The organism is Neobacillus sp. SRL179, from assembly GCF_984799095.1.
This window is the reverse complement of the sequence record NZ_OZ481792.1, coordinates 926,715-1,042,057: the sequence shown is the minus strand read 5'-3', so window position 1 is coordinate 1,042,057 and position 115,343 is coordinate 926,715. Positions and strand designations below refer to the sequence as shown.

General features: G+C 39.5%; 114 protein-coding genes (2 of these 114 cut by a window edge). 35 read left to right on the top strand and 79 right to left on the bottom strand.

All coding sequences use genetic code 11. From position 1 onward, the window contains the following. On the top strand, positions 1–176 hold the 3' portion of the coding sequence (locus AC4E8C_RS05110) for a Bax inhibitor-1/YccA family protein (protein ID WP_490210796.1). 463 nt of this gene lie to the left of the window's left edge; 176 of the gene's 639 nt are visible here — the last part of the coding sequence; its start codon lies off the left edge, out of view; the stop codon is at positions 174–176. Between the two features lie 41 nt (positions 177–217). Here the strand turns inward: AC4E8C_RS05110 and AC4E8C_RS05105 are convergent, their stop codons facing one another. The 8 genes from AC4E8C_RS05105 to safA all read right to left on the bottom strand — a co-directional run bounded on the left by AC4E8C_RS05105 (position 218) and on the right by safA (position 7,059). Then, complete coding sequence (locus AC4E8C_RS05105; protein ID WP_490210794.1) at positions 218–727, bottom strand: RNA polymerase sigma factor; 510 nt, start codon at positions 725–727, stop codon at positions 218–220. 97 nt (positions 728–824) lie between these two features. Further along, positions 825–2,159: a polysaccharide biosynthesis protein gene (locus AC4E8C_RS05100; protein ID WP_490210793.1), complete on the bottom strand. Its 1,335-nt coding sequence runs from the start codon at positions 2,157–2,159 to the stop codon at positions 825–827. Positions 2,160–2,705: 546 nt separating this feature from the next. Beyond that, complete coding sequence (locus tag AC4E8C_RS05095) at positions 2,706–3,338, bottom strand: response regulator (protein ID WP_490210792.1); 633 nt, start codon at positions 3,336–3,338, stop codon at positions 2,706–2,708. After that, positions 3,331–4,386 (bottom strand): sensor histidine kinase, encoded by a 1,056-nt coding sequence (locus tag AC4E8C_RS05090; RefSeq protein ID WP_490210791.1) that lies wholly within the window; start codon positions 4,384–4,386, stop codon positions 3,331–3,333. The genes AC4E8C_RS05095 and AC4E8C_RS05090 overlap by 8 nt, the downstream gene beginning before the upstream one ends. After that, positions 4,383–5,117 (bottom strand): cell wall-active antibiotics response protein LiaF, encoded by a 735-nt coding sequence (gene liaF / locus AC4E8C_RS05085; protein WP_490210789.1) that lies wholly within the window; start codon positions 5,115–5,117, stop codon positions 4,383–4,385. The genes AC4E8C_RS05090 and liaF overlap by 4 nt, the downstream gene beginning before the upstream one ends. A 165-nt stretch (positions 5,118–5,282) precedes the next feature. Then, on the bottom strand, positions 5,283–5,927 hold the full coding sequence (locus AC4E8C_RS05080; protein WP_490210787.1) for a PspA/IM30 family protein: 645 nt from the start codon (positions 5,925–5,927) through the stop codon (positions 5,283–5,285). 28 nt (positions 5,928–5,955) lie between these two features. Beyond that, positions 5,956–6,300: a lmo0954 family membrane protein gene (locus AC4E8C_RS05075; RefSeq protein WP_490210785.1), complete on the bottom strand. Its 345-nt coding sequence runs from the start codon at positions 6,298–6,300 to the stop codon at positions 5,956–5,958. A gap of 147 nt (positions 6,301–6,447) precedes the next feature. Further along, positions 6,448–7,059, bottom strand: coding sequence for a SafA/ExsA family spore coat assembly protein (gene safA, locus AC4E8C_RS05070; protein ID WP_490210783.1), 612 nt, complete (start codon positions 7,057–7,059; stop codon positions 6,448–6,450). A 98-nt stretch (positions 7,060–7,157) separates the two neighbouring features. Here safA and AC4E8C_RS05065 point away from each other — a divergent pair, with 98 nt between their 5' ends. The 3 genes from AC4E8C_RS05065 to AC4E8C_RS05055 all read left to right on the top strand — a co-directional run bounded on the left by AC4E8C_RS05065 (position 7,158) and on the right by AC4E8C_RS05055 (position 9,462). After that, positions 7,158–7,532, top strand: a complete 375-nt coding sequence (locus AC4E8C_RS05065; protein WP_490210782.1) for a DUF1360 domain-containing protein — start codon at positions 7,158–7,160, stop codon at positions 7,530–7,532. 104 nt (positions 7,533–7,636) lie between these two features. After that, complete coding sequence (locus tag AC4E8C_RS05060) at positions 7,637–7,786, top strand: hypothetical protein (RefSeq protein ID WP_490210780.1); 150 nt, start codon at positions 7,637–7,639, stop codon at positions 7,784–7,786. A gap of 143 nt (positions 7,787–7,929) precedes the next feature. Continuing rightward, positions 7,930–9,462: an FAD-dependent oxidoreductase gene (locus AC4E8C_RS05055; RefSeq protein WP_490210779.1), complete on the top strand. Its 1,533-nt coding sequence runs from the start codon at positions 7,930–7,932 to the stop codon at positions 9,460–9,462. A 45-nt stretch (positions 9,463–9,507) separates the two neighbouring features. Here AC4E8C_RS05055 and AC4E8C_RS05050 read toward each other — a convergent pair whose 3' ends face one another. From AC4E8C_RS05050 to AC4E8C_RS05030, 5 genes are all read right to left on the bottom strand, one after another. Next, entirely contained in the window at positions 9,508–9,642 is a 135-nt protein-coding gene (locus AC4E8C_RS05050) for a hypothetical protein (protein WP_490210777.1), read from the bottom strand. 54 nt (positions 9,643–9,696) lie between these two features. Continuing rightward, a complete protein-coding gene (locus tag AC4E8C_RS05045) occupies positions 9,697–11,166 on the bottom strand; it encodes an amidase family protein (RefSeq protein ID WP_490210776.1) in 1,470 nt (489 codons plus the stop codon). 99 nt (positions 11,167–11,265) lie between these two features. Then, positions 11,266–12,411, bottom strand: coding sequence for a DEAD/DEAH box helicase (locus AC4E8C_RS05040; protein ID WP_490210775.1), 1,146 nt, complete (start codon positions 12,409–12,411; stop codon positions 11,266–11,268). A gap of 154 nt (positions 12,412–12,565) precedes the next feature. Continuing rightward, a complete protein-coding gene (locus tag AC4E8C_RS05035) occupies positions 12,566–12,865 on the bottom strand; it encodes a DUF5658 family protein (RefSeq protein WP_490210773.1) in 300 nt (99 codons plus the stop codon). Between the two features lie 127 nt (positions 12,866–12,992). Next, positions 12,993–13,796: an MBL fold metallo-hydrolase gene (locus tag AC4E8C_RS05030; RefSeq protein ID WP_490212476.1), complete on the bottom strand. Its 804-nt coding sequence runs from the start codon at positions 13,794–13,796 to the stop codon at positions 12,993–12,995. A 308-nt stretch (positions 13,797–14,104) separates the two neighbouring features. Between AC4E8C_RS05030 and AC4E8C_RS05025 the strand changes: the two genes are divergently transcribed. Next, positions 14,105–14,419 (top strand): hypothetical protein, encoded by a 315-nt coding sequence (locus AC4E8C_RS05025; RefSeq protein ID WP_490210772.1) that lies wholly within the window; start codon positions 14,105–14,107, stop codon positions 14,417–14,419. A gap of 68 nt (positions 14,420–14,487) precedes the next feature. On the opposite strand, the gene AC4E8C_RS05020 is transcribed toward AC4E8C_RS05025, so the two are convergent. The 11 genes from AC4E8C_RS05020 to AC4E8C_RS04970 all read right to left on the bottom strand — a co-directional run bounded on the left by AC4E8C_RS05020 (position 14,488) and on the right by AC4E8C_RS04970 (position 26,364). Then, on the bottom strand, positions 14,488–16,461 hold the full coding sequence (locus tag AC4E8C_RS05020) for a WG repeat-containing protein (RefSeq protein WP_490210771.1): 1,974 nt from the start codon (positions 16,459–16,461) through the stop codon (positions 14,488–14,490). Positions 16,462–16,589: 128 nt separating this feature from the next. Beyond that, positions 16,590–17,555, bottom strand: coding sequence for an ABC transporter ATP-binding protein (locus AC4E8C_RS05015; RefSeq protein WP_490210769.1), 966 nt, complete (start codon positions 17,553–17,555; stop codon positions 16,590–16,592). Further along, complete coding sequence (locus AC4E8C_RS05010; protein WP_490210768.1) at positions 17,552–18,532, bottom strand: ABC transporter ATP-binding protein; 981 nt, start codon at positions 18,530–18,532, stop codon at positions 17,552–17,554. The genes AC4E8C_RS05015 and AC4E8C_RS05010 overlap by 4 nt, the downstream gene beginning before the upstream one ends. 9 nt (positions 18,533–18,541) lie before the next feature. After that, positions 18,542–19,465, bottom strand: coding sequence for an oligopeptide ABC transporter permease (gene opp4C / locus AC4E8C_RS05005; RefSeq protein WP_490210767.1), 924 nt, complete (start codon positions 19,463–19,465; stop codon positions 18,542–18,544). A 13-nt stretch (positions 19,466–19,478) separates the two neighbouring features. Further along, entirely contained in the window at positions 19,479–20,435 is a 957-nt protein-coding gene (locus AC4E8C_RS05000) for an ABC transporter permease (protein WP_490210765.1), read from the bottom strand. Between the two features lie 54 nt (positions 20,436–20,489). Next, positions 20,490–22,166, bottom strand: coding sequence for an ABC transporter substrate-binding protein (locus tag AC4E8C_RS04995; protein ID WP_490212475.1), 1,677 nt, complete (start codon positions 22,164–22,166; stop codon positions 20,490–20,492). A gap of 309 nt (positions 22,167–22,475) precedes the next feature. After that, on the bottom strand, positions 22,476–22,841 hold the full coding sequence (locus tag AC4E8C_RS04990; protein WP_490210763.1) for an SCP2 sterol-binding domain-containing protein: 366 nt from the start codon (positions 22,839–22,841) through the stop codon (positions 22,476–22,478). A 138-nt stretch (positions 22,842–22,979) separates the two neighbouring features. Then, positions 22,980–23,345, bottom strand: a complete 366-nt coding sequence (locus tag AC4E8C_RS04985; protein WP_490210761.1) for an SCP2 sterol-binding domain-containing protein — start codon at positions 23,343–23,345, stop codon at positions 22,980–22,982. Between the two features lie 118 nt (positions 23,346–23,463). Further along, positions 23,464–24,069: a TetR/AcrR family transcriptional regulator gene (locus tag AC4E8C_RS04980; protein ID WP_490210760.1), complete on the bottom strand. Its 606-nt coding sequence runs from the start codon at positions 24,067–24,069 to the stop codon at positions 23,464–23,466. A 128-nt stretch (positions 24,070–24,197) separates the two neighbouring features. Continuing rightward, positions 24,198–25,214, bottom strand: coding sequence for a 4Fe-4S binding protein (locus AC4E8C_RS04975; protein WP_490210758.1), 1,017 nt, complete (start codon positions 25,212–25,214; stop codon positions 24,198–24,200). Positions 25,215–25,377: 163 nt separating this feature from the next. Further along, positions 25,378–26,364, bottom strand: a complete 987-nt coding sequence (locus AC4E8C_RS04970) for a Gfo/Idh/MocA family protein (RefSeq protein WP_490210756.1) — start codon at positions 26,362–26,364, stop codon at positions 25,378–25,380. Between the two features lie 331 nt (positions 26,365–26,695). On the opposite strand from AC4E8C_RS04970, the gene AC4E8C_RS04965 reads away from it, so the two are divergent. Next, positions 26,696–28,351, top strand: coding sequence for a glutamine--tRNA ligase/YqeY domain fusion protein (locus AC4E8C_RS04965; RefSeq protein ID WP_490210755.1), 1,656 nt, complete (start codon positions 26,696–26,698; stop codon positions 28,349–28,351). 49 nt (positions 28,352–28,400) lie between these two features. Here AC4E8C_RS04965 and AC4E8C_RS04960 read toward each other — a convergent pair whose 3' ends face one another. The 19 genes from AC4E8C_RS04960 to AC4E8C_RS04870 form a co-directional block, all read right to left on the bottom strand. Further along, positions 28,401–29,420 carry a sensor histidine kinase gene (locus AC4E8C_RS04960; protein ID WP_490210753.1) on the bottom strand — a complete coding sequence of 340 codons (1,020 nt, stop codon included), beginning with the start codon at positions 29,418–29,420 and terminating at the stop codon, positions 28,401–28,403. A gap of 13 nt (positions 29,421–29,433) precedes the next feature. Beyond that, positions 29,434–29,883, bottom strand: coding sequence for a GAF domain-containing protein (locus AC4E8C_RS04955; protein ID WP_490210751.1), 450 nt, complete (start codon positions 29,881–29,883; stop codon positions 29,434–29,436). A gap of 15 nt (positions 29,884–29,898) precedes the next feature. Then, complete coding sequence (locus AC4E8C_RS04950; protein ID WP_490210749.1) at positions 29,899–30,552, bottom strand: response regulator; 654 nt, start codon at positions 30,550–30,552, stop codon at positions 29,899–29,901. Between the two features lie 14 nt (positions 30,553–30,566). Further along, positions 30,567–31,217 (bottom strand): sensor histidine kinase, encoded by a 651-nt coding sequence (locus AC4E8C_RS04945; RefSeq protein ID WP_490210748.1) that lies wholly within the window; start codon positions 31,215–31,217, stop codon positions 30,567–30,569. Positions 31,218–31,266: 49 nt separating this feature from the next. After that, positions 31,267–31,551, bottom strand: coding sequence for a hypothetical protein (locus AC4E8C_RS04940; RefSeq protein ID WP_490210747.1), 285 nt, complete (start codon positions 31,549–31,551; stop codon positions 31,267–31,269). Then, entirely contained in the window at positions 31,538–31,849 is a 312-nt protein-coding gene (locus tag AC4E8C_RS04935; RefSeq protein ID WP_490210745.1) for a hypothetical protein, read from the bottom strand. Before AC4E8C_RS04935 ends, AC4E8C_RS04940 begins: the two co-directional genes overlap by 14 nt. Then, positions 31,842–32,033, bottom strand: coding sequence for a hypothetical protein (locus tag AC4E8C_RS04930; RefSeq protein ID WP_490210743.1), 192 nt, complete (start codon positions 32,031–32,033; stop codon positions 31,842–31,844). Before AC4E8C_RS04930 ends, AC4E8C_RS04935 begins: the two co-directional genes overlap by 8 nt. Beyond that, complete coding sequence (locus AC4E8C_RS04925; RefSeq protein WP_490210741.1) at positions 32,023–32,547, bottom strand: QcrA and Rieske domain-containing protein; 525 nt, start codon at positions 32,545–32,547, stop codon at positions 32,023–32,025. Before AC4E8C_RS04925 ends, AC4E8C_RS04930 begins: the two co-directional genes overlap by 11 nt. Positions 32,548–32,559: 12 nt before the next feature. Continuing rightward, entirely contained in the window at positions 32,560–33,120 is a 561-nt protein-coding gene (locus AC4E8C_RS04920) for a 4Fe-4S dicluster domain-containing protein (RefSeq protein WP_007086371.1), read from the bottom strand. Beyond that, complete coding sequence (locus tag AC4E8C_RS04915; RefSeq protein ID WP_490210738.1) at positions 33,121–35,310, bottom strand: molybdopterin oxidoreductase family protein; 2,190 nt, start codon at positions 35,308–35,310, stop codon at positions 33,121–33,123. Next, positions 35,297–36,379, bottom strand: coding sequence for a hypothetical protein (locus tag AC4E8C_RS04910; protein ID WP_490210736.1), 1,083 nt, complete (start codon positions 36,377–36,379; stop codon positions 35,297–35,299). Before AC4E8C_RS04910 ends, AC4E8C_RS04915 begins: the two co-directional genes overlap by 14 nt. Before the next feature lie 164 nt (positions 36,380–36,543). After that, positions 36,544–37,722 (bottom strand): hypothetical protein, encoded by a 1,179-nt coding sequence (locus tag AC4E8C_RS04905; protein ID WP_490210735.1) that lies wholly within the window; start codon positions 37,720–37,722, stop codon positions 36,544–36,546. Positions 37,723–37,881: 159 nt separating this feature from the next. Next, positions 37,882–39,066, bottom strand: a complete 1,185-nt coding sequence (locus AC4E8C_RS04900; protein WP_490210733.1) for an HD-GYP domain-containing protein — start codon at positions 39,064–39,066, stop codon at positions 37,882–37,884. 225 nt (positions 39,067–39,291) lie between these two features. Further along, positions 39,292–40,530 (bottom strand): ATP-binding protein, encoded by a 1,239-nt coding sequence (locus AC4E8C_RS04895; RefSeq protein ID WP_490210731.1) that lies wholly within the window; start codon positions 40,528–40,530, stop codon positions 39,292–39,294. 222 nt (positions 40,531–40,752) lie between these two features. Continuing rightward, on the bottom strand, positions 40,753–42,168 hold the full coding sequence (gene bcaP, locus AC4E8C_RS04890; RefSeq protein ID WP_490210729.1) for a branched-chain amino acid transporter BcaP: 1,416 nt from the start codon (positions 42,166–42,168) through the stop codon (positions 40,753–40,755). Positions 42,169–42,461: 293 nt separating this feature from the next. Then, positions 42,462–43,712 carry an ATP-binding protein gene (locus tag AC4E8C_RS04885; protein ID WP_490210727.1) on the bottom strand — a complete coding sequence of 417 codons (1,251 nt, stop codon included), beginning with the start codon at positions 43,710–43,712 and terminating at the stop codon, positions 42,462–42,464. 596 nt (positions 43,713–44,308) lie between these two features. Beyond that, on the bottom strand, positions 44,309–44,986 hold the full coding sequence (locus AC4E8C_RS04880) for a C39 family peptidase (RefSeq protein WP_490212474.1): 678 nt from the start codon (positions 44,984–44,986) through the stop codon (positions 44,309–44,311). 379 nt (positions 44,987–45,365) lie between these two features. Next, positions 45,366–45,812, bottom strand: a complete 447-nt coding sequence (locus AC4E8C_RS04875) for a threonine/serine exporter family protein (protein ID WP_490210725.1) — start codon at positions 45,810–45,812, stop codon at positions 45,366–45,368. 18 nt (positions 45,813–45,830) lie between these two features. Continuing rightward, positions 45,831–46,592, bottom strand: a complete 762-nt coding sequence (locus tag AC4E8C_RS04870) for a threonine/serine exporter family protein (RefSeq protein WP_490210723.1) — start codon at positions 46,590–46,592, stop codon at positions 45,831–45,833. Between the two features lie 319 nt (positions 46,593–46,911). Here AC4E8C_RS04870 and gntK point away from each other — a divergent pair, with 319 nt between their 5' ends. Then, positions 46,912–48,456, top strand: a complete 1,545-nt coding sequence (gene gntK / locus AC4E8C_RS04865; protein ID WP_490210722.1) for a gluconokinase — start codon at positions 46,912–46,914, stop codon at positions 48,454–48,456. Between the two features lie 90 nt (positions 48,457–48,546). On the opposite strand, the gene gnd is transcribed toward gntK, so the two are convergent. Further along, complete coding sequence (gnd, locus tag AC4E8C_RS04860; RefSeq protein ID WP_490210720.1) at positions 48,547–49,443, bottom strand: phosphogluconate dehydrogenase (NAD(+)-dependent, decarboxylating); 897 nt, start codon at positions 49,441–49,443, stop codon at positions 48,547–48,549. Positions 49,444–49,591: 148 nt separating this feature from the next. Here gnd and AC4E8C_RS04855 point away from each other — a divergent pair, with 148 nt between their 5' ends. Beyond that, positions 49,592–50,437, top strand: coding sequence for a MurR/RpiR family transcriptional regulator (locus AC4E8C_RS04855; protein ID WP_490210718.1), 846 nt, complete (start codon positions 49,592–49,594; stop codon positions 50,435–50,437). A gap of 137 nt (positions 50,438–50,574) precedes the next feature. On the opposite strand, the gene AC4E8C_RS04850 is transcribed toward AC4E8C_RS04855, so the two are convergent. Next, on the bottom strand, positions 50,575–51,906 hold the full coding sequence (locus AC4E8C_RS04850) for a GntT/GntP/DsdX family permease (RefSeq protein ID WP_490210717.1): 1,332 nt from the start codon (positions 51,904–51,906) through the stop codon (positions 50,575–50,577). Positions 51,907–52,143: 237 nt separating this feature from the next. After that, the gene (yfkAB, locus tag AC4E8C_RS04845; RefSeq protein WP_490210715.1) at positions 52,144–53,262 is read right to left on the bottom strand and encodes a radical SAM/CxCxxxxC motif protein YfkAB; all 1,119 of its coding nucleotides are present in this window, start codon (positions 53,260–53,262) and stop codon (positions 52,144–52,146) included. A 237-nt stretch (positions 53,263–53,499) separates the two neighbouring features. Between yfkAB and AC4E8C_RS04840 the strand changes: the two genes are divergently transcribed. Continuing rightward, the gene (locus tag AC4E8C_RS04840) at positions 53,500–54,300 is read left to right on the top strand and encodes a formate/nitrite transporter family protein (RefSeq protein ID WP_490210713.1); all 801 of its coding nucleotides are present in this window, start codon (positions 53,500–53,502) and stop codon (positions 54,298–54,300) included. A gap of 101 nt (positions 54,301–54,401) precedes the next feature. Here AC4E8C_RS04840 and AC4E8C_RS04835 read toward each other — a convergent pair whose 3' ends face one another. The 9 genes from AC4E8C_RS04835 to AC4E8C_RS04795 form a co-directional block, all read right to left on the bottom strand. Beyond that, on the bottom strand, positions 54,402–56,036 hold the full coding sequence (locus tag AC4E8C_RS04835; protein ID WP_490210711.1) for a hypothetical protein: 1,635 nt from the start codon (positions 56,034–56,036) through the stop codon (positions 54,402–54,404). Between the two features lie 2 nt (positions 56,037–56,038). Next, positions 56,039–56,818, bottom strand: coding sequence for an ABC transporter ATP-binding protein (locus AC4E8C_RS04830; protein WP_490212473.1), 780 nt, complete (start codon positions 56,816–56,818; stop codon positions 56,039–56,041). A gap of 105 nt (positions 56,819–56,923) precedes the next feature. Then, positions 56,924–59,056, bottom strand: a complete 2,133-nt coding sequence (gene recQ / locus AC4E8C_RS04825; protein ID WP_490210709.1) for a DNA helicase RecQ — start codon at positions 59,054–59,056, stop codon at positions 56,924–56,926. Positions 59,057–59,216: 160 nt separating this feature from the next. Continuing rightward, a complete protein-coding gene (locus AC4E8C_RS04820) occupies positions 59,217–60,302 on the bottom strand; it encodes a CaiB/BaiF CoA transferase family protein (RefSeq protein ID WP_490210707.1) in 1,086 nt (361 codons plus the stop codon). A gap of 16 nt (positions 60,303–60,318) precedes the next feature. Further along, positions 60,319–61,893, bottom strand: coding sequence for a fatty acid--CoA ligase (locus AC4E8C_RS04815; RefSeq protein WP_490210705.1), 1,575 nt, complete (start codon positions 61,891–61,893; stop codon positions 60,319–60,321). A gap of 130 nt (positions 61,894–62,023) precedes the next feature. Next, positions 62,024–63,181 carry a thiolase family protein gene (locus tag AC4E8C_RS04810; protein WP_490210704.1) on the bottom strand — a complete coding sequence of 386 codons (1,158 nt, stop codon included), beginning with the start codon at positions 63,179–63,181 and terminating at the stop codon, positions 62,024–62,026. A 19-nt stretch (positions 63,182–63,200) separates the two neighbouring features. Further along, a complete protein-coding gene (locus AC4E8C_RS04805; RefSeq protein WP_490210703.1) occupies positions 63,201–64,346 on the bottom strand; it encodes an acyl-CoA dehydrogenase family protein in 1,146 nt (381 codons plus the stop codon). A 39-nt stretch (positions 64,347–64,385) separates the two neighbouring features. Further along, complete coding sequence (locus AC4E8C_RS04800; protein WP_490210701.1) at positions 64,386–65,921, bottom strand: acyl-CoA synthetase; 1,536 nt, start codon at positions 65,919–65,921, stop codon at positions 64,386–64,388. Positions 65,922–66,089: 168 nt separating this feature from the next. Beyond that, complete coding sequence (locus AC4E8C_RS04795) at positions 66,090–67,502, bottom strand: sigma 54-interacting transcriptional regulator (protein ID WP_490210700.1); 1,413 nt, start codon at positions 67,500–67,502, stop codon at positions 66,090–66,092. A 139-nt stretch (positions 67,503–67,641) separates the two neighbouring features. On the opposite strand from AC4E8C_RS04795, the gene AC4E8C_RS04790 reads away from it, so the two are divergent. Continuing rightward, the gene (locus tag AC4E8C_RS04790) at positions 67,642–67,848 is read left to right on the top strand and encodes a zinc ribbon domain-containing protein (protein ID WP_490212472.1); all 207 of its coding nucleotides are present in this window, start codon (positions 67,642–67,644) and stop codon (positions 67,846–67,848) included. A gap of 232 nt (positions 67,849–68,080) precedes the next feature. On the opposite strand, the gene AC4E8C_RS04785 is transcribed toward AC4E8C_RS04790, so the two are convergent. Beyond that, the gene (locus AC4E8C_RS04785) at positions 68,081–68,848 is read right to left on the bottom strand and encodes a 3-hydroxyacyl-CoA dehydrogenase (RefSeq protein ID WP_490210699.1); all 768 of its coding nucleotides are present in this window, start codon (positions 68,846–68,848) and stop codon (positions 68,081–68,083) included. Between the two features lie 271 nt (positions 68,849–69,119). Between AC4E8C_RS04785 and AC4E8C_RS04780 the strand changes: the two genes are divergently transcribed. Beyond that, positions 69,120–70,082, top strand: a complete 963-nt coding sequence (locus AC4E8C_RS04780) for a D-2-hydroxyacid dehydrogenase (protein WP_490210697.1) — start codon at positions 69,120–69,122, stop codon at positions 70,080–70,082. A 15-nt stretch (positions 70,083–70,097) separates the two neighbouring features. Continuing rightward, positions 70,098–71,033 (top strand): glycerophosphodiester phosphodiesterase family protein, encoded by a 936-nt coding sequence (locus tag AC4E8C_RS04775; protein WP_490210695.1) that lies wholly within the window; start codon positions 70,098–70,100, stop codon positions 71,031–71,033. 42 nt (positions 71,034–71,075) lie between these two features. Here AC4E8C_RS04775 and AC4E8C_RS04770 read toward each other — a convergent pair whose 3' ends face one another. From AC4E8C_RS04770 to AC4E8C_RS04735, 8 genes are all read right to left on the bottom strand, one after another. Continuing rightward, positions 71,076–71,768: an ABC transporter permease gene (locus tag AC4E8C_RS04770; RefSeq protein WP_490210693.1), complete on the bottom strand. Its 693-nt coding sequence runs from the start codon at positions 71,766–71,768 to the stop codon at positions 71,076–71,078. Then, the gene (locus AC4E8C_RS04765; protein WP_490210692.1) at positions 71,761–72,684 is read right to left on the bottom strand and encodes an ABC transporter ATP-binding protein; all 924 of its coding nucleotides are present in this window, start codon (positions 72,682–72,684) and stop codon (positions 71,761–71,763) included. The genes AC4E8C_RS04770 and AC4E8C_RS04765 overlap by 8 nt, the downstream gene beginning before the upstream one ends. Positions 72,685–72,835: 151 nt before the next feature. Further along, positions 72,836–73,771 (bottom strand): sensor histidine kinase, encoded by a 936-nt coding sequence (locus AC4E8C_RS04760; RefSeq protein WP_490210690.1) that lies wholly within the window; start codon positions 73,769–73,771, stop codon positions 72,836–72,838. A 2-nt stretch (positions 73,772–73,773) separates the two neighbouring features. Continuing rightward, positions 73,774–74,472, bottom strand: coding sequence for a response regulator transcription factor (locus tag AC4E8C_RS04755; protein ID WP_490210688.1), 699 nt, complete (start codon positions 74,470–74,472; stop codon positions 73,774–73,776). A gap of 93 nt (positions 74,473–74,565) precedes the next feature. Next, the gene (locus AC4E8C_RS04750; RefSeq protein WP_490210687.1) at positions 74,566–74,853 is read right to left on the bottom strand and encodes a hypothetical protein; all 288 of its coding nucleotides are present in this window, start codon (positions 74,851–74,853) and stop codon (positions 74,566–74,568) included. Between the two features lie 129 nt (positions 74,854–74,982). Then, the gene (gene murI, locus AC4E8C_RS04745; RefSeq protein WP_490210685.1) at positions 74,983–75,759 is read right to left on the bottom strand and encodes a glutamate racemase; all 777 of its coding nucleotides are present in this window, start codon (positions 75,757–75,759) and stop codon (positions 74,983–74,985) included. Positions 75,760–75,921: 162 nt separating this feature from the next. Continuing rightward, entirely contained in the window at positions 75,922–78,675 is a 2,754-nt protein-coding gene (locus AC4E8C_RS04740; RefSeq protein WP_490210683.1) for a dynamin family protein, read from the bottom strand. Positions 78,676–79,115: 440 nt separating this feature from the next. Beyond that, a complete protein-coding gene (locus tag AC4E8C_RS04735; RefSeq protein WP_490210682.1) occupies positions 79,116–80,795 on the bottom strand; it encodes an acyl-CoA dehydrogenase family protein in 1,680 nt (559 codons plus the stop codon). Positions 80,796–80,938: 143 nt separating this feature from the next. Between AC4E8C_RS04735 and AC4E8C_RS04730 the strand changes: the two genes are divergently transcribed. Continuing rightward, positions 80,939–81,448: a hypothetical protein gene (locus AC4E8C_RS04730; protein WP_490210680.1), complete on the top strand. Its 510-nt coding sequence runs from the start codon at positions 80,939–80,941 to the stop codon at positions 81,446–81,448. Between the two features lie 14 nt (positions 81,449–81,462). Further along, positions 81,463–81,723, top strand: a complete 261-nt coding sequence (locus tag AC4E8C_RS04725) for a zinc ribbon domain-containing protein (RefSeq protein ID WP_490210678.1) — start codon at positions 81,463–81,465, stop codon at positions 81,721–81,723. Positions 81,724–82,103: 380 nt separating this feature from the next. Here the strand turns inward: AC4E8C_RS04725 and AC4E8C_RS04720 are convergent, their stop codons facing one another. The 3 genes from AC4E8C_RS04720 to AC4E8C_RS04710 form a co-directional block, all read right to left on the bottom strand. Continuing rightward, the gene (locus AC4E8C_RS04720) at positions 82,104–82,826 is read right to left on the bottom strand and encodes an amino acid ABC transporter ATP-binding protein (RefSeq protein ID WP_490210676.1); all 723 of its coding nucleotides are present in this window, start codon (positions 82,824–82,826) and stop codon (positions 82,104–82,106) included. Then, complete coding sequence (locus AC4E8C_RS04715) at positions 82,823–83,479, bottom strand: amino acid ABC transporter permease (protein ID WP_490210674.1); 657 nt, start codon at positions 83,477–83,479, stop codon at positions 82,823–82,825. The genes AC4E8C_RS04720 and AC4E8C_RS04715 overlap by 4 nt, the downstream gene beginning before the upstream one ends. Before the next feature lie 147 nt (positions 83,480–83,626). Then, on the bottom strand, positions 83,627–84,424 hold the full coding sequence (locus tag AC4E8C_RS04710) for a basic amino acid ABC transporter substrate-binding protein (RefSeq protein ID WP_490210673.1): 798 nt from the start codon (positions 84,422–84,424) through the stop codon (positions 83,627–83,629). Between the two features lie 326 nt (positions 84,425–84,750). On the opposite strand from AC4E8C_RS04710, the gene AC4E8C_RS04705 reads away from it, so the two are divergent. The 15 genes from AC4E8C_RS04705 (at position 84,751) to leuD (ending at position 100,292) form a co-directional block, all read left to right on the top strand. Continuing rightward, the gene (locus AC4E8C_RS04705; protein WP_490210671.1) at positions 84,751–85,110 is read left to right on the top strand and encodes a PspA/IM30 family protein; all 360 of its coding nucleotides are present in this window, start codon (positions 84,751–84,753) and stop codon (positions 85,108–85,110) included. Between the two features lie 186 nt (positions 85,111–85,296). Further along, positions 85,297–85,434: a hypothetical protein gene (locus AC4E8C_RS04700; RefSeq protein ID WP_490210669.1), complete on the top strand. Its 138-nt coding sequence runs from the start codon at positions 85,297–85,299 to the stop codon at positions 85,432–85,434. A 24-nt stretch (positions 85,435–85,458) separates the two neighbouring features. Beyond that, positions 85,459–85,620: a hypothetical protein gene (locus AC4E8C_RS04695; RefSeq protein ID WP_490210667.1), complete on the top strand. Its 162-nt coding sequence runs from the start codon at positions 85,459–85,461 to the stop codon at positions 85,618–85,620. Positions 85,621–85,753: 133 nt separating this feature from the next. After that, positions 85,754–86,083 (top strand): MerR family transcriptional regulator, encoded by a 330-nt coding sequence (locus AC4E8C_RS04690; protein WP_490210665.1) that lies wholly within the window; start codon positions 85,754–85,756, stop codon positions 86,081–86,083. Positions 86,084–86,291: 208 nt separating this feature from the next. Beyond that, positions 86,292–87,551, top strand: coding sequence for an ammonium transporter (locus AC4E8C_RS04685; protein ID WP_490210664.1), 1,260 nt, complete (start codon positions 86,292–86,294; stop codon positions 87,549–87,551). An 88-nt stretch (positions 87,552–87,639) separates the two neighbouring features. Next, positions 87,640–88,626, top strand: coding sequence for a DUF294 nucleotidyltransferase-like domain-containing protein (locus AC4E8C_RS04680; RefSeq protein WP_490210662.1), 987 nt, complete (start codon positions 87,640–87,642; stop codon positions 88,624–88,626). Next, positions 88,619–89,347: an exonuclease domain-containing protein gene (locus AC4E8C_RS04675; RefSeq protein ID WP_490210660.1), complete on the top strand. Its 729-nt coding sequence runs from the start codon at positions 88,619–88,621 to the stop codon at positions 89,345–89,347. Before AC4E8C_RS04680 ends, AC4E8C_RS04675 begins: the two co-directional genes overlap by 8 nt. Before the next feature lie 395 nt (positions 89,348–89,742). Continuing rightward, positions 89,743–91,413 (top strand): dihydroxy-acid dehydratase, encoded by a 1,671-nt coding sequence (ilvD, locus tag AC4E8C_RS04670; RefSeq protein ID WP_490210658.1) that lies wholly within the window; start codon positions 89,743–89,745, stop codon positions 91,411–91,413. 521 nt (positions 91,414–91,934) lie between these two features. Continuing rightward, positions 91,935–93,662, top strand: a complete 1,728-nt coding sequence (gene ilvB, locus AC4E8C_RS04665) for a biosynthetic-type acetolactate synthase large subunit (protein ID WP_490210656.1) — start codon at positions 91,935–91,937, stop codon at positions 93,660–93,662. Continuing rightward, positions 93,659–94,180 (top strand): acetolactate synthase small subunit, encoded by a 522-nt coding sequence (ilvN, locus tag AC4E8C_RS04660; protein ID WP_335471537.1) that lies wholly within the window; start codon positions 93,659–93,661, stop codon positions 94,178–94,180. The genes ilvB and ilvN overlap by 4 nt, the downstream gene beginning before the upstream one ends. Positions 94,181–94,206: 26 nt before the next feature. Next, entirely contained in the window at positions 94,207–95,238 is a 1,032-nt protein-coding gene (gene ilvC, locus AC4E8C_RS04655) for a ketol-acid reductoisomerase (protein WP_490210654.1), read from the top strand. Further along, positions 95,225–96,766, top strand: coding sequence for a 2-isopropylmalate synthase (locus tag AC4E8C_RS04650; RefSeq protein WP_490210652.1), 1,542 nt, complete (start codon positions 95,225–95,227; stop codon positions 96,764–96,766). Before ilvC ends, AC4E8C_RS04650 begins: the two co-directional genes overlap by 14 nt. A 110-nt stretch (positions 96,767–96,876) precedes the next feature. Beyond that, entirely contained in the window at positions 96,877–97,983 is a 1,107-nt protein-coding gene (leuB, locus tag AC4E8C_RS04645) for a 3-isopropylmalate dehydrogenase (RefSeq protein WP_490210650.1), read from the top strand. A 306-nt stretch (positions 97,984–98,289) separates the two neighbouring features. Further along, positions 98,290–99,708 carry a 3-isopropylmalate dehydratase large subunit gene (leuC, locus tag AC4E8C_RS04640; RefSeq protein ID WP_490212471.1) on the top strand — a complete coding sequence of 473 codons (1,419 nt, stop codon included), beginning with the start codon at positions 98,290–98,292 and terminating at the stop codon, positions 99,706–99,708. Continuing rightward, on the top strand, positions 99,708–100,292 hold the full coding sequence (gene leuD, locus AC4E8C_RS04635) for a 3-isopropylmalate dehydratase small subunit (protein ID WP_490210648.1): 585 nt from the start codon (positions 99,708–99,710) through the stop codon (positions 100,290–100,292). Before leuC ends, leuD begins: the two co-directional genes overlap by 1 nt. A 53-nt stretch (positions 100,293–100,345) precedes the next feature. Here leuD and AC4E8C_RS04630 read toward each other — a convergent pair whose 3' ends face one another. Beyond that, entirely contained in the window at positions 100,346–100,660 is a 315-nt protein-coding gene (locus AC4E8C_RS04630) for a DUF3892 domain-containing protein (protein WP_490210647.1), read from the bottom strand. Positions 100,661–100,815: 155 nt separating this feature from the next. Here AC4E8C_RS04630 and AC4E8C_RS04625 point away from each other — a divergent pair, with 155 nt between their 5' ends. Then, positions 100,816–101,565: an RDD family protein gene (locus tag AC4E8C_RS04625; protein ID WP_490210645.1), complete on the top strand. Its 750-nt coding sequence runs from the start codon at positions 100,816–100,818 to the stop codon at positions 101,563–101,565. 85 nt (positions 101,566–101,650) lie between these two features. Here the strand turns inward: AC4E8C_RS04625 and AC4E8C_RS04620 are convergent, their stop codons facing one another. Further along, positions 101,651–102,529 carry a hypothetical protein gene (locus AC4E8C_RS04620; RefSeq protein ID WP_490210643.1) on the bottom strand — a complete coding sequence of 293 codons (879 nt, stop codon included), beginning with the start codon at positions 102,527–102,529 and terminating at the stop codon, positions 101,651–101,653. Positions 102,530–102,723: 194 nt separating this feature from the next. On the opposite strand from AC4E8C_RS04620, the gene AC4E8C_RS04615 reads away from it, so the two are divergent. Then, entirely contained in the window at positions 102,724–104,289 is a 1,566-nt protein-coding gene (locus AC4E8C_RS04615; protein ID WP_490210642.1) for a glycosyl hydrolase family 28-related protein, read from the top strand. Between the two features lie 175 nt (positions 104,290–104,464). Here AC4E8C_RS04615 and AC4E8C_RS04610 read toward each other — a convergent pair whose 3' ends face one another. Continuing rightward, entirely contained in the window at positions 104,465–105,169 is a 705-nt protein-coding gene (locus AC4E8C_RS04610; RefSeq protein WP_490210640.1) for an N-acetylmannosamine-6-phosphate 2-epimerase, read from the bottom strand. Between the two features lie 181 nt (positions 105,170–105,350). Continuing rightward, positions 105,351–105,944 (bottom strand): DUF1836 domain-containing protein, encoded by a 594-nt coding sequence (locus tag AC4E8C_RS04605; protein ID WP_490210638.1) that lies wholly within the window; start codon positions 105,942–105,944, stop codon positions 105,351–105,353. Positions 105,945–106,076: 132 nt separating this feature from the next. Between AC4E8C_RS04605 and trhA the strand changes: the two genes are divergently transcribed. Both trhA and AC4E8C_RS04595 read left to right on the top strand, forming a co-directional pair. Then, the gene (gene trhA / locus AC4E8C_RS04600; protein WP_490210636.1) at positions 106,077–106,724 is read left to right on the top strand and encodes a PAQR family membrane homeostasis protein TrhA; all 648 of its coding nucleotides are present in this window, start codon (positions 106,077–106,079) and stop codon (positions 106,722–106,724) included. 145 nt (positions 106,725–106,869) lie between these two features. Then, the gene (locus AC4E8C_RS04595; RefSeq protein WP_490210634.1) at positions 106,870–107,691 is read left to right on the top strand and encodes a YitT family protein; all 822 of its coding nucleotides are present in this window, start codon (positions 106,870–106,872) and stop codon (positions 107,689–107,691) included. Between the two features lie 47 nt (positions 107,692–107,738). Here AC4E8C_RS04595 and AC4E8C_RS04590 read toward each other — a convergent pair whose 3' ends face one another. From AC4E8C_RS04590 to AC4E8C_RS04555, 8 genes are all read right to left on the bottom strand, one after another. Further along, a complete protein-coding gene (locus AC4E8C_RS04590) occupies positions 107,739–108,110 on the bottom strand; it encodes a DUF488 domain-containing protein (protein WP_490210633.1) in 372 nt (123 codons plus the stop codon). Positions 108,111–108,202: 92 nt separating this feature from the next. After that, positions 108,203–108,433, bottom strand: a complete 231-nt coding sequence (locus AC4E8C_RS04585; protein ID WP_490210632.1) for an excisionase family DNA-binding protein — start codon at positions 108,431–108,433, stop codon at positions 108,203–108,205. Positions 108,434–108,438: 5 nt separating this feature from the next. Next, positions 108,439–109,467: a DmpA family aminopeptidase gene (locus tag AC4E8C_RS04580; protein ID WP_490210630.1), complete on the bottom strand. Its 1,029-nt coding sequence runs from the start codon at positions 109,465–109,467 to the stop codon at positions 108,439–108,441. Further along, positions 109,464–110,399, bottom strand: a complete 936-nt coding sequence (locus AC4E8C_RS04575) for a dipeptidase (RefSeq protein ID WP_490210628.1) — start codon at positions 110,397–110,399, stop codon at positions 109,464–109,466. The genes AC4E8C_RS04580 and AC4E8C_RS04575 overlap by 4 nt, the downstream gene beginning before the upstream one ends. A 368-nt stretch (positions 110,400–110,767) precedes the next feature. Then, positions 110,768–111,223 (bottom strand): SRPBCC family protein, encoded by a 456-nt coding sequence (locus AC4E8C_RS04570; protein ID WP_490210627.1) that lies wholly within the window; start codon positions 111,221–111,223, stop codon positions 110,768–110,770. A 348-nt stretch (positions 111,224–111,571) separates the two neighbouring features. Next, the gene (locus AC4E8C_RS04565; RefSeq protein WP_490210625.1) at positions 111,572–112,210 is read right to left on the bottom strand and encodes an NTP transferase domain-containing protein; all 639 of its coding nucleotides are present in this window, start codon (positions 112,208–112,210) and stop codon (positions 111,572–111,574) included. Between the two features lie 100 nt (positions 112,211–112,310). Further along, on the bottom strand, positions 112,311–113,282 hold the full coding sequence (locus tag AC4E8C_RS04560) for a bile acid:sodium symporter family protein (RefSeq protein ID WP_490210623.1): 972 nt from the start codon (positions 113,280–113,282) through the stop codon (positions 112,311–112,313). 14 nt (positions 113,283–113,296) lie between these two features. Then, positions 113,297–113,944 (bottom strand): GDSL-type esterase/lipase family protein, encoded by a 648-nt coding sequence (locus AC4E8C_RS04555; RefSeq protein WP_490210621.1) that lies wholly within the window; start codon positions 113,942–113,944, stop codon positions 113,297–113,299. A gap of 225 nt (positions 113,945–114,169) precedes the next feature. On the opposite strand from AC4E8C_RS04555, the gene liaG reads away from it, so the two are divergent. Further along, a complete protein-coding gene (liaG, locus tag AC4E8C_RS04550; RefSeq protein ID WP_490210620.1) occupies positions 114,170–115,042 on the top strand; it encodes a LiaG family protein in 873 nt (290 codons plus the stop codon). 143 nt (positions 115,043–115,185) lie between these two features. Next, positions 115,186–115,343 carry the 5' end (the start) of a YuzC family spore coat inner layer protein gene (locus AC4E8C_RS04545; protein WP_490210618.1) on the top strand. Its footprint extends 232 nt past the window's final position, so only the first 158 of its 390 coding nucleotides appear in the window; the start codon lies at positions 115,186–115,188; its stop codon lies beyond the right edge, outside the window.

Below are 115,343 nucleotides of genomic sequence, written 5' to 3'. Positions count from 1 at the left end.
CTTTTATTGGCGTATTAGTATTTAGCGGTTATGTTCTTTTTGATATCAGCCGAATGAAGCATTATGGCGTAAGAGCCGAAGAAGTACCCCTAATGGCCCTAAATCTTTATTTAGATTTTATTAACCTATTTATTAGTATCCTTCGTATTCTAGGAATTGTTAATAGCAGAGATTAAACCAAAAGGAGCTTGGCACTTGCCAAGCCCTTTTTTTCTAATCAAGCCAGCGATTGCATTTTCGGACGTAATCTTTCCTTTGCCCTTCTCATTCTCGTTTTTATGGTTGACATGGGGAGATTACTTTTCTTTGCGATTTCAAGAAGTGACAACTCTTGATAGTAATAAAGATAGATAGGGTCACGATAAATTTGAGGTAATGTCATTACCTTTTCTGCCATTTGGTTAGCGGAATCTTTATGTAAGACTTCTTCTTCAGGGATGGTCGTGGATTCCAATGTAACGGAATAGGAATAAACCTCTTCCCGCCAAAAATGCTTTGACCTATTTTCTTTACGCCAATAATCCCGGCACTTGTTTACGGCGATGGTAAACAGCCAGCTTTTGTATTTTGAGTGCTCCTTTATAGACGGATATGCTAGATAAGCAGCGAGTAATACTTCCTGATAAAGATCCTCGGCAAGTTCTTTATGTTTTACAAGCGAAAAAATATATTTAAAAATGGCAGTTCCATATTCGATTACGATATTTTCAAAAGATGGTGCGTTCATTTTCTCCGTCCTTCCCTTCAATAAACAACCTACATAGTAATAGACGGTAAGAACAACACCTTCCCCTACACCTAGAAGGATATTTTTAAAAAAACTTTTACCGCTCTGTCGCTTCGGTCACAATCCCCTTCAAAAATATAGAGATTCCAATTTTCTTACAAATCGTTAGATAGTGCATGAGCGCTAATAAAATAGAACCTGTATTCATTCCTATAATAACCCCATTCATCTGCCAATCATGTGAAGAACCAAGCCATAGGATTAAGGCAAACGAAACAACGGTGGACCAAATGATATGAATAAATGCCTCTTTTAGCATATCCATTCCAATCAAAAATGCCTGCATGGGCATGATAAAGAAATGAAATAAGAAAAATGGCCAAAGCAGCTGTAAGTAAACAGCAGGGATTGCTGATTTAAAGAATAAAGATGTTAATTCTGGTGCAAAGAAATAGAAAATCGTCACTGCTGTTATTCCATACAATAGGGTTAATTTCATCACTTGTTGAAGCATCTTTTGTAGGGTAGAATAATCCTTTTCCGAAAACGTTTTAGAGACTGCGGGGATGAGCACAATCATCAAAGAATGCGCAATAAAAGCAGGGAAAAAGCCAATCGACATGGCTACACCCATCAGCAGCCCAAATTGCTCTGTTGCAAATGTACTGGACATTCCTGAGTAAACGAGAGCTGCCTTTATGATAAACGGTTGAATTGCGTTGGTAAACGCCGAAAAAAGTCGTAATCCTGTTGTCGGAATAGACACGGCCATCAAATTTTTTCGGACCACTTTTCGATTCATATTTGAAAACGGCTGTCGCTTCAGCTGCTGAAATTGGATGGTAAACATGTAGAATAAATAAAGGAAAACCACTATTTCACTGCCAATCAGTGCACAAATAGCAATAAGCAGAGCTGACTCTGAATTAAATTCAAAGAAACGAAATAGAATAAACAGACCGCCGAGTTGAATAAATTTCCTAAGAAAGTTAGAAATAGCTATTTTCCCCATCTGCTGAATCCCCATGAAATATCCTCTAGCAACAGATGTAAAGGAAATAACAGGAATAAGGATCATCACAAGCCATCGGACATATGGATGATAGGTATTAAATACAGGAATGAACGGAAGAACGGCGGCAGCTAGTAAAAAAAAGACGCTGGTGAAGATGATCGTAATTGTTAAAGCATGATAAAGGATATTTCGGTGGTAGCGTTCCTCCCTTTCAGCGATGAATTTAGATATGGAAACTTGTAATTCAAAGCTAGACAATAAGACGATTAAAAAAATTGAAGGCAATATAGTCATATAAAGTCCTAACCCATGTGACCCCAATTCTTTCGCAAGAATCATATTAATTAAGACTTCTATTCCTTCACCCAAAAACGCAGAAGCAGCTAGAAAAAAAATCCCACGATAATAAATAGCCAATGTACAATTCCCTCTTTCTTATCTCGCTACTATATTCTTATGAGACAAGTTGTTAGATTAGTAGGGGATTTTTTTAGAAGGAAGCGTCATGATGAAACAAAGTTATCATGTTTGTAAGCTCATTGGGACTATCGCCCACTCATACTTCCTGTCGGCCGCTTTTTTTACCTTTCGTGGTCACTGCACCCTCTCACACTGCCCGTTGACCGGTTTTTTTATCTCTCATGGGCACTGTCACCCTCTCACACTGCCCATTGACCGCTTTTTTTCCCTCTCATGGGCACTGTCACCCTCTCACACTGCCCATTGACCGCTTTTTTTCCCTCTCATGGGCACTGTCACCCTCTCACACTGCCCATTGACCGCTTTTTTTCCCTCTCATGGGCACTGTCACCCTCTCACACTGCCCATTGACCGCTTTTTTTCCCTCTCATGGGCACTGTCACCCTCTCACACTGCCCATTGACCGCTTTTTTTCCCTCTCATGGGCACTGTCACCCTCCTGCAAATAAAAAAAGACCTTCGTGGGGAAAGTCTTCTAAAAGATTATTTAATTAACGAATGCTTAAACGCATAAATTACCGCCTGCGTCCGATCTTGGACATTCAACTTGCTTAAAATATTACTAACATGGGTTTTCACCGTTTTCAAAGCGATAAATAATTCATCAGCAATCTCTTGATTGGCTTTCCCCTGGGCCATTAATAATAAAATTTCCAGCTCTCTGCTGGTTAGGTCTTCATGCGGCAAATGAGTATTCTTCTGGCGCATTTTCACCATCATTTTCCCAGTAACTTCAGGTTCTAGTACAGACTGACCGTGGTAGGTAGCGCGGACGGCATTCGCAATTTCACCTGCTTTAGAGGTCTTCAGCATATAACTTGTTGCCCCGGCTTCAAGCGCAGGATAAACCTTTTCATCATCCAGAAAGCTCGTGACAATAATGATCTTCGCTTCTGGCCATTGTTCAATAATTTGTCTGGTAGCTTCAATCCCATCCATTTCTTTCATGACCAAATCCATCAAAATAATATCAGGGCGAAGCTCTAAAGCAAGTTCTACGCCCTTTTTCCCATCGTCTGCCTCACCGACCACTTCAATGTCAGGCTGGGCCGATAAATAAGAGGAAACGCCAATTCTCACCATTTCATGGTCATCCACAAATACTACCCTAATCATTTGTACCATCTCCATTTACCATCACCGGAACTTTTACTTCCAGCCTTGTCCCTTTATTTTTAACACTAATGACTTTTAATGTACCGCCCACTTCAACGGCTCGCTCGTGCATGTTTTGCATGCCATAAGAACCTGCTTTCATCTCATTGACTTCAAAGCCGATTCCATCATCTACAATTCTTAAAATGACAAGATCATCTCGTTTGATCAATAAAACATCTAGTTTACTTGCTTTTGAATGCCTTAGTGTGTTTGAAACAGACTCTTGTAAAATACGGAAAAGATGATCCTCCACACCTTTATCCAACGGAAAATCCTCGGTTTTCCAATTAATATCCATTGTTACTTTCAAAGATAATTCGATTAAAAGCTCTTCAATTCCTTCTTGCAGAGTTTTATTTCTCAAAGCTACTGGGCGCAGATGTAAAAGGAGTGCACGCATTTCCAGTTGCGATTGGTGAATCATTTCTTCTACCAGTTTTAATTGTTTAGCCTCGCGGTCATTTTCTACTTCTGACTGTTGTTTAGTCTCATTAATCGCTGACATCATCATCGAGGCAGCAAATAATTGTTGGCTGACGGAATCATGTAATTCCCGGGCAAGCCTGTTTCGTTCCTGCTCAATAATTCCCTGAATTCTTTCTTCCTGATCTTCAACCTTTTCAGTTGCCAAACGTTGCGATAGCTTAGCTTGTTCTGACATTTGTTTACCGATTTTATCGATCCTTTCGACAATCGCCTGCATTTCCGTAACAGAAGCCTTCCCTTTTGCTTCAGCTGCTCGGCCTTCCTCCAATTGATGCAGGGAGTGTTCAATCGACAGAAATTGTTTTCGCCAAAAAAAGCCGGAAGTACCTCCTAGCAATATACCGATTGCAACACTAAAGGCTGGCACAAAAATAATGATTGGAATATCCATGAAATCTCTCGTCCATAATTCAGACCAGCTCGCTAAGGGGAAAACAAAAATAAGCGCTGTACCGACCATAACAGCAATTAGAAAGGCAAAGCCAACACTCCAGACAATTTGACGCTGGATTGTACTCATATCCGGCTCACCTCTAAATTCCCCACCACAAGCGAAGTGAAAACCTTCACTTTTTGCTCTGACTGTTCATAGGCTGGAGTTTTCAGATGAAAAACTTGATTAAAAAGCTTTGATTCATGGTTGCCAAACACTTTCGTCGAACCTACAATACAAGAATGGTGAATGCTTACTTCAATTTCATACGGGATCAGGATATGAATATTTCCAATGATATTTCGAATAAATATCACTGTTTCCCCTTTCGGCAGCATCGTGTAACTAAGGTCAATGATTGTATCACCAATTCCTGTCTGTATGTTTACGTCTTCCCATTCGTATACCCCCATCGGCGTTTTTTGCTGCCCCAAGAGGATATTTCTAAATAATGGCTCCGTGTTGATCATAGTTTCTTCTTGCTGGCTTGGCTCTAATCCAACAAGTTCAGGCATGATTTTTTTTGGTTGTTTCTTAGCATTTAAAAATTGTATAAAAAAGTGAATTAATATTGCCATTAATAAAAACTTAAAGGTCATCATATTGACAATGCTTAAAATGAAAAAAATTAGTCCTAGGATAAAAAGAAATTTCCCTAGCTTTTTCCCAGCTTTTTTTCTTCCTAAATAAATCATCCCGCCCGCAATAAAAAGAGAGAAAATCAGCCCTCTGTTGAAAAATAAGATCTCCAAAAGCAATATGACGATGCCAACTATGACCAGCCAGCTTATATAATCATTATTTGTCTTTTTAAACATTGGCCACCCTCCCTTTTTATTGCCTTTGGATGATAAACTATATCCATGCTAATATTATTCTCTATGCTCAAAAGGGCGTAGAAGTCTACGCCTTTTTTACCGTCTAGCTATTGCGCCCTCAGTCAAGGCGCTTGCTCTTTTCTTATAGAATACCATTTTTTCCTACTAAATGGACTTGCTTTCATCCAATTTTGTTTCTTTTTCTAGCTGCGCAATTCTTGCATCGATTGTGCTGCGATAAAAGGAACTATTCACTTGATGCTCTAAACGGTCCAAATAGTTTTCAATATCTTTAAACTTTGAGTAGGACTGGTCGGAATATGATTGAGCATCAAGTACTTGGTTCATCCGTAGATTAGCCCGTGTTACATTTTCCCGTCCCATTAATTCCATTCTGCGCAGATGCATATCCTTTAATTTGTGCTGCATTTCTTGATACTTTCTTTCTAATTCCTCAAGCTGCCCTTTTACTTGTTCAAGTGATGCATGTAAGCGGCTGGCCCGTTCTGCATATTGCTGATGCTCGGCTGAAGCAAATTGGTAAAGCTCAGTTTCACCTGCTTTAGAGGCAATCTCAGCTTGGTATTTTCTTTTTTCAGCCAATTCCACTGCTTGATGATATTCTCTTGTAAACTCATCCTTTAAGGTATATTGACGTTCAAGCAGCTTTCTTACTTTATCCGTTTCCTGTTCACATTGGCGAAGGTATTGATTGAGCAAGGCAATTGGGTTTTTCTTTTCTTTTTGGTCAAGCGCCTCGTTTAAATCTGCAGCAATCGTGTTTTTAATTCTTGTAAATAAGTTTGTCATGGTTATTCTCTCCTTTTAAAATTGCTTGTTATTTTTTTAATTCATTCCATTGTCTTTCGAAATTGACGAATGGATCAGACTCTTCGTAGATTTTAGTTTGTTTAGTTTCATTCCACTTTTTATAAACTAGGTATAGGACATAGGCTGCCGCTACACCAATAATGGCGGGCACATGATGGATGGAAGTCATTAATACAATAAATCCAATGATCCCTAACCCAACCTTAGCTAACGTGGATTCAGCTTTTAAAAACTGTTTGAATATGAAGTACAGAAGCACCAAACTTACGAGCAGACCTACCATGGGACCAATGGTTGAAAGCAAGATGATTGCTGCAACACCGCCCGCTAACAGTAAACCAAATTTTTTCATTTTGTTTTTCACTCCTTTTCTTTATCTTGATATCATCTTACCTTTTTTCTTTCATTCCCATAATTGCGCTAGAGCTTGATTTTTATATCGGTCCTAAGACGTAGAAAGGGTCAGTCTCCCATTGGGAGAACTGACCCTTTCTACTTCCTATTTAGAGATAAACATTTGAACCCAATAATGGCCATAGGAGCCGCCCTTAGCGTAGCCTACTCCAATTCGGGTGTTAGAACTTAAGATATTAGCACGGTGCCCAGAGCTGTTCATCCATGACTGTACCACCGCTGTTGGTGTGGTTTGCCCAGCCGCAATGTTTTCTGCTGCAGAACGATAAGAAATCCCAAAATTCTTAATCATGTCAAACGGGCTTCCATAGGTCGGACTTGTATGACTGAAATAGTTTTTGTCCCGCATATCCATGGCTTTATAACGCGCTACCCTTGAAAGTTCCCAATCAGGAGTCATGGCGGACAAGCCATTTTTTGCGCGCTCCTGATTCGTTAACTGAATAACCTGGCTTTCAATTGACTTTATCCCACCCAAATCTGGGATAGTCACTTTCTGCCCTGGATAAATCAGGTTTGGATTTTTAAATTGCGGATTGGCTTGAATAATTTCAGTTATACCGACTTGATACCTGACGGCAATTTTCCAAAGTGAGTCTCCTGGCTGAACAGTATAGATTTGCTGAGCAAAAGAAACACTTGGCAAGCAGAATAATGAAAGAAAGAACAGTAAACTAAACCAAAAAGATTTTTTCATTTTTTCGCCTCCTCCGAATATATAATTTTGATTTCAGGCTCAAAATATACAAGCAACCAAAATATAATTTTTTTAAGGAATTTGGGGAGGAATGAGATTTGAGTGAAATTTCATGGATGACCTATATTATGTTAATACTCGCTAGTTATCGTTTAACCCATTTAATTGTTTTTGATAAAATCACGGAGTTTATTCGAAAGCCGTTTGTTAAAAAAGTTAAGGTGGAAACAGCCGATGGAGTGGAAACAAAGGAAATTCCCACTTCTACGTTTGGCTATTTATTGAAATGTTATTGGTGTGCCGGAGTTTGGAGTGCCATTTTACTGGGCGGGGCCTATTTGCTCTTTCCAAAAGTAACCTTCGTCATTATCTTAATTTTCTCGATTGCTGGCGGCCAATCAATCATTGAGACTTTTGTAGGAGTCAATATAAAAAAGGTCGATTATTATGCAGAACTGAAGAAAAGGGATTAAAATAAAGCATTTATTCATTGGAAGAATTATTCCCCCTTGCGCATATATTTTAGGTAAGCTTGAGACCTTTCTAGACACTCATGCTACAAAAAGGGGGATGAACAATGGCAGCAATTTGGTGGATTACAACCATCGGTTTTGTCCTTTGTTTAGGTTTTGTTGGTGGAATCATCTTCCACTTTCTTCGCGAGTCACTCCATTCAGACGATGCAACACGGATTGATAAAATAAAATCCGACCATGATTCTCAGTAAGACTGTCCCCGAATTCTACTAAAACATTTCATGAACCCTGCCAGGGTTCTTTTTTCATCCCATAAAGTTTCCCAACCTCCACATGTTTTTGTCATTTTAGGGAAAATTACACAAGTGAATATTATGATGGTGGAGGCGAACCTATGAATTCATCGAATCAAAGTGCAAAATTTCCGAGAACGTTTTGGCGTGAAATAGAATTACCCACATTTAATCAATTAGAACAAGATGTATCAGTCGATGTTGCGATTGTTGGAGCAGGAATAACCGGTATAACGGCTGCCTATTTATTGACAAAAGAAGGAAAAAAGGTCGCCATTTTAGAAGCAGGCAATGTCCTAAATGGGACAACCGGTCACACAACCGCTAAGTTAACCGCTCAGCATGGTCTTCTTTATGATGAATTGCTCAATCATTTTGGAAAAGAACAAGCTAGACTTTATTATGAATCCCATATTATGGCCCTCCAGTTTGTTGAAAGTAAAGTGAACGAGAATGGAATCGACTGTGATTTCAGTAAGGAAGATGCTTACATTTATGCAACTACTGATGAATATGCTGACAAGCTTAAAACTGAATGGGAGGCCTATAAAAGTCTTGATATTGATGGGTCTTTAAAGGATACCATTCCCTTTAACATTGAAACGAAAATCGCACTTCAAATGAACAACCAAGCCCAGTATCATCCGCTTAAATTTCTAAAAGGGTTACTAGAGGAAGCTGTAAAGAATGGCTGTACGGTTTATGAAAATACGGTTGCGGAAGACATTGAGGATGATGAATCAGAGCCAAAAGTGATCACTAAGTCTGGACACAGAGTTACCTGCAGTCAGGTGATCATTGCTTCTCATTTCCCTTTCTACGATAAACCTGGGCTTTATTTTGCAAGGATGTACCCTGACCGTTCCTATGCTATTGGGATTAAAACAAATAAAGACTACCCAGGCGGCATGTATATTAGTGCAGATAGCCCTACACGATCAATCCGATACACTCCATTAGAGAATGGCGAAAAGTTATTGATTATTGGCGGGGAAAATCACAAAACAGGTCAGGGAATTGACACATTAAAGCACTTTGAAGCACTCCAAGAATTTGCTGAAAAAACGTTTGGTTTAAAAGAATACCATTACCGTTGGTCTGCCCAGGATATGGTGACATTGGATAAGCTGCCATACATTGGCCCGCTTACCGAGGCGAGGCAAAACGTTTTAGTGGCAACCGGTTACAAAAAATGGGGGATGACAACAGGAATTCTAGCTGGTCATTTGTTGACCGATTATGTTGTCGGGCGCGGTAATCCGTACCATGAACTTTATTCACCATCAAGATTCCATCCCGACCCTGATGTAAAAAGTGCGATCACGACAAATGTCGATGTGGCTAAACATCTTATTAAAGGCAAACTTGAACTTATCGAAAAGGCGCCAGAAGATATTCAGGCTGGCGAAGGTGCCGTTGTCTTGTATAATGGGCAAAGAGCAGGTGCCTATAAGGACGAGAATGGCAAACTTTATATTGTGGATACCACTTGCACACATCTCGGCTGTGAATGTGAATGGAATCATGCTGAAAAATCTTGGGATTGCCCATGCCACGGTTCACGTTATTCCTATGCAGGCGACGTCATCGAAGGTCCAACAAACAAAGCGTTGGAAGTGCTTAAAGAAGGGTAAATTTGAATACATTCAAAAAACGCCTCCTTTTGGAGGCGTACTTTATTATTTGCTATTCGGACGATTTCGTTTTAAATCTTCGCCTGTTGAAAATTCCACTAATTCAGCACTGTTTTTCATGCCCTTTTTACGGTTGTTATTACGCTGGGCATTGGCATTTCCTAATTTTTGTCTTCCCACACTACCATCTCCTTCTCGAAAATGTAATGTTAGTATCGGTGAAAACTGCCGCAGTTATTCTTCCCTGAGAATAGGTGCTTTCCGGTAACCTGTCAATTGTTCAAATGCAAAGGCTATTTGGATTAGCAATGGTTCACTATACGCAGTACCTGCAAAGGAAATTCCCACCGGTTCTCCCTCTTTCGTATAACCAATTGGGACAGTAATCGTTGGATAACCTGCTTTTGCGCTTATATGCGAGCCTTCGTCACTCGGAATGACAATCACCTTAAGATCCTGACTTTCTAAAGCAAAATCGATTCCCTGCTTGGTTGAATGGTAAGCGTCATACTCCAATGCCTCGATATATGCTTCTTCAGTTAAAGCTCCGCTTGTTTCTTGTGATTCCAATAAAACAGCCTGACCATACTTTAGCATTCTTTCCTTATTCCTTTCATTAAACGCAATAAGGTCCTCCAGCGTTCGAATCGAGACGGAAGGGTGGAGACCATTCAGATAGGCATTTAAATCCGGTTTAAATTCATAGGTTAAAACATCATATTTCCACTCAGCTTTTGCTGACGGAATTTCAATATTCTCGATCACTTCTGCTCCCGAAGTTTTCAGAATCTCCAAAGCCGCATTAACGATTTCTTGCTTTTCTTTACTTAATAAATCTAAAAATCCTTCTGTTGCGATACCAATTCTTTTGCCTTTGAGACCATCTTTTAACAGAAAATCAGTAAAATTTGTTCCCACTAATGGATTTGTTAGCGTAATGGGGTCCGCCTCATCCTGTCCACAAAGACTGCTTAATAAGATGGCGGCATCTTCCACGGTTCTTGCCATCGGCCCTGCTGTATCCTGTGTATGGGCAATTGGAATAATTCCGCGGCGGCTAATGAGACCAACCGTTGGTTTAATTCCGACTAGCGAATTTTGACAGGATGGATTTAAGATTGACCCAGATGTTTCTGTCCCTACTGCAGCAGCCGCAAAATTGGCGGCAATGGCGGCACCGGAACCTGCACTCGAACCGCCTACATCAAATGTTCCCGGTCCATACGGATTGAGGACTTGACCGCCTCTAGAGCTATAGCCGCTTTTCATTCCATAGGCCATGAAATTGGCCCACTCAGTCATATTGGTTTTTCCAAGAATGATGGCACCCGCTTTACGCAATTGCTCCGCAACAAATGAATCCTTTAAGGCAATGGAATCCTTTAAGGCCAGCGAGCCTGCACTTGTATGCATCTTGTCATGTGTATCGATATTATCCTTAATTAAAATGGGAACACCATGTAAGGGGCTTCGTGGTCCAGAGTTCTTTCGCTCCACATCAAGTGCTTCCGCAATGTGCAAGGCATCTGGATTAACCTCAAGGATAGAGTGAATCCCCTTATCAAAAATAGATATTCTATGTAGGTAGATCAGAACAAGTTCTTTAGAACTTAACTCGCCACTCGCTAATTTTTCTTGGATTTGGCTGATGGTCGCCTCTTCAAGCCACTCATCATAGTACTTTTTTAGTTTTGGATCATGCATATTTTTCCCTCCTATTTCATTCTTTACATTCAAGGTTGAGTTGAAAAATCCTCCTTTTATGACAAAAAAGCAGTGGAATTTCTCCCACTGCCGTTTCTCTTATCGTTTTAGTTTTTGATTTCTTTGCTCTTCCGCAACGATTTTCCCTTGATAAAAAACTCGTTTTTGAAGTGGGATTTTCAACTCTCGACAATACCCTTTCAATTCACGTTCTTCACGCTCGGTAACAAGCGAGATTACTGTCCCATTTGCCCCCATTCTTCCTGTCCTGCCAGCTCTGTGTACATATTGGGCAATATCTTTTGGCGAGTCAATCTGGACAACATGGGTTACACCTTGAATATCCAGGCCGCGCGCTGCAATATCTGTCGCGATCAGCATGTTCATTTTCCCATCTCGAAAGGCCTTTAAGGCTGCCTGCCGTTCTAATTTCTTCATGTCACTATGCAAGACACCGATGGATAATTCTTTAAAAAGCAGTTTTTCTTTAAAAACTTGAATCTCGCCAATGTCATTAATAAAGGCAAGAGACTTACTATGTTCTAAACGGGCAATTTTTTCTAAAAGCTTAATTTTATCCCGTGGTTCACAGGAGAGATAAATATGCTCTACATCTCCCGAAGAAGCCATTTCATCTTTTTTAATACGCAAAACCTCGGGTTCATTAATCATTTCTTTGGCTAATTTTTCTGTCGCTGGTTTCATGGTTGCGGAAAATAAGACAACTTGGCGGTCGCTCATCGTGGATTTCACAATTTGTTGTACGGTAGTAAGATGCTCAGGGATCAATAACTGATCTCCTTCATCAAGAACAATCATTTTCACTTCATGCATTTTCACTTTTTTTTGCTTAATGAGCTCTAGTAACCGTCCAGGTGTTGCAAAAATAACATGAGGACGCTTTTTTAATTTTTCTAGCTGCCGCTTCGTGTTTGCCCCGCCAATGATGGACGTTCCTCTAATGGAGCTCCCTTCCGACCACTTTTGAAATTCTTGATAAACCTGCATAACCAGTTCCTGCGAAGAGGCTAATACAACCGCCTGCAGGGAAGGCAGATTAGGATCAATTTTATTTAACAATGGAAGCAAATAAGCCAGCGTCTTACCCGTTCCGGTTGGAGATTCTGCAATGATATCTTTGCCTTCTAAAATTAGTGGGATAGCGGTGTTTTGAATGGATGTCGGTGTTTGAAATCCTGATTTTTGCCAAGCTTCCTGCAAAAAGGGTTTTAATTTGGTTAACATTTTGTACTCCTTTATTAATCGCTCATTTTTATCAAAAGAAATCGGTGATAACAGTTCAGCTTTTGTGCCAGTCTGCACTTCTGCTTTTCTTATTATTTGTTTTTCGATATCGTATTGATACTAACGTATTACATGAAGGGTGTCTAGTTTGGAATTATGAGAAAGTATGAAGGTAGAGGATGATCCAAACCATGTGATAGACAAGAACAGAGAGGTATAGCACACAAGTGGATAGCAGTAATGTTCTCATCTTTCTTTTAAATGGCCTTAGATAAAACAAACCAAGCAGTAACAGGGGAAGTAGAATTTTTATAATATAAAAATAAGACCAGCTTTTTTCAATGAGCAGCTTCATAAAGGGATTCCCTTCATCAACAAACCCAGCAGTAATTCCAAAATGAGTTAGAACGGCATCTAATATACCTGCCACTAACAAAAACATACAAAGTTTCATGGCCCCCTCCTTAATCATCGGTGATTACTCACCAGTCTTTCTAAAAATATATGCGATAATACATTCTTTATTAAGAACAAAATCTGTAAAAAGAAGGGCTGCTTGAAAAAGCAACCTCCACAGCATATTAATTAACATATTTTCCACTATCAGGTCTGGCAATTTCATCAAAATGTTCTACCAAATAGTTAAGATTTTCAGCCAGGTCTTCCCCGCTCATCGGCTGCCCATGTCCAGTTACGGCTATAGCTGGCTTTAATTCTGATAATTTTTTTACGGATTCATAGGCTGCATTCCAGTCCGTAGTATAATATTTCGGAGGGCCACTAATCTCTTGTGTTTGTGTCATCACTTTATAAAGGGATTCCTGCTTCACGGTCACAAAAGCATCTCCGGCAATTAATACACCGTCACTTTCACGGAATAAGGAAATATGTCCGGGACTATGTCCAGGGGTATGAATCCATATCCATCCTGGCATGTTTGGAACAGTCCCATCTTCCGGTAACGGTTGAACATGGGCACTAATATCAATTCCGTGATTTGGGAACATAGGTGACATTTTGGCCACAAGACCACTGTCGACATTCGGATCACCTGGTGGATAATCCTTTTTCCCTGTTAAATAAGGAAGTTCTATCTCATGGGCATAGACTGGGATGTCCCACTCTTCTAACAAGACAGCAATCGACCCCACATGATCGAAATGTCCATGGGTTAATATAATCGCTTTAGGGCTGGCATGCTCTCCAAAACGCTCTTGAACCATACTTTTAATTTCATTTGCTGACCCTGGCATGCCAGTATCAATCAGCACAAATTCCTGGGTCACATTTGGATTTCCAACTAGAACGATATTGACAATTTGATCCGTGTAGCAATATACATCGGGCTGCACTGACATCCCAATCCCACTGCCAATTGAAGTCATTGGAAGAAAGGTTTCCTCAAACTTACTATCCTGCTTATTCTCCAAACTAAATTCCTCCCTTTTTTGTTTATTATTTAACCAGGAAGGAAAAATTATGACAGTGCACTATTTTTCGTTATACTCATCACAAATCTATTATAACGAATAATGACGTTCTTTATAAAATTTTACTTCACAAAAAACCGCTCGACTTGAGCGGAAAAGTTTTTATAATTTCGAAAGGTTTGTGAACATTACGTGCAACTTGATATAACCTTGAGGAAATGGTGATAGAATGACAACAAGATAACAATATATCGGAGTTGAAAATGATGTTTAAGAAAATTCCGTTTCTCGCTTCACTGTTGTTTTTTCTATTAGGGTCAAATGTTTTTGCGGCTTCAAATCAAGAAAAGTATTTATCTAATGTGCAAATAGATCATCATATACAAACTGTTGCTGTGAATACGGTTGTTTCTGCTTCGAAAATTCCAAAGAAGACAGAACAAGCAATATCTCCGACTGAAACCAGTAAAAACGTGGAACCCACGTTTACAGATTACGTGCTCCCCGGTTCTGTTAGTTTATTACTCCTCATAGGGATTGGATGCTATTGGTTCATTTATCGAAGGAAACAGCTATAATAATCAAGCGGGAATCCGAAACGATTCCCGCTCTTATTTTTGAAAAAATGGGCTCGAGTGAACTATTGCTAATGAAATGATTGCCAAAATTCACTATTTACATTGACCAAGTCTTTAATGTCTTCAAAGGGAATTTCAAACGTAGGAAATCCGGCTGCAAAGGCAGCAATTTCATATGGGAGAAAGTAAATGTTTAATCCAGTTTCACTTATAAAAAAAGGCTGGTCTTTTTTTATTCCGTGGTATTCATCAGGAAAGAGAGAAGAAAACTGATCATTGCTGTTCATCTGATCGCTGATTAGTTCACTAATGACTCGTACATAAGGGCTATTAGGCTTAAATAAATCTTTTAGCTGGTATAACGCCCCTGTTTTCAGATTAATATGGGCGTATCTTCTAATTGGCATTCCATGGGCTGCACAGAAAGGGTAATCATACCCGTTTATCTTGATTACCAATAAATTTTTCTTGTAAAAGGTGACTTCAAAATCCCCTGTATAATTGGCTTCCAGCTGTGTATGGGGGGGCACAGGTTCAACTCCGGCCAGCTCTTTTAATGAGGCATTCACTTTTGTTGGCTTTTGTAATCCTTCAATTTGCGGATAATAGACTAAATAATCCTTATTTGGCCTATATTTATGTTCAACAACAGCATAATCTTTATTTAACGGCATCACAGTTGACTGCATCCAGATTACCACACCGTTTTGGTTAAAATACAAAAGACGATTGTCAATTTCACCCTTGATTAAGGTTTTATCAAAGTTTAACCTGCCGCTACCTTTAACGATGGGGAGATGCTCCATCTTCTTTCCGAGCTTATCAATCATAAACGTAAGAGTATCATCGGAAACAGATGCAAGACCATCTTGAAAGTTGGTTATTTCATTAAAGATAAATCCTGTTAAAATATGTCCATTCGCATCGGCTAAAGCATAAATTGACTTCATACAAGACTGCTGCGGGAGAATCTCTTTTCCGATTGCATACCGCTCTTCCTCTAGATACAAGATATGATTATAGTTTGGCTTAATGATAAATTGTCCTTTTCGGTCAATTACACCAAAGAGTTCCCTATTATTTTCAGATAAACTAACAATGGCTTGCCCGCCAATAAATGGCTCTGTACTAGTAAATTGAGGTTTTATGACTGTATTTCCCCGTTCATCAAGATAACCAAATTTCTCCTCGTTCCTTTCCTTATATGCAAGTAAGCCTTGACCATAATTACCTACGAAAGCGTAAGAGTAGGATTGTAATACCTTCCCTGTAAGATCAATTAATTCAAACCTGCCATCTTTTGTTTTTACAACTGCCTTCCCTTGCGTAAACTCACTTGCAGATTCGTAGGAAATGGGAATCACCACGTTGCCTCTTTTATTCAAATATCCGTAGAGGTATTGTCCGTTCTCATTGGTTTCTACTGCCCGCACACGTCCTTCATTATAGTCCCCGACAATAAGCGAATAGGCCTTTTTCGTAACTTCCTTACCACTCTCGTCAATTACCTTAAATCCTTGTTGATCATTCACAATTGCACGGCCTTCTGAAAAGGGATTAATCGTATCATATTTGGGTTTTACAATAAAATACCCACTTGTATCGATTAGACCTGATTTGCCCATCAGACCGATAATGGCTAAACCGTTATCCTGAAAATCCCCAGCAAAATCGTAAATGGCAGTAAGGACAATATTGCCTTTCCCATTCATATATCCCCACTTACTGCCTCCTATTTCATTCATAGTTACTGGAAAAAGATAGACTGATCTGTCTTCGCATGAAGCTCCAAGCTCCTGCATGGCTCTTTTTAAAACCTCATACGGTATAGGAAAATAATGAAAAAAAGATCCATAATAATGTTTCAACACAAATAAATGGCGCTGTTGATGATAGGTAAAAATTCCAAATACCTCATCTATTCCATCCCCATCTATATCCCTCTTTTGAAGTACGGCTTGGTTTCCTTTAAGTTGTATTTCCGCACCCTTTGGGAGACAGGTGGTCACCCATTTAATCAATTCGTGGTTCCTTCCAAACATTACAACACACCCATTTTGCTTTTCTATATATATATGAAAAGGGGTGGGCTAGGTGATTTCCCTGTAATGAGAAATAAAAAGAGACAAAATAAGATTGACCTATTTTGTCTCTTTTAATGAGTATGATGTTAAACGTAATGACACGCAACAAAATGATTTCCGCCCGCATTACGGTAATCAGGTACCTTTTCCGCACAAAGAGCGGTTGCCATGGGGCAACGAGTCCGAAATTTACAGCCTGAAGGGGGATTGATGGGACTGGGAATATCCCCTTTTAAAATAATTCGTTCGCGCTTTGCTGTTGGATCAGGTATTGGTATAGCTGATAGAAGTGCTTTAGTGTAAGGGTGGAGCGGATGATCGAATAACTCCTCTTTCGATGCCAGTTCCACGATATTCCCTAAATACATAATCGCAATCTTGTTGCATAGATGTTCCACCACACTTAAGTCATGCGAGATAAACAAATAGGATAGGCCATTTTCCCTCTGCAGGTCACTAAATAGATTGATAATTTGGGCCTGGATGGATACATCAAGTGCGGCAACAGGTTCATCCATGACAATAAACTCTGGATTTAAGGCCATTGCCCGGGCGATCACGATCCGCTGGCGCTGTCCCCCCGAAAATTCATGCGGATAGCGGTCAATATGAAAAGGAGATAGACCACACTTGTCCATAACTTCTAATACCCGTTCGCGGACTTCCTGTTTAGAAACTAATCCATGCTCGACCATTGCCTCTCCGATGGCTTCGCCTACCCGGATTCTTGGATTTAGGGAACTAAATGGATCCTGAAATACTAATTGTGTCTGAACACGAAGATTACGAAGCTCCTTTTTGGATAAAGAAAAGATATCTTTACCTTTAAATTTTACGTCTCCGTCAGTTTTATCGTGGAGTCGTAAAATTGTTTTACCAATGGTAGACTTACCGCTTCCAGATTCACCAACAAGGCCAAATACTTCACCTTTGTTAATGGTAAAACTAACGCCATCCACTGCCTTCACAGAATCCCCAAATTTCTTAAACATTCCTTTTGAGGAAGAATAATATTTTTTCAGATTAGTAACCTCTAATAATGTTTCGCTCATGCCTTTGCACCATCCTCATATAACCAGCAGGCTGCCTTTTGTCCTTTGTTCATTTCCTTTAATACAGGCTGCTTGACTCGGCAAATATCCATGGCATGTTCACATCGATCAGCGAAGTAACAGGCTTCATGTAAATCCACTAAATTAGGTACTTGCCCTGCAATCGTATATAGACGATCTTTCCGTTCACCAATAACCGGTTTAGCCTTCAACAATCCTTTTGTATACGGGTGCTGTGGATTGGCAAAAAGTTCAAGAACTGGCCCTTCCTCCACCACTTTCCCAGCATACATCACAACGACATAATCAGCCATCTCCGCGACAACGCCAAGATCGTGGGTGATCAACAGGATAGACGTATGAAACTCCGTTTTAATATCACGTAACAAATCCAAAATTTGCGCCTGGATGGTCACGTCAAGAGCAGTTGTTGGTTCATCAGCAATGATAAGTTTCGGATTACAGCTAATGGCAATAGCAATCATGATCCTTTGAAGCATCCCGCCGCTTAATTCATGCGGGTAGAGATTAACGATTTTTTCAGCATTCGGGATACCCAGCATTGTAATAAGTTCCATCGCCTTTTTATAAGCATCCTTCTTACTTAATAATAAATGCTCCTGTATAGGTTCAATCATTTGTTCTCCGATGGTGAAAACTGGGTTTAACGAAGTCATTGGTTCTTGAAAAATCATCCCAATCTCGTTGCCTCTAAGACGACGGATATCCTTTTTATTTAACTTTAGCAAGTTTTTTCCACCAAAGTTTATTTCGCCGCCTTCAACTTTTCCATTTTCAGGAATTAACTGCATTAAAGATAATGCCGTTATACTCTTGCCGCAGCCAGACTCGCCGACAATACAAACCGTTTCCCCTTCACGGATTGCAAAACTGACGTCATTGACTGCCTTAACGACGCCGTTTTCCGTATAAAAATTGGTTTGGAGATGATTTACTTCCAACAGCATCTCATTCATACATAATCCCTACCTTTTCATTTTTGGATCGAGTGCGTCCCGCAGTCCGTCACCTAATAAATTAATGGAAACAACAGTCAGGAAAATAACTGTACCTGGTGGAATCCATAACCATGGCCGTTTCCTAAAGTCCATGAAATTATTTGCCGCATTCATCATATTCCCCCATGATGGGGTGGGTGGAACAACACCTAGACCTAAAAAGCTGAGTGCGGATTCACTCAAAATAGAACCTGCTACATTTAAAGTCGCTACCACAAGTAGAAGCGGCACAGTATTTGGAATTAAATGGTGCAAAATTTTTCGACGATCACTTAAACCAAGAACCTCTGTTGCTTGCATATATGGCTGTTCCTTTAAAGATAAAATTTGTCCTCTAACTAAACGGGCTAGACCAGGCCAGCCAACAAAGCTAAGCATAATCATAATAATATAAAGGCGGTATTCAGCTGGAACTTTCCATTCTGATAAAATGGCTGCCAAAATCAAGAGAAGCGGTAAGCCGGGGATAGACATCAAAATATCAGCGATGCGCATGATGACCATATCGATAATGCCCCGGTAAAACCCAGATATAGCCCCTAATAAAGAACCTATTAAAACTGATAAAAACATTGCCGCAATCCCAATGGTTAACGAGATTTGTCCTGCCATCATTAATCTTGTTAAGACATCCCGACCATAATTATCTGTACCAAGCCAATGAGCACTGCTTGGCGGCTGATTCATATCCGCTATATTCGTCCTATCAAGAATGTACGGAGAAAAATGCGGACCGATAAAACTAAGTAAAAACATAAACAGTAAAAAGAAGAAGCTCACCATCGCTAGTTTATTCTTTTTTAAACGTCGATACGTTTGCTTCCATAGTGAAGGTGATTTTACGACTGTTTTCGTCTTTTGGTTTTTAATAATGGGATTTTGTGCTTCCACACTATCTCCCTCCCTATTTCAATCTAATTCGTGGATCGACAGCTGCGTAAGTGACATCTGCTAAAAAATTTCCGATGATCGTTAAACAGGATAAAAACATCGTGAAGGCCATTAAAACTGGGTAATCACGGAAACTGACTGATTCCACCTGTATTCTTCCAACCCCAGGCCAATTGAAAATTTGTTCCATTATAATTGCCCCAGAAAAAAGACCCGGCAATTCAAAAGCAAGCAAGGTAATCGCAGGAAGAATAGCATTCTTTAAAGCATGTTTAAAAATAACCACACGTTCCTTCAGTCCTTTAGCCCGTGCTGTTCGTATATAGTCCTGGCGGATAACTTCAAGCATTCCTGTCCGGAAATATCGGGTTAATGAACCAATGCTAAGAAGTGTTAGAATGATGACCGGCAAGATCATATGCTTCCCAACTTCAAGCAGGTAGGCCCACCCCGTACTATTACTGCCTGTATCAATCATCCCGCCAATTGGCAAGATTTGAAGGTCGACTCCAAACCATTTAATAAATAATAAACTTATAAAAAAGGATGGAAATGACATAGCCGCAAATACAAAAAAGGTAACAAGACCATCAAACCAAGAGTATTGCTTGATTGCCGAGAAAACACCCGTTACTAAGGCAATGGACCAAGTTAGCAGTAATGCAAGGATGGCTACAAAAAAGGAATTCCAAACATATTTATTTAACAGCGATAATACCTTCTCCTGATGCTTTAATGAATAGCCAAAATCACCGTGTAAAGCATTTCCAAGCCATGTAATATATCTCTGTAATACTGGCTGGTCTAACCCATAGAGTGCTTTTAGTTCCTGAGCCCTTTGCGGTGTTAAGCTGATATTAGAATCAATGTAGTCACCCGGCAGCATGGCAAACAAGAAGAATATGATAAATGATGTTCCGAATAAAATCACAATCATTTGTAAAAAACGTTGTAAAACATACTGTTTCATTTATTCTCCTCCACAAGAATAAAGTGCCTAGCGGATCGCTAGACACTTTATTGATTACTTTTTAATCGAAATGTTTGGCAAGCTAGCGCTGATGCCTGTATAGTTGTCAGGATTTAAGCCTTGAATTTGACCACTTATTGCTTTTGCACTTTGACGGTAGTGAATAAGAATAACCGGCGGGTTATCATTTAATTCTTTATAAAGGTCATGATAAATACCTTTCCGCTTTTCAATATCCAGCGTATTTAATCCTTTTTGAATTAATTCATCTACTTTTGGATTAGAATAGGCTGCAGCGTTATTCGGATTGTTCGTTGCAAATTCTTCAACAGGATCACTTGGATCTAAGATTTGCGAAGTGGAAACGGCTGCAAGGTCATAGTCTTTGTCATTCAATTTCGCTACTAATGCATTAAAGTCCATGATTTCTGGTTCAAATTTAATACCGATATCTTCATAGTTTTCTTTAGCAATTGGAATAATAGGATCTTCAGCAGTTCTCGTTAGATAACGAATAACGAATGGTTTGCCATTCTTTTCACGGATACCATCTTTTCCTACCTTCCAGCCTGCATTATCAAGCAATTTCTTGGCCTTATCAGCATTAAATTCATATTTATTAATTCCCTCGTCATTATAAGCCCATGATACTTTAGAGACAGGAACGTTCGCTACTTCACCATAGCCCTTAAATTTCACATCAACTATCTTTTGACGATCTAAACCATAAATAAGGGCTTGTCTTACTTCCTTATCCTTAAACTGTGGACGGGAATTATTGACATAAATAAAGCCAAAGTCGTTTACCGGTCCTACTTGAACATTAGCAAAACCTAAGCTTTTTAATTGTTCAACTGTATCATCGTCGGCAGAGAAGCCAGCATAATCTAGTTCTCCTGTTTCAAACAATTGAAGAGAAGTAGCTGTATCAATAACTTTAAAGATTAGATTTTTTGTTTTTGGCTTTCCAGCATAGTAATTTTCATTTGCTTCATAACGAATTTCTTGACCTGGAACATATTTTACAAACTTGTATGGACCTGCACCAAGTGGTTTTGCATAAAGTTCTTTTAAATAATCAAGTTTTCCATATTGATAGTCTTTACCGTAATAAGCCTTTGATAATACTTGACCTCCCAATATCAGCAACGATTTTGCATTAACTTTTTCAGTCGTTACCTCAATTGTCTGTTTGTCAATCACTTTAATTCCTTCGATTGTTTTAGCTTTACCTTCTTTATATTCCTGGCCGCCTTTAATGGCAGCAAGTGTGACATCTTGGTATCCGGCATAGGCAGGATCATATAACAGTGTTAACGTAAAGGCTACATCATCTGCAGTCAGTGGTGAGCCATCACTAAATTTCAAATCTTTTCTTAAATGGAAAGTATATGTAAGGTTGTCGTCTGATACATCCCATTTTTCTGCTAGGATACCAACAGGCTTTCCTTCTCGATCTAAGTTAACTAATGGAGCAAAAATAGGATCTGTTGCATTCCCATCCCAGCCATTCTCATAAAAATATGGCAAGAAAACGCCGCCAGGTGCTGATATTCCTGCGATAAACATATCTTTTCTTGCTTTGGATTTTTCGGGTAGTGCTGATAAATCAGTTGCCTTAAATTCCTTTACTTCAGTGCTCTTTGCAGCACTTTCAGTGTTACCTTTCTTAGCCGGTGCAGATGATTCTTTTTGGCTTGAACTATCTAATGCACAGGCAGACAGAATCATAGAAAGGATGATCACACTCACTAAACCTACGAAACTCTTTTTCACATTATTCACCCCTGTTTACTTGGTTTTACGCCAATAATTAACCAATTCATATTGACTAGCAATCTTATAATGCTGACAAATCCGATTGGTTTTTATGTACATTTAAAAGATACTAATAGTCACATTTTTTGTCAATCCTATTCGATAAAAATATTTATTTATTTTCCAAATAGTCATTAATAATTCCTTTTTCCCATTAATATTGACCTATTCAAAAAAGCACACTTCATAAAGTGTGCTTTTTGGGATCGAGTTATTATTTTATTATAGTTTTTCTTTTAAGTTGTACTGGCGAAGAAGTGTTTCCATTTTTAATGCCTTGCCAATATCCCCCTTAATTTTTAGTTTTCCTGTCATAAAGGCCATGGTCCCGTTTAGTTTACCTACTAGAAATTGCTGAAAGTTATCAAGTGACATAGACATTGTACAATCTGCAGGAATTTCTACATCCTTTTTTATCATGGCATTTCCATCTTGGAAGTGAAGCTGGTAAGCCCCCTCCTCCACGCCTGAAATATCAAATTGGTAAATTGCCTTGAAGCCTTGAATTGGCTCAGAGTTCTCATTTAGTACCTTTTCAATGAAATTCATAAGTCCCGCTAAAGAATACTCCTCAATCCTTTTGACCACGAAAACGCCTCCCCTAATATCCTTCTTTTTCTATGATACTAGTACGTATTCGTATCATGCAATAAAAAGTGTTCTAGTTTTTTCGTAAAAAATAGACAAAATAGGTCAGCAGCCTATTTTGCCCATTTACTATCATCATTAAAATGGTTCTTTAATATTGTACTTCCGGAGAATGGTTTCTATTTTCATACCCTTGCTAATATCGCCTTTTGCCTTAACCTTACCGGTCAATAACGCAACGGCTCCACTTTGTTTTCCCAATAAAAATTTTTTAAAGTTTTCATAAGATAAAGACATTGTAACATCGGGATTGATTTCGACACCTTTTTTGACGGTTAATTTTCCATCTTGAAAAAAATGCTGATATGTCCCTGTTTCTTCACTGTGAACATCATATTGAACTACCCCATTAAAGCCCTTCATCGGTTCAGGATCTTCATTAAAAATCTCTTCAATTCGTTCCATGATTTCTGGTAATGAATAGTCTTTCACTGCTTTAGCCACGGGGATTCCTCCTTGTATAAATTCATTCATAACCTATAGTTACATGATACTAATACGTATCCGTATTTTACAGTGAAAACTTTCCGAACTTTTTATTCGCATTCTAATAATTAACAAGTTAATTATTGCTTAAATTGACAAAAGCACCAATGACAATTCGATTTAGAAGACGGGCAAGATCTTCAATTATATTATTTGTGGTATCGCCTATATTATAATTTTGTACCACTACTTCATTAATCGCTCCGACCATTGCCTGCGAAACAATCAGCATGTCACTTTCAGCAACTGTATCCGGCAATAATCCTTGAACCGTTTGAAAAATAAGCTCTGCAAAGCAGCGATGGGCATCACTTCGAACTCTTTCAACTTCCTGAGAAACACCAACAGATTCTAGTAACATTAGGTGAGCGGCTTTAACATCAGTGAAGCATATTTCAATATATCGATGGATTCCTACATAAGCTTTATAAGCATTCCTATCTTCTTGATCATTCGCACTCTTAACCTCAGCAAGGATTTCTGATGTCACTACAGCCAAAAGCTCCGCCATTAACTCCTCTTTGCTTGAAAAGTTTTGGTAAAAGGTTGTTTTAGAGATCCGTGCCACATCCACAATATCCAACACGGACGTATTTTTATATCCTTCCTTTGTAAAAAGTAAAAGTCCGGCGTAAAGAATTTTATCCTTTGCAGCTTTTGGCAATTCTTTTAAAAATAACATCTTAATCAGTCCATTCTAATTTGTACGATTATGTATTAAGTAAATTTTAAAAGATATCAATTTAATACACAATCATTTGCATAAAAATAAGCAGCGGACATGGTGCTGCTTATTTTTGACATGTTTAATTAATGCCCAATGTAATTGGCATCGGGAATTAATGTTTTCCAATCCTCATAGGTAAGAATCGTATCCCAGTGACCTGTCAGTTTTGCGATACTAATGACAACGAAGAATAACACAAAGAAAGTAACTGGAACAAACCATTTATTGACCTTTTTCTTGGCAACGGTCATATTTAACGTATCCTTAATAGGGCACGCTTCCACACAGGACATACACGCTGAACAATTAAGTGAATTTACAGTTTCCACCTTATGAACCTGTAATCTTTGCGGACAAACCTTTGTACACATCTCACAATTTGTACATGTCTCTTCATTTCGCTCAATCTTTGTAATTCTAAAGATGGACCCAAGCCCAATCAAGGCACCATACGGGCAAAGGAACCGACACCAAAAGTTTCTAAAGAAAAGCGATAGTATGAAAACAACAATAATAAACTTCAACGTAAAGCCGCCAATATTGATAAATAAAAGCAGCATTTTCACGTCTGACACTTTGTTATAGGTGTCAGTTAAAAAGCTTTTGGCCGTAAAGACATCCATTTGTATAACCATACCAATAAAAAATAGTAATAAAATATACTTAATGGGCGTTAATAGCCAGACAAGCCATCTTGGCATATCAAAATTCCGCTTAAACATCTTTCTGCCAAGCCAGGCAATTAGTTCGCCTCCCGTACCCACTGGGCAAATCCAACTGCAGAAGGATTTACGGAATAGTAATCCGGCACCCACGAAAAACGATAACAGCACAAGACCCGCCGGATGGATGACATCAAAATCCCCGCTTGTCAGCCAAACCTTGAGGGCAACCAAGGCACTGATTGGTAAAAATCCCTCCACTGCAGAGGGGCGTTCAACAAAAGGGGTTTTTCCAAGCGTTTCGAAATGCTGATAAAATTGATAAAATTGCAGACCCACATATAGTAAAAACAACAAAAACACTGCCTGTACGGTATATCTTGTGATTTGTACAGGCTTCCGTTTCAACTGTTTCTTATACCACGCTTTTGACTTCATAGGAATTTCCTCCATTCTCTCATTACTTAAACTATAAATAACAAGAAAAATGGCGGATGTGATTTAAGTCATCGAATCGCTTCATTTCATAAAGATGTCACATTGCTATCTAATATTTGTCATAAAAAAACACCAGCGGATTCGTCCAATCCGCTGGCGGTTTTTATCTCTCAGATGCATATACGATATGATTTTGTTTCCTAGCTTCTTCAGTGATGCGGAGAACAATTTGACTCCAGTCTTTTAATTGCTGATAGTCTCCGATATTGTTGGTCTCTAAAATTTCGGCAATATTTATACATTCATAAACCATGTTTTGTTCTTCTTGATCCACACTAAGAATTTGACTTTCCTTCGTATGACTGTCGATGAACGTAATTTGAGAAATAGGTGCAGCATCTTCAAGGACAAAGGTCCCTGTTTCCCCATGAATTTCGCATGGGAGACTAGAATGAGATATCTTTGAACAGAGAATGGTACAAACAAAATCATCATAATCTAATACAAGCGTACCTCCGCCATCCACACCGCTTTTCAAGATAACAGGATGATAGGAAACGTTCTTAGGTGCTCCAAATAAACCAACCGCTAAATACAATGGATAGACACCCAAATCAACGAGTGCACCACCAGAGTATTCGGTAGAGAATATATTTGGCACTTGGCCTTGTAGAACCAAATCATAGCGAGAAGAATATTGGATATACGGCAAAATAGTACTTCTCAGCTTCCCGGCCAAATGAAGTTTTTCTTTTAAAATTTTAAAATTAGGTGTATGTATATTGCGAATTGCTTCAAATAAATATACACCATTCTCTTCAGCAATTTTGTATGCTGCTTCTAATTCTGCTGTATTTGAAAATATAGGCTTTTCGCAAATCACATGCTTTTTATTTTTCAAAAAGGTAAGCGTCTGCTCGAAATGGACTGAATTAGGGGAACCAATATAAACAGCTTGAATTTCCTCATTCTGCGCCATTTCTTCTAAATTTGTAAAATAGTGCGGAGCTTGATATTGATCGGCCATTTGCTTGGCTTTTTCTTCAGATCGGGAATAAGCTCCGACTAATTGGTATTTCTTACTATGGTTTGCTGCTTGAATAAATGCTTCTGTAATCCATCCTGTTCCAACTGTAGCAAAATTAATCATGTCATTACCTCTTTCCATTGGGACTTCAAAATACTATTTTAGCCTTTTTATGCTGAGCTTACCAATTTAAAATGAAAATTTTTTATATTAACCCTGTTTTGATCAAGAATTGATGGGAACAATGGAAAAATATCAGATTTTATGTTATTTATAAGTAATAGAATTAAAAGCTCCAGCATTCTAGTCGCTAGGGCGCTGGAGCTGGACATTTCTCTAAGTCAAAACTATTAATACTTATAGTTTTAAAAAAAGAGCACTGGCTCCTGTCTTATGAACTATTGATGGGCAGGGTTCGACCAGGAATTGACAATGAAGAAAGAGGTTGAAAAGGGTGGACAATCAAACATCAAATTTTATTAAAGATATTATGATAAAAGATTTAGAATCCGGTAAACACCAAAAGATCGTGACTCGTTTCCCACCAGAGCCAAACGGTTATTTACATATTGGACATGCAAAATCGATTGTAATCAACTTTGGTTTGGCTGATGACTTTAATGGAAAGACCAATTTAAGATTCGATGATACCAACCCATTGAAAGAAGATATTGAGTATGTAAACTCGATAAAAGAAGATGTAAAATGGCTTGGTTTTGAATGGGATAATTTATTATTTGCTTCAGATTATTTTGATGAAATGTACAACAGAGCCATCCTCTTAATTGAAAAAGGACTTGCCTATGTGGATGACCTCTCCGCTGATGAAATCAGGGAATACCGCGGCACATTGACTGAGCCTGGAAAAAATAGTCCCTACCGTGACCGCTCGGTTGAGGAAAACCTAGATTTATTTAAACGGATGCGTGCAGGTGAATTCGATAACGGTCAAAAAGTACTAAGAGCAAAAATTGATATGAGTTCACCAAATATTAATTTGCGTGACCCAGTTATTTACCGTATCTCCCATACCACACACCATAATACTGGAGATAAATGGTGTATTTATCCCATGTATGCTTTTGCACATCCACTTGAAGACGCGATTGAAGGGGTCACCCATTCAATATGTACAATTGAATTTGAAGACCAACGCCCTTTATACAATTGGGTTGTCGAGCAATGTGAAATGGAGAACACACCACAGCAAATCGAATTTGGCCGCTTAAATGTAACCAATACGGTTATGAGTAAACGGAAACTCAAACAGCTAGTGGAAGAAGGCTTTGTTGATGGCTGGGACGATCCGCGCATGCCGACCATTTCTGGGATGAGAAGAAAGGGATATACGCCTGAGTCGATTCGGGCATTTGTTCGTGAAACTGGCGTCCACAAGGGGTCAGGTGCCGTTGATTCACAAATGCTAGAGCATTATGTTCGAGAAGATTTGAAATTAAAGGCACCTCGAACCATGGGTGTAATTAATCCATTAAAAGTCATTATTACAAACTATCCAGAAGGCCAAATTGAATTATTAGATGCCGAGAACAATCCAGAAAATCCTGAAATGGGCATGAGGAAGATTCCCTTTTCCCGTGAAATTTATATTGAAAAAGATGATTTTATGGAAGAGCCGCCTAAAAAGTATTTCCGCCTGTTCCCTGGCAATGAAGTTCGCTTGAAAAATGCCTATTTCATCAAATGTGAAGAGGTCATCAAGGATGCAAATGGAGAAGTCGTTGAGCTGCACTGTACCTACGACCCTGAAACAAAAAGTGGGACTGGGTTTACAGGCAGAAAAGTAAAAGGAACCATCCATTGGGTGGAGGTAACCAATTCTGTTCCAGCTGAATTCCGCTTATACGAACCGCTGATTTTGGATGAAACCGAGGATGCTAGTGAAGAAGGAACGACCTTCCTTGACCATGTTAATCCAAACTCCTTAGAAGTACTCCAAGGATTTGTAGAGCCAAACATGAGGGAAAGCCGTCCACAGGAAAAGTTCCAATTCTTTAGACACGGCTACTTTAATGTGGACCCTAAAGAAACAACCGTCGATAAGCTCGTATTTAACAGAATCGTCTCTCTGAAAAGCTCATTTAAATTGTAAATATAGTAAAAAGGGTGTCAGGCACCAAAATACGTGCCTGACACCCTTTTTATTTACCGTGGTCGATTGGTACTTCAAAGATAATTTTCGTTCCTTTTCCAGGTGATGCTGTAATGGAGAGCTCGCCGCCTACTGACCGAGCCCGTTCGTCCATGCTAAAGAGGCCGACACCAAGGGATTGTTTTCTCGTATCAAACCCAGCTCCCTTGTCTTCGACCAACACTCTGACGACATCATCCAGCTCTCTTACAATCACTGATGCTTCTGACACCTGTGCATATTTTCGGATATTTGTCAGCGCTTCTTGAATGATTCGATAGATGGTCAGCTCTATACTAATATTCAGCCGGCGATTTAACACGCAATCAAAATGAACGTCGATATGATAATGATCGGAAAAACGGGATAAAAAAGAACGGATGGCTGGTACTAAGCCAAGATCATCTAAAACAGATGGGCGAAGTTCCCATGAGATTTCACGAATTTCTTCAATCAGTTGAGCAGCTTCATTTTGCATCTGCTCAAGCAAAGGATGATCCATTTCAGACATTAACCGATTAATGGTAATTAAGTGGCTATAAAGATTCTGACCAATTCCATCATGCAAATTTCGTGACAACCGCTTTCTTTCTTCTTCCTGAACATCAATGATGGTTGTCATCATAGTTTGTAATTCCTGCTCGACTCGTTTTCTTTCGGTTATTTCATACCGAATGGCTACGTATTGATAGGGTTTTCCTTTTTCGTTTAAAAAAGGCACAATGGTCGTATCCACCCAATAATAGGTACCATCTTTGGCGCGATTACAAATTTCACCCTTCCATACTTTTCCTGAACCCATTGTTTTCCACATATCTTTGAAAAAGTTGTTTGAATGGTACCCAGAATTGATAATTCGGTGGTCGTTACCCAGCAGTTCTTCCCGTGAATATTTGGAGATCTGACAGAATTGATCATTCACATATGTAATTTTTCCCCTTGAGTCGGTAATCGCCACAATTGATGAAGCATCCAGAGCAAATTTATAATCCATTAGCTCATTTTTTGTTTGCTGAAAATCAATATTCATTTACATCCCCCGCTCACGTTAAATGCTCCTTTAATAGTTGCTCTAAAGTTTGAGCAGATTCCAATACCTGTTCTGTCTCCCATTCAGAAAAGGTATATGTCTCCCTCTTCCCCACTAGTAACACCCCTTTAGGAACATGATTGAAAAATAAAGGGACCGCATAAGAAGACAAAAGCTTTTCAGCAAGTGCAATCGGATAATCGGTAACCTTACCAAAAATATCATTCGGAAAGTCTGTCATCATCATCGGGCTGCCAGTTGAAATAATTTTCCCTGCGATGCCTTTTCCGAAACGAAGGGTGATTCGTTTATACTTATCATTTAGATTACCTGCAGCATAATGCCATCGGACATCAGGGCCGGATTTATTTTGAATGGCTAGACCTACAAAGTCACAGTGGATCTCTAACTTTAGCTGATCACATACGTCAGTAACAACCTTGAGCTCGCTAATCTCAGTCATGCCTGATGATTCCCCTTAAATCCCATAACCTAATAACCCCTTTTTAACGGCATATTCAACCAGCTCAGGCCTAGTCTTCATTTGTAACTTTTCCATTAAATTTCCTTTATGCGTTTCGACCGTCTTGACACTAATGACCAGTTGTTCTGCAATCTCTTTGTTAGAATATCCCTTCGCAATTAGGGTTAATACTTCTTTTTCCCGTTCAGATAAAAGATGATAGGTATCATTTCCATCCTGTTTTACACCAGCTAAATATTCTTCCATTAATCGCTTCTGTGCGGATGGATGAAGATAGGCATCCCCTTTAGCAACCGCATAAATAGCAGCCATTAATTCGTCATGCGGGGCGCTTTTTAAGATACAGCCAGAGGCACCACCTTGAATAGCACGGAATAGATATTCTTCATCATCATGCATCGTTAGAATTAATATATTGATTTCGGGCAAGAGCTTTTTTAATTCAATTGTGGCAGACAGCCCATCTTTGCCATGCGGCATACTTAAGTCCATGACCACAACATCTGGTTTAAACTTTAATGCTTTTTTAATGCCTTCATTTCCCTCAGAAGCTTCCCCAATTACCTCCATCTCTGGATTTGTGTTCAGGAGCATTTTTAAGCCGCTTCTAACTACAGCATGATCATCTACCAATAGGATTTTTATCAAAATGAACTCTCCTTTTATTTTAGTGGAAGAGATAGTTCTATGGACGTTCCTTCTCCTATTGTAGAAGAAATTGTACAGTCACCGCCAGTTAGAAGCATTCTTTCTTTCATGGCAGCAAGACCTGAAGATTGGTCTGTTTTAATTTGATCTAGTTGAAATCCTTTTCCGAAGTCTTGAATCGAAATAGCTAACCTATCCTCATGCCAGTAAAAATGTATGTTTATATTAGAGGTATCTGCATACTTTGCAATATTTGTAAGGGCCTCTTGGCATACCCGAAAGACGGTAATATTATTCTTCTCAGCGATCCACTTTTCGTCTCCAGTAGACTCTAAATCAACAAGAATTCCAAATGTGGATGTATATAGCTTAATATAGCTCTTCATCGCTGGAAGTAACCCAAGCGTTGTTAAGGTAGGCGGGTGTAATTCCACAGAAAGAAGCCGAATTTCCTGAATGGTTTTTTCGACTAGCTGGGACATTTCATGAACATGATTCTTCATATTCGGGTCAGATGTGTCCTTTTCGATAAATTGTAATCCAGTCAAAATACTATACAGATTTTGCCCAACACCTTCGTGTAGTTCTAACGCAATCCGTTTAATTTCTTCTTCCTGAGAATGGATAATATACGTACTTATTTGCTGCGTAGACTTTAAATCCATATTACACCTCCTAGTACTATTATTCTTTATAAAAGAAAGGTTCAGATTCTTATTTTAAGACCTGAACCTTTTTTATAGTGTATGTTAAGCCGCTATCATGATCCAGTGCGGACCATTGTTCTTCTGATTCAGTCACCCTGCTTGTTAATGGGACAGCAAGAAAATAATAATCATCAAAATAAAAACGTATATGGGTTTTATCCGGACAATATTGTACCTTTTTTATCGTTTTCTTTACTGCCGGTGCCTGGTCTCCACCGTCTCGATCTTGAATCGAAATTTCTACAGGCAGCGTCACGAATCGTTTGACATTATCCAAGTTAATGTGTTCCACAGCTGCTGCATCCCCTCTTAACAGGATAGATAAACATTTTAAAGCCCTGCAGGTACTCCCAGAACTTTTCTCCGGCATGTTCCTCCATGTACTGTATAGTTTCTTCTTCTGATTCCCAATCACTCATTCCTTTAATTTCAGCAACAACGACCTCTGCACCATCAATAGTTTTTTCCTCAAGGAACCATTTCAAACGCTTCTTTGCAAAGGTGGTTGTCAATAACACATCAATTTCGCTGGCAAAACCGCCTATTTCCGGTCTAACAAAACAAAGGTCAATATAAGTCTCACTAGTCATGAACATTCACACCTTTTTTATAAATAAGGAACGCGATCGGAAATAAAACGATGTTAATGATGGCCGCAATAATCGTGTTGGTATAATTTTCATAGAAATATTGATGAACCATGTATTGAGTAAAAATAATATTTAACATTAGAATGGCGAGTAGAAGTGCGACAGGAACATAACTACGCTTCATACCGTTTCACCCCCGTGGCATATACAGCGCCATCTTCGACTTTTACATAGATCTCCGGAAGAGGTCGTCTTGGCGGCCCGGCAATGGGTGCCCCCGTTTCGACATCAAATTTTCCATGATGGCATGGGCAAAGCATTTCACCCTCATCTTTTTTCCAAAACACGGGGCAGCGAAGGTGTGTACAAGCATTTTGATAGGCCACATATTTATTTTCAGAAAGGCGTATTAAAATGGCACTATCATGTTCACCAGGAAAGGCAAAATCAACTGCATCTCCTACTGGTAATGACTTTACATCTGTTATTTTTTGTTTAGGATATTTTTTTTCACTCAGCCCATTTAATTCTTTGGCCGCTAAGACGCCCCATGGCAGGGATGATACCGCAAATACGCCTGCTGCACCAACCAACGTTTTCATGAACCCACGGCGGTCAAGCTTTCTTTCATTATTACGATTAATATTATGTGTGTAATTATTTTCATCGAATGGGATTTTGTTATTTTTATCTGTCATGTTTAATCCCTCCTAAAATAATTTCGTTACGCCCTGCAAAATACCAGGGAGATTTACTTTAACATTGGTTTCGCCTTCTAAGTACGGCATACTTGTTACCCATTTCCCATTATCCAAATTAAACTGTTTTTGCTTTGCTTCAATCTCTTCATCTGTCAGCCATTGCAATGTATTGGAAGGACATACACTCGCACACATTGGCGGGATGCCGTCCTTTGTTCGGTCGATACAAAGGTCACACTTATACATTAGATTTTGTTCTGTATCAAATTTCGGGATGCCATACGGGCAGGCTATAGTGCAGTTTTGACAGCCAATACATTTTTCAACAAGCGCAGATAGTACCGCTCCCGTTTCATGAATTTGGATCGCCTGTGCTGGGCAGCTTCTTGCACAAGCCGGATTGACACAGTGAAGGCACATTAGAGGCATCGTTTGACGGTTAACTAGTGGATTGACGTCGTAAACATAATTACGATTCCGTTCCTCATGGCCGCCGCACTGTGTACAAGCCGCTAAACAGGAGCGGCAGCCTATACAGTTTTCAAGTTCTAAATAAAGCCTCTTTTTCATTTATTGCACCTTCTTCATTTCTAGTTTTTCAATCTGTGCGGCACACGCCTTAAACTCTGGCATCCGTGACATCGGGTCAAGTGCAGCTATGGTTAAGAGATTGATAGATTGATCATGACCGAAGTGGTATGGTACAAAGACCGTATCTTTTCGGATAGCTTCTGTTATTTTCACTTTATATTTAGCTTCCCCTCTCCGTGTAAAGAGGCGGACAACTTCTTCATGTTCGATGTTATATTTGGCAGCCGTTTCCGGATGTACTTCTACATATGGTTCTGGACACATATCGCGTAAAAATTGAATCCGCCGTGTTTGGTTACCTGAAAGATAATGATAGACGACACGTCCTGTTGTTAACCGTAATGGGTATTCTTCATTAGGCTCTTCAGCAGGCGGACGATACGGTAATGCACAAATCTTAGCTTTTCCATCCGGATGATAGAATTTTTTATCTAAGAACATGTGTGGTGTTCCTGGGTCGTTCTCATCTTTACAAGGCCAGAAGACACCATCCTGTTTGTCAATCTTATCCCATGTCGCTCCGTAATAATCGGCATAACCGCCTTTAGAAGCTAAACGGAATTCATCAGCTACATCTCTGGCTGTTTTTAAATGGGAGAAATACTTTCCTCTTCCAAGACGTTCGGAAAGTTCAACTTGAATTTGCCAATCAGGTTTTGATTCTCCTAGCGGTTCTTGTGCCTTATTAATTTTTATAATACGTCCCTCAAGGTTAGTGACCGTCCCCTCATCCTCTGACCATGTGACGGTCGGGAGAATGACGTCAGCGAATTCTGCAGATTCAGATAGATAAAAGTCAGCACAAACCATGAAATCCAAGTCTCTTAGAGCTTTACGGACAAAGTTTAAATTAGGTGCGGAGACAGCTGGATTAGAACAAAGTAAATACAATCCTCTAATCGTTTTTTGCTCCATTAATTCAAACATTTCATAGGCAGACACACCTGGCTGCGGCATTTCTTCAGGGGTGATCCCCCAAACCTTACACACTTCTTCTACATGTTTGGGATTGGTTAGTTTACGGTAGCCTGGCAGCAAATCAGATTTCTGACCGTGTTCCCGGCCGCCTTGCCCATTCCCTTGGCCTGTAAATGTGGCTACACCCGCCTTAGGACGACCAATTTTACCGGTCACAAGCGCCATATTGGTATAAGCTGAAACGTTGTCAACACCCTTATGCTGTTGCTCAATACCACGGGCAAACATCACAATCGCATTAGGGGCTTTCCCGTAAATTTCTGCTGCTCGAATGATCTTTTCTGGAGCAACTCCAGTGAGCTCACTAGTATATTCTGGTGTAAATGCTTTAACCAGTTCTTTTGTTTCTTCAAATCCGTTTGTATGGTTATTGACAAAATCCTCATCAGCATAACCATTTTGAATTAATAGATTTAAAATTCCATTCGCAAGTGCAAGGTCTGTTCCGGGCCGTAAATCCAAATGCACATCTGCTCGTCTTGCAATCGGTGTTTCACGAGGGTCAGCCACGATTAAGTAGCCGCCTCTTTCCTGTACTGCCCAAACTCGGAACATGGAAGTTGGATGACATTCAGCCGTATTGCTTCCAGCGATAAACAAGCAATCCGTCTCGTGAAGATCTGTCCAAGGCAGGGTTGAACCACGATCCACACCGAATGAACGAAGGAATCCACCAGCAGCACTCGACATACAAAAGCGGCCGTTATAGTCAATGTAGCGTGTTTGAAGGGCGACCCGTGCAAACTTTCCTGTTAAATAGCATTTTTCATTTGTCATGGATACACCACTGAAAACGGACAAAGTATCTTTACCATACTCACTTTGTAGTTCAGTAAATTTTTTTGCGATTAATTCATAGGCTTCATCCCATGTTGCTTCACGGAAACCTTCTTTTGTTCCTTTAAGTGAGGCATCATCACGGATTAATGGTTTTAAGATCCGATCATCATGGTTCGTTTGTTGATAAGCTGTAACCCCTTTCGGGCACATTTTTCCGAGCGTGACAGGCCAGTCATAACGAGGTTCAACACCAATGATTTTATTGGTCTTTGTATTAACACGTAAATTCATCCCGCATTGCATGCCGCAATAGCTGCAATGTGTTTTCACTAGTGTTTCGTTTGGATGACGTACATTTTCTACTTCTTTAAAAAATTTATCTCTAGGATTTTGAAATTTATCCTTTTGCATTCTGGTTTGCCTCCTTAACCTTTACTTGGTGGGTAGCGAATCCTGAGAATCGCGAAATTCGATATTTTCTCCGGCATGGCAGGCATAACTCAGCAAGGTTAAAGCCGTCCTGCATATTAAATTCCATGTCATTGATACCCAATACTTCAATGACATCATTTGATTGTTCAACAGATACAAATTGGTCACCGCATACCTTACATTCCTTCATATGTTGCTCCCCGTAATGTTCACGGTAGTTTCTAGCCAATACGCTCATAGGGCGGAATGGAATATGAGCAAGCTTTCCAAATGGCAGGTAAATTAATGTCACAATCACAGAAAATTGATGGATTAATGACATTTGTGGCTGCATCCAACCGTGCAAGACAACATTTTGGAAGGTTAAGAGCAATCCCGTAATAGAAATAAATAATAATAGATACAATGGTAAGAAGTCATACATAAACTTTTGTTCCGCTCTTGCCTGCATATTTTTTAAACGACGGTATAGGGCCATGGCAACCCCAGCGGTCACCATAATCGCCGCAATATTTAATGCATTATAAGAAAACCAAGCAATAATACCATCTGCTTTCACCTGAATGAGGCTCATACCGAAAAGGACTACCGTGTAACGGCCATTGTCCTCCATCGTGAAATACATCCAGCTAAAGACAAGCGGAAATGTAACCATGCACGCAAGGACACAGCCCCAGCCAATTAAAATGTGCTGCACCCAACGATAGATTCCGCGATTTCGGATAAAGTCAAAAATAGCTAAATGATTCACAGCCGTCTTTGGGGTGTTTTTTCGAAATAGTAACTTTAGACCTTTTTTAATAATGATTTTGGTTGGCGGCCTTTCCCCCCAGGCAATAAAGCGGTAAAAAAAGCCGCCGATAAACACAATTGTTCCAACCATATAACCGTATAGATTTAAATCAATATGTGTAAACATCCTTGTACCGATAAAAGTTAAGATTGCCAGTCCGATCACTGATAAAAACATTGATTTTGCAAAATGGGAAGCAAATGCATCATTGACTGAACGCCTTGGCTTTTTAGCCGTCGAAATAGTGGATTCCATTTTCTTGATCCTCCTCAAAAAAAATAACACTGTCGTTTTTCTTACCTTAATTGTAAGAAAAACGACAGTGTTATCTATATAGGGGAACTCCCCTATCCTGCGGGGGAAAAACCCTTAGAAATATTATTTTAGACAAATTCTTGTCACATTTTTTCAATCAACCTTCAACGAGCGTATTTTTTTCTCCATAAAGATAGGAGAAGTAATAAACCAATTGCTATTTGAAGGGAGAATAGCATAGCGTCCCAAAAAGGAAGAGTGGTTATCCCATGAGAAAAGCCAGGTAAGATCTTCCTCCAGGCAAACAATAATTGGGGAATATATATGAAAATATATAAACATATACTTACTGCCACCCCAACAAAATAAAAAATGGAATATAAAAAAACAATCTTCCTTTCCTCTTCGAAAACAACCTCTTCAAAGGATTGTGGCTTAAAAAATAAGAACTTCCTTCTTATCGCTTGCTGAGCACCTTCCATTAAATTATAGCATCCGGAAACATTTTCAAAAACGTAATAAAAATCGGTTTTCATATAAATACATAGCTGAAAAATTATACGAATACATACATCCAAAACAACAACGTTTAATATACCGGAGGAAATGCCTGAGATGTTTGTTAAGAATAACTGAATAAATAGCGCCAAAAAAAGGACTAAATTGTCAAAACAGAGTCCTGCTAAAAATAATATATTCCGATCTTTAGAAGGGATTTTCCATACAGATGACAGATCAGTTTCAAGGACAACAATAAACAAACGGTGACCAATTGATAATTTCGTGGGAAGATTGTAGGCTCTCATTGCTAGAATATGACCAAACTCATGGATTAAAACTAGGAAAAAAGATAGTATAAGCCATGCTGGAATATTAAACGCCATCACATCAAAAATAAATAAATCCTTATAATGTGGCAATAAATAAGGTTTATTAATAAACAGAAACATATTTATCATGAATAAAAACACATATAAGCCATAAGCAAACTTATTAAAAAAGAATTTTCCTAAATTTGGTGAAATCCATAAATATCCCATCATTTCCTTTTTCTTTTCCTTTATCTCCACAGGAACATCGTCAATTTCAGCAATCAATTCCAAAGATAAAAGTTGTTCTGCAAAATTAATAAGATTAACTTCTTCCAAAGGATATTTTTCTTTAAGTACTAGTTCAATTTCACCTAATGTATCCCCATTATTTATCATTCTAATAGCATCAATACAAAGCTTAGGCATTTCATAAAATTCACCACTGGCCTTGTCTTCAAGAATATAATTCTTTTTATCCTGCTTAATTTCAATTGGAACTAATTGAAGATGCGAACATAGTTTAATGACCATTTATCCCGTTCCTAACTAGAAATTTTTAGAATTAAAAGAAGGATGCTATGTTATCCTAGCACCCTTCTTTTTGGGTTATAACCACCAGCAAATCCAGCATGCACCTGTTGCTTTTACCTTTTTCAATTTTCGGATTTTCAAGAGTATCACCTCCTTAAATTAGTTTAATTCCTCATTTAGTTTTAAATTTTGATTTTCTTGGATAGAAGTATTATGGATATTTACCCACCTGTGAAAAACTTTTTGAAATACATTAACAAGCTCAGGATCAAACTGTGTACCCTTCCCCTCCATTATCCGTTTGAATGCCTCTTCTACTGTCAACGCTGCTCTGTAGGATCTAGTTGAAGTCATTGCGTCAAATGCATCTGCTACTGCTGCAACCCGAGCAAGATATGGAATTTCTTTACCCTTTAGCTGATCAGGATAACCCTTACCATCCCAGCGTTCATGATGCGAACGTATTACTTCAATATTATTACTGAATCCAACTACTTTCGATACAGCTTCTGCTCCCACTACAGTATGAGACTTAATTATTTCGAATTCTTCCTTAGTAAGACTTGTTGGCTTCATCAAAATTTGGTCTGGAATATGAATCTTACCTATATCGTGAAGTAAGCAGGCATAATTAAACTCCTTCAGCTCTTCATCAGTAAATTTGCCACATTCCTTTGCTAATTCTATTGCATAACTTGCTACCCTCTCACTATGACCTCTTGTATATGGATCCTTTAGTTCAAGAGTCGCTATTACACCCTTTACTATGCCCGTTAATTGTTGATCATATGAAGTTCTAATAGCATTTACATATGATTGAAATCGATATAATAATATAAACGAGAGCAATGAGAAAACGACTATTAAAACAATACCTAATAATACGAAAGTAGATTTAATAATCAAACCGGCTATAATATATTTCAAAATCATCCCAACAGATACAACAATAACAAACGGTTTACTTACGAATATTGGTGATAATAATAGCCAAAAAATTTCTACTACGTTTCCGCCCTTATATAAATCAGGTTTATCAATAAACGTAACTATATCATTAAGAAATGTTAAACAAGTGTATGTTATAAAGTAAATATACTTAACAACGTAAGGTTTTTGAGTTTTTATAAATAAATGGGCAATTGGTAATAAGAAAAACATCACTAGGTATACCAGGTAAATTAATTTATCTTGCGTACCATCTTTTAATTGAGGAATATAGTTGGAAATAAACTTAAAAACTACTTCAAACGAGATGGCAATAATATAAAATAGAATTAAAAACCATTTCAGAGTCCGTGTTTCTTCATTTATTATATTTGGGTCTATTATTTTTGGGTTCATTTTGTTTTGTTAACCTCTCAAAAGGATTAGCTTAAATTATCAAACAGTCATGTTGTTTCCTATAAACTATATGAACTTGGTACTTTTCTTCATTATAAAACATTTAATTTAATTGGAATACATAAAACGATATCGAATTATGTATAAAAAAGAAATATTTTCGAATAATAGTGAAAATATTCTCATTTTTTGTAAATTTAGTGAATCGATGGTCTTTACATATAATCAATGTACAATTGGTAAAATTACTTCTACTTTGGTTCCTTTTTCAAGTTTATTGTTAAAAGTTAATTTTCCAAAATGGTCAAGAATAATTTGATTCGAAACCATTAATCCTAACCCATTACCATCCTTTTTGGTTGTAAAAAATGGTTCGCCAAGATTTAGAATATCTTCATCCCGTATGCCAAATCCTTCATCCTCAATGGATATGAACATTTTTTGATCTTCTATAATTTTTACACCGATTTTAATTTTCCCCCCTTCAGGCATGGATTCAATCGCATTTTTAATAAGATTAAGAAATACTTGTTTTAATTGATTACTATCACATTCAAGTGATGGTAATGGCCCTGCAATCAGCGTTTCCACCGTTACTCCCTGCCTCTCGGCCTGATGTTGCGTGATTGAAAGAGTATAAGCGATAATTTCTTCGATACGCTCTTTTACAAATTTAATTTCTTTCGGTTTTCCTAAGTACAACAAATCATTAACAATTATATTAATCCTATCAATTTCCTCAATCATTATGGAATAAAACTCATTTGTACTAGGATGGCGTTCCTGCTGTAACTGAGTGAATCCTTTTAACGAAGAAAGAGGATTGCGAATTTCGTGAGCAATTGCTGCAGCCATTTGACCAATAACAGCTAACTTTTCCTTTTGACGAAGCTCCTCATAAACATTGGTCAAGGAATTAAGATAGGAGCTAAAACGATTTAATATAACATACGCGATAATTGCTAGGAATATATACACAATTATAGGCATCAACACACTTACATCTTGTAAAATGATTCCTATTAAAAAATGCTTGCCTATTATCCCCATCGACACAAGCCAAAAGTATTTCTTGCTAACAAAAATCGGACTAAATAAAATGATTAAAACTTCTACAATATTACCTGTTACATAAGACTTAGTTGTTCCCGAATATTTCAGGAGAGTATCAATAATGTCAATCCCTAAATAACTAATAATATAAAAATATTTTACAATATAAGGATTACCTTTTTTTATAAAATAAATCGCAATTGGGAGCATGCATAAAATAAGAATATACAACCATAAGCCAAGACCAGTCATTTCTGGAATAAATTTATTTTCTGGTTTATTAACTTTAGGGCTAAGAAAATTGTAAAAGAAATCAAATGCGAAAAAAATAATATTAAACAACCACAAAAAGAGAGTGATCGCCTTTTTTTCTTCTAAAATTAATTTGAAACTTAGGTTACTGCCCTTCATAAAAATAGCTCCTTCGACCTAGATCTATAACTTAATAGATTGCAAGTATTAAGCGATCATTACTCCTACCATCTTACCATTTTTCTTCAGAAATAAAAGACAATAAATTTGGAATTTCTTTGTTTTTCGACAAGATTCGATTAAATTTCCCAACAAAAATAGGACTTGCAATGTGCAAGCCCTTTTTTGATAATCATTGTCCTTCTATATTTTCATCACTTTTTAACTTACCTTTTTCAATTTATTAACATTAGTATTCAAAGTTGAATGGGTGTGGCCATAGCCAAAGTAAACAACCAATCCAATCACTAACCATACAGCAAAACTAATCCACGATACAGCCGGAAGCTGCAATGCTAGGTATCCACAGAATAAGAAGGCCAAAATAGGAATATAAGGAACAAATGGTACTCGGAAGCCTGTTTTTGGTGCTTGTTTATTTTTCCGAAGATATAAGATACCAACCGATACAGTCATGAAGGCAATTAATGTCCCAATATTGACTAACTCAGCAAGTCTGCCTAATGGCACAAAACCTGCGAAAATTGAAACTAATAAACAAGTAATCCATGAGTTAATCGCTGGTGTTTGCTTCTTTTTATCCACTTTTGAAAATACTTTTGGCAGCAATCCATCACGACTAATTGCATAGAACAAACGTGTTTGTCCGTAAAGCATCACTAGCAGGACTGTTGTAATCCCAGCAATCGCACCAAGAGAAATTAATCCTGCAACCCAATCCTGATTAATATAGTTTAGTGCGAAGGCCACTGGATTTTTCACGTCAAGCTGTTGGTATGGAACAATACCTGTTAAGATTGCTGACACAACAATATACAAAACAGTACAAACAAGCAGTGAAGCAATAATTCCTATCGGCATATTCTTCTGGGGATTCTTCACTTCTTCAGCTGCAGAAGAGACAGCATCAAAGCCAATATAGGCAAAAAATACAGTTGCAGCACCTGTTGTAACACCTGAAACTCCAAATGGCATAAACGGGGTCCAGTTCGCAGGCTTAACATACCAAACACCAATGCCGATAAATACGAAAACAACAGCTAATTTTATAATTACCATAATCGTGTTAAAACGGGCTGATTTCTTTACCCCTTGAGTTAGTAATAAAGTGATTATCACCACAATCATAATAGCTGGTACATCGACAAATGTTCCATTTGCAGGATCATAGGCGCTTGTTAAGGCCTTAGGAAAATGAATACCAAACCCTGCAAGTAATCCTTGTAAATAACCAGACCAGCCGCTGGCAACTGCTGAGGAGGCAAGTCCGTATTCAAGAATTAGATCCCATCCTAATATCCATGCAATCAATTCACCAAAGGTTGCATAGCTATAAGTGTAAGCACTGCCGGAAACAGGTACTGTGGATGCAAATTCCGCATAACAAAGGGCAGCAAATACACAAGCTAATCCAGATAGAATAAACGATAAGATAAGCGCTGGCCCTGCATGCTCAGCTGCCGCCACGCCAGTCAGAACGAAAATTCCAGTTCCTATGATGGCTCCAATGCCAAGCATGGATAAATCAAATGCCCCAAGTTCCTTTTTTAAGGTTACATCTTTATGTCCTGCTTCATGAATTAGTTCTTGAATTGATTTCTTTCTAAATAACTCCATTGTTTAACCCCCTTGGGTTTAGTCTAAAAGTTCAGAATATAACAACTATATTTTTTCTATATTGAAATAATATAATTATTTTTTATAAAAATCAAATAAATTTTTAAAATATAGTGTTTTTTCAAAATAGTAAAAATCCATTACTTACCAAGATTACCTGTCTTTTCTACTATTAATCATCTAAATCTCTTTTTCACTAACCAAAATATAAATATACTAGAAAAGTTATCAAATGTTTAGAAGAATATTTTAGAAAATAAAAAAAGCTAATCAAGTTGATTAGCTTTTACCACTTAATAATTGACTAAGCCTTCTAATTTCCCGATAGGGAGCAGGACTTTAACTTCTGTGCCTTGCCCAGGTACACTGCGGTACGAGACTTTTCCATTCATCGTTTCGATGATTCTTAATGATACGGATGTACCAAGACCCGTCCCTTTATCTTTTGTTGTATAAAATAAAGTCCCAATCCTTGATAGTTGTTCTTGTGTCATGCCCTTTCCAGTGTCGGTGATAAAGATTGATGCCAGGTCGTTATAAATCTCTGAATAAATCGTTACGTTTCCACCTTCGGGAGTCGCTTCTATCGCATTTTTAATTAGATTAATTAGTGCCTGTTTTAACTGATTCCGATCGGTAACAAGTGAAACCTCTAAGGAGTCTAAATGGCTTTCTAACAGCACTCCTTGTTTGGTTGCAAGGGGTTTTAAAAGCATAACTACTTCAGAAAGAATTTCTTTTAATATGACATTCTCTATCTTCTCGAATTTAGGCTTGGCAAAATTTAAGTAATCATTAATAATTGACTCCGCCCGACCCAATTCATTTAATACAATCGAAAGATATTCGTAGTTTTTACCATTTTCTTGTTGCTTCATCAATTGCAGGAATCCCTTTACGACCGTTAAAGGATTTCGGATTTCATGGGCAATAGATGCAGCCAATTCGCCTAATGTATTTAGTTTTTCAGAACGTTGAATCTCTATCTTCATTTGTTCCCGTTCAACGATCTCTTCACATAATTTAGCTCCTAAAGAAATGGACAGCGTATAAATGAACCCAACCAAAAGGAGATCGGGAATATTCAAATCAATTTTAAAAGGACTCCCCTCAAACGTACGGAAAATTGTCAAAGAAAAGTAGCAAACGAGCAAGGATAAAGCTCCAACTAATGTAGCTGCCACCACTCTTTTATTCGGGCTGTGATTCCAGAACTTTTTCTTGACTAAAAGTACAATTATGGCTGTTAAAAAAGTATCAATAATACCAAAAATAACGGTATCGCCGCCCATGAGAATTCGAGCAAAAATTAGGATTGTAAAAACCATTGCCCCCATCATCGGTTCCCCATAAAGCATAGCTATGATAAATGGTACATAGCGAAGGTCCCAATTAAATCCATAGTTTGAATAAGTAAACAGCATACAGCTGAGTGCAGCTAAACTTAATGCAAACCCTCCGATTATGTTAGTTTTTAATTTATTTTTACTATTGATAAGAATGCTGTATAACAGGACAGGTGCTAAAGTTATTAAAACATTCAAAAGGAGTTTCTCCGCCAGCAAGTCCATTCCCCCAAAGCAAACCAACTTTATCTTAAATAATACGACAAAATTTTCTGTTTTCCTTTAAATTGTTTTCATATTATATATGTTGACAAATACAGTTTTAACGTGTAATATTAATATTTGTGCTTCACATATAAAGTAACTTGTAATAGAAAATAACGCAATGTAAGAATTCATTTTTTCTGGCATTCTGCTTATGTTTTAAAATAAAAACTTATTCACACTGGATCGGCTTCGGAGCCGTTAGGATGTAAGAGAGGTAGGGCTTACGTCGTTTAGGTATAACCATCAGGTGGAAGAATAACCGCGGCAAACTTGTTTTTATTAACAATTACAATAAATAAGATTTTTACCTTGCGATGGCTACAAGAACTGCTAAAGCGCCACGTTAGTGAACTTTACTAGTTGCTGGCGCTGAAATTAGACAGTTTTCATAGATAATAGATAGGGACTTATTCACAGGCCTTAACTAAACAACCATACACAAGTTACGATATAGATTCTCTTATGAATCAAATGCTAAGAAGGCAGAGGGAAACTCCCTCTGCCTTCGTCCAATTTTCCAACTTTATTTACTCTTTGATAACAATTGCTTGGCTGCCCATTTGCTCCCACGCTTTAATAAAAGTCTCACGATTTATCTTTTGGTTTTTCTCACCATATGGATTATTTATATAAATATAATGATCATCATATCCTGTTATGGCCACACTATGTTCGCTAAAAGTGATTTTGATTTTCCCCTGCGGTGTATCCCATGTTTGAAAGACTGAAACGGGTGCAAAGCTACTCGTCGTAATAATCCATACTGGCCGCCCTTGGCCAACTTCTTTTAATATATCAGTAAATGGCTTATTTGTTAGATTAACAGCTTTATCGCCTGCATATTTTTGAGCCAATTCAAATACAGGACCATTATAGACCCCTAGTCCAGGTCCATGTGCCATATCCCCAACAAAGCCTGCATTAGGATTTCCTTTTTTACCATTATTATAGTTTAACGGAACAGTTTTAATATTTTCTGCCAGCTCGTTCTTTGTTACCTCTATACCAGCATAATTAAGAATCATCGCCAGGCTAGTTACCTCACAGCCATTGTAAAGCTTCGGCTGATCCATTTGATTGATTAATGGCACATCTAGTACTATACTATCTGGTAAACTCGGAGCTTCCTTTGAAAGTAGTGCAACTTCCCGATCTTTTAATGGCACTGCTTCGTTCACTTGCTCACTTTTCTGATTGTCCGTCATTTTTGCAAATATTGTTTTAGCACTAAGAACGGCTGTCTCACGATCTGTTAGGATTATAAAAATTGTCATGGCACTTAGAAATAAAACCAAAAGAACCACTATAGTAATTAAAAACTTTTTCATAGGCAGTCTAACCATTCCTTATTAGATACTTTGTGTCTGTTTTACCAATATACTACTATATAACCATAACAAATACTTAGATTAGTATAAAGGAAAAGTTTTTCCAATTTAATAATATTCACTAATCCTTAAGATAACCTTAAGAAAAGAGGGCGCCCCATAACAAAGTGTCAGCCACCTCAATCCCCAACTTGTAGTATAGGGCCTACAAATTTGAGATATGAGCGTAAGGACAGACCTTTTGGGATACCCTCTTTTAATTTCTTACCTTATTTTGATGAATTTTGCGAACCAATTGATTAATTACTTCTGAAAAAACTAGCCCGAACGCTATGGAGCCCGCTAACATAAGTACTTTAGCAGCTAAAGCGATGGCAGAGTTGTAATCATTTTCTACAAATTTCCGCATGGCATCGTATGCCAAACCGCCTGGAACAAGGGGTATAATGCCGGCAACACTAAAAATAATAACTGGCATTTTATATAATTTTGCCATTTCCTGACTTAGAACAGCAATAAATATAGTTGCGGCTAATGTAGCCATGATCGGATTATTTAAGTAGTCATTGAGGAGATAATAAATTAACCAGCCGCCCATCCCTATTAATCCACATTTTACTAATGATTCTTTCGGAGCATTAAATAGAATGCCAAAGGCTCCTGTTGCAAAAAAACTAGTGACTAACTGCCCTAGTATCTCCATTTAAAATAATCAGCTCCTTTACAAAAATGATAAAACAATCGCAATTCCTGCGCCAATCGCAAAAGCTGTTAGGAATGCCTCCGCACCTTTTGACAAACCTGAAACCAAATGGCCAGCCATTAAATCTCTAATGGCATTGGTCACTAACAGTCCAGGGACTAATGTCATGACTGAACCAATTATTATAGTATCCAATTGGTGACCTACACCGATTTTTACGAATAGCAAAGAAATCAATCCGATTATGAAGGATGCTAGGAACTCTGAAAAAAATTTGATCGGGACAAAGCGATGAAAATGAACAAAGCTATAATAACCTCCTCCGCCAGCGATCATTGCAGGGATAAAGTCATTCCAGCTGCCATTAAACATGATCATAAAACAACCGCTCGATAATGAGGCAGCAGCAACTTGGATACGAAATGGAAAAGTTTCATTTCGTGAATGAATTTCTTTTAATTGCTCTAATGCTTCCTCTAAACCTAGTTCCCCACTACTTATCCTTCTAGAAACACTATTTACCATGGCAACCTTCTTTAAATCGGTTGACCGTTCTGATATTCGAATGAGCTTTGTCTTTGTCGGTTCGGATCCTTCTGCGGAAAAAATAATTCCTGTTGGCGTGACATAACTATGTGATTTTTCAATCCCAAAAGAAGCAGCGATTCGCATCATTGTATCCTCAACCCGATAGGTTTCTCCGCCGCTTTGAAGCATTATCTTTCCAGCCAGCAGGCAGACCTCCATTATTTCATATGTTTGTTCGCTTACATTGTCCATTTTATAACTCACCACATATTTCAACATTTGATACTTTAGTTTAAATCAAAACAAGTTTTTAAAGCAATTTTTTATTTTAACATTTACGTTTAGAGAATACGGCTACATATTAATAGCCTTTATAACAAAAAATTAAAATAGGAGCCATTTTGAGCAAAAGTTAATAAAATTTAATTAAAATAGTTTCAAATGAAGGAATTTTTCAGTTACAATTGTTATATAAGAAAAATTTTTTCTTGTCTATTTAAATATAGAAGAATTTTTTTCGTTTAAAATCTGTTAAGCTCAACTTAATTATTTATTTGAAGGAGATTTTCTAATGGATAAACCATCTTATTATCTTGGTGTTGATATCGGTACTACTAGTACAAAGGCCGTGCTCTACGGAGAAAAAGGAACTGTCATTAGTATGCACCATGCAGGATACCCGTTATATAGCCCTGCACCCGCTATTGCTGAGCAAGATCCCGAGGAAATTTTCCAGGCCGTTCTCGAAACGATTAAAGTAGCCATCAAAAAGGGCGAAATAGATTCAAAAAATCTTAAACTGGTCTCATTCAGTTCAGCCATGCACAGCTTAATTGCAATGGACGAAAATGATAAACCCCTTACTCGTTGTATTACCTGGGCAGACAGCCGTGCCACTTCATGGGCTGATACAATTAAAAATGAACTTAATGGACTCGCCATTTATCGACGGACCGGAACACCGATTCACCCGATGTCTCCACTCGCAAAAATTACTTGGCTGCGCAACGACGAAACGGAACTCTTTAATCAAACTAGTAAATTTATTGGCATCAAGGAATACATATTCCATAAACTATTTGGCAAATATGTCATAGACTATTCGATTGCATCGGCCACTGGCATGTTTAATCTCGAGCAGCTGACATGGGATGAGGAAGCCTTAAAGGTAGCCGGAATAAACAGTGACAAACTATCCGAATTGGTGCCGACCACTTATTATTTAACAGGTTTACAGCAGGAATACGCTGTAGAGCTTGGCTTACCAGCCGAGACACCATTTGTTGTTGGCGCTAGTGATGGAGTTCTCTCCAATCTTGGCGTAAATGCAATTGACCCAGGTGTGGTAGCTGTAACTATTGGTACTAGTGGCGCCATTCGCACCGTTACGGATCGTCCAGTTACAGATCCAAAGGGAAGAATTTTCTGCTACGCCTTAACAGACAAACATTGGGTTGTAGGTGGTCCGGTTAATAATGGTGGTATGACTTTCCGCTGGGTTCGCGATGAGCTGGCTTCGGCTGAGGTTGAAACAGCGAAGCGCTTGGGAATAGACCCATATGAGGTGTTAACAAAGATTGCCTCAGGAGTTACGCCAGGTGCAGATGGACTTATTTTTCACCCATACTTAGCAGGCGAACGTGCGCCCCTATGGAATGCAAATGCTAGAGGATCATTTTTTGGCCTTGGCCTTCATCATAAAAAAGAGCATATGATACGTGCCGTACTTGAAGGGGTTATCTTTAATTTATATTCGGTGTTACTTGCCCTTCAGGAGATGATTGGGGTGCCAAAAAAAATTCAAGCTACTGGCGGCTTTGCGAGATCTGAATTATGGCGTCAAATGATGGCTGATATTTTCAACCAAGAAGTTGTCGTCCCAGAAAGCTTTGAAAGTTCTTGTTTAGGGGCGATTGTTCTTGGGATGTATGCTCTTGGTGAAATAGACGATTTCTCTATCATGTCTGAATTAGTGGGTTCTACACATGCCCACCAGCCGATTGAAAGTAATGTCGAAATTTATGAGGAATTAACTCCAATCTTTATCCGTGTCTCACGTTTATTGGATGCAGAGTATAGTTCAATCACTAATTTCCAGAAAAAATGGGTAAAGTGATTACTTCTAAATCAAGGGTTTCTTCTGAAGAATTCAATAATAAAAAAACAAGCATCCGGCCTTATGGTCGAATGCTTGTTTTGGATTACATTATTTATTTTCAACAGCGTGGCCGCCAAATTCATTTCTTAGCGCTGCAACCACTTTTCCAGTGAAAGTGTCTTCCTCAAGAGAACGATATCTCATCATCAATGAAAGTGCTGTTACTGGCATGGCTGTTTGTAGTTCAAGTGCGGTCTCAACGGTCCATTTTCCTTCTCCAGACGAATGCATAACTCCTTTGATTGTGTCTAGTTTAGGATCCTTCGAAAAGGCGTTTTCTGTTAGTTCCATCAGCCAAGAGCGGATGACGGAGCCATTATTCCAAACACGAGCCACTTTTTCATAATCAAAGTCAAAATCGCTTTTCTCTAAAACTTCAAATCCCTCAGCGATTGCTTGCATCATTCCGTACTCAATCCCATTATGAATCATTTTTAAGAAGTGGCCGCTGCCGCTCTTTCCAGCATACAAATAGCCATTTTCAACACTGATATCACGAAAAACGGGCTCAATTGTACTGAAGACTTCTTTGTCTCCGCCTACCATCATGCAGGCGCCTTCCCTCGCACCCGCCATACCGCCGCTCGTACCCGCATCAAAGAAATATACACCCTTTTCAGAAAGTGCCTTTCCCCTTCGAATCGAGTCTTTATAATGAGAATTTCCCCCATCAACGACAATATCACCAGCCCCCAATAAGCCCTGAAGCTCATCGATGACTTGTTGGGTGATCGGTCCAGATGGAACCATCAGCCATAGGATTTTCGGGCTTGGCAGTTTTTCAACTAATTCAGGAATTGTTGCAGCTCCAACTGCCCCTTCCCCGCTTATTTTGTTTACAGTTTCTTGATTAACATCGAATGCCACCACTTCATGGTTATGTTCCATTAAATTAAGGGCCAAATTATAACCCATTTTTCCTAATCCTATTAAACCAATATTCATGTAAAATCTCCTCCGAAATAAATTTCACTTTATACAATTATTATATGAAATATTTTTTCTTAAATCAAATATCCTTTGAAAAAATATTTTTTCAGAGCGGTTCATGCTATAATTAAGTTAAGATTTTATGTAGAGAGGACATTTAATTATGGCGCAGAACTGTTTGGGGAAAATACGCTCCTATTACGCACGTCTTAGTGAAAAGGAAAAAAAGGTTGCTGACTATATTTTGGAGAATCCTGAAAAAATTATTCATAACACGATCAATGAAGTGGCTGAGGATTTGAAAATCGCAGATGCGACCGTGTTTCGCTTTTGTAAACGAATTGGTTTTAAGGGGTATCAAGCATTGAAAATTGCCCTTGCTTCTGAAATTATTGAGCCAATTCAACAGATTCACGAAGAAATCACTGAAGATGATAATGAAAAAACGGTAGCGGATAAGATTTTTCAATCGAATATCAGAACATTGGAAAACACTCTGCAAATTCTCGATGGAACGTCAATAAAGACTGCCGTTGATTTACTGATGCAGGCGAATCGGGTAGAGTTTTATGGAACGGGCGGATCAAGTGTTGTGGCCATGGATGCTTTTCATAAATTTGTGCGCACTGGAATTAAAGCGTTTGCATTTATTGATTCACACTTTCAACTTATGTCCGCCTCCCAATTGAGCGACAAAGATGTTGCTGTAGTGATCTCCCACTCGGGGACAAACAAAGATACGATCAATATATTAAAAACAGCCAAAAAAAATGGGGCTAAAACAATTGGCATTACAGGTTATCCAAAATCACCCATTTGTCAGCTTTCAGATGTTGCCCTTTATACAAGCTCTGAAGAGACGGAATACCGTTCCGAAGCGCTTTCCTCGAGAATAGCTCAATTAAGCCTAATTGACGCTCTTTATGTCAATATTATGGTATTAAATAACGAAAAGGCAAAACACTCACTAAAAAAAGTGAGAGAAGCAATCTTAGAAACAAGAATATAACCTACATTATCGATAGTTAAAGCCAGCATAACAAACTCGTAATGCTGGCTTTTACACGCTAATAACAAGAGGATGACCTAATCAATAGGCCATCCTCTTGTTTTAATCACTTACATTCTAGAAAACAAATCTGTTTTTTAGACAAACATATTTACAATTAAGGCACCCGCGAAGGCCACAAAGGACAAGATCGTTTCTAGTACCGTCCAAGTTTTAAATGTTTCTTGAATCGATAATCCTAAATACTCTTTTACCATCCAGAATCCGGCATCGTTTACGTGCGAGAACATTAACGAACCTGCACCAGTAGCGATAACAAGCAATTCTAAATTCACACCGGACATATTAGCAACAATTGGTGCAACGATGCCAGCAGCTGTAGTTAAAGCCACTGTAGCTGAACCTGTTGCAATACGAATTAAACCAGCGATTAAGAATGCTAAAACAAGTGGAGATAGTGACATTCCTTCTGACGCAGAGGCAATAACCTTGGCCACACCGCTTTCAATAAGGATTTGTTTAAAACCACCGCCAGCTCCAATAATTAACACGATCGAACCGACTGGTAATATACACTCTTCAGTGAATTTCTTGATTGTATTTTTGTCAATTCCTTGACGGAAGCCAAGGAAGTAGAAAGCTAAGAAACAAGATATTAATAAGGCAATAATCGGACTTCCGATAAATACTAATACTTTCTCAAATCCTGCTGGTACAGATAAATATGGTGCAGCGGTTCCTAAAACCATTAAGATAACCGGCATTAAGATAGACAGGAAGGAAATTCCTACGCTAGGTACAGACTTTTTACCTGAAATATCTTCTACTTTAATTAATTCAGGTTCCCCAGCAGGAATTACTCTTTTGTTAATATACTTTGCAAATAATGGTCCACCGATAATACCGGCAGGAATTGCAATGATTAATGAGTAAAGTAATACCCTGCCAAGATTAGCTCCATACAGGCCAATTGCTGCAATCGCACCTGGATGTGGAGGAACAAGACCATGAACGATGGATAAACCGGCGATAGCTGGCAAACCAATCAATAGAATGTTTTGTTTTGATGCTTTTTGAATGGAAATAACTAGTGGTAATAAGATCAAAATCCCTACTTCAAAGAAAACAGGAATTCCAATAACGAATCCTGACAAAAACATTGCCCATGGCAACTTCTTTTCGCCAAAGATTTTAATGAAATAATTAGCAATTTGCAAACCCGCACCAGATTCAGATAACATCTTACCTAAAATGGTTCCTAAAGCTAAAATACCCACTAAATGTCCTAAAGTTCCGCCAACACCTGTTTCGTAAGCGGCTACAATTTTATCCAAGCCCATACCGGAGAAAATAGCTAAAAATAAACCGGCAACTGTTAAACTAATAAACGCATGCCATTTAAATAAGGAAACTCCTAATATAACGATTACAATTGCAAGTAATGTGATGATTAATAAATACGCATCCATAATACCTGTCCCCTTTGTTTATAATTTTCTATGAAAAAGATGAAAGCACTTTCAATTGATTTCATTATACGAAAAAAAATTTCTTTTTACAACAATAATTTTCGAAAAATATTTATTTATTATTTTTTAAACCTTTTTTCACATCAAATAAAAGGATATGTTCCATCAGTTTTCTTCGTCTTGTTATTATTGTTCCTTAAAAAATTAAAAAAGAGACAAAAAAATTGTCTCCGCGTTTTATTTTTGTATGTTATTTTGACGTACACTAAAGTCAACATCTGGGTAATAACTATTTTTGACTAATATATTGGGTCCAAGGCAAGATACAGCTGGACAATGACAGCTCAACTGTTTTGATAACGCCGATGATTGCCAGGTTTCAAACGCATGCAATAGATTTGTGGATTGAATATTTCCTAGGGGCGGGGTATCACCGAAATCGGTCACGATAATTTCACCATTAAATATATTTACATTCAGTCTGGAGCGTCCATCCGGATCATTTCTGACTGTAACGTTTTTACTTTGATAAAGCCTTTTTAAAAGGTCCAAATCTTCCTGATTTCTGCTGCATGCATAAAATGGCAACGTACCAAACAGCATCCAGACATTTTCATCACGATTATCTAGCAAGTGATGGATAGCTTCTCTAATTTCTATCAGTGATAATGTTTCTAGTGTACTTGCAAAGTCGCTTGGATACATAGGGTGCACCTCATGACGTTGACAGTGCATCTCCTCTACAATTTGCCGGTGAATTTTTTCTAAGTGCGGCAGGGTCCGTTTGTTTAACATCGTTTCGGCAGAGACCATAACCCCAGCCTTAACAAGCTCACGGCTATTCTCTATCATTCTCCTAAAATATTTTTCTCGTTGCTCATAATTAGGCTTCTTCTCCATCCGGGCAAAACCGCCCTCGGCAAAATCATCTACTGTTCCCCAGTTATGTGAAATATGTAAGACATCTAAGTAAGGAACGATTAGTTCATAACGCCCCAATTCAAGGGTCAAATTAGAGTTGATTTGTGTTCGAATCCCACGCTCATGGGCATATTTTAAAATCGGTACCACGTAATTCCTCACAGAGGATAATGATAGCATCGGTTCCCCACCCGTAATACTTAAGGAACGAAGGGAAGGAATTTCTTCTAACCTTTGAAGGATTAAATCAACTGGAAGTGCAACTGGGTCCTTTGTCTGAAGTGTATAACCTACTGCACAATGCTCACAGCGCATGTTACAAAGCGTGGTCGTAGTAAATTCAATATTGGTCAGCTGCGGTTTTCCATATTCCTCTATGTCTAAATAGGCTTCCCATGGATCATATTGAGGCGTAATCTTTCTTGTTTTTAACATAGTGTAACTCCTTATAAACAGTTTCAAAACCTTATTATTATAGCTGATATTGCGTTGAGAGTGTTATTTAAAACTATTATAAAAGTTTATGATGGTGAAAATAGGTGTATTCACAGGATATAAAGCTTTTCAAATTCGAGATTATTTGGTAACTTTACCACATTGATACATATCAAAACTCTTTTTGTTAAAGATAAAGAGATGATAAAACGGTATTAGAAATGGGGTTCGAACTACATGGAAATGCAACCTTTAGCAGAGGTGGAGAAACTAGCCTTAAAAAAGGTGAAAATATTTAAGCAAAGTCTCCTTCGTTATCTTTTGCGGGCCATGCTTGCGAGTATGTTTATTGGGTTTGGCGTCATTGTCGCCTTTAAAACAGGAAATTTCTTTTATGTGGAACATTCCCCTTTCGCTTATCCGATGGCTGCACTCACCTTTGGTGCTGCAATCATTTTAATTGCCTACGGCGGCGGAGATTTGTTTACAGGAAACACTTTTTATTACACGTATGCGGCTCTTCGAAATAAAATGACCTGGATGGACGTAATCAAGCTTTGGATTTGCAGTTATGCTGGTAATATTTTAGGAGCTGCTGTCTTTGCTTTTATCATTTTTACTACAGGTCTCTATGCTGAATCGTCTGTTAATGGTTTTTTACTTCATGTCGTGGAAATTAAAATGCAGGTACCAACGACACAATTATTTTTCCGCGCGATCCTTTGTAATTGGCTTGTTTGCATGGCCTTCTTTCTTCCGATGGGATTAAAGGGGGATGGACCAAAAATGTTTGCGATGATGCTATTTGTATTTTGCTTTTTTATTTCCGGGTATGAACATAGTATCGCCAATATGTGTACATTCGCAATCGCACTTGTATTAAATCACCCTGGGACGATATCTTGGGCCGGTGTCATCCATAATCTGATTCCAGTTACGATAGGGAATCTTATTGGCGGTTCAGTGTTTATGGGGATGATGTATTACTATGCGAACAAGCCATTTCTCGATGAGTACGACAAAGAACAGGGCCACTAAATGTAGCCCTGTTTTTCTATATCGACAAATTCCCAGGGAAATATCTACATGATCAGAGGGATACCGACAATTATTGTGAATATTCTAAAAATAATGATTCTTCAGGAAGTCATCCATATCGTTTTATAGGCGATTTTCCAAGCAAAGATGGTACCAATAAGCAGGATGATTAAATAAATGGGAACACCATATGGAATCAAAGTCGCTGCCAAATGGATTCCAGCAAAAACGGCAACCAATAAAAGGGGAAGGATTACTTTTATTCCAGAACTCTGGACCTCCCCAAACGATTCTGTAAATGGTACTGTATCTTTAAGATAGATGGAACAAACGACGGTAAATAATATAGCAGTAATAAATATGGCTAATAAATCGTCCATAATCCTGATTCCAAAAATACCGATAAAAATCGTGCTGATGATGAAGTAAATAGGAAAAAAGAGATTGACAATAAACACTTTTAGAGCGGCACTATATAAGGGTGCCAGATTGTGTAAGGGTGCTGTCTTATAAATCCAAGCACCTTTATATTTACCCGAATACTTCAGCATTAAAACAGCATTGGGGATCATTAAACTGCAAAAGTAAATCGCTAAATACCCTTTGCTTGAAGCTAAATGGGCAAAAGAATTCATTTGAAGTTGATTAAACATAATAATAAACGGAACGATTAACGCCATCCCTAGCCCAGGGTACACTTTTAAACGAAATTCTCTTTCATTTCGCATCATATTGTCGGCAAAATGATAAAAGGTCCTTTCCTCAACACTTCTACAAATGACCCTAACAAGCTCCGTTTTCCATCTCCGTTCCTTCCGTTTAGTTCCCCCGTTGTTATTTGAAAGCTTTTGCAGATTTCTTTCAAAAGAAGGCATCATCCTACTATAAATCACGATGGAAATAAGCGGTATGACCACGGCAAATATTGAAAAGGTCAACAGATAGGCATCAAAATGGTGTCGTAGAATCACTTCAAATGGGGCGCCAAACCAAATGGGCGGAAGGAAGAATTGCCACCAGCTTGGAGAAAACGTCATTTTCATATCGACAAGGCTAAAGGCCCTCCCTAAGATTTGATAGCCAATTGCAATGGAAACGGATAAGCCAATTTGTACGTAATTAATGATATCCTTTAACTTTTCCCCATCAAAGAATCGCAAAATAAAGTAATAGATGATAGCCGTCAACACCACAATAAATAAGTTGACTAAAATAAGCGCTATTACAGCTAGGATGAAAAATAAAATACCATGCCTAAAGGTCCCGATCAGGATGGGAACTAATGTGAGGGCTGTCGTAAGAAAGATTAAATAAACGCAAATATGAATGGTCTTTGCCGCGTTGAGTGTCCTTTTTTCAACAGGCTTTGTCAGGAGTATCCCTTTGTCCCTCACATCAAGAAGGACATTTGAAAAATCGGAAATCATCGATGTCATGACCAGGAACATGACAATTCCAAATAAAATGCTCATTTGATAGAGGTAGTTATCGCCAAAAAGAACCAAAGGAATCAGCATTACACTCAATAAGACATACATCCCTAATGATTTCATAAATCCATTTTCTTCTGGTTTTGTCTTTTTCTTTGCCTGCTGGTTAAAGATGGTCGGGATCCTGCGCCCATCCATCGTGAATTTAACAGCTAATATCCTTCTCATGATTGGATAGTTGACACCCATACTTTCAAAGAGGCCACGAAATAAATCTAAAAATCTCAAAGTTCGAAAGTTCTTCATCGCTATTCCTCTTGAACAATGGACACAAATTCCTCAGCGAGTCCTTTATATTCATTAAAACCCGTCAGCTGATTAAAGATTTGTTCCAATGTCCCTTCCTTATTTTGCTTCTTCAACTCATTGAAACTACCATCGGCAATAATTTTTCCGTCGTTGATCAGGATAATGCGGCTGCTAATTTTTTCAACAACATCCATGATATGTGAAGAGTAAAAAATGGTTTTTCCCTGTGCGGCAAGGATGGCTAATATTTCTTTAAAGACCATCACACTGTTGGCATCCAATCCACTTAACGGCTCGTCTAAAAATAACAGATCGGGATTATGTAATAAACTAGATATGATTAAAACCTTTTGCCGCATTCCTTTTGAGTAGGATGACATTCTGGACCAATAAACCTCTTCCAGGCCAAAAACCTTCATCAACCTTCGTGCTTTATCATCCGCTGCTTGAAAGTCCAACCCATATAATTCTCCCACAAAGGTTAAGTATTCTTGCGCTGTAAGATTATCATAAAGTTCGGCAATCTCCGGTACATACCCTATTTTTCTTTTGTACTCTATATTTTGATCTGTGAGTTCCTCGCCAAATATCTCCACCCTCCCGGCATAATCGCTTTCTAGTCCAAGTAAAATCTTAATTGTTGTACTTTTTCCTGCACCATTCGGGCCTATATAGCCAATGATCTGTCCGCGATAAACCGTTAAGTTAATTTCCTTCAGGACTTTTTTTACACCAAAGTGTTTTTCTAAATCTTTAATAGACAATACGATATCGTTGATAATCTTCACCTTCCCTCATGAATGATAGTTCCATATTAACATATTTTTCCTCCTCTTCTATTAAAAGAACAAAAAATGACTGGCCACTAATGACCAGCCATGTAATTATTTATTTTTTTTACTTAGAAAATACACATAAACTTTTATCATAAAATAACTAACTTCTTCAGGAAGAAGTTCTTTAATCGGTTTTAAACGATCGCGGCCTGCTTCTTCTACCGCCTTTGCTAGAAGTGGCAGGTACGCTTCTGGAATATGCTTTGAAAAATCAACTTCTAAGCCTTGTTGGGCACATTGGATTAAATGATTTTCCACTGTACTGACCGCCAAATCACGCTGCTCGGCTATTTCCGGAATCGTTAAATGGTCTTGGTTTAACTTCAATGTCTCTAGATGCGAGTCAGTAACGGCTTTTTTAGCAGGTTTTTTTGTGGGTTTATCAACAGGGATAACCTCACTTTGGTAATCTGGGTGGTTTTCGCAAAAGGAACGGATCGCTTGGATGAACTCAAGTCCGTATTTTTCAAGCTTTAGATTCCCAACACCGCTTACCAGTAAGAATTCTTCGCTTGATGTCGGCCGCTTGGCACACATGTCCTTTAAGGAGGCATCGGAAAAAATCACAAATGGCGGTACTTTTTCTATTTCAGCAATCCGTTTCCGGACCTCTCGTAATTCCTCAAACAATGGGTCATCCTTGGAAACTACCTTAACCGAAACAGTTTCTTTTCGGTAGACTTGTTGTTTTCCTTGTAAGATCTCTTTTCCCTTTGACGAAACATATATGGTTGGAAATTGCCCTTGCTCAATCGCAAGCAACTCCTGTGATATTAGGAATTCAATAAAATCACTAACTTCTTTTGAACTCTTCTCCTTCATAATTCCATACGTCGTCAGCCGATCAAAGCCCATTTCTGTGACTTTCTTGTTTTTCGAACCGGTTAGTACTTGTGCCGTTAGTGTTTTACCAAAACGCTGTCCCATTCGAATGACACATGACATGACCATTTGCGCTTCCCTGGTTACATCCATGCTTGTCCGCGTGTCTAAGCAGTTGCCGCATCTCCCGCAGCTGTCCGTTTCTATTTCACCAAAATACTTTAAAATAAATTCCTGCAGACAATCCTCTGTGTGGCAGTAATCAGCCATTTGCTGCAGTTTTTCTAATTCCTGTGTCATCCGGCTGCGATCGCTGGATTGGTCAATTAAAAAGCGCTGGACTTGCACATCCTGCGGGGAATAAAGCAAGATACATTCACTATCTAACCCGTCCCGGCCGGCACGCCCTGCTTCCTGATAATAGCTTTCCATATTTTTCGGCATCTGGTAATGAACGACATAACGAATATTACTCTTATCGATGCCCATCCCAAATGCTGAGGTTGCCACCATAACAGATGCTTTATCTTCTAAAAATCGTTCTTGTTCACGCGCACGGTCAACATCCCCCATACCTGCGTGATATCGTGCCGCCTTAATGTTAGCTTTCTTGAGTTTCTCATAAAGCTGGTCCACATTTTTCCTTGTGGCTGCATAAATGATGCCCGCTTCTTTCTCATTCTTTTTTAAATACTCATTTAAAAACTTCTGCCGGTCTTGTCCTTTAATGACGGTAAATGATAGATTCTTTCGTTCAAATCCTGTAATTATCGTATTCTCTTCATCTATATCTAATGATGCGCAAATATCTTCCCGAACTCTTGGTGTCGCTGTGGCAGTAAGAGCTAGGATAACTGGCTTTTGCGGCAGACTTGAAACCATATACTGAATATGGCGGTAGCTCGGACGGAAATCATGTCCCCATTGAGAAATACAATGGGCTTCATCCACGGCAACTAAAGGAATATCCATGTAAGAAAGCTCTTGAAGAAATTCATGGGATTCCAACCGCTCTGGCGCGATGTACAAAAGCTTGTATTTTCCCTCTATGGCCTCTCTCATCCGCTCGTTTGCTTCACGATAACTTAAAGAACTATTAATAAATGTCGCTGGGATTCCAACTTGAATTAGGGCATCAACTTGATCCTTCATTAAAGAGATGAGGGGGGATATAACAATAGTGGTACCTGGGAGAACGAGAGCAGGAATTTGATAGCAGATGGATTTCCCTCCGCCTGTCGGCATGACAGTAATGGTGTTTTCACCGGCTAAAACGGAACGGATCGCTTGCTCTTGACCTGTTCGGAACGAGGTATAACCAAAATAAGATTCTAGTAGAGGCAGGGCTTTTTCAAACAAAATCGTTTCTCCTTTCTAATTCGAGTGCATTCTATCTTTATTCATAATCCCATTATACCCCTCGAAGTCCCATTTTGAAAAACTAAGGAGAAAAAAAAGATCCCTTTTTAAGAGACCAAAGTACCACTTATAAATTCCATCAGTATACGTGCCCTTTCAATTAATTATTCAACAGCAGGCTGCCATGCGCCCCTTTTTGGGGAGGCGGAGTGATTTCCTTCAGTTTCAAATCACTATGCATTTTCACTTGGCAGTCTCCCCAAGAAGAGGTAAAGATAAGCTCTTTCTCTTGAAAGTATGGATATGTGCTAAGTTCCCCTATTTCCAGCACTGGCGCCATACAACAATCTACCTTTTGAGAAAACGCTATCCATTCATCAAAACTCTTACTTTTAAATAGGGAGATAACCTCTTGATAGATAGGGTTTGACTCAACCGTTTTGGAAAAATGAGCCTCGAGCCAATCCTCACGTCCTAGGGTCACGCAAAAGTTATTCCAAAATTTTGGTTCAAGCGCCCCCAAGCTCATATAACGGTTATCCTTGGTTTCATAAATACAATAGGAAATAATACTTCCATTCAGTACGTTAATGCCCGTTCCTTCACCAGTCTCCTGTTCCATTAAGACATGGTTCCCCAGTAATGATACTAATTGATCGGTGATGGAGATAGAATGATAGCTTCCTTTTCCGGTCAAAAACTTAGAGACTAATCCTGCTAAGATTCGTTCATTGGCAGCATACCCGCCCAGATAATCAGCGATTGTAATAGAAGGATGAACGGGCCTGCCCTGGTCATCCTTCAGCTGGGCCAAGACGCCGCTTAACGCCATATAATTAAGATCATGGTTGCCCAAAGTACTTAGTAGTCCTTCTTGTCCATAGCCTGAAATGGAGCAATACACGATATCCGGTTTTATTTTTTTCACAGTTTCAAATCCTAGGCCCAGTTTCTCCATGACACCAGGTCTAAAACTTTCAATTAAGACATCAGCACTTTCAATCAGTGTGAAAGCTTGATGCAAATCATTGGTTTCTTTTAAATTAAGGGTAATGCTTTTCTTTTGGCGGTTGTTGGCAAGAAAGACAAGCCCTGTCCCCCGTTTTGATATGCCTGTATTTCGAGCGGGGTCTCCCTCCGGCGCCTCCACCTTAATAATTTCCGCCCCCAAATCCGCTAGTCGTAAGGTCGCAAAGGGACCTGGCAAATAGTTCGTGAAATCAACCACTCTAATACCATTTAACATAGTTTTAATCCCCTTCTTACGAATTGCTCGAACCGGGAGCAAATAGTTCCTCCAGTTGTTTCCTTAGTATGAATTTTTGAATCTTTCCGCTCGCATTCCGCGGCAGTGTTTCACAGAACACATATTTTCGCGGGCGTTTATAGTTTGCTAAACTATCACTAGTTTTGCAGAATTCATCTAACTCTTGGTCCGTCAGATGGGGATCCTTTTTAACCACAAAAGCCGTCACGGTTTCTCCCCAGCGGTCATCTGGCTGTCCGACAACCGCGACATCCAAAACTCCTGCATGTGCATGTAAAATATCCTCCACTTCACGCGGATAAATATTCTCGCCGCCACTGATAATCATGTCATCGACTCGGTCATTTACATAAAGGAAACCTTCTTCATCAAGATATCCAATATCACCCGCATGGTACCAGCCTTTATACATTGCTTTTTCTGTTGCTTCTTCACGATTATAATAGCCCAACATCATACAAGGTCCTTGGACAATGATTTCACCTGTCTCCCCCACAGATGCAATATCATCCGGATCCGAGGGACCATCCTCCCGAGTACGTACAATCCGAATATCATGACTTAGTGCTGCTTGGCCTGCTGACCCCGCTTTTCTAAGCTGATCGTTTGCTGATAGAAAGGCGATGGCCGGTCCCATTTCCGTCATTCCATACGCCTGAATTAAGGAGATCCCTAAGCGGTCATGGATCGCATGGACAAGAGACGGTGCCATCGGTGCTGCACCATATAACCCCAGTTTCAAGCTGGAAAGATCATATTGACTCAAATCCTCTTGAAGCAGCATGTTCCACATGGTTGGAGCAGCAAATAATTTTGTGATTTTTTCCTGTTGGAATAATTGCAGGATTGCTTTCGGATTAAATTGATGCAAAATCACGCTGCTAGCACCCACATGTACCCTTGGGATGAAGGCGCAGTGCAGTTCTGCACAATGGAACATGGGTGCTGTTACAAGACCAACATCATTTGCTTCCAGTTTGCAGGCAGCAATGCACAGTAAGCTTTGGTCGATCATATTACGGTGGGTGTGCATGACACCTTTAGGTCTTCCCGTGGTCCCACTTGTATAAATAAATGCGTAGATATCATTTTCTGTTATGTCTATGTGAATCTCATCGGTGGAAGCAGCCCGTAATTTTTCTTGATAGGAGGCGGCATATTCTGGTTGATCTTCATCAATAAACCAAAAGGACATCTTTTCAAAGCGATTTTCAATGGATGATATAACAGGTTCCAAGGCTTTTTCAAACAGGACAACTTTTGGGGTGGCATCCACTAAAATATAGGCCACCTCTTCCGGCATTAATCGAAAATTAATCGGATTAAAGACGGCGCCAATTTTCGCACAAGCAAAAAGAGCAGTCCCTAGTTCTTCCGTATTGAACATAAAAGCAGATACACGATCCCCTTTGTTGACCCCTTCATTCTTCAAGGCATTGGCAAGCCGATTGACCTGTTCGTTCCATTCTTTGTAGGTATAGCGGACATTTTTCCTTACATCATAAATAGCTGGTTTGTTTGGAAATTTTTTCACTGTTAAATCAAAGATTTTGCCAATCGTCGTACTCATTTAAACGCCTCCTGGTACTTTTATTTGCGAAAAAAGCTAGTTTATTTGCGAATTTGAATATTTTATTTGCGATTCTGGTAGATTTATTTGCGAATCTACCCTTTTTATTTGCGAATCAAAAATCTCAAACTTAATCTAACCGCTCAATAATAGTCGCGTTCGCCATGCCATGGCCTTCACACATCGTTTGCAGGCCATACCGTCCGCCAGTGCGCTCAAGCTCATGCATCAGCGTCACCATTAAACGCGCCCCGCTGCCGCCGAGCGGATGGCCAAGCGCAATGGCTCCTCCATTCGGGTTAAGCTTTGCAGGATCGGCACCGACATCTTTTAACCAGGCAAGGGGCACGGGAGCAAACGCTTCATTCACTTCAAATATATCGATATCATCAATGGTTAATCCTGCTTTTTCTAGCGCCTTTTGTGTGGCCGGAATCGGACCCGTCAACATCAAAGTGGGGTCTGAGCCAACGACTACACGAGTATGGACACGGAAACGCGGCTTCAATCCGAGTTCTTCTGCCTTTTTACGTGACATCAGTAATAGGGCAGCTGCACCGTCACTGATTTGGCTGGAATTGCCAGCGTGAATCACTCCATCTTCTTTAAACGAAGTACGCAAGCCGGCCAATGCCTCAAGGGAGGTTCCTTTCCTTGGGCCAGAATCCTCTTTTATGACAGCGGTGGTTCCATCAGGAAGCGTCACTTCTAGTGGGAAAATTTCTCTTTCAAAATAGCCTTCTTCTTGCGCCTTAAGTGCCTTTTGATGGCTCTCGAGTGAGAATTGATCAAGCTCCCCGCGAGTGAAGCCATAATTTTCAGCAATCCGTTCGGCTGACAGTCCCTGATGGATCATTTCATACTTCGCCCTTAAAGTTGGACTAAAAGGTTCTTTCACACCATTATAGTTAGAACCCATCGGAACACGGGTCATACTTTCAACACCCCCGGCAACCACGACATCCATATCCCCAGCTAGAATGGCCTGGGCCGCAAAATGGACGGCTTGTTGGCTCGAACCACATTGCCGGTCAATCGTTGTCCCCGGAACTTCGATCGGAAAGCCAGCAATTAATGCAGCTACACGGGCAATGTCCCCCGCTTGTTCTCCTGCCTGGGTCACACAACCTAAGATAACATCATCAATAATGGCAGGGTCAATACCGGTACGATTGACCAATTCTTTTAACGTTAGACCAGCAAGGTCATCGGGGCGAATGTCCTTTAATACGCCATTTCTTCTTCCAACAGGTGTACGAACCCCTTCTACAATGACAACTTCACGCATGTGTATCATCCTTCCTTAATTAAAGTCCTAGATTTTTGGCAATGATTGTTTTCATGATTTCATTAGTACCTGCGTAAATGCTCGATACTTGGATATCACGGAACCTTCTCGCAATCTCGTATTCTTCCATATAACCATAGCCGCCATGAAGCTGCAGACATTCTGAGGCGACCCTTTTGGCAATATCGGTCAGTTTCCATTTTGCCATCGACACTTTCGTGACGACATTCTTCCCTTCAATATGTTCCGCAATTAACTGATCCAAAAAAGCTCTGCCCATTTCAATTTCCGTTGCCATTTCCACCATTTTGAACTGGGTATTTTGGAATTGGCTCACCGGCTTTCCAAAGGCTTCGCGACTTTTCACATAGTCGAGCGTCATTTTCAACATCTCTTCCGATGCTGTTTGCGCCCCAATCGCGACAAGCAGCCGTTCCTGTTGGAGTTTCTCCATTAAATAAAGGAATCCCTTTCCTTCCTCCCCAAGCAGGTTTTCCTTCGGTACACGACAATCCTCAAAAATTAATTCGGCTGTATCCTGGGAATGGAGACCAACTTTGTTCAGTTTTCTCCCTCTAGAGAAACCAGGAGAATCCCTCTCAATCACAAGGAGGCTTACTCCTTTATGCTTTGGCACAGCCTGCGGATCAGTCTTTACAGCAACAACAATTAAATCAGACTGAATGCCGTTCGTGATAAAGGTTTTTTGACCATTGACGATAAAATGGTCTCCCTTAAGTCTCGCCGTTGTTTTAATGTTGGCAAGGTCGGAACCTGTACCTGGTTCCGTCATAGCAATCGCTGTGATGATTTCACCCGACACACACTTTGGCAGCCACCGTTGTTTTTGCTCCTCCGTTCCATAGGAAGTGATGTAGGGCACCACGATATCATTATGGAGACCAATTCCAACTAATCCTGAGCCAACCCGTTCCAATTCCTCATTGATGACAACCGCAAATCCCCAGTCCACTTCACTGCCGCCATACTTCTCATCAATATCAGGGCAAAGAAAGCCTTGTTCCCCCATCTTCCTCCAAAAAGCACGGGGAATCATTCGATTTACTTCCCATTGTTCATAAAAGGGATAAGCTTCCTTATCTAAAAATTTCTTTAACGATTGGCGAAAAATTTCATGGTCTTCGTTTAAGTAGGGATGTTTCATACTCTTAACCTCCATTTGAAAGCGCTTAATATTTTTGCTTTAGATCTTCTGCTCATTACTCAAATTTCGGAGTGACTGCCTGAGCTGATATTTTAGTATTTTGCCAGAAGCATTTCTTGGCAGCTGCTGTTCCATAAATATTCTCCTCGGCACCTTATACCCAGCCAGCTTTTGGCGGCAGAAGCTGCGCAATTCCTGTTCATCAATGACCGTACCTTCTTTCGGTACAATGACGGCGCAAACTGACTCGCCCCAAACTTCGTCTGGCAATCCAATAATCGCTGCATCGAGGATATCTGGATGTTCAAACAAAACCGCCTCCACCTCAACAGAATAGACATTTTCTCCCCCGGAAATGATCATGTCTTTTTTCCGGTCAACAAGCGTAATATACCCTTCATCGTCGATGGTCGCTAAGTCCCCCGTGTAGAGCCAGCCATTTTTCAACGTGCTCCTTGTTTCCTCCGGCTTTTTGTAATACTCCTTCATCACCATTGGACTTTTAACAATGAACTCTCCGATCACTCCCGGAAGGACATCTTCGCCCTCCTCATTCACCACTCGTGTTTCAGTCATAAAAATGGGCTTACCTCCCTTGCCTAGATGCTGTTTATGCCCCTCCGGATCAAGTAGGATTCCGCCTGGTCCTGCCTCTGTTAAGCCGCATAAATTGTAAAATTGATCTGTTTTAAATAACTGCATCGCTTTCTTGACGATTTCTGGTGCCATTGGGGCAGCTCCGTAACCCACTCTTTTAATAGAAGTTAAGTTATAATCGTCCGCATTGGGAACCTGAAGCAGAAAGTTATACATGGCTGGTACAGCAAAAAGATTAGTAATTTTATGTTCTTGAATAGCTTGAAGTGTTTTAACAGGATGGAAATCGCGATGAATGATATGGGTCGCACCAAGGGCAACACCAGGAATAAGGAATAGGTTCAATTGAGCCGAATGGAACAGTGGCGCCAGATGGAGAATTCGCTCATGCATCCTAAACGCCATACTGATGGTAACGGACATGCCTACATGAAAAATTTGGCTATGATCAAAGAGCGCTCCCTTTGGACGGCCGGTCGTCCCTGATGTATAGAGAATTTCTAGATCATCCTTTTCTGAAACCTCTATGTCTGGTTCATGAATCACATCTGCTAACACGTCTTCAAATGAATAGTATCCCGTGGTTTCTGGTTCGCCAACCGTAAAGATGAAATGAACGCCTGTCCCCTGTTTTGCTTCTGATATAAGTGGTTCAAATTCTTGATCACAGACTACGAACGCTGCATCTGATTGGGCCAAAATGTATTGTACTTCTGAAGCGGTTAACCGAAAGTTAATCGGAACAGCCACAGCCCCGATCTTGGCAGCCGCGAAAAAGGTAAACACATAGTGGTCTGAGTTTTTCATCATCAAGGCAAGCTTGTCACCTTTTTTCACCCCTTGCTGCAGAAGACCATGTGCGAGGTTGTTAACTTGTTCATTAAATTGGCGGTACGTATACGTTCTGCCTTCACATTCGATAGCTAGTAGATTTGGATACTTACGGGCACTTTGAGACAAGAGACTTCCTATATTCATCAGGGATCCTCCTTTGTGATTACCTTACTATGATCCAAACTTTACAATGCAAATTTCGTGCCACTTTAGAGAAAAGCAAAGATAGGGGCAATTGAGTTATTCTTACACAAACTATGTTTTTCAATCAGACATTAGTACCTGAAAAGTGTCCGGTTAATGGACACTTACTCATGTGGGTAGTTTATATTTTTTGATTTTTTCATATAAACCTGAACGGCTGATTCCTAGCAATCTAGCTGCTTTGACCTTATTACCTTTCACCTGCACAAGGGCCCGTTTTATTGCTTCAAGTTCAGCGTTTTCTACCATTGATATGTGGACGTCCGCTCCTTTACTAGTAACCCGATGGCTTAAATAATCAGGCAAATCCTCCATTATAATTTTGCCATTCTCGGCAAATGTCATAGCGCGCTCCACTACATTTCGTAATTCCCTGACGTTGCCCGGCCAGTCATATCCTAGTAATACTTCTCTGGCCGAATTCTCAATTCCAGTAATACCAGTACCTAAAATTTGATTAAATTCCACCATAAATTGACTAATTAAATAATCTACATCCGAGATACGATCGCGGAGAGGCGGGATTTGGAGAGAAATAACATTGAGACGGTAATATAAATCCTCTCTAAATAGCCCTTCTTTCACCATATCTTCAAGTTTTCTGTTCGTTGCGGCAATTATTCGGACATCGACGATGATTTTTTTTGAACCACCCACCCGGTAAAATTCCCGCTCTTGAAGCACACGTAAAAGCTTTGCCTGCAGGGCAAGGGACATGTCGCCTATTTCATCTAGAAAAAGGGTTCCACCGTTTGCTAAATCAAATTTCCCAATTTTACCCTTTTGATGAGCGCCGGTAAAGGCCCCTGCTTCATAACCAAAAAACTCTGATTCTAACAAATGCTCAGGAATCGCTGCACAATTCACTACAACAAACTTTCCCATACTCCTCGCACTGCTGTTGTGGATGGCGTGGGCAAACAGTTCTTTACCCGTTCCGCTTTCACCTCGGATAAGCACCGTTGATCTGCCCTTTGCGGCCCTCGATCCACTATTCTTTAGCTTTTCCATCACCGGGTCTGTACTTAAAATATGCTCCCATTTAAACCGGGCTGTTTCGGATTTCTGATATTGCTGATGGTAAAAGTCCGCTTTATTTTCAGCTTTCTGCCATTTTTTAAATAACATGTTTTTTAATTCCTGTGAGGTTTTTAGCAAGGACATGACCATGTCTGTCTTTGTTAAAATACCTACGACACGATTGTTTTCATCGATAACGACACCTGTGCCAACCTTACTATTTTTGACGATTTCTTCAATTTTTTCATAGGGAGTATCGACTCTTATTGTTTCTACTTGGTTCTTTATGTAAGCTTTAATTGGGGTATGTAGCGGACATTCTTCAGTGACCATTTGATGCAGGCTGCTGCGGGTAAACACACCAATGGGATGCATGAACGAATCCGTTACAGGCAGCAGGTTCCACTTATTTTTATTCATGAGTGTAATGGCTTCGTTGAGGGTTGTTTTCTCCGTAACGATAAAATCGACAGCTGTTATTATATCTTTAAATTGGAGCATTTCATCCACTCCTTATTTTCCCATATCCTCATTGTAACAAATTTTATGATTTTTTAGAATTTTTAATCTGCCCTTATTTTGGAAACTTTTTCATCGTAACTGCGTAAATATCAAGAGGTTGATTATTAGGGGTGAGATGATGAGTGAAAAAGGCTGTATTAAATGTGGAAGTAGGGAAACTGGAACGAAGGATGTGGCCATGACAGGTACGGGCCTATCTAAAATGTTTGATCTACAACATAATACGTTCACGGTTGTTTTTTGCAAGAACTGTGGGTATTCAGAGTTTTATAACAAGAAGACATCCACAGCGTCCAATATAATTGATTTGTTTTTTGGCGGGTGATTAGAAAAGCGCAAGCGCCCTGCTCAGCGGCGTATGGCCTGGAGCGCTCCAACTGAGATAAAGGAAACACGAAGAGCCGGAGGCGATTCGATGTTGACTTATCGTAGGGCGGAGAGCGAAGGACACTAGCCGCTAGGGCGCTGGAGCTGGACATTTCTCAAAGATGAAAATTTTATAAAATCTATTAAATGAAAAAACGAGGGAACCTATTTAGGATTTCCTCGTTTTCCATTTATTTCGGCTGCATCCTGATCGCTCCATCCAATCTAATGGTTTCCCCATTAAGCATTGGATTTTCAATGATACTTTGAACAAGCTGTGCGTATTCACTTGGATAACCCAATCTTGATGGAAAAGGTATCATTTTCCCAAGGGAATCGCGCGCTTCCTGTGGAAGAGTATCAAACATTGGTGTGTGGAACAAACCTGGCGCAATCGTCATCACCCGGATTCCATAACGAGCGAGTTCCCTTGCTATCGGTAATGTCATTCCGACAATTCCACCCTTTGAAGCACTATAAGCCGCCTGGCCAATTTGCCCGTCAAATGCGGCTACAGAAGCGGTATTGATAATCACACCTCTTTCACCATGGTCATTTACATTATTAGCAGCCATTTTCTCAGCTGCAATCCGAATAACATTAAAGGTACCAATTAAATTCACCTGAATGACTCGAGAAAAAAGAGACAAATTGTGTATACCTTTCTTTCCCAATACCTTCTCTGCAATCCCAATCCCGGCACAGTTAATAACCGTATTGATTTCGCCCAAAAACTCGTTTGCTTTATCGACGGTCGCTTGAACCTCTTCTTCCTGTGTCACATCTGCTTTTAAAAATAAAACGGCATCCCCTAATTCAGTTTGAAGTCCTGCCCCCTTTTCAAATGATTGATCAAAGATGACGGCTTTGCCCCCTTTTGCCACAATGTTTCGGACCGATGCCTCTCCAAGACCTGATGCCCCCCCTGTTACAATGGCACGACATGTTTCCATTTGCACATCTATTCCCCCTTAACTAGATTTTAGTTTTATAGATTGCAAGAACTATGCCAATTAAGAAGATTAGTTATGATAGGGCGTCCGGCTTGTCCATTTTTTTCAACTGTTTACCCTTTGGACAGTTTAACGGCAAAAATGACCAGATATCGGACAGATTTGCTCCCGTAGAAAAAGTAGTCTCTAAAAAGGAAAGATTTTTAAAATAGTTAAAATTCCAGTAAAATGAAGTTATTATTATTTTTAACAAAATGATCAGTACGGAGGGGATTTTATGAAAAAAAGAAAATTGTTGATTACAAATGAATTGAAGGAAAACTACATTGAGCAAATTAAAACTATCATTCCTGATTGGGATCTGATTGTAAGCAAAGATAAAACGATTTGGCAGGAGCATGCCAAAGATTCCGAAGTGATTGCCGGATGGAAACGGGGAATGGAAGAATATGTCCTTCATCCTGAGTCGAAGCTTAAGTGGCTGCAAACCTGGAGTGCGGGTGTAGATTCCCTGCCGCTTGAGCGGATACAATCTAGAGACATTTTATTAACAAGTGCAAATGGCGTCCATGCCTATCCCATATCAGAAACTATCTTTGCCCTAATGCTGGGATTAACAAGAAAAATCCATACATACGTTAGAAATCAACAAGCTAAAACATGGCATCACGCTCACATGGGGCTGGAAATACATGAAAAAACAGTTGGCATAATTGGCGTTGGCGAAATCGGCAAAGAAACGGCAAAAATAGCCAAAGTATTCGGGATGAACGTCCTTGGTGTCAGGCACTCTGGAAAACCAGTGGAGTTTGTGGATGAGATGTACACACCAGACCAATTAGATGAATTGCTGCCAAAATGCGATTATGTGGTGGTTACCTTACCGCATACCAAGGAAACTCATCATTTATTCGGTGCTGCGCAATTCCACCAAATGAAGGACACTGCCTTTTTTATTAATATCGGCCGCGGTGAAATTGTAGTCGAGGAAGAATTGATCACAGCATTACAAGAAGGAACAATTGCTGGGGCTGGTTTGGATGTGTTTGAAACAGAACCATTAAGCACTAACAGTCCTTTATGGGAGATGGATAACGTCATTATCACTCCGCACACATCGGGCTCAACCGAACATTATAACAAACGAGTCGTTGAAAATATTTTAATTCCTAATCTAGTTACATACCTTTCTGGAAAAACGCCAACTATTAATCTTGTTGATTTTTCAAAAGGCTATTAATAAAGGAGCATTCGAATGCAGCAAGTATCACTTGAAAAACCAAAAAAGAGGAAGCTCCTTTTACAATTCATCAAATATCTCTTTACAGCACTGATTATTTTCTTGCTGGTTGTTAATTTTATTTCAGTCAGTAAGATCGAAGAAAAGCCCTTCTTCCATAATGATCGCCCCATGGTCATTGCCCACCAAGGGGGCGAACTGCTTGCCCCATCTAATACCATGGCCGCCTTTACAAATGCGGCCAATATGGGGGTAGATGTTTTAGAGACAGATCTCCATATCACCAAGGACGGACATTTAGTGGCGATCCATGATCCATCAGTAGATCGGACCACGAACGGACATGGTAAGGTTGCGGACATGACCCTTGAGGAAATTCAAAAACTCGATGCTGGTTATCATTTTAAAGATTTAGAAGGGAACTACAGCTATCGTGGAAAAGGTGTTTATATACCGACAGCCGAGGAAATCTTTCAAAAGTTTGGAAATACAGTGCGAGTCGAGATGGAGATTAAAGATGATAACCCGCCGGAGCGGTATGAAGAAATGGCTTCCAAGCTATGGACTTTAATAAAAAAATACCATATGGAGGATAAAATTTTAGTTGCTTCTTTTGATCAAGACATTCTTGATACCTTTACTACCTACTCAAAGGACAAGGTTGCCACGTCTGGAGGAAAACAAGAAGTAACAAAATTTGTCGTCTTCCATAAATTTTTTCTTCGAAACTTGTATCAACCGGAAACGGATTCCTTTCAGCTCCCAACAGAGGATAGCGGCTTTGACTTGACCGACAAAAAACTGATAAACGGCGCCCACCGTCGCGGGATGCAAATTCAGTATTGGACGATTGATGATCCAAAAACCATGAAAAAACTCATTAATTCAGGTGCGGACGGTATTTTAACCAATCGTCCGGACTTGCTCTTAGATTTACTCAAACAAAAATAGACAAAAGGCTGCAGTCATTTAATGGCTGCAGCCTTTTTCTCATTAGTTTATATCCACTTTTTCAATATTTCTAAAGGAAAAGTAGGCAATTAATGCACCGGCAATGGCTAGTGCAATCGGCACCACGATAAATGTAAAGACATTGACCCCGTCAAAGGAGGAATTTGTCAGCGAAACAAGGATAATCGCGGAAACAATGGTGGCCGGAACTGATTTCTTTCTCATTCCAAAATACAACGGAATGAGGGCCATCCCTGCTGAGGCAAGTGCGCCAAGTCCTAAACTAATCAAACTATGCTTTAATACTCCGGCCGTTAAGGACTCTGGAACAAAATGAACAAATGAATCGACCAAATAAAACACACTGCCAATCAACAGATTGGAAAATACAATCGTTACGAAGGCAAAGCTGGCAACAATCGTTAATTTGGCCGTCATGATTTTTTTTCGGCTAATTGGATACATAAATAGCAATGTGATGGAATTACTTTTATACTCGTCAATAATAATCCGCGAAATGAGCACGGCTGAAAAAATGATAAAGACGGGTTGAATGATGCTTCCCATCGCAGCAAATGCGGTAACATAATCAGGGAAGGCAATATTCCCCTCGCTCTTTTCGGCAAAATAAATCATACAAAGCACGCCCATGATCACGACATCTGCAATCAATACATTTTTTAGATAGGAAAATAGTTTAAATTTCTTCATTTCAAGACTGATTAATTTACGCACTGATTCCGCCCCCATTAATTAATGTTAAGAAATAATCTTCGAGTGAATGATTCTTTTTATTGATTTCCTCAATCATGACTCCATTTAAAATAAGTGTCTTTGATATTTCTGATTGGGTAACTCCTGAATCATAGATACGAAAACGCGCCGCATCGACGACCTTGAAATTCCGCAAATGTAAGATTTCCTCAAGGACATAAAAGGCTTTGTTCACATCGTCTACAGCTAGTTCAATATACTCCGTATTTTGTTCATGAATTTCCTCTAGGGAAACTTCTTTGATTAACTTTCCATCGCTGATAACTCCAATGGTATCGGCGATTTGTTCCATTTCACCAAGAATATGAGAGGAGATTAACATCGTGATTCCGTATTCACGGCAGAGCATATGAAAAAGGTCGCGCAGTTCTTTTATCCCGACTGGATCCAAGCCGTTGATTGGTTCATCTAGAATCAACAGCTCTGGTTTGGTTATGATGGCCCGGGCAATTCCAAGACGCTGCTTCATGCCGAGTGAGAAGTCTTTTACTGATTTATTTTCAATATTTTTTAAGTTAACCAAGTCCAAGGCAGAATCAATCGCTTTTTTATCGTAATAGCCCATATATTCACAGTGCAATTCAAGATTTTCACGGGCCGTTAATCGGTCGTAAAAAACAGGATATTCAATAATGCTGCCCATTCGCTTTAATACTTCATAAGAAGTGTTGGTGAGTTTTTCACCAAAGATTTCAATTTCACCGCTCGTCGGCTTTACCAAATTGGTCAACATCTTCATGAGCGTTGTTTTCCCTGCACCATTTGGGCCAAGAAAGCCGTAAATTTCTCCCTTTTTCACTTTCATATTTACATTTGCAACCACTTCTTTGCCTTTATAGGACTTGGTTAGTTGATTGGTTTTAATAATATAATTCATGTTTTCCGCTCCCTTTCGTCTTTAACTAATACTTATTTTAGTCAGCAGTGTTTTCTTTTTTATTAATCAAATCTTACAAAAATCTTAAGAAGCAAACGTCACTAGCTGGACGAAGAAAGGATGTCCCGAAAAACGAGCCATCCTTTGGTATTTAATATGTAATTCGCTTTAATTTCACTGTAAAGGTTGTTTTTTCATAGGGCTTACTGGTAAGCAAGATAGACCCTTCCATTTTTTCTACCAGCCTTTTCGTAATGGTTAAACCAAGCCCGCTGCCTTGATAGGATTTGTTTCGAGAATCTTCCAGTGTGTACATTCGTTCGAACACTAAATCCTTGTGGAGTTCACTGATTCCCTTTCCGCGATCCCATACGTCAATGAAAACAGATTTTTCATCACTACGAAGGGTTAACCCAAGCACTCTCCCCTCACTGCCATATTGAATAGCATTGGAAACCAGGTTATTCAAAACCCTGTCAAGTTCCTCTTCATTGCCAAGTGCATAGAGATTGACTTCCGGCAAGTTAATATCAACCTCAAATCCTTTAGAGGTTAACGTGTCATAAAAGTTTAAAATATTCTTCCGGCAAAGTTCATTCATGTTCACCCTTGTCAGCGTGAGGTCTTTATCACCAGACTCCAGCTTGGCTAAATCAAAAAACCTTTTAATTAAGTCCAAAACCTCGATGGTTTTACTGTGGACTTTTTTAAGCAGCTCTTCTGTTTCTTTCTGACTTTGATGGCGATCATTCACCATGATTTCCATATAACCAAGTACCACGGTCAGTGGAGTTTTTAAATCATGCGAAATATTGGAAAGCATTTTTCGCATCGACATCTCCGTTTTATGGTAGTTGGCCATGACCCATTGATTATGTTCTAAAAGGCGGTTAATTTGAATTAACAGCTCCTTTATGTGATCATCATTTGTATGGACCAACAGCTTTTCATCCGTTTTATCATCAATAATCCGTTTTAGCTTTTTGTGTATGTAGTTGAAATTCTCTTTTTCATTGTTTCTGGATTTATATTGTAAAAAGTTCAGCCCCGCTAAGGCTATGATGATGAGGATTAAAAAAATGATCATTGTTAAAACTCCCCAAGCTTATAACCGATTCCCCATAATGTTTTAATATATTTTGGTGCGGAAGGGTCATCCTCGATTTTTTCCCTAAGCCGTCTCATATGAACATTAATGACATTTTCATCACCATAATAGTCATCTTCCCATACTAAACTATAAATTTGCGCTTTCGTATAAACGCGGCTTGGATGGGAGATAAATAATTTTAAAATCTGAAACTCTTTAGCCGTCAGCTTGATGTCTTTTCCGTTTTTTTGTAAGGAAAAATTGTCTAAATCTAAGGTCAGCTCTCCAACCGTCAGAACCTTTTTATCCTGCTTTTCTTCTGTTCGTGAATAATGTGTCGCCCTCCTAATCGCCGCCTTTACCCTTGCCGTTAACTCAATCATCGAAAAAGGTTTCGCGATATAATCATCGGCCCCAAAGCCTAATCCTAACGCCTTATCCAAGTCCCCATCCTTTGCTGACATAATCAACACAGGAATCATACTTTTCTCGCGCACTAGTTTTAAAAGTTCCATACCGTCCAACTTGGGCAGCATTAAATCGAGTAAAATCAAATCGAACGTACCGCTGAAAAATACCTCTAGTGCTGCTTCTCCGTCAAAGGCAGGCACCACGTCAAAACCTTCTTTATTAAATTGACCTTGAACCATTTCACTAATGGCCACATCATCTTCGACTAATAAAATTTTATGTTTCATACTTTCCTCCACCTATTTACTTCTACATGGTAAATTTCCATAAATCTTGTCGAAAATCCTTTATTTGGAACATTTTTTGTTCATCTTGTACTATTACTGAGTTAAGACTGCTGTTGCCAGCCATCCTATTAAAAGGACATAGGGCAAGACCAAAAGGTAAGATAACCCCATCTTGTTTTTAGATAAAGCCTTCGAAGCCCCAATAAAAAGTAATGGAAATAGTAAACCCCAAATGAAGAATAGTGGTGTTGCTGCCAGATAAAGAGAGATTGGCAGGATGAGGATGGCAGAGATCACAAGAAGTTTAGGCCGCCTTTTCGCTATGGCGATGAAAGAGAGGATGAGCGCCACAATCATACAAGGCCAAAATAATAAAAACATAAAAACCCCCCAAGAAAAAATGGAAAATATTGATCATTTATATTTATATTCGACAACTCCCTATAATTGACCTTTCTTGTTTGGGTTCAGTAACATACAAAAAAAAACAGAGGGATAGCCCTCTGTTTTTTACATTTGGTCTAACCTGTCCAATAATTTTTTATAATTGGCCAAGGTATTTTGATCGTCAACTTTACTTCCTGATTGAAAAAAGGTGATCTTTCCTGTTCCGTCATTGATCTGATTCCTTGCTTCTAGAATCCGTTTTAAGTTCTTAGCCGTCCCAATACTGCCTGAAATGATGTCGACATCTTCAGCAAATACTTTCCTAATACTACTTTTAAAATAAGGAAAGTGAGTACACCCTAACACAACCGTTCCGTATTGATTTAAATCAAACGAGGACAATTGATCTTGTAAATAAGGGATAACTCGCTCTTCACTAAACTCGAAATTCTCCGCAAAATGGACGAGCCCTGGAAGCGGCAAGCTGTCGACAATATCATGATGATCAATTTTATTAACGAGATTATGAAACTTTTCCTCTTTAAGCGTCAATGTTGTCGCCAATACTAGAACCTTTTTTCTTTTTCCTTCACATTGTTGAACAGCAGGTTTTACTGCAGGTTCAATTCCTAAAATAGGGATATCATATGTTTTACGAAGATCTTCTATTGCGATACTTGTCGCCGTATTACAGGCGATGACAATCGCTTTTACGCCTTGATTAGCAATAAAATCGACAGCATGAAAAATATATTGTCTTACCTCTTCTTTTGGTTTGTCGCCATATGGAACGTGCTCGGTATCCGCATAAAAGATGTAGTCTTCATTCGGTAAAAACTTCAATGCTTGATGAAGGACAGTCATTCCACCAATACCCGAATCGAAAAATCCTATTTTCACTACGTTTCACTCTTCCTGTTCATTAATTCTCATCTATTTTATCATTCAAGTCCAGCCTGCACCAATTTGCCTATTTATATTTTTAAAAACCATAAATATCTTAATCGATTCGAGCCTATTTGAAAAGGAAGATGCGATAAATGCACCTTCCCCTGAGTGTTATTAATAAATCGTCTGCATCCCTTTTCCAGCAACAGTCATCCATTCAAACTGACGTAATCTTACTTCAAAGAGCGTTAATGGATCACGGAACATTTCCGGGTTAGTGTTCATCTTATTAAGCATGTCTTGGTTTGTCTGTATGCCCACCTTAGCTTCTTCAACTGCATTGTTCAACATTCTTAATGGACTTTTGAAGAACAATTGCACATCCCGATCCAGTGATTTTTCAAACAACTCAAACGGTTGGAAGAATTGCTTTTCGACTGCAGCAATCGTTTCGGCATAATCTTCATTTTCCACAAAGGATTTGTACTTGTTATAAAGCATTGCTTTATTTTGTGAAAGAGCTCCCAGAAGCTTCCCAGCACTTTTTAACAAAAATTGAGATGGCGTGCGCCGTAAAAGAATGTTGATGGACTCAAGCTGAAAACCGGTCGTCATTCGGTCCGTATCACGCCGCCAATCATCCAGCATTTTAAAGTCGCACACAAGGTTGAGGCGCTCTTCCCCATACATATGATTAAAACCTTCACCCATCTCATTCAAAAAATCTTGAGCTTGATCAAATTCCTCTTTGCAATGGTCAATCCAATTCTGCAGAGAGTTATAGAATTTTGGCATAACCGTTTGTTCCAAGTAATCTTGTATTCTTCGATTCATTTCTTCATTTAGTTCTAAGTGAATATTACTAAAATTGCTATCTTCCTTGATTAAGTCCGAGCATTCCTTCAGCATGGCAGGAATGTTTTCCGAAATATCTTTTTCAATCGTTTCTCTTATTGAACGGTAATATTTTGTAATGGCTTTGGACTTGTGAACTTCTGTGTCTTTTAGCTGGTTGACCGCACCAGTTGTTTTCATTAACATTTCTTCATTCCAGCGCACCGACTCGACCAGTTGATTCTCAACATCAATCCGTTTTTGTAACAAACTGGAGATGGTAGTCCGAATATAATATAACAGCTTTGCCAACCGTTTATCTTCTATATTCCTGGTGTTTTTTATGGACAGGATAAACTCTTGTAAATCAGCCAGCTGCTGGCTGCTTTCATATTGTGATGAAAAAGCAAACACTCTCGCATCCGGATAATAGGTTTGAATCATGGAACTTGTTTCCTCAAAAATACGAACGGCTTCCTGCTCATCAGCAATGGTATCCATCTTATTTAACAGAAAATGAACGGGAATATCTGGTGCTAATTCTTGAATTTGCGTCAGCACGCTTCGTTCTTTGTCTGTGAACGGGGCATTGGCATCCAATACAAACAAGATTGCATCAGCCACATGAAGATTCTTCAAGACTTCATAGCGGTCATAATGATTTCCTTTTAATCCAGGAGTATCCATGAATGCCACCCTATTTACGTCTAAAAATCCGGTTGGCCGTTTAAATTCAATAATGGATTCTAAGGCATTACGGCGCCGATCCATCCGTTCTTGAAATTCTGAAAAACCGTCCAAACTAGTAATCTCCCGATCGGTAATTTCCGTAATTTCTATTTCCTCAGCATGGCTAAACATCACCACTGAAGATGTAGGGCAATCTTGTAAATCTTCGCCTAAAACCGTATTTACAAAAGTAGATTTTCCCGTTCCGCTTAACCCAGTGATAAACAGATGCTGCGTGTCAAAATCAACTAATTGTTCGACCAGCCATTTAACACGGTTATTCTCACCCATCTCATGGGATTCAGCCCAATTCATAATCGCATCAAAAAGTGCCAGACACTCCTCAAGTTCATCCATCTCGGTTTCTGTTTTGCTGATAAGTTCTTCCGCCTCACTGACAATGGACGTACTAATACTTGCTGGAAACAGTTCATTCCAAGAAAGGACAGCTGCAGATGACAAAACGACACTTGGTTCATCCGCCAGCCGGAGCCAGTTTGTTAGCAAGTCTGGGATAAAATCCTGCAGCATTTTAATGAAATATCTTCCTTCAATTAAGCCAAAATAAGCGTCTTTATGGAGCTTAGAAAGTTCTGACCAATTTTCACTTCGATTAAGATCAAGATTTAATAACAGTTGGTTGATTTCTCGTAGCCAAGTAAAATAGGATTCTTCATGTTTGTAGCTTTCCCACAAGGAAGAAACCAGCTGCTCAAACTTTTTCTTATTAATGGTATACAAGAGAAATAACGCCTGAGTAAAATAACTTGGTTCGTGATTTTTCGTTACACCCTTTTGGATATACGTATTTAGCATCTCAAACCATTCTAACGACTCGGTCCGCCTTGCCTCTGTAATCGCCAGTTCAACCGCATTATTCCAATCCTGCCGATCTTCAAAAAAAGTACGGGCAATTTCAGTGACATTTGGATAGTCTGGATTTGCAACAATCGTTTTTTTGATCGTTGAGACAGCGGCATCCATCTTTTCGCGCTCAATATAAAGCGAAAATAACTGCAAGGCCACTTCGGTATTTAATGTGGAATTATCGGTGTGGATTGCCGTGTATATATCCTCGGCAGTTGATAGCATCCCAAGCTCGTAGTAGGCATCTGCTGTATTTTTCTTTGCCCATGGCTCAAGCTCGTTATTGATGTTTTCCCATTTAAAAATGGCCGTTTCAAAATCTTTATTTTGAAAATACACTTCACCCTGTGCAAAGCGTATCGATGATAAGTCTGGCAGGTCCTTTTGTGCCTCTTCCTGAAACGCCTCGCCGAGAACGCGAATCGGATGAATATTTTCATGTTCATTGATGAACATGGTATAATACGTCTTTTGTTTTAATTGCTCCTCTAACGTCATTGTCTTTCCCTCCATTTGCAAACACTCTCTGTCATTCATATGGAAAAGAGGCGTATTTATTCCATATACTATTCGACGTATGTAAAGATTTTTAGTCCCAATTATATCGATTCTATCAAACGAATTTATTAATCTGATGTCAATTATATTTCTTTTTGGAGACAAACTTATAGTGGAAATCTTCTTCATAGTGCCCGTTGGCTTCTTTTTTTCCTGCTGGCGGGCACTGTCACCTCTTCATAGTGCCCGTCGGCTTCTTTTTTTCCTGCTGGCGGGCACTGTCACCTCTTCATAGTGCCCGTCGGCTTCTTTTTTTCCTGCTAGCGGGCACTGTCACCTCTTCATAGTGCCCGTTGGCTTCTTTTTTTCCTGCTAGCGGGTACTATCACCAGAAGCACCCCTGAAAGAAAATAGCCCGCCAAAAGTGGCAGGCCCAATTCCTATCTTGTCTGCACCATTTTCCCACTCTCCTCATATAAAACTATTTCCGAAAAGTGGTGAACTGTCCTTAATTCTTCATTAAACAAATGCGATTCTTTCCACGTTTGTTCAATGAATACCTCCATCACTTTCATGGCACGTGGGTCACCACCAGCTGCATATTCAAGAGCGACGACGCTTTCAAGAATAGCTATCATCAATTGAGCTATTTTTTTTGAATGAAAGGACTTATGATCAGTCGAAGCGGACCTAACTAAATGCGTCAATGTTTCTAACTGTCCTAAGCCATTTTTCACAAATTGAGTCCACTTATTTGGTAAATGGGACACACCTGCCAGCCGGTGATTCATCTCCTCCAAGAAGAGCTCATCAGCTTTAAATTTTTCAATTAGCCGCAAGACCTCCAATCCGAGAATATTAGCTGTTCCTTCCCAAACGGTGAGCACTTGAGCATCCCTCAGTAGCCTTGGAGTAACAAAATCTTCAATAAAGCCATTCCCGCCGTGCATTTCTATCGCCTCATGTGAAAAGTGAATCGCTTGTTCTGCCGTTTCTTTTTTTAAAATAGCAATGTAAAGACGATTAAGAATGGCATCCTTCTCTTTGGCATGATTGCTCATAACCCGCTCAAATAATGGCAGGTACGTAAATACCGTTCTTGTTTCGATTTCCAGCTTTACGGCCAGCCTTGTTAAGGTATCCTTGACCATCGGATAATTTGCTAACTTACTTCCGAACGCGTCCCTTCTTAAGGCATAATCTTTCGCTTCTGAGAAAGCGCGCCGCATGATTCCAAGGGAGGCAACGGCATTACAGACCCTCGACAAATTGAGCGCTTCCATCATATAGTAAAATCCTTTGCCCGGATCTCCGACCACAAACGCCTCTGCTCCATCAAATTCAACCTCTGCTGAAGGCACGGCCCTGACTCCCAGTTTATCCTTCAAACGGCGAATTTGGATTCCATTTAGTGAACCATCATCCTTTCGCCAAGGAACCGCAAATAAACTTAGCCCTTTCGTTCCTGAAGGAGATCCCTCTCTCCTCGCTAATACCATCGCCACTCCGCACATCCCGGCATTAGAAGCAAAGTATTTTTCACCATAAAGTTTAAAGTGGTCACCGAACGGAACCGCTTTGGTCTCGTTTGCTCCAACATCGGAACCACCTTGGCGCTCTGTTAAAAATGTTGCCCCCTCATAGAGCGGTACTTCTCCAGTGGATAGGACATGCGGCAGAAACCTTTGCTTAATGTCTGCTGATGCATACTGATCCAATAAATAAGCTGTTGCCATTGTCAACGTAACGGGACAATAAAAACCAGGTTCCGTTTGTGAGAGTATATACCCTTGTGCGTAGGAATAAATGTAATTTCCTTTTTCCCCGAGTTCGGGAATTTCTTTATGCACATGACCGACTATCCCCGTATGATACGTTTCTTCGACCGTTCGCCTATATCCCTCATTGACCCATACCTCAGAAATGTCGTCACCGTAAGCATTATATTTTATTAACCGGGGCTGGCCTTCCCGATCGGTAAATCTTGCCCTTTCATCAATAACTGTTGCGCATTTTTCGCCAAAACCTGTTAACTCTTTATTCGCATAGTTAAAAAAGTTGGGATTAAGTAACTCCTTTAACAAGGATTGAAACGACAAGTCTTCTTTGTAAAAGTTCATTTTAGTTCACCCTCCTTTTTCAGAATAATCAATAAATAAATTATAGCATCTTTATTTCTAGTTAAAAATAGATTTGACAAATCTTACTTTTTCCCTGAATTACAAAGTATAATAGAACCAAATACCAAAAGGGGATTATCAATTTGGAAAAGGAACAAGCTATTTTGATAGCTAGTCAAGTGGAAAATTCAAAACCGTTGACTTATGAAATAAAAAAATTAGAGCTAGTTGGCGGGATGCTGCCAAAGTTTCATCAGTGGACCAACGAAAAGAAAGTACTGGCTGCCTTTGAAATCATTCGTCCAGAATACGAGTCTGGCTATTACTTTTTATTCATAGATTGGCATCGAAATGACAATTATTATTTAGTCATTTATGCTCATAACAAGTCCACAACTTGTGCGGAAATTCGGCAAATTATCGAACTTGATGATGGTCCGCATCTTAGTTGGACCTACCAACCATTGAAAAGAGATGGGAAAAACGACATTAGAAAAGCCTATTTTAAGCAAATGTTTGGTGAGACCAAGCTACAAATCAAACTTCCCTCCTCACCAAATGAAACGGAGGAATTTTTGGGGAAATTATTTAAACTGTGTCAAAATAGGATAAAAGCAGACCGAATCGTCGAAGTGTTTGAGTTTGAAAATTAACAGGAGTGTGGAAAATGGCGAGTTATAAAAGCTGTCAAAGCTGTGGAATGCCTTTGGCAAAAGATGAACTAGGTGGAGGAACGGAAAAGAATGGTGTGAAAAGTGTAAAGTATTGCAGTCACTGCTATATGAACGGCGAATTCACTCTACCTGACCTCACTGTAGAAGAAATGAAAGAAAGAGTTAAACAAAAGATTGTAGAATTTGGTATGCCTAAATTTATGGCGGGGCTGTTTACCCGGAATATTCATAAGCTTGAGAGATGGAAAAGATGATGCATGTCATCTTTTTTTGTTTATATAGTTTTATTATGACCGCCTGCTTTGGTTTTTTCGCCTGACGGGCACAATTACTTTTTATTATGACTGCCTGCTTCATTTTTTCCGCCTGACGGGCACAATTACTTTTTATTATGACCGCTTGCTTTGGTTTTTCAGCTTGTCGGGCACATTTACTTTTTATTTTGACCGCTTGCTTTGATTTTTCCGCTTGTCGGGCACATTTACTTTTAATTATGACCGCTTGCCTTATTTTTTCAGCTTGACGGGACAATTACTTTTTATTTTGACTGCTAGCACCAGAATCACAGAACCACAGGCACAATTATCATCTCAATCCCACAAAAAAAGGCACTGTTTTCCAGCACCCTTAGAAATTATAATACCTTACTTAAAAAGGCCTTTGTCCGCTCCTCTTGTGGGTTATCAAAAAGCTCACTAGGAACTTTCTCCTCGACAATCAGGCCGCCATCCATAAATATAACACGATCACCGACCTCTTTGGCAAAGCCCATTTCATGTGTGACGACTACCATCGTCATCCCTTCTTTGGCAAGCTGCTTCATGACTTCCAAAACCTCACCGACCATTTCGGGATCGAGTGCAGAGGTTGGTTCATCAAAAAGCATAATTTTTGGCTCCATTGCCAGCGCTCGAGCAATGGCCACCCGCTGTTTCTGCCCTCCGGATAATGAATCTGGATAGACTTCCGCTTTATCCTCCAAGCCTACTTTACGAAGAAGCACCATTCCTTTTGCTCTTGCTTGATCAGCTGGAATATTTCTGACCTTCATCGGCGCGAGCATGATATTATCAATGACCTTTTTATGAGGAAATAGATTAAATTGCTGGAATACCATCCCCACTTCTGTCCTAATTTTATTAATATCGGTTTTTTTATCCGTGATATCAACACCTTCAATTAAGACATGTCCCCCTGTAATGGTTTCTAACATATTGATACAGCGAAGAAAAGTTGATTTCCCAGAACCAGAAGGACCAATGACAACTACTACCTCTTGCGGTTTCACGGTGACATTAATGTCCTTTAGAACCTCATGTGTTCCAAATGATTTTTTTAAATTTTTCACTTGAATCATTCTGTTGCGAACCTCCTTTCAAGACGGTTTAACAAGAAGCTTAAAGAAAGGGTTAAAATAAGATAAATAACCGCCGCAGAAAGATATGGTTCCCATGGCCGCATATATTGACCTTGCATGGCACGACCCCAGTACATCAGCTCAGGAGCAGCAATTAAGGCAGCAAGGGAAGAGTCTTTAATTAAAACGATAAACTCATTGCCAAGCGGTGGAATCATCCGTTTAAAGGCTTGTGGTAAAATAACGTGTCTCATGGCTTGTCCATGTGACATCCCAAGTGACCGAGCGGCTTCCATCTGCCCCCTATCAATCGATTGAATTCCGGCACGGAATATTTCCGCAACATATGCTGCACTATTGAGAGAAAGAGCTAAAATGGCTGCCACGATGGCATTGGTATTATCTATAAATGCAGGAACGACTGCAAAATGTATTAATAAAATTTGCACCATTAGCGGGGTGCCGCGAAAAAAGTTGATATACCAAACAAACGGCAATGCATACAGCTTGTTTCGCATCATTTTTCCTAACCCGATAAATAAACCGAGAATAGTACCTATTAAAATACTAGCAATTGAAAAGCCAATCGTTAATAAGGTCCCCTTTAAAAGCAAGGGCGCGTATTCTACAATTATATCCCACCTAATATCCATATCGATTCCCCTTGTATCTCGTGTGATTTAACTATGTACTCAAGGTTAAAGTAGTTAACCAAAAATTGCGTAACTGCCTTTAGGATTAGAAGTTACGCAATTTCTTATTTTGTATATAATTTCTTTTACCTTGTGTACTGCTTCAAACTATTGTTGTTCTTTTAAAATATTGGTATCGGGTTCAACATCAAACCATTTTTTATAAATTTTTGCATATGTTCCATTGTCAATGACCTTTTTAATGGCCTTGTCTAAATCACCTTTAAGCTTACTTCCCTTTGGTAATAATAAGCCATAGAACTCATTTGCAAAGGCACCCTCGTCTTCAATAAATTCAAAATTATCTTTCGGATTATTTTTTACATAGGTTTCTACAACTGAATTATCTGCAACAACTGCATCAACGCCGCCATTTTTCAGTTCTAAGATCGCTAGATTGTTATTTTCAAACTTTTTAAGATTTGGATTGTTTTTGCCAAAAAGGGTTTCAACTACTTCTTGTCCGGTCGTTCCATTTTGGACCGCAATTTTTTTGCCTTCTAAATCTTTAGCACTCTTGATGGAGCTTCCCTTTGGTACAAGAATTTCATTCTTTGATAAAAAGTAAGGGACGGTGAAATCATAGGACTCTTCGCGTTCTGGTGTAATTGTAATCGACGAAACACCGAAATCGGCAGTTTTCCCTTCCACTTCTACAAAGACTGGATCCCAGCCAACATGTTCAATCTTCACATCATATCCAGCCTCTTTTGCCACGGCATTAACAAAATCGATATCAAAGCCAACAATTTCCCCTTTATCCTGGTATTCAAATGGTGCGTATGCAGCGTCGGTAACTACTTTTAACGTCTTTTTCTCATTTCCCCCTGTTTTACTTGTTCCACAGGCTGATAAAACTAAAAGTAGCGCGGCCATCATTACAGTTACCAATTTTAATTTCTTCATTTCTTTCCTCCTAATTATTTTTATTTATTTAAACATTAACAATATTTTGAATACAGTTGATTATACCTTTTTTTGTTTTTTTATTCAATATTTTATTTTTTCAAAATATTAAAATTGAAACCAGATATGAATGAGTATTACTCATTCATATCCATTTAACACTATGCTAAACTTGTTAAATTTATTATTGTTTCAATACAATGGAAATTCTATTCCATTTTATACATTTGTCGCTATTTTACTGCCAGTAAATAGGCATTCGCCGTCTCCCAGTATATATCAATGCATATTTTATAGGGTACTATCACATAAGGAGAGATGCCCACATGTACCCATATGGCTATTATCAACAACCACAAATACCGATGGAATACCATTCCTATGTTCCTGTTGAGCAAATGAATCCCTATCTTCCACAAGAGCAAATGAATCCCTATCTTCCACAAGAGCAAGTTAATTCCTATGTCCCATTCGACCAATATGATCCTGATAGGCAACCGCAGCAGTTAGAACGCCGCGTTAATCAGCTTGAACGACAAAATGAGCGTCAAGAAAGAGAAATCGACCAGTTGCAACGGGATGTAACCCAATTACAACGCCGTCTCCAACGTGTTAATCAACGGCTACGTGCCGTTGAAAGACGGTTCAACTTCCCATTCACACCATTTGATGGGGGGGAATATTAGAAAACATCTAGAACCAGGCAGAATGCTTGGTTCTTTCCTTTTTTAAAGACTGTAGAGTAGGATTCCCTCTCACAAATTTCCTCGATTCGGAAATTTCTTGTTAATTTTTCTCACATCTTCACAGACAAATACTCGAATTTCAGTTAACTTTTGGATATAACCTCCACTCCGAAAGGAAGATATTTAATGGCTCAACGAAATGAGATTAAATTAGCCGAAAGAATTCTCCAATTAGATCAATTAAGAGATGAACTATATGAGGAGCTCCTGAAAACCATGGGCTCAAAAGGAAATGAGCTTTTAAGAAGGCTTCAAAATACTTGATATCTGTTTGAAGGAGGAGAAACGATGACGAACCAGTTGCGTAAAGGCCTCAATCAACTAAAAAATTTTTATATAAAGAGATTAACAGAATCAGAATGTAAAGATTCATCCATCATGTTACATTCCCTCACAATCAGTGAGTTAGAGAGTCTGTATAAAAAGTTATTACCACCAAATAAGCAATAGTCTTAGTTTGAATAAACTTTTTAGTAAAGTAAGCATTATAGTTTTAAAATTCCCTTTCATGTGAGAAGATCTAACATATAATAAAAGTAGAATATTCTAACTATGAGGACAATAGGGTTGGTGAGTGACTAAGATGGGAAAAGATTTGTCATATAAAGATAAAAAGGTCATTACAATCGGCATTGTCAGAGATCTTACGGGTCTTTCCGAAAGACAAATACGGTACTATGAAGAGAGAAAATTGATTTTCCCTGAAAGATCTGCCGGTGGCAGCCGTAAATTTTCCTTTTCAGATGTGGAATTGCTGATGGAGATAGCGAACAAAATAGAGGATGGCATTCAGACACACGAAATTAGGAAGGAAATGATCCGGGAACAAAAGAAACAGAATCAAGAAGATATTCGTCGGAAAATGATTCAAGGACAGTTGAATGCTCAGTTTGGATTACGGAAGAATCATTAATATACATTGAGACATGCTTCGTTCTCTTTATGAGAAACGAGGCTTTTTCTTTGTCCAGATCCCCCGCCTACGATTGATTTTTTGACCTTTTTAAAAACCATGTAAGATTATCTTCCAGACTTATAGAAACCACCCCTCCATCCATGTCAAAATACAACTACACCACATGTTATAAAAATTAACATAATAATAAAAGGGGGAAGAAAATATGGATACAGTCTTCTTAATGAATAGTCTTTGGGTTATGGTTGGGGCAGTCCTCGTCATATTAATGCTGGGGGGGTTCATCTTACTTGAAACAGGCTCAACTAGAATGAAAAACGCAGGACATATTGCAGGGAAAACCATACTTACCTTTGGAATTAGTTCAATTATATTTTGGGCAGTCGGGTTTGGTTTAATTTTTGGCAAAGGAAACCCGATCATTGGTTTCTCCGATTTTCTTTATTCAGGCTATGACATGGATGGGCTGCCATTGTCAGGTTCGGTTTTCTTTTTATTTCAATTAGCGTTTGCCGGTATCTCCTTAACGATTGCGTTTGGCGGTTTTGCAGAACGCGCTAAACTCAGTGCTTATCTCGTGTTTGCAGTATTATTCTCCGTTATTGTTTACCCTCCGATTGCACACTGGATCTGGGGCGGCGGCTGGCTGGCAGAACACGGAAAACAAGACTTTGCAGGTTCAACAGTCGTTCACTTAACTGGAGCCATGGCAGCTTTAGCCGCTACGATCATCTTAAAACCTCGTATTGGTAAGTACAACAAAGATGGTTCTGCCAATAATCTTGCTGGTCACAACCAAGTTTTTACAGCTTTAAGCGTGTTGTTATTATGGGTAGGTTGGTTTGGATTTAACGCGGGTAGTACATTATCAGTCGACGGTGCTTTTTTCGGATTTGTCGCCATAAATACAAACTTAGCTGCAGCAGCAGGAACAATAGCAGCTATGATCGTTTCGTGGGCGGTGTTGGGTAAAGCTGATGTTCCGATGATGTTAAATGGTGCATTGGCAGGTTTAGTCGCCATTACAGCCTCCTGTGCATTTGTTGATACATGGGCTGCCGTCCTTATCGGGTTTATTTCTGGAATTCTAGTATTCTACAGCATTCGCTTCTTTGAAAGTAAAGGGATTGATGATCCAATTGCAGCACTATCTGTGCACGGCACTGCCGGGGTTTGGGGAACTTTATCGACTGGTTTCTTCGCAACAAAAGAATTAGCCACTGTCGGAAGGCCTGGTTTGTTTTATGGCGGCGGGTTCCATCAACTTGGTGTTCAAGCAATGGGCGTCGTCACCTGTGCGGCTTTTGCCTTTATCGTTTCCTTCATCCTTCTATCTGTAATGAAAAAAGCAATGAAAGGATTGCGTGTCACTGAAGAGGAAGAAATTATTGGTCTTGATATGAGTGAACATGGCAGCTATGGATACCCTGAATTGATTAAGGCTGAACAAAAGCTCAATGCATAAGGGATTAATCATTTATTTAGTGGTAGTCCATTCTAATTAACTTCAGAATGGGCTGCCAAATTGTTATATAAGAAAGGATGGTGAAAGGATGAATGCGGAGTCTTACTCAGAGGTTGCGGAATTTAGGAAAATAAGCATGGTGGAAGCAGCTCACGATCACTACAAGGTGAACAACCTGCATGATGCTATTGTTAAGCAAGTTTTACTCATAGCACTAAAACAATTTTCTACCCAACATGGCCCGCCGCCATCTTTATTTACTTTCTTTCTTATGGGAAGCGGCGGCCGTATGGAACAATCGATTTGGAGTGACCAAGACCACGGAATTATCTACTCCGAACAAAATGCTGAAATAAAGTCATACTTTTTAGCTTTAGGAAAGGAAATTTCAAAAGGACTCCACCAAGCAGGTTATCCCTATTGCGACGGCGGCGTCATGGCCAGCAATCCCTTTTGGTGCAAATCGATAACGGAATGGCACCAACAATTGTCAAACTGGATTCAGGAATCGTCATGGAAATCTATCCGCTATCTATTAATTTTTCTTGATGGAAGATCAATATATGGCGAGAGTTCATATGTAGATACGTTAAAGAAACACATCTATGAAACAGCTAATAAAAGACAGTTGATTACAAAATCATTAAGCAATACATTGCACCTCAAAAAAGGTGTAAACCTTTTAGGACAGCTGCTAGTAGAAACACACGGACCCCATGCCGGTACATTAAACATAAAAGAGATCGGCCTTTTCCCCTATGTGAACGCTGTTCGTCTTTACTCTATAAAAGAGAAAATGCTTGAAACAGCTACCCTTTCACGCCTTGAAAAGATTCCGCCTAACTGGTTTCCGTCTGGTGACAAGGAATTTTTTCAACAGCAGTTTTTAAAACTATTAAACTACCGTCTATTGTTTGCTGATCATAGCTCTTATGATTCCGGACACTACTTAGCCATTAACCGACTCACAAAAGAACAAACACGAGATGTAAAGGAAATGATTAAAAATGGCGCTGCATTATTTTACAACGTTAGAAAATTACTAGAAAAGAAGGGGTTATATGAAAATGAATGAGATGATTCAATTTTTCAGGCAAATATCCGGACGGCTCAATTCTAATATTTATGCCAGTTTACAAGATCCTTCCTCCCTGCAGCAAATAGCATTTGTAAGAGAGCTCCAAAGGGAAATGAGACAAAAAAATAGCCTGGATATCCCACTAAACGAATTAAAGGTTGTCGTGTTTGATTTAGAAACGACTGGTTTTTATCCAGAAAAGGGCGATCAAATCATCTCGATTGGAGCCATCAAAATGATCGGCGATCAAATTAAGGATTCAGAGACATTTTATTCCTTAGTTCGATCTGAGCTTCCCTTATCTGAAGAAATTATTGCATTAACCAAAATAAACGATGCCGAATTATCTACCGCCCCACCTGTATCGGAGGTACTGCTGCAATTTTTCAATTTTATAAAGAGTGATATTCTTGTTGCCCATCATGCTCATCATGAACAATCATTTATGAGAAAAGTGACCCTAAATGTATTAAAAACAAAATTTGACCATCGAATCATCGATACTTCTTTTTTAATCCGTCTAGCAAACCCCTATATGAAATCTGCTTCACTAGATGAAGTATGTAATGAATGCGGGATCGACATACAGAATCGTCACCACGCTCTAGGAGATGCCACTATGACAGCAAAAATTTGGAAGTATTATATTCGGCAGGCACAACAAAAAGGATTTTACCAGTTACGGGATGTCTATGAATATCTTGCAAAGATAGGATAAATCACTTAAACATACTTCTAATTTCACATTGAAAATAGAAGTAATGATTCGATTATTTCAAACACTTTGAGCTTGTAAACCCTCGTCATTCCTCTATGCTTGTCCTCTTTAATAACTTAATAAAAAAAATTTTCGAAAAAAAGTTTTTCTTCATTTCCTTATCACAGCAACGATGTAAACGCTATCAGTTTTTCCTATTTGTTTGAATTGTCAGATTTTAATATTGACCTTGTTTTCTTTTGGTTGTATGATTATCGAAAATAATCATCAAACTTAAAAAATTCTGAACTTACTAAACAGTTATTAGAGGAATTTATACAATTCGTTACAACAGATGGTGTTGATTGTTACCCAACTAGTACAGAACATGCCATTGTCAGTTAGGAGATAGAAAAATGCGCAGCGATATGATTAAAAAAGGAATTGATCGTGCTCCCCACCGAAGTCTATTATATGCAACTGGGGTCAAAACGAGTGACTTGGAGAAACCATTTATTGGGGTTTGTAACTCGTATATTGACATTATTCCAGGACATAAACATCTTAATCATTTCGGTGAAATTGTTAAAGAAGCGATTCGGGAAGCAGGTGGTATCCCATTTGAGTTTAATACCATTGGTGTAGATGACGGAATTGCCATGGGGCATATTGGTATGCGTTATTCCCTTCCTAGCCGCGAAATTATCGCAGATAGTGCGGAAACAGTCATCAACGCTCATTGGTTTGATGGGGTTTTTTACATTCCGAACTGTGACAAAATCACACCAGGAATGTTAATGGCGGCTGCGAGAACTAATGTTCCTTCCGTATTTGTTTCAGGGGGGCCAATGGAAGCAGGCACTTCACCTTCGACAGGAAAGAATCTTTCCCTTACCTCGGTTTTTGAAGGGGTTGGTGCTTACCATAACGGGACCATTAGTCAACAACAGCTTTTAGACATTGAAACCAATGCCTGCCCAACTTGTGGATCTTGTTCAGGGATGTTTACCGCTAACTCGATGAACTGTTTAATGGAGGTTCTAGGAATGACAGTTCCCGGTAACGGAACCATTGTTGCTACATCAGAAGAACGGCATGAACTAATCCGTCAAGCAGCAAGACATTTAATTGAATTAGTTAAACAAGATATTCGACCACGTGACATCATTACCCGCGATGCGATCGACGATGCCTTTGCACTTGACATGGCAATGGGCGGGTCAACTAATACCGTACTTCATACATTGGCAATCGCCCATGAAGCCGGAATTGACTATGATTTACGTGATATTAACAAAATTGCTGAAAGAGTTCCTTACTTAGCAAAAATTATGCCAGCTTCCGATTATTCAATGGATGATGTTCATCGGGCGGGCGGTGTGAGTGCCATCATTAATGAACTTTATAAAGTTGAGGGCGCCTTACATAAAGACCGCTTAACGATTACTGGAAAGACTCTTGCAGAAAATGTGAAAGATGCAACAATCACTAATGAAGCGGTGATCCGGACAAAAGATAATCCATATAGCCCAGTTGGTGGACTGTCCATCCTATATGGAAACATTGCTCCAGATGGCGCCGTTATCAAGGTTGGTGCAGTTGATCCTTCTATTAAAACCTTCTTGGGTGAAGCCATCGTCTTTGAAAACCAGGATGACGCACAAGAAAATATTAATAACGGCACAGTCAAAGCAGGTCACGTTGTGGTCATTCGTTATGAAGGACCTAAAGGCGGACCTGGCATGCCAGAAATGCTGGCACCTACCTCTGCTATTATGGGACGCGGATTAGGTAAAGAAGTTGCCCTTATAACAGATGGCCGCTTCTCGGGTGCCAGCCGCGGAATCTCCATTGGTCATATCTCACCAGAAGCAGCAGAAGGCGGTCCAATCGCATTAGTTGAAAATGGTGATAAAATCTTAATTGATCTTGAAGCACGTTCCATCGAACTTCTTGTGGATGATGAAGTGTTAGCTGAAAGACAAAAGGCCTGGGTGAAACCAGAGCCAAAAATCAAAACTGGTTATCTAGCAAAATATGCTAAACTTGTAACCTCTGCCAATACTGGCGGAATCATGAAATTCTAAAAGGCGGTAACGTCCATTTAGCCTAGATTGTTATACAAGGGAATCCCTAGTACCTTTCCCCTTCCCTAAGGAAGTTACGGTGCTAAAGCGTTAAATGAATTTCATTTGACAAAAAAATACCATTAAATCGATGACGGGAATAAAGGAATAAGAAAATGTATTTTCAGAGAGCTGGGGTTGCTGGAAGCCCAGTAATACAACTTATTCTGACATCATCCCTGAGTATTGAGCTGAACGGTCAACTTAGTAGGCTCAATCAGGTGTTCATATGGGCACCTGTTACCAAAAGAAGCGTATATTTTGTCGCTTCATAAGGCAGTATTCGTAAGGATACTGTAAAAACCGGGTGGTACCGAGAAAAAGAAAGACCTATTCTCCCCGATTATTCTGCTTTGTTGTCCTCACTGCAGTGTATTCGTGGAGAATAGGTCTTTTTACGATGTTATGTATCTTATTTTTTACAAGACACAGCATGTGCTGAGTTTTTTAAATATTCAAATACCCTAAGGAGGGATTACGACGTGAAAGTAGAAGCAAAAAAGCTTGATGTCCAAACTAGTACCGAGCCCAAAACCGGTGCAGACCTTCTCATCGACTTACTGAAAAAAGAAGGAGTTGAGACACTGTTTGGATATCCCGGAGGTGCCGTCCTGCCAATTTATGATGCCATTTACCGGGCACGGGGTACAATCAAGCACGTCCTTTTCCGTCACGAACAAGGTATGATTCATGCTGCTGAAGGTTATGCCCGGGTTACTGGGAAACCAGGAGTTGTCATTGCTACATCTGGACCTGGAGCAACTAACCTGGTTACAGGAATAACCGATGCGATGATGGATTCCCTGCCGCTTGTGATCTTTACCGGTCAGGTTGCAAGGAGTGTAATCGGGACAGATGCTTTTCAAGAAGCCGATGTGATGGCCATTACCACACCGATTACCAAACATAATTATCAGGTTCAATCAATCGCGGACTTACCACGCATCGTTAAGGAAGCCTTCCATATTGCTTCTACCGGCCGGCCAGGTCCAGTTTTGGTCGATGTTCCTAAAGATATCTCCGCCGGATTTTTAATGGAAGAACCTGAAGAAGGCAGAATTAATTTACCTGGATACCAGCCAACAACCAAGCCAAATCCATTACAAATTAAAAAGCTTGCCGATTCTATTTCAAAAGCAGTTAAACCAGTAATTCTTTCTGGTGCTGGAGTTCTCCACGGAAGAGCATCTTCCGAATTAAGGGCTTTGGCAGAAAAACACCAAATTCCGGTAGTTACTACTTTACTGGGACTAGGTACCTTTCCGGCAGATAATCCCCTTTCGTTAGGCATGGCTGGAATGCACGGAACATATGCAGCGAACATGGCCATTTATGAATGCGATCTGCTTATCAACTTTGGAGCCCGCTTCGATGACAGACTTACAGGTAATCTTAAACACTTCGCACCTTTTGCGAAGGTTGCCCATATTGACATTGACCCAGCTGAAATTGGTAAAAATGTTCCAACTCATCTTCCAATCGTTTCGGATACGAAAGAGGCCTTACGCGAGTTGCTTGACCAGGAGACTGAAACACCGAAAACAGGTGAATGGCTCCAAAAGCTAAGTCAATACAAACACGAATATCCGCTTTGGTATAAACATGATCCAAACGGAATGTGTCCACAATGGGTCATCGAAGCCGTTCATAAAGTAACGAACGGTGAAGCGATAGTCGCAACCGATGTTGGCCAGCATCAAATGTGGGCAGCCCAGTATTACACTTTTAATGAACCGCACCATTGGATTACTTCTGGCGGACTTGGAACAATGGGCTTCGGTTTCCCTGCAGCAATAGGTGCTCAAATTGCTGCACCAGATAGTACCGTTGTAGCGATTGTTGGGGATGGCGGCTTTCAAATGACACTTCAGGAGTTATCGATTATTTATGAAAGAAACCTTCCAGTAAAAATCATCATTGTTAATAATGGTGCATTAGGAATGGTTCGCCAGTGGCAGGAACTATTACATGGAAACAGAATTTCAGAATCGATTCTTCATACACAGCCTGATTTCGTCAAACTTGCTGACAGCTATTCTATTAAGGGCTATCGAGTTAACAATCAGGAAGAACTGATTACCGTTCTACCTGAAGTATTTGCCCATAATGGCCCTGTTTTAGTTGATTGTCGTGTCTTGCAGCAGGAAAAAGTTTTCCCAATGATAGCCCCGGGCAAAGGAATTCATGAAATGATTGGGGTGAAACCATGAAACGGATCATAACAGCAACGGTCCAAGACCGAAGCGGTGTGCTAAATCGTGTCACCGGCCTTTTGCAAAGGCGCCAGTTCAATATTGAAAGTATCTCAGTCGGTCCATCAGAAACGGAGGGGATTTCAAAAATGACCCTGGTGGTCGAGGTTGAAGATGAACAACGACTTGAGCAGGTGACAAAACAATTAAACAAGCAAATTGATGTTTTAAAAGTTTCCGATATTACTGATAAAGCCATTGTTGCCAGGGAACTTGCCTTAATTAAAGTGGCTAGCAACAGCCAATTACGCAGTGAAATTAACGGAATTATTGATCCGTTCCGTGCCTTAATTATTGATGTGAGCAAAGACAGTCTGGCTGTTCAAATTACAGGTCGACCCGATAAAATCGATGCTTTGATTGAAATGCTCCGTCCTTACGGCATAAAAGAAATTGCCAGAACCGGTCTGACCGCCCTCCAACGTGGGCACCAGCCACAAGTAAACGAACTAGCAACATACTCACTATTAAAATAATACTATTCCTGAAAGGATGATTAATAATGGTAAAGGTACTTTATAACGGAGATATTCAAGAGGAAGTTTTACAAGGAAAGAAAATCGCAATCATCGGTTATGGATCTCAAGGTCATGCACATGCACTTAACTTAAAAGAAAGCGGCTTTGATGTTGTCGTTGGCTTACGCGGTGGAAAGTCATGGGATAAAGCAGTGGAAGATGGCGTGGATGTTCGTTCCGTTGCCGAAGCAACTGCTGCAGCAGATGTGGTGATGGTTCTTCTTCCGGACGAAATGCAGCCAAAGGTTTATGAAGAAAGCATTAAACCAAATCTTGAAGCTGGTAATTCCTTAGTATTTGCCCATGGATTCAATATTCATTTCAGCCAAATCGTCCCTCCTGCGGACGTTGATGTATTCTTAGTAGCACCTAAAGGCCCAGGACATTTAGTTCGCCGTACGTATACAGAAGGTGCCGGAGTTCCAGCACTATATGCGGTTTACCAAGACCACACTGGTCAAGCACGCGATGTAGCACTTGCTTATGCAAAAGGAATCGGTGCTGCCCGTGCCGGAGTATTAGAAACAACTTTCCAAGAAGAAACCGAAACAGATCTATTCGGAGAACAAGCGGTTCTTTGCGGTGGTACTACTGCCCTAATCAAAGCAGGCTTCGAAACACTAGTAGAAGCAGGTTATCAGCCTGAAGTGGCATATTTCGAGTGTTTACATGAGTTGAAATTAATCGTTGACCTTCTATATGAAGGTGGCTTAGAAAACATGCGCTATTCAATCTCGGATACAGCTCAGTGGGGAGATTTCGTTTCCGGCCCGCGTGTTGTAAATGAAGATACAAAAGCACGCATGAAGGAAGTCTTAAAAGATATCCAAACAGGTAAATTTGCTCATGGCTGGATCTTAGAAAACCAAGCAAATCGTCCACAATTTAACGCAATTAACCGCGCTGAGAACAATCACCAAATTGAACAAGTCGGCCGTGAACTTCGTGCCTTAATGCCGTTTATTAAAAAGCCAGTAACTGCAAAGAAGGAAGTGGTGGTAAATGGTTCACGTTAATATCTTTGATACAACCTTACGTGATGGCGAACAGTCCCCTGGTGTGAATTTAAACCAGCTTGAAAAATTGGAAATTGCCAAACAGCTCGAGCGGTTTGGCGTGGACATTATGGAGGCCGGTTTTCCGGCTTCCTCTCAAGGCGATTTCGAAGCAGTAAGAGCTATTGCCCAAACGATCAAAAATTCATCGGTTACCGGCTTGGCACGCGCAACAAAATCGGACATTGACATTGCGTGGGATGCGTTAAAAGATGCAGCGGAACCAAGGTTGCATGTTTTTCTTGCAACCTCCCCCATCCATATGCAATATAAGCTGTTGAAAACGCCTGAAGAAGTTTTGACAACTGCCGTTGATATGGTTGCATATGCCAAAACGAGATTCCCCCATATTGAATGGTCAGCTGAAGATGCTTCTCGTTCTGATTTAGATTTTCTTGTAAAAATCATTACAAAGGTAATTGATGCAGGTGCAACAGTTATCAATCTTCCTGATACGGTCGGCTACACAACACCTGAAGAATATGGACGGATGTTCCGTTACATCAGAGAAAACGTACCAAATATCCATAAAGTTGCCTTATCCTGTCATTGTCATGATGACCTCGGAATGGCCGTTGCCAATTCTATCGCAGCTGTTGAAAACGGAGTTACCCAAGTCGAGGGTACAATAAATGGCATCGGTGAACGTGCTGGTAATGCCTCCCTAGAGGAAATTGCCGTCGCCTTTAATATTCGAAAAGATAAATATCCTTTTACTACTAATCTAGTGTTAAACGAAATAAAACGTACCAGTGACCTTGTCAGCCGCTTTACAGGTATGATTGTCCCGCCTAACAAAGCAGTTGTCGGAAAAAATGCCTTCGCCCATGAATCAGGGATCCATCAGGATGGTGTATTAAAGAATACGTTAACGTATGAAATTATTACCCCTGAGTTAGTTGGCGTAAAATCTAATGATTTAGTACTTGGGAAACACTCAGGCCGCCATGCTTTTAAAGACAAAATTGAGCAAATGGGCTTTAGCTTATCCACCGAAAAGCTGGGAGAAGCCTTCACTTCATTTAAACAGTTAACAGATCGTAAAAAAGAAGTTACTGACGAAGATTTATTTACCATTTTAACCGATATCCAAACAACAACTATTGATGTGAAGAAATATGAACTAGTTGCTTTCCAAGTTCAGTATGGTTCTGCCAACCTCCCTACCGCAACGGTTGCACTCATCACTCCAGAAGGAGACCGAGTGGAAACAGCCAGAACAGGTTCAGGAAGTGTGGAAGCACTCATGAACACTCTTGAAGCACTTATTAAAGAGGAAATACATTTGACCGACTATCGATTAAGCTCTGTTGGGCAAGGCCGTGATGCCCTTGCCGAAGTGCATGTAAAAATGACCGTCAATGGCATGGCTTTCAGCGGACGCGGCTCTGCGCAAGACGTTCTCGAAGCATCGGCTAGATCCTTTTTAAACGCCGTCAATCGTGTATTTTATAATCAAAAAAACAGTGTGAAAGAACCGGCTTTGTAAGAAAAGCGCTGGAGCTGGACATTTCTCAAAGTTTAAACTTATAAATTCTATTATTGCAATATGCGCCTCTCTAGGCGTCTAAATTAAACCAAATGAGGAGGTTGCTTCTAATGAAAAAACAGATTGTTCTACTTCCCGGTGATGGGATTGGCAAGGAAGTCATTAATTCTGCAAAAGATGTATTACAGGCAATTGCTGAAGAATTTAATCATCATTTTAGCTTTGAAACCCATGAAATCGGAGGAGCAGCCATTGACCTTTACGGCACTCCCCTTCCAGACACGACTGTGGATGCCTGTAAGCAAGCCGATGCAGTATTATTAGGTGCTGTTGGCGGGCCAAAATGGGATACAAATCCCTCCCATCTTCGACCTGAACGAGGCTTGCTCGGCATTCGTAAAGCGCTGGATTTGTATGCAAACCTACGGCCAATCAAAGGTTTTAAAAACCTGCTCCATGCATCACCATTAAAGGAAGAAGTGGTTTCAGGAAGCGACCTCCTTATTGTACGTGAATTAACTGGCGGGCTTTACTTTGGAACACCAAGTGAGCGCCGTGATAATGGAAACTCCGTTGTAGATACACTGGTTTATTCTCGTAAAGAGATTGAAAGAATTGTCGATAAAGGTTTTCAAGCTGCCCAACAACGGCGTGGACACCTCACTTCTGTCGATAAGGCCAATGTCCTTGAATCCAGCAAACTTTGGCGCGAAGTGGTTGAAGAGAAAAAGGCTCAATATCCTGATGTTGCTGTAGAACATGTTTTAGTCGATGCTGCGGCTATGAAGTTAATCACGAACCCGACCCAGTTTGATGTTATTGTCACAGAGAATTTATTTGGCGATATTTTAAGTGATGAGGCATCCGTTCTAACTGGCTCGATCGGGATGCTCCCTTCTGCCAGCCTGGCTGAAAATGGTCTAGGCCTTTATGAACCCGTTCATGGGTCTGCCCCAGACATTGCTGGAAAAGGGATTGCCAACCCAGTTGCGATGATTTTATCTGCAGCCCTCATGTTAAGGTACTCTTTTAACCTTGAGACTGAGGCCAAAGTAATTGAGGATGCTGTCCAATCCATTCTCGATGCTGGATTCCATACAGGCGATGTTCAAATTGCAGAGGGACGTCTTGTAGGTACTGCTGAAATGACCAAATTAATTGCCGATTATATTAAATCTCAAAATGCATCAAAGTGTATCGCCAGCTGTTATTATTAAGTAATTTCTTAGGGTAAACCGTCTTGATTTGTGAGGCGGTTTACCTTTATAAATCTAATGGCATTATTTTATCCGCCGATTGGCAGCCGCTATCCGCCGATTGGTATGTGTTATCCGCTGATTGGCACCACTATCCGCCGGTTGGCACCACTATCCGCCAGTTGGCATGTGTTATCCGCCGATTGGCATCTGCTATCCGCAGATTGGCACCTGCTATCCACCGATTGGCACCTGCTATCCGCCGATTGGCACCTGCTATCCGCCGATTGCGCGGTATTAAAATCTTTTTATGTGAGGAAGGAAGCTATGCAAACACCAAAAACGATTATCCAAAAAATTTGGGAACAGCATGTGGTCCATCAAGAAGAAGGAAAGCCAGACTTACTTTATATCGACTTGCACCTTGTTCATGAAGTAACCTCTCCCCAAGCGTTTGAGGGCTTAAGGTTGAATGGCCGCAGGGTCCGCCGTCCAGATCTTACCTTTGCGACAATGGATCATAATATTCCAACTCGCCAACGCCAAGTCATTAATGATCCTATCTCAAAAAAACAAGTAGACACCCTCCAGCAAAATTGTCAGGAGTTTGGGGTAACACTTGCTGACCTTCATCACCCCGACAATGGCATTGTTCATGTCATTGGTCCAGAGCTTGGTTTAACCCAACCAGGTAAAACGATTGTCTGCGGTGACAGTCATACTTCCACACATGGTGCATTTGGAGCCCTTGCTTTTGGGATCGGGACTAGTGAAGTTGAGCATGTCCTTGCAACACAAACGCTTTGGCAAGCACCGCCAAAAACACTTAATGTAAAAGTTAATGGACAATTAGGGACTGGGGTAACGGCCAAAGACTTAATTCTTGCGATCATCGGCAAATTCGGTATTAAATTTGGAACTGGTTATGTGATTGAATACACAGGTGAGGCGATTCGTGCCCTTTCCATGGATGAGCGTATGACAATCTGTAACATGTCAATTGAGGCCGGGGCTCGGGCAGGACTAATCACGCCGGATGAAACCACTTTTGAATACTTACGCGGACGCAGACATGTCCCTCAAGGAGAAGCATTTGAGAAAGCAGTAGCTAAATGGCGGGCACTTGCTACAGACGAGGGTGCCACCTATGATGCAGTCGTTGAGATCGAGGCAGCGGAAGTGGAACCACAAGTTACTTGGGGTACAAACCCAGGTATGTGTATACCTGTGACAGCCAATGTTCCAAGTCCAGAGGAAACCGATAAACCGAACGAAAAGGATGCGATCCAGCGGGCACTTGAATATATGGGATTAGAAGCAGGACAACCCCTATCCAGTGTGACAATTGACCATGTTTTTATCGGTTCTTGTACAAATTCGAGATTAAGTGATTTGCGGAAAGCAGCAGAAGTAATTCGTGGCAGAAAGGTTAATCCTTCTGTTAAAGCCATTGTCGTACCTGGGTCGTTCAGTGTTAAACTTGCTGCAGAAAAAGAAGGCATCGACAAGATTTTTACTGAGGCAGGCTTTGAATGGCGGGAAGCTGGCTGCAGTATGTGTTTAGCGATGAATGATGATATTGTTCCGCCGGGTGGACGTTGTGCTTCTACTTCTAACCGGAATTTTGAAGGCCGTCAAGGCAACGGGGCTAGAACTCACCTTGTTAGTCCTGAGATGGCAGCGGCTGCCGCTGTGGCTGGTCATTTTGTTGATGTCAGAGAGTTTACTGCCCAGGAGGTATTGTAATGGAACCACTATGCATACATCAAGGCCTCGTTTATCCGTTAAATAGGCCTAACATCGATACTGACCAAATTATTCCCAAGCAGTTTTTAAAAAGAATTGAACGAAGTGGATTTGGCCAATTTTTGTTCTACCATTGGCGGTTTGATGACGAAGGAAATCTACGGCCTGATTTTTCCTTAAATGATCCAAAATATAAAGATGCATCTATTTTGCTGGCTGGTGAAAACTTTGGCTGCGGCTCTTCCCGTGAGCATGCTCCATGGGCAGTTCAAGATTTTGGCTTTAAAATTGTAATTGCACCAAGTTTCGCCGATATTTTTAAAAACAATTGTGTTAAAAATGGCATTCTCCCAATCCAAGTTAGTGATGAGCATGTTCAATACATGATGAAAAAGGCAGAATCTGAACAATATCAAATTACAGTGAATCTCGAAAATCAAGTCATCTATGATCATGAGGGATTCGAAGTTAGTTTTGACATTGCCCCCTATCCAAAAGAGATGCTGTTAAATGGCTGGGATGAAATTGGTGTTACTTTAAATTATGAAGACAGAATTAACGAATATGAACTTACGCATAAATAGAAAGTAAAAATGAGCTTGGCGGCAAGCTCATTTTTTATGGAAAAAATTTCTAGTTAAAATTCAGGTAATTGATCCAAATTGTTTTCCTTGATCCCATCTGGTTCACTGCGAATAATGTCCCGCCCATATTTATGGAAAACATCTACATGGGCAAGCTTCCCTTCTTTCGCTTCTGTTAGTGCGGTGAGATAATCTAACTCTCTGCCTGTACTCGTTTTGAAAGCAATGATATCGCCGTCATCATTTTTCCTTACGGCTGCAATCCCTTCTTTTCCTGTGCTTATACTTGGTTCTGCTTCAGCTAGTGCTTGTTGCTCACTTTCCTGTTTATACTGTTCGTAAATTTTTTCAAATTCATTTTGCTCCAACTATTCCACCTCCGAACATTTGTTAGTATTTTTCGAACTCCCTCTATTTATTATTCCTTTTCTTAAAAGTGTTAAAAATTGTTCAAGATTATCCATTTCGCATGAAAATTTACAAGAAACCTGCATGGTATAATTTACCTGATTGGGGTGATAATATGGATTTACCGAAAGGAAATGCATGGTTTTACATTCGTAATCATGAACAACAGGGTCCTATCGGATTATTTGAATTAAGGAAAATGTTTGAACAAGGGATTTTACCTGCGGAGACTTTTGTTTGGACACATCACATGCATCGTTGGCAAATGGCTAAAACGCTAGCGTTGTTTCCTGACTTCTCCTATAAGGAAGGACAAGTTGAACAACCTGCTGAAAATTTGGCCAAAAGTTGGCAGGAGCTTGAAAAGGATACCTACCCAAATGGAAGACCAGTTGTACGGTATCTTGCTAGATTTTTCGACCTTTCGTTATTTTCTCTTTTCTTAATTACCTTTATCTCCATCTTCTCTCCAAAATTCATCGTAGAATCATCCGGACTTTTTATCTTTATACTTAGTTTAATTTTATATATTTTAGTGGAGTCAATTATCCTCACGATTTTTGGAAATACCTTAGGAAAGGCCATTTTAAATATGCGTCTTCGAACAATAAGTGGTGAACGGCTCCCCTATGGAACCGCTTTGAAGCGGAGTGTGTTTGTTACCGCTGCAGGCATGGGCTTTGGTATTCCCATTCTTAATTTTATTTGCTATTATTTTTCTTATCTACATCTTAAAAAGAATGGTATCTCCTTGTGGGATCAAAATTTTGGCACAGTGGTTTTATACGGGCAGGTAAATTCCCTGCAAATAGTATTTGTAAGTATTTTTCCTATCGCCCTCCTAATTGCAGGATTGGTAATTTAGGTATTACCTCAAACAAATGTCACCACCATAAAAACAAACCCTTCCACAAATAAATGGAAGGGTTTTTATTTTCCACTACAAAGAGTTATCTAATGGTGCCTGACACCTCTTTTACGTTTTTCAAGATTAAAAACATGATGTAGATGATTATGATATTAACTAGGAGGATGAGTGCAATAACTAATGGGCTTATGTCGATGCCTGCCTTGATTTGTAGGAATATCATGGCTGTTAGCGCTGTTAGTAAGGTTACATCTTTCATTGTAATGACCGCTGCAAGAAGATATCCAAATGGTTTTCTTCTAATTAGCAAAATACCCGCTAAGAATCCTACGGGTACTATAAATCCCAGATCAAGGGCTTGAATGATGAGTGTTGTATAATGCTCGAGCCCGTCAGGATGAGTTCCATTAAATATCGGCGGCACTATTTTGCCAAGCCACATCATCCCAAACATAAATGAAACTAAGATTAAAAAACCACCAATAAATTTAATGGGCAGTTTAATATCAAATTGCTTTGGTAACATCGGAATATTAAATGACATAAGTGCTAACGTAAAAGCAAAAAAGCTGGCAGACATGAGGAATACATAAACGAGGAACAAGGAATTATACATGGATAGAAAGGAATAGGATGCATAGGTGTATAAGAAGTATCCCAGCGTTCCTGTTAATAACAATCTTCCCCTTAACAAACCTTTTCCCGTTAAAAAAAGTGAAATCACCAGCAAGGGGACTCCTAAAAATAGCGTTACATAATCTTGAGCAATGGCTTGTGAAGCCATTGCTACAGAATCATGTTGGTAAAGGCCCTTTCCATAAATAGAGATGGTCTCTCCGAAAATAGACTCGTAATCGTATGCCCCCGGTCCTTGTCTAGAGAAAATTGCTAAAGATGTGGCGACAATCGAAAACAGGGCAATGAATAGGACTAAAATGCTGATTGATTTTTGGTTCTTCATTGTATGACTCTCCCTTCTAATATTACCTACATCCTAACCCATACCGTGCTTACTCCGAACACTGCGGACACTATGTTCACAAAAGATTCGGAATTCAGAATGAATTCAATCACCCCATATTAACAATAATTTAAATAAGAACCCACAGCAGCTTAGGGTATACTACTTTTATAAGATGTTTTGGAGTGATAGGCATGTTAAAGTTTAATCAGTTTCATAATCCACGAGAGAACAAAGAATTACTTAATCAATTTACAGGTAAGCAACTGGATTTGAAAAGAATTATAAAAGAGTCAGAGCAACTTTTTGATCAATGTCAAGACCGTCCAACTACCATCCACTCTGAAAAAAAACAGCCTATTTCTTTTTCAGAAAAGATAAAGGAGCGGTTATTCCGTCTTGCGGCAACTCCTTCACACCTTTTAGAACCTACAAAAATGACGTTCGATCACGAGGGGAATGTTATACCCGATTGGAAGGACTTGCTTGACCAAGAATATGTACAGTTAAATAAAAGGATCAGCCAAGAAGTAAATGTACTTGATTTTGGCGCAGTTGGAGATGGCAAAACGGATTGTACTCATGCTTTTAAACAAGCGATCGGCACGGGGCGTGTAAAAGTCATTGTGCCCGCAGGGGTCTTTATTACAAAAGAAATTAAACTTCCTTCGTGGACAAGTCTTGTTGGTGCTGGCAAGGGGTTAACCACTATTAAGCTTCATAACAGTGCCCCAAAAGGGACTCGACTAATTACAAACACCAACCATTGGAAAGGAAATCATCATATTCATGTTCAAGGGTTAAGTTTGGACTGGAATGTGGAAAGACTGGGTGAGGCTGCAAAGACAAGTACATGGGGCAATCATTCTAGCTGTCTAACTTTTGCGAACGTCACTTTTGGCTGGATAAAAGAGGTCGAGGGGATTAACCCAGGCCTTCATTGTTTTGATATATCGTCAACCCAGTACAACTACGGTGGCGATGGTTTTAGAGCACGCGGCGGCAGTAAATACATTTGGCTTGATCAACTGACAGGCTATGGCTTTGGTGACGACGGAATTACGACCCACCATAGTGACTATATTTTTATATCTAATTCCCATATGTGTGATCCTAGTGGAAGAACCCATCAAAAAGGTTTTTCAAATTCAAATGGAATAGAAATTGATGATGGCTCACGAAATGTTTTGCTGGTTAATAACTCATCAGCCAGGTGCTTTGGCGGGGTTGAAATTAAGGCACACCAGAATTCCTCGGCTGCATCAAATGTGCAAATTGTCGGGCATCTTTCTGTTAACGATAACCGCTCCTTTAACTTTCGGCATATCGGGCACCACAAAATAACGGATTCAGAATCTAAAACCGCCTACAATATTATCGCTATGAATCTTGTATCTATCGCACCTATTTTTACTGACTTGTATAAGGATTCAGCGCCGCGGGGGATGGTTGTTTCCGCTTATAAAAATGTCGTGGTGAATCATTTTACGGTAATTGGTGACCCGAATTACGATTTCAAAGGCAATCCAGTGATTGCCATTCAATATAGGGCTAGAAATGTGGCGGTACATCAAGTGTCCATTAAGGAGTTTAAAAACGCTGGGACCGCTATAAAGATTTATGGCGGCGAACATCGTGCCGATTCTGTCCAAATATATATGGATGTGGCCCCAAATTCCACTCTTAAATCATTGGAGATTGGAAAAGGTGTTCAAGATGTAAAATTCCACAAAGGTAAGCCCTTTCCTGATAATATTTAGGTGACATCTCCCACTCCCCCATATGCAGTTGCAATACGTTAGATTAAACAGCATATGGGGGTAGGGTCTGATACTTTGTTAGTGAGGTATTTTCTTCAAAAAACACTTTTTAAGATCACTGCTTTTAGGTATTTTCCTTATTAAATCAAGATAAATCGATGGACTCATTTCATCATTAATTCTCGTGTATTGAGCTAATAGCCTTAACAAATCTTTTTGTAATTTCCATTGGTCTAGTAATGGCGGTCCCCACTACCGCTGTAAAAGCTCCACACTTAAGAACATCATTCAAGTCCTCAGGTGTCCAAATACCACCCTCAGCGATTATTGGAACCGGAATATCTTTAACTAATCTTCCGATTAAATGAAGATCTAGATCCTTATTACCTTTAGTGTATTCGGTATAGCCATTTAACGTTGTTCCTACACAATCAAATCCTAATTCATAAGCTAATTTCCCCTCCTCATAGTTCGAGCAATCTGCCATAAAGAGTTGGTCACTATATTTTTCTCGAATTAGCGGGAAAATTTCACTAATTGTTTTTCCATCAGGTCGAACCCTAGTAGTTGCGTCTAAAGCAATAATATCAACACCCTCTTGATAGAGAAGCTCAATTTCTTCAAGAGTTGGAGTAATAAATACATCCGAGTTATCGAATACTCGTTTAATAATACCTATAATTGGTAAATCAACAGTTTTTTTGATTTCCTTAATATCTTCCACACTATTTGCCCTTATTCCAGCTGCTCCCCCTAGTTTAGCAGCATACGCCATTCTCCCCATAATAAATGGACTGTGAAGCGGCTCATCTGGTAGTGCCTGACAAGAGACAATTAGTTTCCCTTTAATTTGCTCAAATACATTATGTTGTGTTTTCATTGAAAGAACATCTCCAAGTAGCAAAATTTATTTTTCAAAAACATATCATATAGTTGAAATTTCGTAAATAATTTCCTGTTCGATTATATTAATTAGAAAGAATTTCCACCAAAAAAAAAACAACTATTTTACCCTCGTCTATTTTTCTTTCTTTTAACGCAAAAAGCGTCAAAGATAGGTTCTATCTTTGACGCTTCTCTTCTTTGTCGACCACTAAATCATCCACCAACTTTTCAGCTACTTTCCGGTACAAATTGCTCATATGGACTAACGATGTAATCATCAATACCTGCTCTAAGTAGGCTGAGTTTTCATCTTGATGTACATGTGAGATTTCCTCTTTTACATGTTTGACTCTTTCCTCAATGTTCTTTTTAAAATCAGCTGTATTTTCGTCTGTTAAATGCAGGTAGCTGGAATAAAAAGAGTCTAAATCAAGCGTCCCATTCATCATCTTTTTATTTACTCCGCTTAGGGTTGCGTTAATATCATTAATCGATAGTGCTCCTTTAAGCTGATAAATTAAACTGATCAAGATTAAATGGCCTTTTGAATATTTCTTATTTTGGATTGGAAAAATTAATTTACCCTTCACATAATTATTAATCATGGTCTTTGTAAGCACCTTTTCTTCTTCATTCCGCTTCGATTCATTAAATTTACTTTCGAATAATTGTATAACTTGATCCATATATAAATCAATCTTTGGAATATCCTCTAAGGTCAAGTTTGCATCTATACCAAGCGAGTCAATTATTTGTTTGATATTTTCCATCGTGAAGATCCCACCATTTTCCGTTATTAATTTTATTATACAGAAATAAATAACCGTTGACTAGATTTCATTTTATCAGTATTATTATAAGTAGTTATTAAAACTACATGTTGTTATAAGGAGTGTAAAAAAATGAATCATTATATTCGAGAACCTATTAATGGGTTGACCCATTTAGCAGGTGCTATTTTATCTTTTGTCGGTCTGCTTGCCATGGTGATAAAAGCTGCTATGACTACGCCCTCTCCCTTGGTAATCTCAGCTGTTATAATTTTTGGCGTTAGTATGATCCTGCTCTACTCGGCATCCGCCACCTATCATATGGTTATTGCTAAGGATAAGGTCATTGCTTTTTTGAGACGGCTTGACCACTCGATGATTTTTATTTTAATTGCTGGTACCTACACTCCTTTTTGTTTTATTAGTTTAAATGGAAAAACGGGAGCGATTTTATTTGCGATTATTTCTGGGATTGCGATCAGCGGGGTCGTATTTAAAATGGTGTGGTTTAACTGCCCGCGCTGGATTTCTACTGCCCTGTACATTGCAATGGGTTGGATGATTGTGTTTGTGTTTTCACCTTTAGCAGGCAGCTTAAATCCTGTTGGATTGTTTTTATTGGTTCTCGGTGGAATATTCTATACCGTTGGCGGAGTAATCTACGGGGCAAAGCCAAAGTTTTTAGAAACAAAGTATTTAGGCTTTCATGAGATTTTTCATATATTTATCTTGCTAGGCAGTTTAGCTCATTTCTTAACGGTCTATCTATATGTCATTTAATACACCTATTGATCGGTGTATTTTTTTGTTTCTTTACAACTATTATTTTTTTATATAATTTCGTAACATTAAACTTTATGTATTGACTCAAACTAGAATGAGGTTTTTAATATAAAGGTTGAAAAAATAGTAGAGGTGTTTTATTTTGTTTCGATTAATTTATCAAGTCATGGTCATCGGACTATGCTCCATCCTTTTCGGCTTTTCCTTTAATACCTTCCTCATTCCACATAAGTTAACATCTGGGGGCGTTACAGGTATTTCCTTTTTAATTCAGCATTTTACCGGAATCAATACAGGTTCGATTATTTTAGCTATTAATATTCCATTATTTTTAGTTGGATTGAAATACTTAGGAAAACGTTTTGTCTTACTTACTGGTTATTCTGTTTTGGTTTTATCTCTAAGCATGAGATTTATTCCGATTAAGGCGATAAGCCCTGACATTCTCCTTTCCTCCATTATCGGCGGCGCTCTTTATGGAATTGCTGTTGGATTAATTATTCGCCTCGGCGGATCTACAGGAGGAACTGATATTATCAGCTTAACGCTCGCGAAAAAGAAGAACATGCAAGTTGGCTTTTTAAATACAGTTATGAATCTTTTCGTGGTGGGGAGCTCTGGGTTGATCTTTGGCTGGAATATTACCCTTTATACGATTATTGCTATATATGTAGCAGGGCGTGCGGTCGATATGGTTTATACTACACAGAATAAGCTAACCTTAACGATTGTAACGGAAAAGTATGAAGAACTGACAGAAGCCTTATTCCAATTGCATGCTAGGGGTGTAACCGTAACCGACGTAGAAGGCGCCTACACCCATAAGAAAAGAAAAATGTTAACCACGGTCATTACCAAATTCGAACTAAATGAAACGAAGCATACCATTAAAACTGTTGATCCTAAGGCGTTTGTAAACATCATGCAAACCATGGAAGTAATGGGTCGTTTCCGGAAAAATTAAAAAGCAGATGGGTCAAATATGAAATGACCCATCTGCTTTTTAATATGTTATGTTGACTCCGTTAATCTAGTAAGTTCTTCCATCAGAACTAATCCGTGATTATAAATAGGATCTTTTGCTCCGTACAACAGGGTAACCTTTTCTTTAGCAGCGATATCGAGAATTTGCTTCATTAGATGCTGCTTTTCTTCATTACTGCTAAGCTCATGAAGGTACTTTAATCGAAAATCCTCAAAACGTTCTGGTATATGGCAAAACTCTTTGCGCAGTTCAGGACTCGGAGCCACCTCCTTTAACCAATGCGACAACTTCGCCTTCTCCTTAGAAATCCCCCGCGGCCACAAGCGGTCAATCAGTATCCTGCACCCATCAGTCTCATCATAAGGCTCATAAACTCGTTTAAGAAAAATAGTATCCATCCAATCACCTCACAAATATGTACCTTTCACGCGGACAGTGTCCACGAATGGTGTCAGGCACCATTAACAACACCGCCAACATCATAATCAAATTAGTCTTCGTCCTTCACATCGATGCTTTCTGGAATGGGTTCGCTTAGGATTTCGTCGATGAGTTGTTTGTACTTTTCCAGTTGTTTTAAGTGGGTAGCGAATTGTTCCCTATAGATCATGTACTGCTCTCCATCAAATAGTGCGCGAATTTTTTTTTGTTGAATTAAGCTTTTAACAGTTGCCTCTGGCACTGATAGATATTCTGCTGTTTCTTTTATAGTCAGGTACAATGTGATTACTCCTCTTTTAACAAATTAATTTGGTGAACCACCCGTCCCGATCTCCCCTTCGTTGTGACTGCTTGAGAAGCTGAATTAAGGATGGCCTCTTCTGCTGCTTCCGCTGCCGCTGTAAAAAGCTGATTCATAATGGGATGATCTTCACGGATCTGGGAACGAGTTTCCATTTTATCATCCAGGAAGTGGGGAATTTTATGTGCGGTGGAAAAGGCGATGACAATATCCCCACTGCCATGACTAAAATGGCTGCCTGTTCGGCCGAGACCAATTCCACACCGTTTGGCCAAGCGCTGCAGCTGCCGATCACTTAACGGGGCATCTGTTGCCATAACCATAATAATCGAGCCATCTGCCGTTTCCGATAATCCTTTTACCGCTGAATAGCGGTATCTTTGCAGTTCTTCCTTTTTCCCAAAATTACTAAGTGCAAGGCAGCCAATGGTATATTCCTCAACGACTCGCGAGGAGGATCCAATCCCGCCTTTATAGCCAAAGCAAATCATTCCCTTGCCAGCACCAACTGCCCCCTCCTCCACTTGAAGGTCAGACGCATTCTTAATGGCCTCAATGGCATGCTCTGGTTTAACAGGAAAAAGACGAATAGAATTTAAGTAGCTATCGTTGCATTCCCCCACTACGATGTTAATCGTCCCTGTCGTGTCGCCAATTTCCTGATTTTCAGCAAGCATGTACTCCAGTACTCCCTGCGTCACGGCCGGTACGGCGAAGGTATTCGTTAACATGATGGGGGATTCGAGTAATCCTAGTTCATTCAGCTGGACAAGACCGGTCGTTTTTCCAAAGCCATTGATCACGTAGCTTGCCGCGGTTACTTTTTCCTTAAATAAATTACCTTTATGAGGAATGATTGCCGTTACACCTGTACAAGCATATTCTACCCCAGTCTCGTTTAGAGGGTAGTCAAGTGTTACGTGTCCCACCATCACATCTGCAACATCCGTAATACAGTTTTTTTTGCCAGTTTCAAGCCTTCCCACAATCATTCCTTGTTCCCTAACCTTCATCGTCTCCCCCCTGGCCGATGGTCTAAAAAGTTTTGATAAGCAAACCCCCGCACGGTTTCTTCATTGTAATATTTTAAAAGTTCATTAATAAGATTTTGGCTTTTCGATGCGTCTTCTAAATTTGTAATAAAAGTCGAAATACCATCAAAATCCGATCCCAAACCAATTTGTTTGACCCCGCCTAAGGAGCAAAAATGGTCAATATGTTTCACAAGATCCGAAATCGTCACTTCTCCTGATTCCTTTGTAAAAGGGGGATGGTACACAACATGAATCAAACCGCCTTTAGCAAACATTGCCTGGGCCTGGTTATCAGTTAAATTACGCGGATGATGGCAAAGGGTGCGAGCATTGGAGTGACTGGCGATAGGATAGTCAGCGAGTTCGATAACCTCCCAAATTCCCTTATCGCTAAGGTGGGAGACATCCGTGAAAATTTGGTGTTCGTTATTAAACTTAACAATTTCTTTTCCAAACAACGTCAGACCCGCGCCTCGCGGTTCACCTGCACCATCAGCAGCAAGGTTCGCCTGATTCCAAGTCAGGCCCACCGAACGAACCCCAAGCCGGTATAGAATATGGAGTTTCGCTAAATCATTACCAATGGCATCGACACCTTCAAGCGTTAACATCGCACCAATCTGGCCAACGTTTAGTCGCTCAAAGTCAGACCATTCTTTGATATGAATCATATCTGGATTTTTTCCTAGCACTTCTTTATAAAAATAATCGATTTGCTCGAGGGCAATCTGAAATTTCTGATCTCCTTTAATATCCGGTTCAATAAAAATAGCAAAGCACTGGACTTTTACTTGGCCTTGCTGCAATCGCCATTTATTCGTCTGGAGTTCTTTCGCATCCGCATATCGCAATGCCCCTTGTGCCTCTTGGAGTTTTAGTAAGGCATCACAATGCAAGTCAATGATATTCATAGGTCAAAAACTCCTTTTTATATGATTTTATCATATTAGAAATGCAGAAGCGCCCTGGTCAGCGGCGTATGGCCTGGAGCGCTCCAACTGAGATAAAGTGAAACTTCAATCAGCGAGCGATTTTCTCGCTGATTGTTAGTTGAACCGATCGGGTTCTTACGGGCAGTTGAGAATCTACTGCCCGTTAAACGCGATAAAGGAAACACGAAGAGCCGGAGGCGCATTCGTGCTTGACTTATCGTAGGGCGGAGCGCGAAGGACACTAGCCGCTAGGGCGCTGGAGCTGGACAATTCTCAAAAATGAAATTTATAAATTATTATATAGTTAAAAAAGGGCCCGGTGAAAGAATTCCCTGCCCCTCATAGTATCATATTAATTCGGACATTTGTTTGATTCTCGGTAGCACTTTGTCCCAAATCTCGGCACTTGCATCTCTATAAATTTGCCCATCCGTCATTGCTGAAAAATCCCCTTGTAAAATATGTAGAGTGGTGTTACCGTTTTTTTCAGCCAACTCGAAGGTAATTCCATCTTCTTCTGTTACCTGAGGTCTTTCAGAACTTCGCACATCAAATACAGTGAAGCGAAGCAATTTGTGTTCGTCAACAGCTGTTACATTCCCTTCAACGATCACCTCACCGTCCTGCCCTTTCCAGAGTACGGGACTTCCCAGTTCCCATGTTGATTCTAGGTAGAACTGCGGCCCTCCGCTAGAAAACTCTAACGCCCACTGTCGATTGCGTTCACCTATAGTAATAGCATCCCACACCCTTGAAGCTGGTGCATGAATTTCGATGATTTTGTCCACAAATAGTTTTGTCATAGTTTCCTCCCAAAATGGTGTATTTTGCTAACTCTATTATACTTCACTCATAATTCCCCTTACAATTTTGGACAAAAAGTGCACTAAAAAATCGGCATGTATGAACATCTGCCGATTTAATCTTAATATTTTCATTGGGACACTTTGTATCCGGGAGTTATTTATTCCCACTGCAATAGAGTAGAAAATGTTTATCCGGCAATTGTAGAATTACCATGTAATTTTGTAGAATGAGTCCTTTGTTTTGTAGAATTCTTCCTTAGTTTTGTAGAATTACCTCTTTAATTTGTAGAATTGTTCCTAAGTTTTGTAGAATTACCCCATAATTCGTAGAACTGCCACTGATGTCTAATCAAAATGGATGCCACCTTGCATTAACTTTTCATAATCGTCCCTTGTATCAATATCAAGAAAGTCTACACCAGTTTCATAATTTAGTAGTACACCCTTTTGTTTTTGAAGAAGCCTTCTGGCTCCCTCATCACCTTTAAGCTTTAGCAATTCGGGAAAGAGAGCTGGTGAAAAGATAATTGGCGGTCTTGGAACACCTTGATAACAGGCTGCCAAAAACGGAATAGAATTTCCACCTTTACTGTGCAGGCCGTATTGAACAATCAGTTCATTTATCAGCTTTACACTTAAAAATGGCTGGTCTGCGAGGAGTACCATCACACCCCTAGGCTCCCATTCCTTTGCAGCATGCATCCCGCAGCGTAACGAATGGGCCTGACCGTTTATAGCATCCAGACAGGAAACAGAAGTCCACCTATGACTCTTTTCAGGCTGCCATAACGCAGCATCTATCCAGTTAAGGGAGTCCTCTTTTCTTGTTACAACGATAATATGTGCAAGGTTCGAGTTAATCGCATTTTCTAATGCCAAATTGCCAATGGTTGTCGTGCCTAGGGGGAGGGCCAGCTTATTAACGGTCATTCGCCGACTCATGCCTGCTGCTAAAAAGACAGCAATAATTCCGTTATCTTTCAAAGATTCACCACTTCCTCAGGACTTTTCAAGCGCTGGCCTTTAGCCTACTTTTATATATAGTTGTTGGGAGAGGGTGTTATGTCAGATTTTCATTTTGAAGCTATAAAGCAACCGATTTTTGCTCGACTACTTGTTTTTTAATAAAAAAGCGCTGGACAAAATGTCCGTTTAACGAGGCCAGCACCTGTTGAAAGAGCATGCCGACTACGACGGGAACGGCTACAGCGGCAGGAAAAAAGGAGACAGCCAAAACAGCACCAGCACTAATATTTCTCATCCCGCCAGTAAAGGTCAGGGTGACAATCGTCTCCTGATCCCTTTTCATAAAACGACCCAAAAGGAACGAAAATAAGTAACCTGTCAAGGCAATGAAAAAGACAACGAGGACAATACTTACTAGTTTAAGATTAATATTTTTTAAGTACGGAGCAACAACTGCTCCATTCAGCATGACAACAATCCCCAAGCAAATCTTTGAAAAAGGAGCAAGGCGTACCCCTAATTGCTTGTTAATTCTACCTTTAGTATTTTGGTTTAAAACCATCCCAATCAATGATGGAATTACCACCATTCCCAACATCCCTTTCATAATACTAAAGAAATCCATTTCAACTTTTTGACCAATAAATAATGATAGCGAAAATGGAACAATAACGGGTGAGAGAAAAGTATCAATTAGGATGAGCGACAAGACTAACGGGATATTTCCTTTATAGATGGAAACCCAAATAAAACTCGTCACACCTGTTGGAATAACCATTGCTAAGACAAGTCCAGTAATGGTGTAAACATCATGAGAAAAAGTGATATGTCCGATCCCCCAAGCCCAAATGGGCATAATGATATGTAAAATCACCATCCCCATAATAATCGGAAATGGATGCAAGATAACATTTTTTAAAGAATGAAAATTTGAACTCAAACTGCCTGCGAAGGTCATAAAGGCAAATAACCAGGGAATTAAAAAGGAGAAATCTTTTAAATAGGTACTAAGCAGAACACCTAGTACAACACCAACAGGAGTAATCAGTGGCATAATTTTTTCAAGTTTTTTATTTATCTTTTGCAGCATGTAAGACTCTCCCATTAATTTATATATTTTTCTATTTCATTGATCCATTTACGGTAGCCCTGATCTGTTAAATGAAGACCATCTCTTGTTTCAGCTTGTGGTAACACATTTCCCTCTGAATAGATACTATACAAATCAATATATGTACATCCATTCATTTTGGCAATTTCCTTGATCTCTTTATTAACACGGATGATTTTATCTGAAAAACCTAATGGGAATTTTACCATTGCAGTATTAACGGGAAGAATGCTTTGAACATAAACCTTGGTTTTAGGTGATTTTCCCCGAATATCGGTAATTATTTTGCTGTAGTTATCGATGAGCGTCTTCTCAGGAACTCCTTGAATTAAATCATTTATGCCTATCATGAGAAATAATTGATCGGGTTTATTTTGGATAACTGGATCCAATCTCCATAATACATCACTCGTTTTGTTTCTTCTGATGCCATGATTAATCGTAATGGCATTAGGAAAGTATTCATTCCATTTTCCATACGCAGTAATACTGTCACCTAAAAACACAATTACTTTTTCAAGAATCGGTGATTCCTTTTCCTGTGCATGTATAGGTTGTATTATAAAAGTTTCTATCGGCTTATAAAAAACCGTAAGTAACAGGATAAGGCAAAGTAAATACATCCAAAATTTTTTATTCATTACGTGCTCTCCTCTATCGTAAGATACTATTTATTATCTTAACGTAACACTTTCAAATTTATAAGGTATTCCAAACAAATTGTCTAATTCTTTTTCAAAAAATTTCCGCTAACAACTACATCTTAAGTCGCAGGAAAAAATAAATCTCTAGTACATCGAGAAAAGATAGAGGATTTATTATCCTATATATAGAAAGTTAGGAAGAAAAAGGAGATGCTATGTAAAATGAAAAGGATTCTATTTCTTTTATTGGTGATAACCGGCTTATATATTGCGTTTAATTATGCTTCTGTCGTTGAGGTATTTAAATCAGATGATGGCGGGTCGAGTGAGCAGCAGGCAGCTATTTCTAAGGTCACTGACGTAATTAAAGTAGATGTATCTAGTGGCAATACGACCATTATTCCCGAAGATCGTCCCAATTTAAAGGCAAGTTACGTTGGCAAGCAAAAATTAACCGTTAATGAAAATGGCAATGCAATTAAAATAAATCTAAAAGGAAAAGGTTGGAACTGGTTCAATTGGTGGCCCTCGAAAAAATCAAAACTTACCATTTATATTCCTAAGGATTATGAACAGAATATGACGATTGACTTAGGCTCAGGAAATCTAAACTTTTTTGGACCATCTATAGAAAAACCGATGAAATTAGAGGACCTAACGATTGATATAGGCTCAGGAAATATGAATCTTCAAAATTTGTCTGTAACGCATTTAAAGCATGATGTTTCCTCTGGCAATGTAAGAATAGATTCTCTTAAAGCAAAAACAAGCGTCATCGATGTCAGTTCCGGTAATTTCACCATCAAACACTATACAGGTGCGCTAGAAGCGGATATTGCATCTGGCAGGCTCAATGTTCAAATGGATAAGTTACTCGCTCCAATTAAACTAGATGTTAGCTCTGGCAATGTGGGGCTTGATTTACCGGATGATGCTGATTTCTCACTTAATGGAGATGTTAGTAGTGGTAATCTCTCATGCGATTTTCCTTTAGTTTCAAAAAAACTAAGCAAGAAAAATATTCATGGTACACATGGAACAGGTAAATATACGATTGACCTTGATGTGGCCAGTGGTAACATTAACATTGATTAAATATGAAACAGCGCATGGATAGAATATAATCCATGCGCTGTTTTGTCTTTGCTGTAATTGTACAACAACCAAAGTAACCAATCAGACCAAAATATCATACCGTATATTGCCTTGTGTTTTTTATTTTGGAAGGAGAGTTATGCATGTACTACAACCCTTTTCATTATCCTGTTATTCCCCCCATTCCGCCCTATCCATCCTATATAGGCAATAACCCTACCCCACGAATGTATCCACCCGTAGATATTAAAATATTCGAGAGCTCTGTTAAATCATTTCGTTTCTTAATGGAACAAGGAAG

Bases quoted from the DNA above. Each gene is read 5' to 3' on its own strand.
- AC4E8C_RS04800 (WP_490210701.1), bottom strand. From the start codon at position 65,921: ATGAATATAGGAAGTCTCTTGTCTCAAAGTGCCCGTAAGTATCCAAAT.
- AC4E8C_RS04560 (WP_490210623.1), bottom strand. From the start codon at position 113,282: ATGCTGCAAAAGATAAATAAAAAACTTGAAAAAATTATGCCACTGATT.
- ilvN (WP_335471537.1), top strand. From the start codon at position 93,659: ATGAAACGGATCATAACAGCAACGGTCCAAGACCGAAGCGGTGTGCTA.
- AC4E8C_RS04720 (WP_490210676.1), bottom strand. From the start codon at position 82,826: ATGATTCAAGTGAAAAATTTAAAAAAATCATTTGGAACACATGAGGTT.
- AC4E8C_RS04975 (WP_490210758.1), bottom strand. From the start codon at position 25,214: ATGAAGTCAAAAGCGTGGTATAAGAAACAGTTGAAACGGAAGCCTGTA.
- ilvC (WP_490210654.1), top strand. From the start codon at position 94,207: ATGGTAAAGGTACTTTATAACGGAGATATTCAAGAGGAAGTTTTACAA.
- AC4E8C_RS05025 (WP_490210772.1), top strand. From the start codon at position 14,105: ATGATGTTTAAGAAAATTCCGTTTCTCGCTTCACTGTTGTTTTTTCTA.
- AC4E8C_RS04650 (WP_490210652.1), top strand. From the start codon at position 95,225: ATGGTTCACGTTAATATCTTTGATACAACCTTACGTGATGGCGAACAG.
- AC4E8C_RS05040 (WP_490210775.1), bottom strand. From the start codon at position 12,411: ATGTTAACCAAATTAAAACCCTTTTTGCAGGAAGCTTGGCAAAAATCA.
- bcaP (WP_490210729.1), bottom strand. From the start codon at position 42,168: ATGGAGTTATTTAGAAAGAAATCAATTCAAGAACTAATTCATGAAGCA.
- AC4E8C_RS04690 (WP_490210665.1), top strand. From the start codon at position 85,754: ATGGGAAAAGATTTGTCATATAAAGATAAAAAGGTCATTACAATCGGC.
- AC4E8C_RS05090 (WP_490210791.1), bottom strand. From the start codon at position 4,386: ATGAGTACAATCCAGCGTCAAATTGTCTGGAGTGTTGGCTTTGCCTTT.
- AC4E8C_RS04625 (WP_490210645.1), top strand. From the start codon at position 100,816: ATGGATTTACCGAAAGGAAATGCATGGTTTTACATTCGTAATCATGAA.
- AC4E8C_RS05035 (WP_490210773.1), bottom strand. From the start codon at position 12,865: ATGAAACTTTGTATGTTTTTGTTAGTGGCAGGTATATTAGATGCCGTT.
- trhA (WP_490210636.1), top strand. From the start codon at position 106,077: ATGAATCATTATATTCGAGAACCTATTAATGGGTTGACCCATTTAGCA.
- AC4E8C_RS04850 (WP_490210717.1), bottom strand. From the start codon at position 51,906: ATGGATGCGTATTTATTAATCATCACATTACTTGCAATTGTAATCGTT.
- AC4E8C_RS05075 (WP_490210785.1), bottom strand. From the start codon at position 6,300: ATGAAAAAATTTGGTTTACTGTTAGCGGGCGGTGTTGCAGCAATCATC.
- AC4E8C_RS04820 (WP_490210707.1), bottom strand. From the start codon at position 60,302: ATGTTAAATGGTATTAGAGTGGTTGATTTCACGAACTATTTGCCAGGT.
- AC4E8C_RS04810 (WP_490210704.1), bottom strand. From the start codon at position 63,181: ATGCGTGAAGTTGTCATTGTAGAAGGGGTTCGTACACCTGTTGGAAGA.
- AC4E8C_RS04925 (WP_490210741.1), bottom strand. From the start codon at position 32,547: ATGACAGATAAAAATAACAAAATCCCATTCGATGAAAATAATTACACA.
- AC4E8C_RS04575 (WP_490210628.1), bottom strand. From the start codon at position 110,399: ATGAATATCATTGACTTGCATTGTGATGCCTTACTAAAACTCCAAGAG.
- AC4E8C_RS04755 (WP_490210688.1), bottom strand. From the start codon at position 74,472: ATGAAACATAAAATTTTATTAGTCGAAGATGATGTGGCCATTAGTGAA.
- liaF (WP_490210789.1), bottom strand. From the start codon at position 5,117: ATGTTTAAAAAGACAAATAATGATTATATAAGCTGGCTGGTCATAGTT.
- AC4E8C_RS04875 (WP_490210725.1), bottom strand. From the start codon at position 45,812: ATGGAGATACTAGGGCAGTTAGTCACTAGTTTTTTTGCAACAGGAGCC.
- AC4E8C_RS04570 (WP_490210627.1), bottom strand. From the start codon at position 111,223: ATGACAAAACTATTTGTGGACAAAATCATCGAAATTCATGCACCAGCT.
- yfkAB (WP_490210715.1), bottom strand. From the start codon at position 53,262: ATGTTAAAAACAAGAAAGATTACGCCTCAATATGATCCATGGGAAGCC.
- AC4E8C_RS05105 (WP_490210794.1), bottom strand. From the start codon at position 727: ATGAACGCACCATCTTTTGAAAATATCGTAATCGAATATGGAACTGCC.
- AC4E8C_RS04880 (WP_490212474.1), bottom strand. From the start codon at position 44,986: ATGACGGACAATCAGAAAAGTGAGCAAGTGAACGAAGCAGTGCCATTA.
- AC4E8C_RS04870 (WP_490210723.1), bottom strand. From the start codon at position 46,592: ATGGACAATGTAAGCGAACAAACATATGAAATAATGGAGGTCTGCCTG.
- AC4E8C_RS04905 (WP_490210735.1), bottom strand. From the start codon at position 37,722: ATGGTCATTAAACTATGTTCGCATCTTCAATTAGTTCCAATTGAAATT.
- AC4E8C_RS04725 (WP_490210678.1), top strand. From the start codon at position 81,463: ATGGCGAGTTATAAAAGCTGTCAAAGCTGTGGAATGCCTTTGGCAAAA.
- AC4E8C_RS04710 (WP_490210673.1), bottom strand. From the start codon at position 84,424: ATGAAGAAATTAAAATTGGTAACTGTAATGATGGCCGCGCTACTTTTA.
- AC4E8C_RS04780 (WP_490210697.1), top strand. From the start codon at position 69,120: ATGAAAAAAAGAAAATTGTTGATTACAAATGAATTGAAGGAAAACTAC.
- AC4E8C_RS04695 (WP_490210667.1), top strand. From the start codon at position 85,459: ATGACGAACCAGTTGCGTAAAGGCCTCAATCAACTAAAAAATTTTTAT.
- AC4E8C_RS05080 (WP_490210787.1), bottom strand. From the start codon at position 5,927: ATGACAAACTTATTTACAAGAATTAAAAACACGATTGCTGCAGATTTA.
- AC4E8C_RS05060 (WP_490210780.1), top strand. From the start codon at position 7,637: ATGGCAGCAATTTGGTGGATTACAACCATCGGTTTTGTCCTTTGTTTA.
- AC4E8C_RS04930 (WP_490210743.1), bottom strand. From the start codon at position 32,033: ATGAAGCGTAGTTATGTTCCTGTCGCACTTCTACTCGCCATTCTAATG.
- AC4E8C_RS05045 (WP_490210776.1), bottom strand. From the start codon at position 11,166: ATGCATGATCCAAAACTAAAAAAGTACTATGATGAGTGGCTTGAAGAG.
- AC4E8C_RS04970 (WP_490210756.1), bottom strand. From the start codon at position 26,364: ATGATTAATTTTGCTACAGTTGGAACAGGATGGATTACAGAAGCATTT.
- AC4E8C_RS04580 (WP_490210630.1), bottom strand. From the start codon at position 109,467: ATGAAGGTTAGGGAACAAGGAATGATTGTGGGAAGGCTTGAAACTGGC.
- ilvD (WP_490210658.1), top strand. From the start codon at position 89,743: ATGCGCAGCGATATGATTAAAAAAGGAATTGATCGTGCTCCCCACCGA.
- gntK (WP_490210722.1), top strand. From the start codon at position 46,912: ATGGATAAACCATCTTATTATCTTGGTGTTGATATCGGTACTACTAGT.
- AC4E8C_RS05020 (WP_490210771.1), bottom strand. From the start codon at position 16,461: ATGTTTGGAAGGAACCACGAATTGATTAAATGGGTGACCACCTGTCTC.
- AC4E8C_RS04610 (WP_490210640.1), bottom strand. From the start codon at position 105,169: ATGAAAACACAACATAATGTATTTGAGCAAATTAAAGGGAAACTAATT.
- AC4E8C_RS04715 (WP_490210674.1), bottom strand. From the start codon at position 83,479: ATGGATATTAGGTGGGATATAATTGTAGAATACGCGCCCTTGCTTTTA.
- AC4E8C_RS04790 (WP_490212472.1), top strand. From the start codon at position 67,642: ATGAGTGAAAAAGGCTGTATTAAATGTGGAAGTAGGGAAACTGGAACG.
- AC4E8C_RS04995 (WP_490212475.1), bottom strand. From the start codon at position 22,166: ATGATTCTGTCTGCCTGTGCATTAGATAGTTCAAGCCAAAAAGAATCA.
- safA (WP_490210783.1), bottom strand. From the start codon at position 7,059: ATGAAAAAATCTTTTTGGTTTAGTTTACTGTTCTTTCTTTCATTATTC.
- AC4E8C_RS04920 (WP_007086371.1), bottom strand. From the start codon at position 33,120: ATGAAAAAGAGGCTTTATTTAGAACTTGAAAACTGTATAGGCTGCCGC.
- AC4E8C_RS04835 (WP_490210711.1), bottom strand. From the start codon at position 56,036: ATGAAGAACTTTCGAACTTTGAGATTTTTAGATTTATTTCGTGGCCTC.
- AC4E8C_RS04555 (WP_490210621.1), bottom strand. From the start codon at position 113,944: ATGAATAAAAAATTTTGGATGTATTTACTTTGCCTTATCCTGTTACTT.
- AC4E8C_RS04675 (WP_490210660.1), top strand. From the start codon at position 88,619: ATGAATGAGATGATTCAATTTTTCAGGCAAATATCCGGACGGCTCAAT.
- AC4E8C_RS05000 (WP_490210765.1), bottom strand. From the start codon at position 20,435: ATGAAACAGTATGTTTTACAACGTTTTTTACAAATGATTGTGATTTTA.
- AC4E8C_RS04895 (WP_490210731.1), bottom strand. From the start codon at position 40,530: ATGAAGGGCAGTAACCTAAGTTTCAAATTAATTTTAGAAGAAAAAAAG.
- AC4E8C_RS05015 (WP_490210769.1), bottom strand. From the start codon at position 17,555: ATGAGCGAAACATTATTAGAGGTTACTAATCTGAAAAAATATTATTCT.
- AC4E8C_RS04980 (WP_490210760.1), bottom strand. From the start codon at position 24,069: ATGTTATTTTTAAAAGAATTGCCAAAAGCTGCAAAGGATAAAATTCTT.
- leuC (WP_490212471.1), top strand. From the start codon at position 98,290: ATGCAAACACCAAAAACGATTATCCAAAAAATTTGGGAACAGCATGTG.
- AC4E8C_RS04815 (WP_490210705.1), bottom strand. From the start codon at position 61,893: ATGAGTACGACGATTGGCAAAATCTTTGATTTAACAGTGAAAAAATTT.
- AC4E8C_RS04855 (WP_490210718.1), top strand. From the start codon at position 49,592: ATGGCGCAGAACTGTTTGGGGAAAATACGCTCCTATTACGCACGTCTT.
- AC4E8C_RS04935 (WP_490210745.1), bottom strand. From the start codon at position 31,849: ATGACTAGTGAGACTTATATTGACCTTTGTTTTGTTAGACCGGAAATA.
- AC4E8C_RS04805 (WP_490210703.1), bottom strand. From the start codon at position 64,346: ATGAAACATCCCTACTTAAACGAAGACCATGAAATTTTTCGCCAATCG.
- AC4E8C_RS04910 (WP_490210736.1), bottom strand. From the start codon at position 36,379: ATGGAATCCACTATTTCGACGGCTAAAAAGCCAAGGCGTTCAGTCAAT.
- leuD (WP_490210648.1), top strand. From the start codon at position 99,708: ATGGAACCACTATGCATACATCAAGGCCTCGTTTATCCGTTAAATAGG.
- AC4E8C_RS05010 (WP_490210768.1), bottom strand. From the start codon at position 18,532: ATGAATGAGATGCTGTTGGAAGTAAATCATCTCCAAACCAATTTTTAT.
- AC4E8C_RS04680 (WP_490210662.1), top strand. From the start codon at position 87,640: ATGAATGCGGAGTCTTACTCAGAGGTTGCGGAATTTAGGAAAATAAGC.
- AC4E8C_RS04705 (WP_490210671.1), top strand. From the start codon at position 84,751: ATGTACCCATATGGCTATTATCAACAACCACAAATACCGATGGAATAC.
- AC4E8C_RS05030 (WP_490212476.1), bottom strand. From the start codon at position 13,796: ATGACTTCAATTGGCAGTGGGATTGGGATGTCAGTGCAGCCCGATGTA.
- AC4E8C_RS04620 (WP_490210643.1), bottom strand. From the start codon at position 102,529: ATGAAGAACCAAAAATCAATCAGCATTTTAGTCCTATTCATTGCCCTG.
- leuB (WP_490210650.1), top strand. From the start codon at position 96,877: ATGAAAAAACAGATTGTTCTACTTCCCGGTGATGGGATTGGCAAGGAA.
- AC4E8C_RS04615 (WP_490210642.1), top strand. From the start codon at position 102,724: ATGTTAAAGTTTAATCAGTTTCATAATCCACGAGAGAACAAAGAATTA.
- AC4E8C_RS04605 (WP_490210638.1), bottom strand. From the start codon at position 105,944: ATGGAAAATATCAAACAAATAATTGACTCGCTTGGTATAGATGCAAAC.
- gnd (WP_490210720.1), bottom strand. From the start codon at position 49,443: ATGAATATTGGTTTAATAGGATTAGGAAAAATGGGTTATAATTTGGCC.
- AC4E8C_RS04735 (WP_490210682.1), bottom strand. From the start codon at position 80,795: ATGAACTTTTACAAAGAAGACTTGTCGTTTCAATCCTTGTTAAAGGAG.
- AC4E8C_RS05095 (WP_490210792.1), bottom strand. From the start codon at position 3,338: ATGATTAGGGTAGTATTTGTGGATGACCATGAAATGGTGAGAATTGGC.
- AC4E8C_RS04840 (WP_490210713.1), top strand. From the start codon at position 53,500: ATGGAAATGCAACCTTTAGCAGAGGTGGAGAAACTAGCCTTAAAAAAG.
- AC4E8C_RS04685 (WP_490210664.1), top strand. From the start codon at position 86,292: ATGGATACAGTCTTCTTAATGAATAGTCTTTGGGTTATGGTTGGGGCA.
- AC4E8C_RS04960 (WP_490210753.1), bottom strand. From the start codon at position 29,420: ATGAATATTGATTTTCAGCAAACAAAAAATGAGCTAATGGATTATAAA.
- AC4E8C_RS04945 (WP_490210748.1), bottom strand. From the start codon at position 31,217: ATGGATTTAAAGTCTACGCAGCAAATAAGTACGTATATTATCCATTCT.
- liaG (WP_490210620.1), top strand. From the start codon at position 114,170: ATGAAAAGGATTCTATTTCTTTTATTGGTGATAACCGGCTTATATATT.
- AC4E8C_RS04740 (WP_490210683.1), bottom strand. From the start codon at position 78,675: ATGACGTTAGAGGAGCAATTAAAACAAAAGACGTATTATACCATGTTC.
- AC4E8C_RS04590 (WP_490210633.1), bottom strand. From the start codon at position 108,110: ATGGATACTATTTTTCTTAAACGAGTTTATGAGCCTTATGATGAGACT.
- AC4E8C_RS04900 (WP_490210733.1), bottom strand. From the start codon at position 39,066: ATGAACCCAAAAATAATAGACCCAAATATAATAAATGAAGAAACACGG.
- AC4E8C_RS04700 (WP_490210669.1), top strand. From the start codon at position 85,297: ATGGCTCAACGAAATGAGATTAAATTAGCCGAAAGAATTCTCCAATTA.
- AC4E8C_RS04760 (WP_490210690.1), bottom strand. From the start codon at position 73,771: ATGATCATTTTTTTAATCCTCATCATCATAGCCTTAGCGGGGCTGAAC.
- AC4E8C_RS04795 (WP_490210700.1), bottom strand. From the start codon at position 67,502: ATGCTCCAATTTAAAGATATAATAACAGCTGTCGATTTTATCGTTACG.
- AC4E8C_RS04775 (WP_490210695.1), top strand. From the start codon at position 70,098: ATGCAGCAAGTATCACTTGAAAAACCAAAAAAGAGGAAGCTCCTTTTA.
- AC4E8C_RS04750 (WP_490210687.1), bottom strand. From the start codon at position 74,853: ATGTTTTTATTATTTTGGCCTTGTATGATTGTGGCGCTCATCCTCTCT.
- AC4E8C_RS04765 (WP_490210692.1), bottom strand. From the start codon at position 72,684: ATGAATTATATTATTAAAACCAATCAACTAACCAAGTCCTATAAAGGC.
- AC4E8C_RS04955 (WP_490210751.1), bottom strand. From the start codon at position 29,883: ATGACTGAGATTAGCGAGCTCAAGGTTGTTACTGACGTATGTGATCAG.
- AC4E8C_RS05055 (WP_490210779.1), top strand. From the start codon at position 7,930: ATGAATTCATCGAATCAAAGTGCAAAATTTCCGAGAACGTTTTGGCGT.
- AC4E8C_RS04915 (WP_490210738.1), bottom strand. From the start codon at position 35,310: ATGCAAAAGGATAAATTTCAAAATCCTAGAGATAAATTTTTTAAAGAA.